Origin of the sequence: Corynebacterium sp. HMSC068H04 (genome assembly GCF_001811255.1) — a bacterium.
Lineage (GTDB): Bacteria > Actinomycetota > Actinomycetes > Mycobacteriales > Mycobacteriaceae > Corynebacterium > Corynebacterium hesseae.
Genome location: NZ_KV803978.1, coordinates 52,821 through 166,423, shown reverse-complemented (window position 1 = coordinate 166,423; position 113,603 = coordinate 52,821). Strand labels below are relative to the sequence as shown.

Below are 113,603 nucleotides of genomic sequence, written 5' to 3'. Positions count from 1 at the left end.
CCTGATGCGCCACTGTTGCATCCCCTCAGAGCGACAAGTCAGCACCCCGGTAAGTTGTACTCAGCGAGTCAGTGACCCGGAGCAGAGCTCCACCGGGGTATCACGTACAAAGAGTATGTAACGTTGCTGACTGAAGCAAGGTTATTGCAGTGCTCCCTGGCCGTAAGGAAGCATCGGCAAATTACTTGATCTCCAGAATCGGCTCGCCCTTGTTGATCTGCGTGCCGGTGGACACCTTGAGGTCGGTCACGGTGCCGGACTTGTGGGCCTTGACGGGGTTTTCCATCTTCATGGCCTCGAGGACGACGACGACCTCACCCTCTTCTACTTCCTGGCCTTCTTCGACGGCGACCTTGATGACGCTGCCCTGCATCGGTGCGGTCACGGCGTCACCGGACACGTTGGCTGCTGCGCCTTTACCACGGCGCTTCTTCGACTTCTTGCGCTTGGTGCCGCCACCCAAGAGCAAGTTGCCCGGCAGGGCCACCTCGATGCGGCGGCCGCCAACCTCGACGACGAACTTCTGGGATGCTTCCTGGTCCTCATCCTCAGGTGCTTCGGCGGTGTCGGTGTATTCGGGCAGCTCGTTGACCCACTCTTCCTCGATCCACTTGGTGTAGACCGTGAAGTTGCCGTCCTCGGCGGTGAAGGCAGGATCGGTGAGGATTGCCTGGTGGAAGGGGATAACCGTGGGCAGGCCTTCGATGCGGTACTCGGACAGCGCGCGGCGTGCGCGCGCGAGGGCGGTCTCGCGGTCCGGGCCCCAGACGATGAGCTTGGCCAGCATGGAATCGAACTGGCCGCCGATGACGGAACCTTCGCGCACGCCGGAATCCATACGCACGCCCGGGCCGGAAGGCTCGGAGTAGGAGACGATGGTTCCAGGAGCCGGCATGAAGCCCGCAGCGGCGTCCTCGCCGTTGATGCGGAACTCGAAGGCGTGGCCGTGCGGGGTCGGATCCTCGGAGATGGAAAGCTCGCGGCCCTCGGCGATGCGGAACTGCTCGCGAACGAGGTCGTAGCCGGTGGTCTCTTCGGTAACGGGGTGCTCCACCTGGAGGCGCGTGTTGACCTCGAGGAAGGAGATGAGTCCATCCGCACCCACAAGGTACTCCACCGTACCGGCGCCGTAGTATCCGGCCTCGCGGCAGATGCGCTTTGCGGATTCATGGATGGAGGCGCGCTGCTCATCGGTGAGGAAGGGGGCAGGGGCCTCTTCGACGAGCTTCTGGAAGCGGCGCTGTAGGGAGCAGTCGCGGGTGCCCATGACGACGACGTTGCCGTGCTGGTCAGCCAGGACCTGCGCCTCGACGTGGCGGGCCTTATCCAGGTAGCGCTCGACGAAGCACTCGCCGCGGCCGAAGGCTGCGGTGGCCTCGCGGGTGGCGGACTCGTAGAGGTCCTTGATCTCCTCGCGGGTGTGTGCGACCTTCATGCCGCGGCCACCGCCGCCGAAGGCAGCCTTGATGGCAACGGGCAGGCCGTGCTCGTCGGCGAAGGCCTCGACCTCTTCGGCGCTGGCGACGGGATCCTTGGTACCTGGTGCCATGGGCGCGTCGGCACGCTCGGCGATGTGGCGGGCGGTGACCTTGTCACCCAAGTCCGCAATCGACTGCGGCGAGGGGCCGATCCAGATCAGGCCGGCGTCGATGACGGCCTGGGCAAAGTCGGCGTTCTCGGAGAGGAAGCCATAGCCGGGGTGGATAGCGTCGGCGCCGGATTTGGAGGCGGCGTCGAGAATCTTGCTGATATCGAGGTAAGACTCAGCGGAGTTTTGGCCGCCGAGTGCGAAGGCTTCGTCGGCAAGCGTGACGAATGGGGCATCGGCATCGGGCTCGGCGTAGACCGCTACGGATGCAATGTTGGCGTCGCGAGCCGCACGGATGACGCGGACCGCAATCTCACCGCGGTTGGCCACGAGGACCTTGGTGATGTTCTTGGTTTCAACTGCCACGGCAGGAACCCTCCTCCAATTTTTCTGATAGGACTGCGTACTATTCTTGCACACCAAAACATGAGGATACCGTCACGTCTTGGTTTCGTGTCAAAAAATAAACCCGCACCAGCGAGGATGCGGGCTTATTTCGGCGTGTTGCTAGCGTTCAACGGGCATGCGAACCATGTTGCCCCACTCTGCCCACGAGCCATCGTAGACGCGCGGGTTGTCGAAGCCGAGCAGGTACTTCAGCACAAACCAGGTGTGTGCGGCCTGAGCGCCGACATGCGAGTAAAGGACGGTTTCCGTTGCGGGCTCTAGCTCGCCATAGTTGACCTTGAGCTCGCTGAGTGTACGGAAGCAGCCGTTGGGGTAGACCGCGCGATCCCATTCCAAGTTGATGGCCCCGGGAATATGGCCGTGCGTCAAGGTGGTGCCGTAGGCAGACTCGCCGGTTCCGTTCTTGAGGGCGGCTTCGCCGCAGAACTCGTCTGGGCTGCGGGTGTCGACAACGGTGGCGGTGGAGCCGCGCAGCTCATCGACGAAGATGCGAGAGGATTCTTCGCGGGAAACTTCCGGGTAAGAAGACGCGGATGGTTCGGGGACCATGAAAGAGGTATCGCGCTCTTCGGACATCCAGGCGTCCCGGCCACCGTCGAGAAGCCGCACGTCCTCGTGGCCGTACAGCTCAAAGATCCACAGGGCGAATGCGGCCCACCAGTTGGACTTGTCTCCGTACAGGATGACGGTGTCATCGCGCTCGATGCCCTTCGAGCGAAGGAGGGCTGTGAAGTCTTCGGCGCTGATGATGTCCCTCGTCGTGCTATCGAGCAGTTCCGTCTGGACGTTGATACGGATAGCAGTGGGGATGTGGCCGATATCGTAGAGGAGTGAATCCTCATCGACCTCGATCACGTGGAGGCCGTTAATGCCCAGTCGCGCGGATAACCACGGTGCGGACACGAGACGCTCGGGGTGCGCGTATTCCTGGAAAGGGGGATTCGGGTCGAATTCGGCCACGGTCCACCTGCCTTTCTCGTTAAGGGGGAACGTTCGCTTCAACTCTAGCGTGCTTGGCCAACTAGTGGTCACGGGGGAGAGCCTTTTGTGGTGTTGGATACATTTCTTGAGAGGGTAGTGCTGCTTCGCACTTACTGGTTATAACAAGTATGCAGGTCAGGGGCTGAAAAGTGCGCTAAGCTCGCTTTTTAACCTTTTGTTGGGCTGATTCTGTAGGGGAGCGCGCAGGCCAAACCTGGGTTATTTTAAGTAGTGACACTCATCAACCCCCTAGCGAAAGGGAATTACTGTGCACAAGGCAATCGTCGTCTTCGAGGTTGAGGGCGGATCAGACAAGCAGATCAACGGACACCGTAAGGACACCATGCCAATCGTCGACTGCATCAAGGATGCAGGCTGGCATGCAGAGGTCGTGTTCTACCGCCCTGAGTGGTCCGAGAAGCTCTTCGAGTATGTATCCGAGAATTTTGATGCTTACATCTCCCGCGTGAACCCGGGCAACATCCCGGGCGGTGAAAAGGGCTACTTTGACCTGCTCTCCAAGCTGTCCGACGCTGGCCTGGTCGGCATGTCCACCCCGTACGAGATGATGGCCTACGGCGCCAAGGATGCCCTGGTCAAGCTCAACGACACCGACCTGGTCCCGTCCGATACCGCCGCCTACTACGACGTCGAGTCTTTCCACAACACCTTCCCGACCTCCCTGTCCTACGGCGAGCGCGTGCTTAAGCAGAACCGTGGCTCCACCGGCTCCGGCATCTGGCGCGTGCGCCTTGCCGACGAGAAGCTGGCCGAGTCCGTCGAGCCGGGGACGGCCCTGCCGCTCGACACCAAGATCAAGTGCACCGAGGCTGTGGACAACCATACCGAGGAGCGCGAGCTGGGCGAGTTCATGGACTTCTGTGATCAGTACATCGTGGGTGACAACGGCATGCTCGTGGACATGCGCTTCATGCCGCGCATCGTCGAGGGCGAGATTCGTATTCTTCTCGTGGGCCCGGACCCGGTCTTCGTGGTGCACAAGAAGCCGGCCGAGGGCGGCGACGCCTTCTCTGCCACCCTGTTCTCCGGCGCCAAGTACACCTACCAAAAGCCGGAGGAGTGGCAGGAGCTCGTCGATATGTTCGCTGACGTTCGCCCGGTCATCGCAGAGAAGCTCGGCGGTGACAACATCCCGCTGATCTGGACCGCGGACTTCATGCTGGCTGACGGCGAAAACGGCGAAGATACTTACGTCCTTGGTGAGATCAACTGCTCCTGCGTGGGCTTCACCTCTGAGTTGGACATGGGCATTCAGGAGAAGGTGGCTGCTGAGGCCATCAAGCGCGTGGAGGCCAAGCACGCTTAAGCGATTTATTTCGCACTAATCCTGTCGAGTTTCCCCTGCCGTGGCGGGGGAAACTGTCGTTTTCTGGGGTGCATTTGCCTAACTCGCGCTGCCGGTGAGCAAGATCTCAGGTACGTTCGGTGGGGTAAAAAATTTATGACAGTATCGTGCTGTAGCGCACTGCGAAAATCAATGATTCTCCGAAAGGTCTAAAAACTATGACGAACCCCAACCAGTTTGGTGAGAACGGCGACAAGAACGATAACAACGCTGGCGACTACAACGCTCACGGTTCCCACAGCGACAACGCTGGGAACAACAGCTTCGGTAGCTTTGGCGGCTACGGTAGCTCTCAGTCCGGCAGCGATAATTCTGCTTCTGGGTGGAACAGCCAGGGACAGAACTCCAACTTCGGCTGGGGCGGCCAGGCCGGCTACGGCGATTACTCCGAGAGCTCCGCTGAGACCTCCTCGTTCGGAAGTGCGTCTTCCCAGAATTCGCAGCCGGAGTCTGAAGGTGAGGCCAAGGACAGCACTTTTGGCTCCAGCTTTGCTGCGTCTGAGTCCGCCTCTGGTTCTGCCAACACGGAGTCATCTGACAACAAGTCTGAAAGCCATGACACCCGCGCTAACCATGACTCTTTTGGCGCCTCCTACGCTTCCTACAACTCCGATAGCAGTGCTGGTGCCGAGCACTCCGCTGAGGCGACGAACTCGAATCAGGGCTACGGCAACCACGGTTACGGCAACAGCGGCTTTGGCAGCGAAGGCTTTGGCGGCAGTGCGCAGGCAGAATCCAACCAGAGCCAGGGTTTTGGGCAGCAGTCTGGTGATGGCTTCGGCGCCCAGGCTTCTCACTCCAACTCCACGTCCGGTTTTGGTAGCTACCAGCAGCAGAACCAGGGCTTTGGTGGACAGGAGCAGCAAGGGTTCGGCTCCCAAAGCCAGCAGGGCTTTGGTACGCAGGAACAGCAGGGCTTCGGTCAGCAGAACTCGCCCTTTGCTGCCTCTCCACAGAACAATCAGTACCCGCAGCAGGCCGCACAGAACGGTGGTTCTTCTAAGAGCACGGGCTTCTTCAAGGCGCTGTTTGACTTCTCCTTCAGCAGCTTTGTCACCCTGAAGTTCTCCTCCTTCATCTACATTCTGCTCGTCATTTTGGCAGGACTCTCCTGGGCAGGATTGATCCTCTTCTCTTTCGTGGCTTTTGCTGACAGCTTTGTCAGCGGAATCTTGGCGTTCCTGGGCGCTGTCATTTTTGGCGGAATCGCGTTCTTTTTCTATGTCATCCAGTTCCGCTTGATCTTGGAGTTCTTCGTGGCAAACATCCGCACCGCGCAGAACACCGGTGATCTTGTTGCTAAGGCAGACGGCGACAAGGCTTAATCGCATACCAATCCCTGCGCTGCTTTAGGGCAGACAGACTAATCCCGCCGGCCTCATTATTTGAGGTCCGCGGGATTTTTGTATTTAAAGCCCTATGCCCGTCGGAGAGGCCCGTTAGCCGCCACGGATGGTTCCAGTCATATGGTTCGGGTCAGAAGGTTCGTGTGCCCCTAAACAAACCTTCTTTGGGCACCTGGATGGTTCACCTGCCCCCAGCTAAACCTTTTGAGTAGAACCAGTTGACTAGAACCACGTGGCGGACCGGGGGAGGCGGGCCAGCGCGCAACGGCGCTACTGGCTGCTTAGTCCAGCAGCGTGGCGACGGACTCGGGGTCGGCGTCGGAAAGCATCTGACGGATGCGGTCATACTCCGCGTCCTCACCGATAGCCTTCGCGGCATGGCCCAGTGCGGCAATCGCGCGCAGCACGCCTTGGTTGGGTTCGTGGGAGAAGGGGACAGGGCCCCAGCCCTTCCAACCATTGCCGCGCAGGCGGTCGAGGCTGCGGTGGTAGCCGGTGCGCGCATAGGCGTAGGCGGTGATGAAAGCGGTGGGCTCAGCGCCCTTGTGCTTGTCTAGTTCTTGCTCCGCCAGCAGCGCCCACAGCAGCGCGGAATCCGGATGGGCCATGATTCCCGCGGTGAGATCGGAAGTGCTGTCAGCACCCGGATCGGCCGGCAGCTTGATGGGCGGGGGAGCGAGCATATCTTTCATTTCCATGCCGCCCCACTCTAGCCATGTGGCAGCGAGGTCACCAGAGGGGGCGAACCTGGAAAGGTTCGCCCGCAGCTGGATGGATTCACCCGCAACTAGAAAAGCTCGCCCCGAATTAGGACTGGGCCCAGAAGTCAGAAACGTTGAGCCCAAAGGAATACAGCGCGCGGCGCAGCACCGGCAGCGAAAGGCCGATGACGGAGGAAGGATCGCCCTCAATGCGGTCGATGAACCAGCCGCCGAGGGCTTCCAGGGTAAAGGCGCCGGCGCATTCCAGCGGCTCGCCGGTGCGGGCATAGGCCTCGATATCGGCGGTAGTAGCTTCCGCAAAGTGCACCGTCGTGCGCGAGGCCTCCACGAAGCGTGCGTCGCCGCGCAGCACGCAGTGGCCGGTGATGAGCTCCGCGGCGCGACCGGCCTGCGCGTGCCAGCGCTCCACGGTGGCCTCGGGGGTGTGGGGTTTGCCTTGGAGGGAACCGTCGAGAAGCAGCATGGAATCCCCGCCCACCACGACGTCCTCGGGATAGTCCGGGGCAATGGCCTCTGCCTTGGCCGTGGCGAGTGCGCAGACGATCTCGGCGGGCTCAGCACCCGCCAGGCGCTCCTCGATGGCCCGCTCATCCACGTGGGCCGGGGCAATGACGGGTTCCACGCCCGCACCCCGCAGGATGGACAGGCGGGACGGGGACTGAGAAGCCAGAACCAGGCGCATGTGCTTAGTAGTAGCGGACGTTGCGGAAGGCGGACGGGTTAAACACGTCGCCCGGCTGGCCCCACAGGTCGCGCTCGGAGCGGGTATCGGCGGCCTTGGCACGCGCCTCAGAGTCGAGCTGGCTGAGCACCGTGGTCAGAGCCGCCACCTCAGCGTCGGTGGGGTTGCCGTTGAGAACGGTAAACAGGGAAGCGGTCATAGGGAAACCTCTACAAAACGATATTGCCGTGTTTCTTCGGCAGGGTCGGAATAATCTTGCGATCCAGCAGGCGCAGTCCCTCAATGAGGGAACCGCGCGTGGCTGCCGGGGTAATAACGGAATCGACGAGACCACGCTCAGCGGCTTGGTACGGGGTGAGGTAGGCTGCGGCCTCGTCCTCACTCAGCTCCAGCTCAGCGGCCAGTTCAGGGGCATCGGCCACGGCGATCTCGGCCGTCGGCCACGCATAGGACAGGTCCGCACCGAGCTCCTTGGAGCCGAAGGCGATGTAGCCGGTGCCGTGCGCGCGGCGCACAATGACGCTGATCTTTCCCACGCTTGCCGCAGCATAAGCATGCACGAGCTTGGCCAACGCTGCCTTCTCCACATCCAAAGCCGGGGAGTCGACGAACTCGACGATGGGGGTGTTGAAGGCATCGCACAGGCGAATGAAACGGGCGGCCTTGGCGGCGGCTGCGGCATCGAGGGAGTCACGGTTGGCGATGATGCCGACCGTGCGTCCCTCCACGCGGCCGAAGCCGGTGAAGACCCCGCGCACCCGGGCGCCGAGCTCGAAGACATCCTCACAGGTGGCGGTGACTACGTCGGCGAGATCGACGGTGCCGTCATCGCCGACGAGGGTATCGAGCGCGTGGTCGGCCTCGCTGATGTTGTCTTCCACCGAACCCGCAACGATGGTGGCCTCGGTGCGGGGCGCGGCGGCACGGTTATTGGAGGGCAGATAGGAGAGCACGCGCTTGGCGACGCTCACCTCGTGCTCCCCGTCCGCCTGCACGTCGCCGTCGGGGGCGATGACGACATCGGACAGCGCGGCCACGAGCGAGGCTTCCTTGGACTCCGCGTAAACCGCCGTGATCTGCGGGATGAGGCCGGAGGCGGTGGTGGCGCGGGCGAGGATGCGGGCCTGCATGGCGGAGGAGACGATGCCCTCCTGGGCGCGGGGCTTATCGCTGGCAACGAGCGCGACGATGGGCACGCCGGTCTTAATGGCCAGGTCGTAGAGCTTGGTGACCTTTTCGCCATAGACCTCGCCCATGGTGCCGTCGAACAGCGAGGCGTCCTGCGCATAGGCGCAGACCTTGCGGCCATCGACGGTGCCGAAGCCGGTGACGACACCATCGGTGTAGGGGCGGATGTGCTCGCGGCCGAACTCGGTGGAGCGGTGGCGAGCAAGGGCGTCGGTCTCCACGAAGGAGCCGGCGTCAAAGAGCGCCTCGATGGCGCTGCGGGCTGCCGGGACTTCTCCCTGCGGCGCCCGGGACTCGGTGAGCTTGGCGCTCAGGTCCTCGATCTTGCCAGCGGTCGTCTTCAAGTCAGTCATGGAACACTAGTGTAATACAGTGCTTCTGCTGCACTGATTTGTGCTGAAACGAGCGCGGCCTAGAGCGGGATGTTTCCGTGCTTGCGCGATGGGCGCGCGACATTCTTGTCCGTGAAGAAGCGCAGGTTTTTAGCGATTGCACTGCGGGTTTCGGAGGGGAGAATGACGGCGTCGATAAGCCCGCGCTCTGCTGCCTTATACGGGTTGAGCATGTGATCTTCGTATTCGCGCTCGAAGGATTTGGTCAGCTCAGTTACGTCGAGGCCCTTCTCATGGGCGGCCTTAATCTCCTTGCGATAGATAAAACCGACGGCACCTGCTGCACCCATGACCGCGATCTGGGCGGTGGGCCATGCCAGGTTGATGTCCGCGCCCAGCCCCTTGGAGCCCATCACGCAATAGGCGCCGCCGTAAGCCTTGCGCAGGGTGACGGTGATCTTGGGAACGGTGGCTTCGGCATAGGCGTAGAGCAGCTTGGCGCCGCGGCGCAGGATGCCGTCGTGTTCTTGGTCGGCGCCGGGGAGGAAGCCGGGGACGTCGACAAGCATGATGATAGGGATGTTGAAGGCATCGCAGGTGCGCACGAAGCGGGCGGCCTTCTCGGAAGAATCGATGTCGAGGCAGCCGGCGAAGACCTGGGGCTGGTTAGCAACGAAACCAACAGTGCGGCCTTCGATGCGTCCGAAGGCGGTGACCACGTTATCGGCGCGGTCGGCCTGGATCTCCAGGAAGTCACCGTCATCGGTGAGGGCCTCGATGACCTCCTTGACGTCATAGGGCTGGTTTGGGGAATCCGGGATGATCTCATCCAGCATGAGGTCGTCGGCGGTTTCTTCGCCCAGGTCTTCGTAGGGCTCAACCGGGGTCAGCTGGCGGTTATTGGAGGGAAGGTAGGTCAGCAAGTCGTGGACCCAATCCAGGGCTTCCTCGTCGCTGGCGGCGGTGTAGTGCGAGGTTCCTGCTTTGTGCATGTGGACGCCCGCGCCGCCGAGTTCTTCTTGACTGACTTCTTCGCCGGTGACGGTCTTGATGACGTCTGGTCCGGTGACGAACATCTTGGACTTCTTGTCCACCATCACCACGAAATCAGTCAGGGCAGGGGAGTAGGCGTTGCCGCCGGCGCACGCGCCCATGATGACGGAGATCTGCGGGACGATGCCGGAGGCCTTGACGTTCTGGTAGAAGGTCTTGGCAATCCAGTCCAGGGACACGGCGCCGTCCTGGATGCGGGCGCCGGCACCCTCGTACAGGCCGATGAGCGGGCGGCCGGTGGTGATGGACAGCTCCATGATCTTGATCATCTTCTCGCCGTAGACCTCACCGAGTGCACCGCCGAAGACGGTTCCGTCCTGGGAGAAAATGCAGACCTCGCGGCCGTCGATGGTGCCCCAGCCGGTGACGATGCCATCGGTCAGCGGGCGCTTCTTGCCCATGCCGAAGTCCGTGGTGCGGTGCACGGCGAGCATATCGGTCTCGACGAAGGAGCCCTCGTCGAGGAGATAGTCCAAGCGCTCACGTGCGGTGAGGCGGCCTTGGGCGTGGACCTTTTCGTGGGCTTTCTCGCCCATGGGCTGCGCCGCTGCTTCGCGACGCCTCTTCAGTTCAGCGATCTTGCCTGCGGTGGTGTCGGCGCTCAGGGAGTCAAGCTCCGACAAATGTGAGGAAATAGTCATGTTTGGCAGTGTAGAGAAGTTTCGTATAGGAATGTATAGCGGCGCACGGGTGATTCCGCTCACAATTTACGTTCGGGCAGGTGAGGGGCGGTGAAAAAGATGAGGGAATCCTCGTAAACGGCGTGTTGGGTGCATGGCTGACAGTGTAGTGGGCGCGAAATGTACCGTTTGAAGGGTGGCCGCATGAGAAAACCCCGCCCGGTGGGGGCGGGGTTTGGTGAAGGATTTTATGCAAGCCATCCGAAGCTGTCGAGGAATAGCTCTACCTCGGCAAGGTCGCCTTCCCGGGGGAAGTCGCCCGTGAGGGCGGCGAAGCTTTCCTCGATGTCGGTATGGGTTGCCGGAATGAGATCGTGCTTGACAAGATCTTCTGCCACCTGCGCTGCGATGGGCGCAGCGGTAATGGTGTCAAGACCGGTACCGGTGGCGGTCTTGAATGTGTTAGTAATGGCGGAAATAAAGCCGGAAATGGTATTCATTCGTGCTCGCCCCTTTTTGTCTCTCGTAGTAAAGGTACGGGGTACCGTACCGTTGGTATTCACCAACTATATCGTGTAAACGTCCAAAACGCTACATAGATTTCAAGTTAAGTTAACTTTTTGTTTACCTTGGCTGATGTGTGACCAGGGGCACACATGTGCTTCCTGCGGCGGAGGAAAATGAATAAGGGCAAAAAGGACAGCCCCGCCGTGTAGGGCGACGGGGCTGTTGGTGTTGTCGGTGGGAGGGGGGAAGGCTTAGTGCCCGCTAGCGATTCCGGCAAATGGCTCCCAGCCGAAGTAATGGGCGATGGAGTCCTTTGCAATCCATGTGATAGCGACAAGGATGAGGAGGGCGAGAACGGCGTATACCGTCCAGCCAAGCATCTTCATCTGGGGTGAAGCTTCGGTGTCATCAACGACAACGCCTTCGGCGTTGCGGATGGGGTCGCCCGTCATGCAGCGCATGCCCAAAGCGAAGAGGAGTGGGATGCCGGCGCCGAAGGCGAGCGCGAGTGCGGCCACGCGAATGAGGGCGGTGACGATTTCCATTGCGGTCATGATTGGAATCCTTAGTTGTCCTTGTGAGCGGTGTGGGACTTGACCACATCATTGACGGCGTTTGCGGCGCCAGGGGCGTTGCCGGTCGAAACGCCGGCGGCGACCTTTTCGCGGTGAGACATCGAGGAGTCGACGGACTCGGAGTCCTCGTCCCAGTCGTCGTTGACGTTATTAGCGTCAACCGGGTTGCGGCGAGCGCGCAGGAGGATGAGGGCGACCATTCCCAGCAGGATGATTAGGTCAACGATGGCACCCACCATGGTGTTGGTGGCTGCGCCCACGCCGTTGGCAATCCACCACGTAACGAAGCCGACGAAGGCGGCGCACGGAAGGGTGATGAGCCACGCGGCCACCATGCGCATGGCGACGCCCCAGCGAACCTTCGCGCCCTTGCGGCCCAGGCCGGTACCCAGGATGGAACCGGTGGACACGTGGGTGGTGGACAGTGCCATACCGCCGGTGGCGGAGGTCAGGATGATGGCGGCGGAGGTGGCCTCAGCGGCCATGCCCTGCGGGGATTCAATCTCCACGAGCCCCTTGCCCAGGGTGCGGATGACGCGCCAGCCGCCCGACATGGTGCCGGCGGCAATCGCGACGGCACAGGCCACGATGACCCAGGTTGGGATGCGGGAATCGGAGTTGGCCTCGCCAGCGGCAACGAGGGCAAGGAAGATAACGCCCATCGTCTTCTGTGCGTCACCGGTGCCGTGGGCCAGGGATACGAGGCAGGCGGTTACGATCTGGCCGTGGCGGAAGTGCTCGTTTTTGACCTTGCTCGGGATGGTGTTGGTCACCCAGTACACCAGGGCGGTACCGCAGGCGGAAACCAGAGCGGCGATGAGCGGGGAGGCAATAGCCGGGATGATGATCTTGCCGGCGATGGAGGACCATGCCACGCCGCCGGTGCCCAGGGCTGCGAAGGCAGCGCCGATGAGGCCACCAAAGAGGGCGTGGGAGGATGAAGACGGCATGCCAAGGAGCCAGGTAAATAGGTTCCAGGTGATGCCGCCGATGAGGCCGGTGAAGACGACCATGAGCAAAGCGTCGCCGTCGGCGGGGACGGAGACATCGTACTGGTCAAGGTTGACGATTCCCTTGGCCACGGTGGCGGCCACGTTGACGGAGAGGAATGCGCCGATGAGGTTGAGGAGGGCGGAAATGGCGACCGCGGTGAACGGCTTCAGTGCGCCGGTAGCAATTGACGTTGCCATAGCGTTGGCTGTGTCGTGGAAACCGTTAGTGAAGTCGAAGGCCAGTGCCGTGATGACCACGATGGCCAAGATGATAAGAGTCGCTGACACGAGCGTGATCCCTTTCAGGACTAGGGCAATAATCTACAAAGAGGGGTCAGCGTGTCGGGGCCAAAGGGGTGGCGCGACGACTGCGAGCTAACCGCGGTTGACGATAGTCCCGAAAGGTAATGGTGCCAATTGTGCGCAAAAGGCCGGTGACCTCGGCAAATAGGCATTATGTAGCTTTAATTGGTCATAAAACGCTAAAAAACCTCAAAAATTACAGCACAATACATCGACTGTTCATGTTCTGTTTACCGTTTTCGCTAAAAGACCGTTAAGCCTCCACCGGAAGCCAGGCATAACCGAAGGGGCCCAGTTCGACTGGTCCTAAGTCCACGGCTTTTTCGGTGAAGTTGTGCAAGCACAATAATTCACCGCGCTGGAATCCCAGCACGCCCGCGTGGCCGGTCTCCACCGCCTCGAAAGGCGCGGTGCCGAGTTCCGGATGCGCCTTGCGTTGCTGGATGAGGCTGCGAACGCGGTGGAGGATCGAGGAGTCGTCGGCAAGCTGCTCCTCCACCGAAATACCAACCCCGCCAACGACGGGGCGGCGCGTCTGAGCGGATGTACTGAATCCTGCGCCCTCGCCCGGCTCCCACTGCATAGGAGTGCGTACAGCATCGCGGTCGGGCAGCTCGGGGGCGTCGTTCATGCCAACCTCATCGCCGTAATACAGGAAGGGCGCGCCCGGTAGCGTCATGAGGAGGGAATAGAAGAGCTCAATCTTGCGGTAGTCGTTGCCCAACAGCGGGGCGAGTCGCCGCGCGATACCCACGTGAGCGCGCATCTGATCATCCGGCAGAAAGTGCTCGTACATGATGGCGCGCTGATCCTCGCCAACCATCTCCAGCGTTAGCTCGTCGTGATTGCGCAGGAAGGTGCCCCACTGGCAGCCCTGGGGCAACTCCGGCAATTCCGCCATGATCTCGTAGACCGGTGTGGCGTCCCCCAGTGCAAGGGCCTGGTAGAGCCGCGGCATGACGGGGAAATTGAACACCATGTGGAAGCGATTGCCCGTGCCGTAGAACTCCATGGTGTCGTGCGGCGGCTGATTGGCCTCCGCGATCATGATGGCCTCGGGATAGTTCTCGTCAATGAAAGCGCGGATTCTTTCCACAAACTCGACTGTTTCCGGCAGGGACTCGCCGCCCAGCCCATCGCGCTCGTAGAGGTATGCAATGGCATCGAGGCGGAAGCCGTCCACGCCCTTGTCCAGCCAGAAGGAGAGGATCTTGAACACTTCCTCGTGGACCTTCGGGTTGTCATAGTTCAGGTCCGGCTGGTGCGAGTAAAAGCGGTGGAAGTAGTACTGCTTGCGCTCCGGATCCCACGCCCAATTCGAGGTTTCCGTATCGGTGAAAATGATGCGGATCTCTGGGTAGCGCAGGGGATCATCGCCCCACACGTAGTAATCACCGTACGGCCCTTCCGGATCGGTGCGCGAGGCCTGGAACCACGGGTGATCGGTGGAAGTGTGGTTGAACGCCAAGTCCGTCATCAGCCTCATGCCGCGCGCGTGGAGCTCGGCGACGAGCTCCTCGAAGTCCTCCATCGTGCCGTAATCCGGGTGGATGGAGTAGTAATCGGCAATGTCATAGCCATCATCGCGCAGCGGGGAGGCATAAAACGGGGAAAGCCACAGGCAGTCCACGCCGAGCCACTTGAGGTAATCCAACTTCTCAATAACGCCGCGCAGCGTGCCGACGCCTTCGCCGCGGGTGTCCTTGTACGAGCCCACGAGGGCCTGGTAGAAAATGGCGTTATCGTGCCAGGTCATCGGAGATCCTTCCGTTTAGCCCGCCACAGCAGAAACTCGGCCAGGCACAGCGTGCCTGCGAGGAGCCCCGGCCAGATTGCGGGGGAGGGGTGAAAAAGGTTGAGGACTGCCTGCACCAGCGCCAGGAACGCAAAGAAACCAACGAATCCCAGCGCGGTGTCCCACAGCAGAGCGCGGCGCATTAGGCCTTAACACCGCCGGCGGTGAGGCCGGCAACGATGCGGTGCTGGAAGATGAGCACCATGATGATCAGCGGAATCGTCACCAGCGCGCCCGCGGCCATGGTGGCGGCGTAGGGGTACTCGAAGGCCGAGGGGCCGGAGAAGCGCGCGATGGCCACGGTCACCGGCTCAGTAGCGGTGGTGGATAGCTGCTTGGCCAACATGAACTCGTTCCACGTCGTGATGAAGGCGATGATGGCGGTGGTAAACAGCGCCGGCGCGGCCAAGGGCAGGAGCACGAGGCGGAAGGCCTGGCCGCGGGAAGCACCGTCCACGCGGGCGGCCTCCTCCAACTCCCAGGGAAGCTGGCGGAAGAAGCTCAGCAGCGTATAGACCGTCAGCGGTAGCGCGAAGGAGATGTTCGGGATGATCATCGCGCGGTAGGTGCCGATCCATTCGAGGTTTCCAAAGAGCTGGAACAGCGGGGTCACCAACGCGATGGCCGGGAACATCGAGGCAGCCAGAATGATGCCGGTGACAATACCTTTGCCGGGGAAGTCGTAGCGTGCCAAGGCGTAGGCGGTAAACACACCGATAAGGACCGCCACCGCGGTCGTGACCAAGGAAATGATCAAAGAGTTCCCCAGCGCATTGAGGAAGTCATTGCCCTTGTCCGTGGCTAGGGCGTCCCGGAAGTTATCCAGGGTTACGTGCGTGGGCCACGGGGTGGTGTCGAAAGTATGGGACTTGTGCCGCAGGGCGGTGACGACCATCCAGTAGAAGGGCGCGAGCCCCCAGAACATGATGAAGAGGATGCCAAGGTAGTGTCCGATCTTTTTCATGACTTCTTCTCCTTCTTCTGGCGAGCAGTACCGGACACATCAGCGCCGAGGAAGCGAACGAGGATGAACGCGACGGTGAAGATGAGCAGGAAGATGAGGGTGGATAGCGCGGAGGCAGAGTTGAAGTGGCCCTGGCGCATGTCCTCCACCACCAACTGGGAAATGGTGGCCGTCGGGGAGTTGGAGGAGGCGGAGATCATGATGACCGGCAGGTCGTACATGCGCAGCGCGTCCAGCGTGCGGAAGAGGATGGCCACCATGAGCGCCGGGCGCACCAGCGGCAGGGTAATGGTGAAGAAGGTTTGGATGCGCGAGGCGCCGTCGACGCGGGCGGCGTCATAGACATCGCGCGGAATCATCTGCAGACCGGCCAGGATGAGCAGCGCCATGAACGGGGCGGTCTTCCACACATCGGCGATGATGACCGCGAGGCGGGCATAAAACGGGTCCGTGGTCCACGCGATGTTCGAGCCGATGAGCGCGTTGATGATGCCGTCCGGCGCGAACATGAACTGCCACAGCTTCGCCGTCACCGCGGTGGGAATGGCCCAAGGCACCAGCACGGCCGCGCGCACGAGGCCGCGCCCGCGGTACTCGCCGTTCATCACCAGCGCCATGAACATGCCCAAGATCGTCTCCAGTGCCACCGTGACCACGGTGAAGAAGAGCGTGATCTTGAGCGCCGGCCAGAAATCAGTGGCGATGACGCCGTCCGGGCATGTGGTGGCCTGGCCGGTGGCAGACATGCATTTATTGGTGAGCCAGTACAGGTAGTTCTCGAGGCCTGCGAATGAGCCTTCCTCGAATACACCCGTAGTCGGGTTAAGCCGCTTGTTGCCCTGGAAGGACAACATCACAGCGCGCACGATGGGATAGCCGATGACCACGGCCAGCGCTATCAGCGCCGGTGCGATGAGCGCAGCGACGCGCAGATACTGTCTGCGGGGCTGCGCGGTAGCCGGTGCTCCAGCCATGCGGTGCCTGCCTTTCTGATTAATAGGGGAGAGGGGTTTATCGGGGGTTGGGGAAAATCATAGCGGGTGGCTGAGACATCCTCTGTGCACGAGCACCCAGATCAAAGCCAGATCAAAGAAAGAGGCGCGGGCAAGTCTCGTGGACTTACTCGCGCCCCATTCACGCTGGGAGCATTAACCCTGCGCGGCTGCCTCGATGGCTGCCTTCATGTCCTTCGTTGCATCGTCGACGGACTTGCCCGCGGTCAATGCCGCGTAAGCGTTATCCTGCACGGCCTTGGAGATGGCGGTGTAGAACGGGGAAACCGGACGCGGTGCGGCGTTCTCCAGGGATTCCTTCAGGGCCGGAAGGTACGGGAACTCCTCGACGAGGGACTCATCGTCGTAGATGGAAGCCAGCACCGGCGGGAAGGAAGCCTCAGCGAAGGACTTCTGGTTCTCCTCGTTGATGATGAACTTCATGAAGTCCAGGGCCGTAGCCTTGTGCTCGGAATTGATGTTGATGCCGTTGTTGTAGCCGCCGAGCGTGGAGACACCGACGCCGTCCTTGCCCACCAGCGGCTGGACCTCGAACTTGACGCCAGCCTCTTCGGCATTGGTGTACATGTACGGCCAGTTGATGGCGAATGCGGTCTTGCCCTCGGTGAAGGCCAAGTTGGTCTCCTCCTCCGTCGCGGCGGTGGAGTCCTTGGAGATGGTGCCGTCTTCGTAGGCGTCGACAAGCGCCTGCAGGCCTTCCTTGGACTTGTCCGAGTCAACGGTCACGTTGCCCTCGTCATCCAAGATGGATCCGCCCCAGCCCTCGATGAAGCCGGCGGTGTTGACGGTGAGGCCCTCGTACTGCTTGAGCTGGGTGGTCAGGCAGGAGCTATCGTCCTTGATGGCCTCGCAGGCAGACGCGATGTCCTCGAACTTCTCCGGAGCCTTGTCCGCCAACTCGGTGTTGCGGAAGAGCAGCTGGCCGTTGGTGTTCTGCGGCAGTGCGTAGAGGGTGTCGTTGTAGGTCGCGGATTCCACGGTGGGCTCCAGCAGGCCAGAGGTGTCAACCTCCAGGTCACCGGTCAGCGGTGCCAGCCACTGGTTTGCAGCAAAGTCCGCGGTCCAGACCACGTCGAGCGCCATGACATCGTAGTCGGAGTTGCCCGCTTGCAGGGACTGCACGAGGGTTTCGCGCTGAGCGTCGGCCTCGCCGGCGAGCTCCTTGAGCTCGACCTTCTCGTCCGGGTGCTTGGCGTTCCATGCCTCGATGATGGGGGTGATCTTGTCGGTGTCGTTCTTGCCCATGGCAAAGGTGATGGGCCCGCGGCCGCCACCATCGGTGGAGGAGGCATCGGAGCCAGCGCTTGACGACGACCCCTCGTCGCCCGACGAGCAACCTGCCAAGGTCAACGCGAGTGCAGCGGTGGTGACGACTACGCCGCGGCGGACAGAACGCAGCGAGCTAGGGAGAAACGGCTTCTTCATGGAGTATTCACCTTTCGGAAAACTTCTGATGACTTCAAAATAGGGGATCATCCCCACAAGGCACGTGGTTTTGGCTTTTAATTCACTTCAAACGGGGGTGAAGCTACCCCTGTTAGTACTACTGCCTAAGCCTCGATACGCTGGCCGGTTTCCGGATCGAAGTGGTGGGCCTCGCGGGGGTTGAAGGTGAGGACGACGGTGTCGCCGCGCTGCGGAACGTTGTCGCTCGCGCGGGCAACGAAGCGCTGCTCGCCCACCATGGCGTAGACGAAGGATTCCGAGCCCAGCTCTTCCACGAACTCCACCGTTCCTTGGAAGCCCACCGGCCCCTTATTAATGAATAGCTTTTCGGGGCGAACGCCGATGCGGCCGCCGTTGTAGTCAAAGATATTCATCGAGGGGGAACCGATGAAGCCGGCGACGAACTCGTTAGCGGGGGCGTCGTAAAGCTCGCGCGGTGGGGCGACCTGCTGCAGTTCGCCGTCTTTGAGCACGGCGACGCGGTCTCCCATGGTCATGGCCTCGACCTGGTCGTGGGTGACGTAGACGGTGGTGGTGCCGAGGCGCTGCTGGAGGCTGGCCAGCTCCGCGCGGGTTTGTACGCGCAGCTTGGCATCGAGGTTGGACAGGGGTTCATCCATGAGGAAGGCCTTCGGCTCGCGCACGATGGCGCGGCCCATGGCCACGCGCTGGCGCTGACCACCGGACAGGTCCTTGGGCTTGCGCTGCAGGTACTCCGTGAGCCCGAGGGTCTTGGCGGCTTCCTCGACCTTGGCTTTGATGTCTGCCTTGGGCATCTTGGCCAGCTTGAGGGAAAATCCCATGTTCTGGGCCACGGTGAGGTGCGGGTACAGCGCATAATTCTGGAAGACCATTGCGATATCGCGCTCGCCGGGCTCCAGCCCTGTGACGTCTTTGCCGTCGATGAGGATGCGGCCGCTGGAGACCGGCTCGAGTCCCGCGAGGGCGCGCAGGGTGGTGGACTTACCGCAGCCGGACGGTCCGACGAGGACCAGGAATTCGCCATCCGCAATCTCGAGATTGAGGTCTTTGACCGTGGGGTTCTCGGCGCGGGGATAGGTGATGCCGACGTTCTCAAAAGTGACCTTTGCCATGGACACACACTAGCACCCAGCGGCACGTGGATTAGGCTGGAATTCGCTATGAAGAAGTTCGCCCCACTCCTCGCAGTGCTCTTGGTTGGTTGCTCTAGTACGGAATCCGCAGAGTCTTTCACACCGCTAACAACCGTTTCCACTGGGACCGCTGACGCGTCTTCGACGCAGTCCACTTCGCCTTCCGCGGCCCAGCGCGATACCGTGTTCCGCGCTATTTTCGCCGACACCGTGGACTCATCTAAGGTCCGCTCACAACTGGTGGACAACGGCAAGGTTGATCGCGCCACCATGCGCGCCAGCATGAAACGGATGGGGTTGGACCTCTCGGATTCGGAAGCGCAAGAATACGGCGAGTGGGTGTGTAAGTGGGTCGCCCCGGAGATCCGCTACGTGCTGGCGACTGAAGGTAAACCAGATAGCCTCGGCGCGAAAGAACGCGCAGACTACGACAAGCTGGTTGAGGACACTGTGTCCTTCCTAGCGGATTCTCGGCAGATCTCCGTTACGCCTGAACAGGTAACCCATGCTTTGCCGCAAGCGGTCTTGACTACCTGTCTTGACGAGGCTACCGCCCGCACAATTCTGGCCAATCCGGATTACTTTTAGTTACTTCTAGAAGGCCACTGCCCGGCGGGTAACCTGGGGTGCATGACTGCACTTGATATGGACCGCATCCGCGAGGCGTTGAGTGACGACTTCGCTGTCATCGATTTCACCGAGTCCACTGGCTCCACCAATACCGATCTCATGCAGGCGGAGAAGGTGGCTGATGGCACCGTACTGCTTGCCGACGAACAGGTGGCCGGCAAAGGCCGCTTGGGCCGCCAGTGGGTGAGCCCGGCAGGGGCGCAGCTTATCTTTTCCGCACTGATCCTCCCGGAGTCGCTAGAGCACCTTGGCACCCTGCCCCTGGCTGCCGGTTTGGCCGTGACCGACTCGGTCGAAGGTGCGGTGCTCAAGTGGCCCAATGACGTGCACATCGATGGCAAGAAGCTGTGCGGCATCCTCGCGGAAGCCGGCCCGGTGGGGGAGGCTTTCAAATCTGCCCCGAAGACTGAAGTCTCGAAGGCTGAAATCAATAAGGCCGAAATCAACAAGGCCGAGATCAACAAAGCGGAAATCAACAAGGCCGAGATCAATAAGGCTGAGGTCGCGCCCAAGACTCAAGCCGCTAACCCGCCTTCAGCACGCGTGGTCGTGGGCATGGGCATCAATGTCACCCTGACCCGCGAGGAACTGCCCATCGAGGCCGCGACTTCGCTTGCGCTCGAAGGCCTTGATACCGACCGCACTGAGCTGGCCATCACCGTTCTGAAGAACCTGCGCCGCCGCATCACCCAGTGGGAGCAGCAGGACCCACAGCTCATGGCTGATTACCGCAAGGTGTGTTCTTCCATTGGCCAAGAGGTTCGCCTCGAAGCCCCGACGGGCGATGTGATCGGCACCGTCGAGGGCGTGGCTGACGACGGCCGCATCAACGTCGGCGGCGAGTACTACTCCGCCGGTGATGTCATCCACCTGCGCCCGGCTGATAAATAATCGCCCGCGCTGGAACATCCAAGCGTCGACCGGCGAGGCCTTCATAGAAGGCGCCGTGCTCGACACATGGCGCTATTCAAAAGGCATCTGTCAGAAGGCATTAGTCAAAAGGCGTCTTTGGGGTCAAAGACACCTTTTGGACGCCTCCACATGGCGTTTTCGGGGGCAAAGACGCCTTTTGACTGACGCCTTTTAGGAAATGCCATGTGCGAAGCCTTGGCTGGGCTTGCAAGGCCTGGGACGTGACGTCTTCTCAGCTGGGCAGCGAGAGCAGGAAGGTACCATGAGCCCCATGAACCTCATGCAGATGGGCCGCGGCGAAGTTGTTCGCGCTGACATGACCGCCCCGTTTCGCACGCTGCTCTTTCCTTTTCTAGAGCTCGTCGTGATTACTGGGGTGTGCTGGATCGCCATCGGCTGGTGTGACTACAACGGCATTGACCTAGCGCTTCGCAATGGCCTGGTAGCTATATGGGCCTTGCTTGCCGTCTGGCGCTTTGTCCTGCCCCTCATCAAAGCCCGCCGCAAGCGTTTCATAGTGACCAACCTGCGCGTCATCGCCCGCGAAGGCAAGCGCGTTGATTCGATCCCGCTCACCGATATCCGCGGTGCGCGCCGTCGCCGCGGTGGGATCTCGCTGGCACTTCACGGCTATGACAAGCCGATGTATTTCCCCTCCATCCCCAAAGCAAAGCGCGTCGAAGACATCCTCAACGAGCAACCGGTCTGGGGCTAGCCCTTAATCTCCGTCGTATGCAGCTGCTGGTCCAGGTCCTCCGGCGCCAAGTTGGCGGAGCGGAACTCGTGGGTCAGCGGCAGACGCAGATCGAGGTCCGTTCCGGGGCAGAGCTCAATCATGGCCTCATCCACCGTGTAGTCCAGCACGTGCCCTCCGGAGGTACGCGCAGCGTCGATAAAGTGCACGTGGCATCCGGGAACGGAGATTCCCTTCTCAAAGACCGGCGTGCGGAAACCGCCGATGACGCCCTCGACGTCGTCAAAGCGCAGCTCCTTGTCGCCGCCCACCGCCTGCGCCATCGGCGGGTAGGGCTTGCTCTGCTTGACCACCGTGCGGGTCACCACGTTGCTGAACCGCCCAGAGATGCGCACCGCGTACATGAAGTTAGCGGAAGGCTCCACCTCATCGATGAATGCCGAAAGCTCCTCGCGCCTCAGACCTTTGGGCGCGGCCACCTTAATACGGGGGACGAAGTTCGTCGCCACCGCAAAGGGCGTGCCCTGGTCTAGGTCAGCGATCGTTGCGGTGCCATCGCCGCGCAGCTGATAGCACACACCGTCGAGGATGATCATCTCTCCGTCCAGCGCATCGAAGGTTCCAATACCGAAATTGCCCTTGCCCAAGAGCTCACCGATGGTCATTTCGCCGTCGTAAATGCCATCCAACAGGGCGGTCATGAGGGAGTTCTGAAAGATGGTATGCCGGACGATCATGGCCCCAAGGCTAGTATTGGAAGAGTGAGTGAACAACACAAACCCCTCGTTACTGTTTATGGAGACGGCCAGCTTGCACGCATGATGCAGCCGGCCGCCGCCGAGCTCGACATCCACTTGCGTGTGCTAGCCTCCGCGCCGGATAAGTCCGCCGCCCAGGTGATTCCGGACGTCGTTCTCGGTGACTATCACGATCTCGATGTGCTCACCGCCGCCGCAGACGGCGCGGATGCAATCACCTTTGAGCACGAGCACGTTCCCACCGAGCACGTGCAGGCGCTCATCGCCGACGGCCGCAACGTCCAGCCCCAGCCTTCCGCCCTCCTCTACGCGCAGGACAAGCTGCTCATGCGCCAGAAACTGGCCGAGCTGGGCGCCCCAGTGCCGCGCTTTGCCGCCATCGAATCGGTGGAGGATGCGCGGGATTTCGCCGCGCTTGTCGACGGTTCCGTGTGCCTCAAAGCCCGCCGCGGCGGCTACGACGGCCATGGTGTGTGGTTCCCGTCCGCGGAGGAGCTGGAGCCGCTCGTCGCTAAGCTGCTTGCGGCCGATACCCCGCTCATGGCCGAAGAAAAGGTCAACCTCACCCGCGAGCTGTCCGTGCTCGTCGCCCGCCGTCCCTCCGGCGAGGTGAAGGTCTGGCCGGTCACCGAGTCCGTGCAGCGGGACGGCATCTGTGCCGAGGCTTTTGCTCCCGCCCCGAACCTTTCGCCGGAGTTGACCGAGCGCGCCATGCAGGTGGGCATCAAGGCGGCCACCGAACTTGGCGTTACCGGCGTGCTGGCGGTGGAGCTCTTTGCCTTCGCCACGCAGCAAGACGCCGGCTCCATCATTGCTTCCGCCTCCGGCGCGCCGGGCGCGGTTGTTGAGGAGGATATCGCCGTCAACGAGCTGGCCATGCGCCCGCACAATACCGGCCACTGGACTCAGGATGGCTGCGTGACCTCCCAGTTTGAGCAGCACCTGCGTGCCGTGCTGGACTTGCCGCTGGGCTCTACCGCAGCCCTGGCTCCGGTCACGGTGATGGCTAATGTGCTGGGCGCCGAAGAAGATCCGCAGATGCCCATGCCGCAGCGCGTTCGCGAAGTGATGGAGCGCTACCCAGAGGCGAAGGTCCACCTCTATGGAAAGGACCACAAGCCGGGCCGCAAGATTGGCCACGTCAATGTTGTCGGTGTGGATGTGGCGGAAACCCGCCGCATCGCCCACGATGCCGCCCACTTCCTCGTCCACGCGCAGTGGGCTTAAGCCCGCAGCGAGCTTGAAACCTATTTACTAAGGAGAGTTTTATGGAACCACTCGTCGGCCTGATCATGGGCTCTGATTCCGATTGGCCCACCGTCAAGCCCGCCGCAGAGGTGCTCGCCGAGTTCGGCGTGCCCTTCGAGGTAGGCGTTGTCAGCGCGCACCGCACCCCGGAAAAGATGCTGGCTTATGCCAAGTCCGCGCACGAGCGCGGCCTCAAGGCCATCATCGCCTGCGCCGGTGGCGCAGCTCACCTGCCGGGCATGGTCGCCGCGGCCACGCCGCTTCCGGTGATCGGCATCCCGCGCGCGTTGAAGGATCTTGATGGGCTCGATTCGCTGCTCTCCATCGTGCAGATGCCGGGCGGCGTGCCGGTGGCCACCGTCTCCATCGGGGGAGCGAAGAATGCCGGCCTGCTTGCCGTGCGCATTCTCTCCGCGGGTGACCCGGCACTGGTGGACAAGATGGTGGCCTACCAAGAGAACATGGCCGCCGAGGTGGAGAAGAAGGACGAGAACCTGCGCTCCCAGCTCCTCGGGGAGTAATTAGCTGGGAAGCTTGCTCTTGAGATCGGGGTAGGAGGCCTGCGCGCCTTCTCCGGTGACGGCGTAAGCCCCAACTCGTGCGGCAAAGGTGGCGGCCTCCACGAGGTCGTCGCCGTGGAGTAGTCTCGCGCACAGCGCGCCGGCGAAGGCGTCACCCGCGCCGGTCGTATCGATGGCGGTGACCTGCGGGGAGGGGACGTTGACAAGCTCAGCGCCTTCGGCCACGAGCGCTCCCCGCGCACCCAGCGTGAGGACCACCGAGGCAAAGCCGGCCTCCGTGAGGCGCCGCGCCAGCTCCTCCGGCGCGCCCTCGCTGCTCAATCCCAACTGCTCCAGGATGAGCCCGGCCTCGTGCTCGTTGGCTAGCAGCGGATCGGCACGCAGGAGCGCTTCCTTTTCAACCTCGATGACCGGCGCGAGGTTGACCACGACCCGCCCCTTCGCCAGCTCTATGGCCTTGGCACAACCCTCCGCCGGAACCTCGCCTTGGAGCAGAATGAGTTCCGATTCGGTGATGGGGGAGGAGTGGGTGGTGACGAAGGGAGCGTCGACAAGCGCATTGGCCCCCGGCACCACGATGATGGTGTTTTCTCCCTGCTTATCCACGGTGATGACCGCCAAGCCCGTCACCTCCTCGCTGGCTTCGACGTGCGTGAGGTCCACGCCGCTGGCCTGCAAGTAGTGCATCGCGGGCGTGGCGTAGGCATCGCTGCCCACCGCGCCGACGAAGCTGACCTGAGCACCCAGACGGGCGGCAGCGACCGCCTGGTTCGCTCCCTTGCCGCCCGCGGTGATGGTGCCGCCGCTGCCCAGCAGAGTCTCGCCCGGCTGCGGGTGCCGCGCGGTGTGGACCACGAGGTCAGCGTTGATGGAACCGACTACGCACATGCTCATGCTGACTAGTATGCACGCTAAGCTAGCGGGCATGCAGTTTCCGCTTCTGGTGTTGGGCGCGCGCGTGGAGGGCGGCGAGCCCGGCTCGCTGCTGCGCAGCCGCTTGGACCGCGCGGTGGTGCTGGCGCGCGTGCTGCCGGAGGAGCCGATCATCGTGTCCGGTTACGGGGAGGCGGAGCCGATGGCGCGCTACCTCATCGAGCGGGGCGTGGACTCGGAGCGGATCCGTGTGGAGCCGCTGGCTACCAGCACTAACGAAAACCTTGAGCGCGCCCACGCGCTGTGCCCGGACTATGACTATTTCCGCGTCGTAACCAATGACTTTCACGTGCTGCGCACCCGCCTGTGGGCCTGGCACCTGGGGATTCGGGTTCGCATGCATGGTGTTGGCACCCCGCGGAAAGACCGCCCATGGAATTACCTGCGCGAGGTGGTGGCGACTCCGCATTCGCTGCTGCGCATTGTGTGGCGGCGGGTCGTCGCGCAGTGGCCTATGGACTAGGCGCCGAAGAACATGAGCACGATGGCGATGAGCCAAATGACAAACCAGTGGCGCTTTTGCGGCGTGGTTGGGTTGGCCTTCTGCTGTAGTGACTTGAGGAAGTACCAGGCCCCGGGCAAGGCGAAGCCGATGCCCATTGCCACATCGCCGTCAGTAATTCCGGTGAAGCCTACGAGGAGCGAGAACAGACTCAACAGCCCCTTGAAAAAGGAGAAGCTGTGGATCGTGCCTTCCATTGGCTGCTGGGCAGGGGCATGGTCAGGCAGCGGAGCTGGGGCGTAGGCGCGCTCCGGCTCGGCAAAGGGCTCTGCGATAGGTTCAGCAAAGGGCTCCACACTCGGATCCTCATACGAGTCAACGAAAGGGTTCGCCGAAGGCTTCGCGTCTGACTCGCGCGCGGGTTCCGCGAAAGGATTCGACCCACGGCCGGGGAGAGGCTTGTCCGGCTCCTCAAAAGGGTTGGAGTCAAAGGGATTGCTCATGTGGCTTAGCCTATGTCACCAGTGAACCAAAGCCCGAATTAGAGCTTGGCCAACGCCTTCGTGATTCCTTCCTTGAGCGTTGCCTGCGATTGCTTCATTGGATGCGCAATCGCCCGCAGGCCCATGTACGCAATCTGATCCGCAGCCCGGTTCAGCGGGTCGCCCGCATGCCCCAACACGCGGCGGATGGTCACCTCGCAGACTCCTTCCACGTCATGCCACGCCTGCTGGAAGCGCGAGCGCGAGCCCGAGGACAGCCCGCGCCACACGCCCCGCGAGCGCATCGCCTTCGAGCCCTTCTTCCGAATCTGCTCCACCGCTTCCAGAGCAGCTACTGAGTCCGACTCGATGATCGCCTTGGTTGCACCGACCTTGAGCAGGTATTTCAGTGCCAAGGTGAGGGATTCGAGCTCGAGCTCATCGGTGCTGGCCGTCGTCTCGCGCGTGCGCAACCGGTAGTCGCCGTTGCTGGCCACGAAGCACATGGAGCCCTTGAACACCGTGTCCGAGGAGGCGTCCGTGGCGATGCGCACGGTGGCCCCCTCGGGCCAGGAGGAGGCCGTCGAGAAGTTCGGCCACCAGTGCGCCTTCGGTGTGTCCACCTTTACTACTTGCTTCTTGCGCGGGGCCTCGCCTTCCTTCTTGGCGCGGCGCGCGGTGATTCCGGCCTGCTTGCGCCGCACGGAGCTGGCGCTTTTCGACGCCCTATTCTCCTCCGCAAAACTCCCCGTCACGGCATAGCCACGCTTTTCCAGCGCGGCCCGCAACCCCGCCTGCCGGCGCCCGGTGACGATCCACCTGCGTCCTCGGAGCCCCTTGGTGGCCTTTTCGAATTCGCGGACGGCCACCTCAACGATGTCGCCCTTTTTAATCTGGCCCTTGCGCACGAAGCGCGTCTTCTTGGTGTTGACGGCGATGACCCAGCCGTCGACAGTACCGTTTTCGGCGGAATCCCAGCGCTCATCCCACAGCGCAATAGCCACATGCACGGGTGCTGAGATCATGTCTTTGGTGATCTTGCGCGTGCCGTAGGTGCGCGATTGCGTGCCCGTCAGGGCGGAGAGCTCGAGTGGTTCCATCCCCTTTAGTAAACCATTTCACCGCTTCCCTGTAACGCTCGGGCGTCTAGTGCAACATACTCAGTGAGCCCATTAGCATTCTGGAGTTTTATTAGTGTCTGTCCTTACCTTGCCTGGTTCGCGTAAGCGGGAGTTTTCCCGCCTGTTTCGCGAGCATTACCCGGCGGTGCTGGCGTATCTGCGCCGCCGCGTCCCACCGAGCCACGCCGAAGAGCTGGCTGCCGACGTCTTCGAGCGGGCCTGGTCCGGCTTCGACTCCTTGCGCGGCATGCCGCTGCCGTGGCTCTATGGCATCGCCCGCAACGTGATGCGCGAGTTTTACCGCACCCGGCGGGAGACGGAGAACCTCGATGATCATGAGCTGGAATCCTATGCCGGCTATGACGCCGTCGATGCCAACCTCGACATCACTCGCGCGCTGATGCAGCTTCCGCACGCGGAGCGCGAGATTCTCACGCTCCACGCCTGGGAGGGACTCGACCACCCCGATATCGCCGAGGTCCTCGGCATTTCCCGCAATAACGTGCGCGTTCGCCTGCACCGCGCGCGTACCCACCTTTCCGAACTCACAGGAGAAACCGATGCCTAGCTCTCTCGATATGCTCCGCGCCGCCAACCCCGTTCCTGACACAGCGCTTGACGACGCCTCCCTCGCCCGCTCCGAAGAGACCCTCGCAAAGATAACGAAGGGCCGGCCCACGTGGACAATAGCGGCGGCTTCCGTCGCGGTGCTTGCGCTCATCGGTGGTGCCTTCCCGCTGCTCAATAATTCGGAACCCGTGGCCTCGGCCGCGGAGATTCTGACCCAGGCCGGCGAGGCAGCCGCAACCCAGCCCGATGCCGTGGATAAGGGCGTGACCGCGAAGGAATACATGAAGCGCGTCGATACGCTCGGCGATGCCACGGCAATCACCGAGTACGCGGTGGATGCCGGGGGAGCCGTGGAGGTCTCCTCGCAGGGCGAAGTGCCGGGTTTTGACCCGCAGCCTTCCATTAACCCGGAGGACCTCGTCATCGCGTCCGACCGCGCCGGGCTGGAGAAGCTGGCGGATTCCTTCCCGAACCGCGCGCTGGGCGCGCTGGAGCTGCTGCTCCAACCGGGCTTGAGCAGCGAGCAGCAGAAGATTGCCTACGATATGCTGGCGGAGGCAGACGGCAATGAGGTTGGCACTGTTGAAGGCGAAGGCGAGGACCAGCTGGTCACCGTGATTCGAGATTCTGACCGCGTCTCCTTCTCCGTCCTGCCCGCCACCGGCCAGCTGGTGCGCGTGGTTGGACTCGTCGGCCCAGACGTGGAAACCACCATCGATGCCACCGCCATTTTGGACTGTGTCTCCGTCACGGGCCTGGAGGGCCCGGACCGCATCTCGCTGGCCTGTGCGGATAATAACTACTTGGTCAACGAGCTGGACTGGCAGCACTGGGGCGCGGATGCCGCGGAGGCAGACGGCGTGGCCATTGAGAACGACTGCGACCCCAACTGCGCGGAGGGCAAATTCAGTGAGGATCGCGTCAAGGTGGTCGTCGACAAGCGCGTGGCCTGCGGCTACCACGCCGAGGTCTACTCCCGCGTGCGCGTGCAGTACCCGGATGGGCGTGAGGAAGAGCAGCAGATTGGCTGCGCGCCCTAGGTAAGCTGGCGCAGGGCGAACTGGCCGTACATGTCACCTAAAGCCTCGGCGGTGTAATCACCGTCGGGGCTAAACCATTGGGCCACGCCGATGCCCATATCGATGAGCGCCCAGCAGGCGATTTTGAGGTTTTCCGCGTGGAAGTCGCCCTCGTTGACCACGGCCATCCAGCGGGCGACATAATCGCGGCGCAGTTGCAGGACGACGGATTTGTGGGGCTCTTCGAGGTTGGTGAGCTCGTTGTTGACCACGCGGACGCGCCGGGCGTGGGTGGCGTGGTAAATGACGTGGGCTTTCATGGTGGCGACGAGCTTGTCGCGGGGGTCTTTCAGCCCGGCGAGGCAAGCGGCGTTGGCGCGAAGGAGGTCCTCCATGGCGGTGATGGTGACTTCGGCGAGGAGCTCCTGTTTGGAGGAGAAGTGGTTGTACAGGCTGGAGGCGCGCATGCCGACGGCTTTGGCGATGTCCTCCATGCCGGTGGCGTGGTAGCCGCGCTGGTCAAAGAGGTCGAGTGCGGCGGCGGCGATTTGGTCGCGGCGTCTCTGGTTGGCCATGGTGGGTGTCCTCCTCATTGAGCTAATGGCGGTTAGTATACCTGCGGGGGCAGGGTGAAGGTTGGCTGGGGGAGATACTGGCCCTGGAGTCTGGTTATCGTTCCGAATCCCGGCTGTGCCGCGCGTTGTGATGAGACACTTGACAGCCTGGGGAGAGTCAGGTCACAATTAACACTAATAGCCATTCGTATTGCCTGTTAGTTGGAGAATTGACCATGTCCCACAACCTCTTCGAGTCCACCACTGATTTCCTGGGTGTCTTTGACAGCCTTTCTGAGGCCGATGCTGCGGGGTGGAAGCGAGCTGCTCGTTTCCGCGAGTACTCCGCCCCGGTGATTAACCAGCATTGGCAGGCTGCGGAATACCCGCTGGACTTGGTTCAGCGGTTGGGCGACTTGGACGTGATGACGGATGGTTTGGCAGTGGAAGGCCACGAGCAGATGTCCACGCTCGGTGCCGGCTTGGCGCTCATGGAGGTCACACGTGCGGATGCCTCGATGGGTACGGTGATTGCGGTGCAGGCGGGGCTGGCTATGCGCTCTATTTCTATGTTGGGTTCTCCGGAGCAGCAGGCTTCATACTTGCCGCGGATGGCTTCGTGCTCGCTGCTCGGGGCTTTTGGGTTGACGGAGCCGGCCCACGGTTCGGATTCGATTGCCCTGGAGACCACCGCGGTGCGCGATGGCGATGAGTGGGTCCTGAACGGCGAGAAGAAGTGGATTGGTAATGGTGCTTCCGGTGGCGTCACGATCATCTATGCGCGCATGGAGGATGGCAACGTTGGCGGTTTCATCGTTCCGCAGGAGGCCCCCGGTTATTCGGCATCCGTGATTGAGGGCAAGCTCTCTCTGCGGGCCATCCACCAGGCGCACATTACGTTGACCGACTGTCGTATCCCCGCCGCCAACCAATTGCCGGGTTGTCGCAGCTTCAAGGATGTTTCCCGCGTGCTGACTGCTACACGCATTGGTGTGTCCTGGATGGCGCTGGGTTCGGCGGTGGCCTGTTATGAGATTGCCCGCTCGTATGTGCTCGAGCGCGTCCAGTTTGGCCGCGAGCTGGCGAAGGCGCAGATCATTCAGCAGCGCTTGGCCAACATGGTCCTCGATTTGAGCCAGATGATGCTGACCTGCCGTGAGGTCTCATTACGAGAAACCGCAGGTACGTTGCTGCCGGAGCAGGCCTCGGCGGCGAAGCTCCACAACACGCGTGCTGCTCGCCGTATCGCCTCCGATGCTCGTGACATGCTTGGCGGGGTTGGCATTTTGCTGGAGAACGACATCGCGCGCCACTTCGCGGACATCGAGGCCATGCACACCTACGAGGGCACGGATACAGTGCAGTCCCTCATTATGGGCAAGAAGATTACGGGCTTCTCGGCCTACAAGTAGCGATTCGAAGTGGCCCCCTATTCCACCATGCCCATCTTTTCCCCACTACCGCGGCCCCTCTAGGTTCGAGTCCTAATGGGGAGGCTACTGCTGGAACCGCCGTGAGCGGTCGCAGATGGTTCTGCTCATAAGGCATTAGCGAGAAGGTTTGTTTGGGGGCAAACGAACCTTCTTTGTGCTGTTAGAAGGTTTACTTGGGTGCAAACGAGCCTTTTGACTAGAGACTTCTGAGTGAAGCCTTGCGAGTGGAACCTTGTGGATTACTTTGTTGAAGGATCAGCCAATTCGATGGATGAGTTGAAGTTATCCACAGGCGGGGAATCGACCGTAGCTTTTGAGGGCTGGAAGCCACGATGATGGAAGCATGATTGACGATTCACACCTCATTTACCTACGACCCCTTTCGAACAACCACCCCGTGTGGAAACAGATTGCTTCAGGTGAACTTATTCGCCTCACCTCGCGTTACGCTATAAACAGCGAGTACTATTCAACTCTTCCTTACTATCAACGCCATCTCTTTGACATCGTTGCCTTCGGACGTAGCGCGCATCGGTCAGTTCTCGTGGAAAGATCTGCGGCCAAACTGTTGGGCTTGTGGACGCTGTCGTCTCGGGACGCACAGGTTGTTCTAGCACGGCAATCCAAAACAGTTCCGCCGCGACGGCAATGGGATAGTAAGGTGATGTACCGAAAAATGTGGCTGCCAACCTCAGACATTATGGAGCGCTTCGGGCTTCGGTGCACGTCGGTTGCGCGCACCTGCATCGACGTCGCACGGCTTGCGACGTTTGAGGAAGGGTTGATGGCTGTCGACTCCGCTTTGCGCAAACGACTCGTTAGCGTTGACGAATTACGGTCAATGATCACGGCAATGGGCCGTGTAAAAGGTGCAGCTCAAGCTAGGAGAGTAGTTTCGCATGCCACCACCCTCGCCGAATCTCCCTATGAGTCCTTTGCTCGCGGCATGTTGATTGTGGAAGGCCTAGGAAAGAAACTCGTGGTTCAGCCAGAGCTTCAGGGTGGGTATCGGCCGGACTTGTTTATCAACGGCAAAATCATCATGGAAATAGACGGCGCTGTGAAGTACGACGGAGCGACCTACGGAAAATCTACCGAAGCGGTGATACGGGCTGAGCGGCAAAGAGAGAAATACCTTCAGAATCTCGGATACATCGTGTTGCGTTACTCACCACGGGATCTTCTCCAGAACCGAGAACGGGTTCTTAACGAGGTGCGCGGTGCGTTAAACACCGTGCAACCTCGTTCAGCCTAGCGAGACTCCTTGCCAGCGCGAAAGCGCCGGCAGATGGTTTCATTCAGAAGGCATTAGTGAGAAGGTTTGTTTGGGGCAAACGAACCGTTTGTAAACGCCTAGATGGTTTACTTGGGTGCAAGTAAACCATGTGACTAATGCCTTTTGAGTGGAACCATGCGCAAGGCTAAAAGTTGTAAAGAGGATGCCCAGCTCAAACTTGCAAATGACCAGCATAAACCTGCCTGTCAATTGCCGGTCCAGGTCGCAAAGAACAAGGAGAAACCCCGCTCCGAAAAAGGGAGCGAGGTTGGGAAGCGGAAGCGGCCGAGGCTAGTTGTTGAGGGGCTTGCGGGTGGCTGCCATGTGCTTGGCGCGCTCCACGTTGGCCGGGAGGAGGACCAGTGGCACGTCGTACTCCACTTCGCGCTCGCAGAACTCGGTGAAGCTCAGCGAAACCGGGGTTGTATTGGAGTCGGGAGCAGCGGAGGTGGAGCTGGGAGCGGTGTACATCTCGGCGAGCTTGGCCACGATGACGTGGTCGTTCTCGGTGGTGCCGTCGATGGGCCAGTCGCGGTCCAAGGCGGGGGAGCCGGCGTACATCTCGATAGAAGCGTCCGCGGGCGGGGTGTAGGAGGCAGCCAGGTCGGCAGCTTCGCACAAAGCGCGGGCGAGGACGTGGTCGAAGGACATGAGCACGACGTCATCGGAGGAGAGGAAGCCAGCCTTTTGCGCTTCGAAAGCCGAGGAGAAGTTGCGGGCCGAGGCGATGAAGTCGAAGGCCTTCTGGTGATAGTCTTCTACACCGGCCGCCTTGAGGCGCTCCAGCGAAGAGATGGTTCCCGTCCAGCCTGGGTAGAGACCCACGGTGCGCTCCGGGAAGCCGAGGCGCGTATCGGCGTGCGCCACGATGCGGTCGCAGGCCAGCGCAGTTTCAAAGCCACCGCCCAAGGCCACGCCACGCACAGCTGCCACCACGGGGACCGGAGCGAACTTGAGTGCACGCAGGGTCTTCGAGCCATCCGCAATCAAAGATTCGACGCGCGAAGCAGAACCCGATTCGCCCGCAGCCGCAATAGAAGCCAGGTCCGCACCCGCGCAGAAGACCGGCTTGTCGTTGCTGATAACCAGCGCGACAAGGTTGGAGGAGGATACAGCGTCGAGAGCAGCGCGAATAACCTCGAGGGCTGGAGTCGGCATGGAGTTCATCGGCGTGTGCAGGTCGATGATGCCAATGCGCCCAGCAGACGTGGACACCGCGTGAACCGCGCCCGCGTCCAGTGACACGATGGTCTCCTTCTCAAGAGAAGCCAAGGTCACCACACCTTCGCGCGGCGCGAGCTCCTGGCGCGAACCGGTAGAGGAGAGCACCGAGCCCTTGCCGTAAAAACCGCCCGCCGAAGCCGCGGCGGAGACCAAGGCCGGGACGTTGGAGCCGTAGGCGGAGGCGACCCAGCCGATGCCGATGGCGTCGGCAAGCGCGAAGATGCCCTTCTTCCAGCCGAAACCAAGAGTAAGGCCCTCGTCGATGAGGCCCACGTGGTCCGCAATGTCAGGTGCGACCTCGCAGCAGTACGCCAGCGTGTCGAGGAAGACGGCGCGGGCAAAACGGCCGCCGGGGGAGTCGGTCTCCATGACCTCGCGGGGATCCTTGAGGCCCACGACAGGATCGGTGGGCTGAGTGCGGGGCACGTACTCGTAAGAGGAGTTGATGACCTCGTCACGGCCGCGATAGAAGCCACCGTCACCGGTGCGGCCGGTCAGACCGCGGGAAACGAGACCCTCGATGAAGGAATCATCGCCAAGCGGAACGTCCAGGAGCGGATCGCCCTCGGGGAGGGCCGTCTCCAGAGACGTCCAAATGGGCTTAACCAGCTGGAGGCCGATGTAATCGAGCAGCCCGAAAATACCGGTGCGCGGGATGCCGAAGGCGCGGCCGAAGGAGGCGTCGGCAAGCTCGTAGCTCACGTCGAACTCGCGGGCGCGGGCCACACCGGCGGCCATCCAGTAGCAGCCCACGCGGTTGGCAATAAAGCCCGGGGTGTCGCGGCATTCGAGCGCAATCTTGCCCAGGGTTTGCTCGATGGTTGTGCGCAGTGCCGCCTCCGTGGGGCCGGAGGCGATGAGCTCCACAAGGCGCATGATCTTCGGCGGGTTGAAGAAGTGCGTGATGGCGAACTTATCGCGGCGGGCCTCCGGAACGCCCTCAAGAAGAGAGGCTAGCGGCAGGGTTGAGGTATTCGAGCTCAACAGAGCGTCCGCGGGCAAATGAGGCTCGATGGCTTGGTAGAGAGAGTGCTTGGCGCCCAAGTCCTCGAAGATGGCCTCGATGACCCACTCGCGGTCCTCCAGCAGGGCGTAGTCATCGCTGGCGCGCACGCGCTCGGCGAACTCCGGCAGGTGGAAGCCCTTGCGCTTGAGCTGGATCTCGACGCCCTTTTGGGCGCCCTCCGCATTCTGGTCCAGCAGCACGACGTCCATGCCCGCCGACGCACACAGCGCGGCGATGCCCGAACCCATAGAACCTGCGCCGATGACGGCTACCTTGGTGATGCTCATTTACTTCGCTCCATTCTCAATAATCATGGCGATTCCCTGACCGCCGCCGATGCACATGGTGACCAGGCCATAGCGCTTGCCCTCTCGGCGTAGCGCATAAGCCAGCTTGGTGAGCAGGATGACGCCCGTGGCACCGACCGGGTGGCCGTGTGCAACGGCGCCGCCGTAGATATTCGTCTTGGCCGGGTCGAAGCCCAGCTGTTCCTGCACGGCGATGGCCTGGGCGGCGAAGGCCTCGTTGGATTCGATGAGGTCGATGTCCTCCAGTTTCAGCCCGGCCTTCTCCAGCGCCTTCGGGAAGGCAGCGATGGGGCCGATGCCCATGCGCGTCGGGTCCACGCCCGCGATGGACCAGGACACAATCTTCGCCAGCGGGTTCAGGCCACGCTTGGTCACTTCCTCCGCGGTGGCGAGCACAGCGGCCGCCGCGCCATCGTTGATGCCGGAGGCATTGCCGGCGGTGACGGTTCCGTCCTTAACAAAGACCGGCTTGAGCTTCGCCAGCTTCTCGACGTCCGTCTCCCGCACCGCTTCATCAAAGTCCAGCTCGCCGACCGGGACGATTTCCTCGGCGTGCACGCCTTCCGCGCGGGCCTTCGCGGCGCGCTCCTGGGACTCGGCGGCGAACTCGTCCTGGCGCTCGCGGGAGATGTTGTTATCGGCGGCGACGTTTTCTGCGGTCACGCCCATGTGGCCGGTGCCGAAGGGGCAGGAGAGCGCGCCAGTAAGCCAGTCATAAAGCTTGCCGTCACCCATGCGCTTGCCAAAGCGTGCGCCTTCGACGGAGTAGGGCGCGTTGCTCATGGATTCCGCGCCGACGGCCAGCGCTAGGGAGCCGTCGCCAGTCTGCAGGAGCTGGGCCGCGCTGATGACGGCCTGGACTCCGGAGCCGCAAAGGCGGTTGACGCCCATCGCAGTGGAGGAGTCTGGCATGCCGACGTTCTTGGCAATGGCGCGTGAGAGGTAGAGGTCCTTCGGCACGACGGGCATGACGTTGGAGGCCACGGCGGTATCGAGGTCTGCACCAGTAAGCCCCGAACGCTCAATAGCTGCTTCGGCGGCAAGCGAACCGAGCTCGGTAAGGGAAAGACGCGCCAGGCTACCGCCAAATTTTCCGATGGGCAGGCGTGCGGCGCCCGCGATGTAGATGTCTTGGGGCATGAGCTCCTCCGTACGTTTAACGAATCACCATTAGTTAACTCGGTATCCTAGGTCACTTTTTCGCCGCGCGCAACGGAGCTCCACTGGAAGGTGTGTGAGGGGCTGTAGTTATGGCGTGGGTGTAACGTGCGCCACCCCCGCGTTGTTTACAGATTGTTCAACAACCCTTATGCTTTCACCATCGTTAAATGCGACCTTCGTCACGAAAGGTGCCCAACAATGAGCTTGGAACCAACCAATTCCTCCGCAGCTTCCCAGGAAGCAGCCCAGGGAACTACACAGGACGCGCCGAAAGAAGCGCAAGCCCCCAAGGGCATCGGCGCCATGGCCGGCGCCATGTTCCTCATGGCCACCTCCGCTATCGGCCCGGGCTTTTTGACCCAAACCTCCGTCTTCACCGTGCAGATGGGCGCGGCCTTCGCCTTCGCTATTGCGCTGTCGATCATTGTGGACATCGCCATCCAGCTCAACGTCTGGCGCATCCTCGCTGTCTCCGGAATGCGCGCCAACGAGCTGGGTAACACTGTGCTGCCGGGCCTGGGTTGGTTCCTCGCTGTCCTAGTTTTCATCGGCGGCGTGGTCTTTAACATCGGCAACATCGCCGGCTCGGGCCTGGGCCTAAACGCCATGATCGGCATCGATGCACGCATCGGTGGCCTCATCGCTTCGGCCATCGCCATCTTTATCTTCCTGTCCAAGCGGGCGGGTGTTGCGCTTGACCGCATCGTCGCCGCGCTGGGCGCCATCATGATTCTGCTCATGCTTTACGTGGCGATTGTTTCCCAGCCGCCGGTGGGTGAGGCCCTGAAGAATACCGTCATGCCGGAAAGCATTGACTTCTTCGTCATCACCACCCTCATCGGTGGCACGGTGGGCGGCTACATTACGTTTGCCGGCGCACATCGCCTCATCGACTCGGGCCTGTCCGGCCCGGAGAACGTCGGCGCGATTACGAAGACCTCCGTGCTCGGCATCATCGTCACCGGCATCATGCGCGTGCTGCTCTTCCTCGCGGTCCTGGGTGTCGTCGCCACGGGTGTTGCGCTCTCCGAGGACAACACGGCCGCCGATGCCTTCCGCCAGGCCGCCGGCGAGTTTGGCCTTCGCGCCTTCGGTGTCGTCCTTTTCGCGGCCGGCCTGTCCTCCGTCATCGGCGCGTCCTACACCTCCATCACGTTTGTGACCACCCAGAAGGTCAGCCCGCGGACCCGTAACTTCCTCACTGTCGGCTTCATCGTTGTCTGCGCCATCCTGTTCGCTATCCTCAACTCCGCACCGCAGAAGCTGCTCATCTTCGCCGGCGCCTTCAATGGCATCATCCTGCCCATCGCCTTCGCCATGATCATGTGGGTGGCCTTCAAGCGTCATGACCTCACCCACGGTGTTAAGCAGCCGATGTGGCTGCTCATCGCCGGCGTCCTAGCGCTCGTGCTGGAAATCTTCATCGGCATCAAGTCTTTCTCCGGAATCGTTGAACTATGGGCATAATGCAGACTCCTGCAGAGGTGCGCGCCTTTGCTCGCGCGCACGACATGACCACCACCGCCGGCCACGCCAGCGGCTTCATGCAGGCTAACCTCCTTGCGCTGCCGCGCGAGTACGCCTTCGGTTTCCTCCTCTTCGCACAGCGCAATCCCAAGCCGTGCCCCATCGTCGGCGTGCTGGAGGCCGGGCAGTTCACCTCTGACCTCATCCCGGGCGGAGACATCCGCACGGACATCCCGGCCTACAACATCTATGAGGATGGCCAGCTTACGCAGACGCTTGGCGACGCTTCCGCCTTCTACTCCGACGACATCGTCTCCTTCCTCATCGGTTGTTCCTTCACCTTTGAGAATGCGCTCGTGGAGAACGGCATTTCCATCGCCCACATTGATCAGGGCCGCAACGTGCCGATGTATCGCACCTCGATTCCCTGCGCGCCGGCTGGAGTCTTCTCCGGGCCGATGGTCGTCTCCATGCGTCCCATCCCCGCAAGCCAGGTTGCCGATGCCGTCCGCATCACCTCCCGCTACCCGGGCGTCCATGGTGCCCCGGTTCACGTGGGCGACCCTGCTGCCATCGGTATCGAGGACTTGTCGCAGCCCGATTTCGGCGAAGCCGTCGACATCCCTGAGGGCACCATCCCGGTCTTCTGGGCGTGCGGCGTGACCCCGCAGGCCATCGTGATGAACTCGCGTCCCAGCCTGGCCATTACGCATGCCCCGGGCAAGATGCTGGTCACCGACATCCCGGACCGCGATTTCCTCATCCCTTAGTTACTACCGCAGCGGCTGGAGTGTTTTCGGCCTGATAATTTCGCTCCACGCCGCCACGGCCCCTTCCGTGACTAGACGCCTCACAATAGTCGCGGCGCACCGCCGATTACGGTGTTGAGCACGCTTCTGAGCACGCTGCCGCGTGGTCCGACAGCAGATGGCATCTCACAAAAGGCATCCCGCAGATGGCATCCGCCAAAAGGCGTCTTTGGGTCTAAAAACGCCATGTGTGCAACCCAAAAGGCGTTTTTAGGCGTGAAAACGCCTTTTGACTGATGCCTTTTAGAAGATGCCATCTGGGAACTGTCCGATAGTCGGTCAATAGCCGTTTGCGTGGGCGAAAACGGAACCGCAGGCGAAGCGAGCCCGTAAACACAGGGCAGGCCCGCGGACGAAAACGGAACCGCAGGCGAAGAAGTACCTGCAAACGCGGGCGGTCCTGTGCCGCGGAGACGCGGTTAGAGGACCCGGAGAATCGATTCCATCGCGCGCATCAGGTCTGCGCGGCAGGCATCGGCGGCCGCCTCGCGCTCGCCTTGTGCAATGAGGTGGGCCAAGTCGATGTTGGCTTGCACGTGGTTATCGTGAATCTGCGGGTAGCGCTCCAGCGTCAACAAGAAGGTCAAGCGCATGCGCGCCAGCAGGTGCGACATGGAGCGGTCCAGCGTCGGCGAGCCCAAACCGGCGACCAGCTGCTTGTGGAAGCGCTGGTTGATGAGGGGGCGGGGAGCGTCGTTAAGCACTGCGGATTCGGTCAGCCGCACCAGCTCGCCTGGGTCCTCGAAGGTGGCATAGCGCGCCGCGGCCGGCTCGATGGCAGCGCGCGCCAAGTAGAGATCGCGCACGAAATCGCCGTCAGGGGTGGCGATGAACACACCCCTGTGCGGGATGCGCTCCACGATGCGCTCGGAGGCGAGCATGGCGAAGGACTCCCGCAGCGTGTTGCGGGAGCATTCGAAGCGCTCGGCCGCGCGGACCTCGCTGAGCTGGTGTCCGGGCATGTACTCGCCCTCGGAGATGGCGGCGCGGAGCGCGGACGCGACGGAATCTGCAAGCATGCGACTTACAGTAGCCCGCCGCTTAGGAAATCGTGGCGATTACCGCGCCCGGTTCCAGCCTGGAACCTTCCTTTGCCACACGGCTTAGCGTGCCCACGGATGGAGCCTTGACCGCGGATTCCATCTTCATGGCCTCGATAGTGGCGATGGCCTGGCCTTCCTCGACGGCCTCGCCGTCCGCCACGTTCCACGCCACGAGGTTAGCCTCATAGGGGCAGGTCACTTCGTTGCCGCCGGCGCCGGCACCGGACGCCGCGCTTGCCGACGCCCCCTTCGCCTGCCCCTGCGACAACATATCGGTGGGGAAGCCCACGCTGACCAGCTTGCCGTCGATTTCCAGCGCCACGCGGGTGCGCTGCGCGTAGATGGCCTCGACGGGGACGGTAGCGCTCGTGGCTTCCGCGGAGGGGCGGTAGTTGTGGTCAAGCCAGTCGGTGTAGATGCCGGCTGCGGCGTCGGCGTCGCCGTGATCGACGAGGACCTGGGAGGAGACCATATCGCGGTGGAAGGGCAGCACGGTGCGCACGCCCTCGATGTCGAATTCCTGGAGGGCCTGCTGTGCACGCTTCAGGGCGATCTCGCGGGTCGGACCCCAGACCAGCAGTTTAGCCACGAGCGAGTCGTAATATGGCGGCACGATGGAGCCGGAGCGCACGCCGGAATCAACGCGGATGCCAGGGCCCGTCGGCGGCTCGAAGCGCACGATGGTTCCGGGGCAGGGCGCGAAGCCGTTGAGGATGTCCTCGGCGTTGATGCGGAACTCGAAGGCGTGGCCATCGGACACGGGGTCTGAAGCTTGCGCTTCAGACGAGGAAGAGGAATCAGACGGGGAATCGGACGCGAAGGACAGGGGTTCGCCGGAGGCGATGCGGAACTGCTCCGCAATGATGTCCACGCCCGTGACCATCTCGGTCACGGGGTGCTCCACCTGCACGCGGGTGTTGACCTCGAGGAAGGAAATCGTGCCGTCCTCGGAGACGATGTACTCCACCGTGCCGGCGCCGGTGTAGCCCACCTTCGCGCAGATGGCGCGGGCGCCTTCGTGGATGCCGGTGCGCTGTTCGTCGGCAAGCGCAGGCGCCGGGGCCTCCTCGATGAGCTTCTGGAAGCGGCGCTGCGTGGAGCAATCGCGGGTGCCCAGCACGGCGACGTTGCCGTGCGTATCGGCCAGAATCTGCGCCTCCACGTGGCGCGGGTGGGTCAGGAACTTCTCCACGTAGCACTCCGCGCGGCCGAAGGCCTCCTTGGCTTCGCGGCCGGCGGAGTTGAAGGCGGCCTCGATGTCCTCGAGGTTTTCCACCACCTTGAGGCCGCGTCCGCCGCCGCCATACGCGGCCTTGATGGCGATGGGCAGGCCGTGCTCCTCGGCGAAGGCACGAGCCTCCTGCCAGTCATCGATGGGGTCGGAGGTACCCGGTGCCAGCGGGGCGCCAACCTCCTCGGCCACGCGGCGCGCGGCAATCTTGTCACCGAGCAGCTCGATGGACTCCGGCGACGGGCCAATCCATGTCAGGCCGGCCTCGGCCACGGCGCGGGCAAAGTCGGCGTTCTCCGAGAGGAAGCCGTAGCCGGGGTGGATGGCATCCGCGCCGGCGCGCACGGCGATATCGAGGAGCGCGGGGACATTCATATAGGTATCCGCCGCGGAGTTGCCGGGTAGTGCGTAGGCTTCATCAGCCACCTGGGTGTGCAGGGCGCCGGCATCGGCCTCGGAGTAAATGGCGATGGAGCGGATGCCCATGTCGCGCGCGGTGCGGGCGATACGGACGGCGATCTCGCCGCGGTTAGCAATAAGGACTGCAGAAATCATGTGTGGTTGTTCCTTAATCAGTGTTTAAGCGAGTTCAAAGCGGACCGTCGCCCCCGGCGGGAGCTGCGCGGCAATATCAATATCTTCTTCGAGGACCGTGGCGATGACCGGGTAGCCACCGGTCACGGCGTGATCGCGGAGGAAAATCACGGGCTCGCCACTCGGCGGAACCTGGACGGAGCCGGCGACCATGCCCTCCGAGGGCAGCTCGCCCTCGCGGGCACGGCTCAGTTCCACGGAGCCCTCCGGGCCCAGCAGGCGCACACCCACGCGGTTGGATTGCGCGGTGACGGTCCACTCCGTGGCCAGGAAGGCCTCCAGGCTCTCGGGCGTGAACCAGTCATCGCGCGGGCCGAGCACGCAGCGCAGCACGCCTTCGGTCTGTCCGTGCGCGCCTTCGCGAACGCGCATCGGGTTGCTCAGCTGGGCATCGGTCATTGCGGTGGAGCGGGGGAGGACGCCGATGACGTCGCCCAGCCGCACCGGCTGCGGCCCCAACCCAGAGAGCACGTCCGTCGAGGCAGAGCCTAGCTCCGCATCCGCCACGATGCCGCCGCGGATGGCGATGTAGTTGCGCAGGCCCACCGTCGCGGGATCCACGGTCACCGTGGAACCAGCCGTAACGAGCACCGGGCGCGCGAGGTGCACCGGCATATCGTCCAGCAGGACTCGGGATTGGGCACCGGTGACGCACATGACTGCGTCGGTCAGCGCGCGCAGGCGGATGCCACCGATGTTCTCCAGCACGGTTGCCCCGCGTGGGTTGCCCACCGCGACGTTGGCCGTGGCAGCCGCCGCCAGGTCCGCCGCACCCGAGGGCGTAACACCCAAGTTGCCGCGGCCGGGGCGACCCTGATCTTGGAAGAGCGTGAGCAGCCCGGCATCGAGGACCTCCATGCGCGGCAGGCGCGCCGGGGTGCGGCGGCCGAAAGGCGTGGTCGACACAACATCCGGCAGCGAGCTCACCGCGCGATAGCGCACGCGGTCACCGGGCTGCACCAGCGCTGGCGGGTGGGCATCGGATTCCCACATCGGGGTCGAGGTGGTGCCCAGCAGCTGCCAGCCGCCCGGGGAGACGCGCGGGTAGACAGCGGAGAAACCGCCGGCGATTCCGACGGCACCCGCCGGCACTGCGGTGCGCGGGGTGGCGCGGCGCTCGATGTTGAAGTTCTGCGCCGGGTCAGCCGGGGTGCAATAGGTAAAGCCGGGCGCGAAGCCGCCAAAGGCAGCGAGCCACTCGGTGGACGTGTGCCAGTCAATGAGGCCTTCGCGCGACATACCCATCAACTCGGCGGCCTCGTCGAGGTCCTCGCCGTCATAGAGAACGTCGATCTCCACAAAGCGCGGATCCTCGCCCGCCTGCGCGGTGGGGTGGAAGTCCTGCAGCTTCTCGGCGGCTGCGGCCGCGGAGTTCGGCGTGGCAAAGGTCAACAGCAAGGTGGTGGCGGCAGCAATCGCGTCGACTTGATCTTTGAGCGGATTAGCGTCGAGGGCCGCGTGCCACGCCATGACCTGGGGCAAGTCCTCCAGCTCTATGAGCAGCGCGCGCGTTCCTACGGGGTGAATATGCATCAGATGGCGCTCCGAATCTCAATTCCGCGCGCCTGCAGTTCCTTGACCACACCGCGCAGCAGCTGGACCGCGCCGGGCGAATCACCGTGCGTGCACACCGACTGGGCATCCACGTTGAGTACGGAGCCGTCGATGGCGGTAATAGAGCCGGTTTCGGCGACCTCGAGCACGCGCTTGACGACGTCCCCCTCATCGCCCATCACCGCATTCGCCTCGCGCCGTGAGACGAGCGTGCCATCGGGGTTGTAGTTGCGGTCGGCGAAGGCCTCGCGGATGACGGTGAGGCCCTTCTTCTCCGCGATGTCGACAGCAACGCCGCCTGGCAGCAGCATGACGGGTAGATCGCCGAAGGCTTTGATGCCGTCGATGACGGCGTGGGCCTGGGCCTCGTGGTGGACGATGGTGTTGTACATCGCGCCGTGCGGCTTGACATAGGCCACGCGGGTTCCGTTGGCCTGGGCCAGGGCTTGGAGGGCACCGATTTGGTAGGTGACTTCGTCGGCAAGCTCGGCGGGAGCGTAATCGATGAAGCGACGGCCGAATGCTGCTGGGTCGTTGTAGCCCACGTGCGCGCCGACGGTGACGCCTGCTTCTGCGGCCGCCTTGAGGGTGCCCGCGATGGAGTGCGGGTCGCCGGCGTGGAAGCCGGTGGCGACGTTGGCGGAGGAGACGAGCTGGAGCATCGCGGCGTCATCGGCAACGGGGTTGCCGGCGGTGGTTTCGCCGAGGTCAGCGTTGAGGTCTATGTGCAGCGCGCTCATAACAGGAGGACACCTCTTCTGTAGTTCCCAAATTGTTGAACAATCTATGGGTGCCTAGTGTAGCCCGCATCACGTAGGTTTGTGAAGTGTGTCCCGTATCTGTGGATGAGCGGGACGTGAAAACACCCCCATCACGACGGTGATGGGGGTGCGGCTGCTTCGCGCCGGTGGGCCGGCGCTGCTAAGAGCTTCGCGTTTGAAGCTCGATGATGCAGGATTCAGATTAGAACGGGAGGTTGACTCCCAGTGCCTGTGCTGCGGCCGGTGCGGCTGCGGCCAGCGCGCCTACGACGCCGAGGACGATGACGGCGATGCCCAGCCCAGAAGGTTTGCCGTCCTCGGAGGAGAGCTTGCCCTTGATGTCGTCGGAAGAGCTCTGATCCTCGCTGCTCTGGTCGCCCTTGCCTTCGTCGCTGCTGCCGGCGTCGCCACCCTGGTTGCTGCTGCCGTTATCGCCTTCGGTGCCGGTGCTGGAGGTGGCGTTGGTGCTCTGGCCGGTGGTGTCTTCAGCGTTGGCGGCGGTGACGCCTGCGAGTGCGAGGGCGCCGGCCAGGGCTGCGGCGGTGAGGTTGCGGGAAATGCGCTTCATGTTTCTTACTCCTGGGGTTAGATCGGGAAAGTTTGGTCAACGCCGTATCAGACGATGTTGCCACCGTTAACTGATGTCGACTTCCCACATACTAACCGAAAAATAGTGAGATAGGTCAAACTATTTCCAATTTTTAAGCTACTCCACGCAAATTGTCATGGATGCGTCAGGGTGCGCTGGCTTGTCGGATGGCGCCGGGCCTTGCTGTGGTGGGATGAAACTTCCTGCGTGGTTCGGGTTTTGGCGCCTGCTTGCGTGCTAGTTCATCCATTGAATCTTTTAACTTCCTCCAAGGGGTGCGGCCAGAAAAGTGGTGGCCCAACGGGCGTATAAAACTGCAAAAGCCGCGTCTCTCCACCCCCCGGTAGGGAGGGGGAGAGACGCGGATGGGTTGCCTGTTGGCCCTAGGCCTTAAACCTCTTAGATGAAGAGCTTGCGGCGAGCAACGACAGCGCCAGCGGCGATCATCGCTGCGATTGCCAGTGCAGCGAGGCCGCGAGCAACGGTGTTGGAACCGGTCTCAGCGGAGATACCGCGGGACTGTGCCGGCGTCTGTGCGGCGGTGCCTTCAGCAACCTTGCCGCCCTGGGCGATGACCTCGTCCTTGTTCTCCTGCAGCATCTTCTCGGAAGCGGCCTTCTCCTCAGCGGAAGGAGCGTCCTTCTGAGCTGCCTCTTCGGACTTCACGTAGGTCTTGCCGTCCTTGGCCAGGTACCAGGTCACGCCGCCGATGATGAGGGCGGCCGGCAGGGCCAGCCAGGCCAGCTGCTTCTTGTCGAACTCGGTGCTGGTCGGCTCAGCCTCGGACTCGCCGTTGATCGGGTAGTCAACGGAAGACGGTGCGGTAGCCGGACCGGTGGCCGCCATGTCCACCTCTGAAGCCATCACGCTGGTGGTGGTCGGCGCGTCGGCATCCTGCTGAGCCTGCTGCTGCTCCCAAGCCCACTGTGCCTGCTCTGCGGTCAGTTTGGTGGTTCCGTCCAACTCGCCGTTCTCGTTGCGGTGCTGGTAGCTACCGTCGGCCTGCTTCTGGTAGGTGACGCCATCGACCGTGAGTTCAGCCGGAGCCGGAATCTGGGCGGAGGCAACGGCGGTGCCGCCCAGCGCGAGGGAGCCAGCCAGAACGGCTGCGGTCAGGGTGCGGTTGATGCGCTTCATAAGCTTCTCCTTGCGGGGGTTTGTGAGGTATGTGAGAGGGATTCAACCCGACGTGAACCACAATAGCCACAACTTTCACATTAATCACAAGGGTTTCGAAATTTCGCTCCGTAACATGGCGGATGCTTTTCGTGCCAAACGGGTGGCATGTTCGGTGGGTTGAGGTCCTCACGGGCGGCGCTACAAGGCGTGTTAACCTGCAAGAATAAGAACGGTCTTGTCGGTTGAGCTGCGAAAATGTTCGATAACTGCGCGTAGTGGCGGAAATCCCCCCGAACGGGGGATGCTGCACCAGGCTTAGCTCTGTTCTGCGGCAGGATCAGGAGCCTCGGTTACGCCCTCAAACTGCCATCCCACCACGGCATTGCGCACCGCAGCAGCCAAAGGGTTGGCCGGCTGGATGCAGCTGATAGTGAGAAGGCGACCGGGCTGGGCATCGGTGCCCCAGATGCTCTCATCCTGCTCAAGGCCGTCCTTCGACGGATCGTGCAGATCTGTTGCGGTGTACACCAGCCATTGCTCGCCGGAGTTCTGCGTGCGCAGGTATAACTTGTCGCCCACAGAGGCTTTGTGCTCGTCGGCGCTACCGTCATAGAGGTTATTGAACACCGCTGGTACTCCCGCACCGGTATGTCCGGCGACCACCACGACGTCCTGTGCATCTGTGCCGGGTAGCGAATAGGGCTTATCCTCCGCGGTGTAGGTACAAGCCTTATTCATCGAGTCGGGGTTGATCTTGTTGTCTTTGATCCGACAGGAGCCTTCTTCAAACTCTGCGCGCACATCAATTGTCGGGATGTACATCTCCACCGCTGGGGAGGGCTCGATGACGGCGGCGGGTTCCGCAACCACATCGGTTGGTTGTGGCGCGGGCGCGTCTGGCTCCTTATTGATCTGAAGTGCGGCGACGATGCCGACGAGAACCATCGCCAAAATAAGGAGAACTCCCAACCCGCGACGGCTGATGGGCGTGCGAGGGCGCGGTGATTTCCGCCGTGGCGCAGGGGTTGTCGTCTTCTTCGGCGTCGTTCGGGTCGGCGCTTGTTGGGTCGGCGCTTGTTGGGATGGCGTTTGTTGGGCAGGCGCCGACGTTGAAGCGGATCGACGGGAAGGGGAAGTTGTCGACGGGGACGAAGCTAGGCGTTCTTGGCTGGGGCGGCGTCGCGGGCGGTAGGAAGGGCGCTCAGGGGCAGTGCTCTCGTGGTCGTGAGTAGAGCCTCGCCGGCGAGCACGCTCGGCGCGCAGATCAATACGGATTCCTTCTTCTGGCAGGCGATAGCTATCGCGCTGTGTCGAGTAGCGAGAATCCATAGTGAGCTCCTGAAGAGAACGATAATTAGAAAGTTACAGTACTACTCGCTAAGTAACTATTCCGTATGCGCTCACTATGGCGGCAGGAGCGGGCATAAAATGCCGCCTGAACTCTCGGCCTGGATGGCTGGCGATGAGGGAAGCCGTTGGCTAATGCCTTCCGTCGGCAGCGAGCTGAAAGTGCAACGCGTAGGTGATGAGCCAGTGGGTGGACATGAAGTGGCCGTCGACAAGCTGCGTTTGCGCGCTGGCTGCTAGTGCTTGGGCGCGTGGTAGGACGGAGGCGTCGAAATGCTCGGCGAGTTCAACGAGCATCCATGCTCTGGTTAGCGCTAGGCCGTAGAGGTGGGCCAGGCGGCCATCGGTTGGGTCAAGCACCTCTGGGATTTGTGTGAGAAATTCCAGTGCTTCGGTGCGGTGGGGAAGAAAGCCGTCGAACCAGTGTGGGAAGTCCGGCAGCACGCGCGACATGAGTAGGGCCTCCGATAGCCCGTTGGACAGGAAATCGTGCCCGGACAGCTCCCATTCGAGCGGGTAGTCGCGGTCTTCGCCGAAAAGGCGGACAGCAGCCTCGCGCACCGAGCTCGCCAGTGAATCCAGCCCGAGTTTCTCCGCGGCCTCGAGGATGAGGAAAAGGTTGAAGGCTGTATTGGAATGCATGCCGTGGCGCACCGGTTGGTTGAGTGATTCAAGCCAGTCGTGGCAGTGCTGTGCGGTTAGCTCTACGAGCTTGTCCATCGCTTCGCCAGGCCGAACGGAGGCGAGCTGCAGCAGCCAGGCGCGCCCATAGGGCATTTCATATCCGGGGTGGGCGAGTAGGTAGTTGTATTCCGTGGTGAGGGCTTCTGCGCTGAGGCGATCGTCGAGAAGCTCGGCAAGTTCTTTCGGAGACTCGGGCCCGAGAATCTTGTTTAGTAGCGCACCTGAGTACTGCATGTGGACGCTGGAGTGCCAGTCGAAACAACCGTAGAAACTGGGGTGCAGTTCGCGTGGGCGCACGGTGCAGTCATCCGCATTGGTGCTCGTGCCGCGCATCGCGGCGGGAAATTCGCGCTCGAGTGCGGCCACAATTGCTTCCGCCCAGGTGCTGGCACAAGTTTCTAGCGTGGTCATGCGTCAAGTATGGCAAAGCTGAAGGTGGGTCGTGCCTTTCAACGCCTGTATAGAACGGCTGTTCGAATTTGTGGTGTTGGTGTCCGGTCACCCTCGTAGCCTTTAGGGCAGGCATCCAAGGGGTGGGGGATGTGTGGGTGTCTGAAATCGCTGGCAATGCTCTTCGTCTTTGGGGGTTGCCACTATCGAAGGAGGGGGAACTGTGAAGTTCTTGGAAAACAAGCCAACGGCGTTTAGTAAGAGGCAAGTACATCGAATAGGTAGTGCGTTGCGCAATGGGGAACCGATTGATGAGGAACAGCTTGGGCTGTTCTTGGACCAGCAATCAGCTCTGTGTGAATCGATAATTCAGGAAGCGAGCAAGACTATGGCACAGCTTGATAATCAGTTGACGATGACTGCAGACTCTATCGTGGAGCCAGATTCAGACAGGTATTTCTTGAGTTCTCGCGTAAAAACGAGAGACACGTTGAGAGAGAAATTGAGTCGAATGCCGAGCTTCCCTTTAGAGAATATTCAGGATGTATCTGGCGTACGGATGGACGTCGATGTGACTCTAAAAGAACAAACTGTACTTGCGAAGCTTCTTTCGCGAGAGCTTGTGAAGGCTGGCGCGAGGAAAGTGGTTCTTCGGGACATGCGAGAGGAACCGCACTCGGGGTATCGCGCGGTGCACTTACACGTGATGTCAGAGGCCGGACGTGCAGAATTTCAGCTACGAACCGCGCTTCAGTCGCAGTGGGCAAACCTTTATGAAATGGCAGGAGACTTGTATGGAAGGGAAATCCGATACCTCGAATTCGGAGGAAGAATTCCGGCAGAATTTGAGATTGAGATCCGTGCTTTACATGAGGTATCCGAAGTCGTAAACAGGGTGGAAAAGCTCGTAGATATTCTTACCGAGCCTTTCGAAGGAAGCCTGCCTGTTGGCGCAACCCAAAAAGAGGCGCGTCAATTGCGGCGGAACATGTATAAGATGCTAGATAAATTAATCCATGAATTCGAAGAACGTCGAGTTCAACGTGACATGGAGGGAGAATAAGCCGATGCCAGCCTATCTGATTAAATACCATCGACCGACAGGTGCACTGGAAGTGACTGAGTATGATTCCCTGATAGAGGGAACCCGCGCTCGTCATAGACTGGATCAAGTAAATAAGGATCCTGATGTCGAGATTGTGGCGATTGGTGCTAAGAACTTAGAGTCCGTTCGGCACACGCATGCGCGCTACTTCTTCCGTGAGAAGACCGCGCCGCCGTATCCCTTTGTGGCTTAAAGCTCGAAGCTTTGAAGGGCGCAGTTGATGAAAGCTAGCCGCGAAGGATTTTCTCCATGGCCTTTCCTTTGGCTAGCTCGTCAACGAGCTTGTCCATGTACCGAATATTCTGCATCAGTGGGTCATCGATGTCTTGGACACGATGCCCGCAGATGCTGCCAGTGATGAGGGAGCGGGATGGGTTCAGGTGCGGGGCCTGCTCGAAGAAATCCTCGAGGGTGACCTTTTGCTCCCGGACCCGTTCCAGCTCCTCAACCGAGTAGCCGGTAAGCCAAGTGATGACTTCGTGAAGCTCGCCGACAGTCCTGCCTTTGCGCTCTACCTTCTTAACGTAGTGCGGATAAATATCGGCGAAGGGTATGGAAAAGATGCGGTGAGACATGGATGCAGTATATCCGTGAGCCTCATGGTGCGTGGGGGCCGTTCGTTGTCGCGGACTTAGCCGTGCCAGAGCGTCGAAATTGGCATTGCCCAGAGGTTTTCACCCATTGGCAGGACGTCCTTGCCCGTGTACAAGACAATTCCTGCGCGGAAAGAATCACCAGCTACCTGCTGAAGATAGCGCAGGCCAGCAAAGTCCTTCGGCTGGATCGACATCGCGGCTTTGACTTCCACGCCAACAACGTCCCGGGATCGTGATTCCAGCACAAGGTCAACCTCTTTGCCGGTAGAGGTCCGAAAGTGGAAGAGGCGATAATCAACCGATGACCATGCCTTCTGCTTCAGAAGCTCGTTGGCAACGAAGGCTTCGCAGATCCCGCCGCTAAGCGTGCTGGAAATGTTCATCTCCAATGCCTCTGGCTCGAGGCCTGCCAGGCTTGTAGCAAGCGCGGTATCTGAAAGGAAGACCTTGGGCTTAGAGATAGCTCGCTTCTCAAGATTTGTTCCCCATGATGGTAATTGGTTAATCAAAAAGACATCACTCAGCGCAGTTACATAGGTGGGGACTGAGCGTTCGGGAATGTCGAGTGCACGCCCAATGTGCGCCGCTACAAGTTCCGCGGTGCCTTGTGCAGCAAACTTGGCGAGAAGATTGTGTAAGCGGTCAGGGAATTGAATGCCGTAGAGCTCGGCAGCGTCTTTTGACAAGACTCGCTCAATATAAGCAGCGAACCACCGGTGTTGCCGTCGCCGACCAGAATCCCTAAGTCCTGGAAAACTCGGCGTGCAGAAGAGCTGGAAGTAGTCAGCCCGGGAAAGGGTGGATGCGGGTTGTACGCCTGCATCTTTTAATGACCATATTCGGCCTGCAAAGTCTTCGTGGATACCTAAACGTTCGCCCACGCTGAGGCCGTGAAGGCGAATAGTTTCTGCGCGGCCAGCGAGAGATTCTTCGGCTCCTGTGAGGCTGAGGAGGTTGGATGATCCGGTAAGGATAAAACGCCCCGGCCGTCGATCTTTTTCGAGTGCGCCTTTAATCGCGCGAAACAGCTCTGGTGCGCGCTGAATTTCATCAATGGCTAGTGTGCCCTCGGGGAGCTGTCTGACAAAGCCGTCTGGGTCCGCTTGTGCAGAGGCCAGCGAAGCGCTCTCATCAAGGTTAAAGAACCTGTGTTCTCTACCTTCGAGTAATTGATGGACAAGGGTACTCTTTCCTACTTGGCGCGCGCCGGAAATAGTCAGCACAGGTGTATCCGACAGAACTTCTTCCGCCAGATCTTGTGCGTTTCTATGTAGAAAAGAATCAGTCATGGCAGTCAATCTACCTGCGGTGTTGCGGTTCTGCAAGGTGTTCATTGCGGTTCTGCAATGCTCTCGTTGCGGTTCTGCAAGGTTCTCATTGCTGTTCTGCAATGCTCGCGCTGCCGTTTGATCGCGCTGTGGAACGCCAAAAAGAGGGCACCCGCAGCCGTCGTGAAACGGCTTGGGGTGCCCTCTTCTGTGAGGCCTGAGGAGGAGGGCTAGTCCCAGACGGGGGCGTCGCCAAGCTGCAGCTCGGAATAGCGCGCCTCCGGAACGGTGGCGGAGTAAGGCTTGCCCACAGCCTTCCATTCCTGGTCGGTGTTGCAACGCACGTCCTGACCGTCGGTGTCGAGCATGGTAAAGCCCCACACCAGCTTGCCCTGGGAGTTTGCCGGCAGCGTGTACGGGCCAACCTCCTGGTTCAGCTTCCAGTGCTGCTCGTGCACGTAGTTGAAACCGTAGGTCTGGGTCAGAACCTTGGCTAGCTCGCCCTCGCCCTTGATGGAACCGGAGACCTCGATGGTCTGCGTGCGGGCCTGGGTCACGGTGTGGCTGACCGGCACGGGCTCATCATTGCGGTTGGCCACACTAGCGGCATCAGTCTGCTTGAACCACCGGCGGGTGGCGGTGACGTAGGTGCCGTTCTCACCGGGCGTCGAGCAGTGCGTGCCCGGCTTGAAATCATCATTCCAGCGCTGCGGCAGCTCGAAGTCCCCGCCGAAGTCAGCGGCGTGGGCCACAGGAGCGGCCGCCAATAGGCTGAGCGCGGCGAAGGCGCTCGCGATGGACTTCTTCAGCACGTCTTAGCCCCAATCGTTGTTGTCGCGGGTGGAGACCTCCACGTGGCGCTCCTTCGGCAGGGTAGCGGTGAAGGTGCCACCGTTGGCCTGCCAGGTGTTATCGGAACCGCAGATGGTCTTCTGACCCTCGAAGTCGGAGACAACCCAGCCGGCGCGCATGACGGCGGTCTTGCCCGGAGCAATGTTGTACGGGCCGACCTGCTCGCCCACCTCGTAGGACTGGGAGTCGGTGTAGCTGGAGGAGAAGGTGAAGTTGATCAGATCCAGCAGCTTGAAGTCAACGCCGGCGGAAACGTTCCAGGTCTTGGTCTTGGTTTCCTTGATGGAGCGGGTGACCGGCAGCGGCTCGTCGTTGTAGTTGGACACGGTCCAGGATCCGGCAGAGCCGTCGAAGTAGGTGCGCTTGATCTTAACGGTCTGGCCGGTGTCACCCGGGTTGGTGCAGTGCTCACCGATGGTGGTCGGGTTGGCCGGGCCCAGGTCACGTGCCGGGAGGGCGTTAGCGGCCGGGGTAGCGATCAGGCCGCAAGCGATGGCCACGGCGGCGGTGGTGGAAGCAATCTTGGTCTTGAACATGGTGATTTCTCCTTGGGAAGTAAAGGGGGATTAGTAGATGGTCTGGGTCGGGACTGGGAGTTCGCGGTACTCGTCCGGGGTGACGTCCTCGGTGCGAGTGGAGCCGTCCTTGCCCGTGATGGTGGCCTCCGCCCAGAAACCGCTGGGAGCGGTGGTCTGCTTGTAGTTGGAGGTCAGGCTGTACTTTCCGTCCTTACCGCAGTGGATTTCGCGGTAGTTGATACGGGTCATGGTGGTGCCGTACTCCACGCGGACGCGCTCACCAGGGGCCAGGTCGATGTGCTGCAGCTCGGTTCCCACCGGCATGTAGGCGCGCTTGACCGCGCCAACGGACTCCAGCCAGCCCTTCGGGATATCGCCGCGGTTGCCCTGCCAGTTGGTGTACGGTGCGTGCTCGGCGCCGACGACGAAATCGGTGACCGGCGCGTACTCATAGTCACCCTTGGACCAGTTGAGGAAGTCTGTGGAGTAGCCCGGCTTGCGGAAGGTCGGCTTCACCGCAGTGATGTCCAGCGGGTACCAGGAGCTATCGCGGCCTTCGCAGGTCTCGCCTTCCTTGGGCCAGGATGGGTCGCGCTGCAGGTCCTCGGAAGGCTGCATGATTTCATCCTTCTTCGGGTCCGCAATCTTCTCCAGGCTGGGGCCGGACACGGAGGTGTAGTTGCCCTCGATGGGCTTGGAGTTCGCGCCCGGGGAGCGGGAAGGAATCTCCATGGCGAGGTCCGAAATCGAACCATCCGCCTTGATGATGTAGGCAAAGGCATAGCGCTCAGCCGGGCCCTTGCCGCGGATGACGTTGGCGCCGGGCGTGTTCTCTAGGCGGTCATCGTTGCAGCCGACGAACATGGAGATGAAGTCCTTTTCCACCACGCCGTATTCCACGCGGAAGGATTCGCCCGGCTTCAGGGTGACGGGGCCGAAGGTTTCCTTCTCCTGCCAGCCGTTGCTCAGCTTCAGTCCGATGTCGGACTTGGCGGTGGTGTCCCAGCCGGAAGGCATAGCGGCCTTGGAGTTGGCCTCAATCTTGTGGTTGGTGCCCGTTTCCACGGAGGCGGTGTACGGCACCTCCTGGTTCGTGGTGTTCTTAAACTGCAGGGTGCCGTCGCTCAAGTAGCGGCGGCCGGTCTCTGCGAAGTGCCACTCGGGAGTGGCGTTGTCTTCACCTGCTGCGCTGCAGCTCTTGTAGAGGTTGGTGATGGGGTAGGCCTGTGGCATGGGCGGAATGTTGGCCGCCTGTGCCGAGGGGGTAACTAATGCCGCGGTTGCCACCAGTGGTGCAAGCGCGCGCAGTCCCTTAGAGAGCACCTGTGTACCGTCCTTATATTTTATTAAGCGAAAAGTGAGAGATTTGTAGAATCCGCACTTATTTTAGGAGCCAAGCAGGGGGTGGACAATGGATATAGAAAACGGCTTCCGACCCTTGAAGAAAGTTAGTGGCGTTAAGTATTTGCTGGCCAGCCCATTGATCTTTCGTACACAAACTTAGGTATGACCCCGTATGGGTGGGTCAGTGCGGCCGATGCCTCTTGGCTTTGTGGGATACGCGCACCGGTGGCCGGAAGAAGGGAAACCTTCTAATAGTCCACCGCATCACGCACAATAGGGCAGGTCATGCAGTGCCCGCCCCCGCGCCCGCGGCCCAACTCCGCCGAGCCGATCTCGACCACCTCAATGCCGGCGGCGCGCAGCTTCTTATTGGTGTGCTTGTTGCGGTCATAAGCCACCACCACGCCCGGTTCAATGGCCACGACGTTATTGGCGTCGTCCCACTGCTCGCGAGCGGCGGCATAGGTGTCCCCACCGGTTTCCACCACCTGCAGGCTCCTGACGCCAAGTGCCTTGGCGACGACCTCGAGGAAAGACTCGGTGGGCAGTTCGACGTCGAAAGGCGCCGTGCTTGTGGAGGGGTGCAACACGATGGGCCGGATAGTGTCCACGATCTTGGGGTAGGCGGTGACCTTATCGGCATCCAGGAAGGTGAGCACGGTGTCCAGGTGCATCGAGGCGCGGTCGGCGGCCATGGCGGCGATGATGATCTTCTCGGCCGCGCCTTCCTGGAACAGGCGCATGGCCAGCTGGCTTACTCCCTGCCAGGTGGTGCGCTCACCCATGCCGACGAGGACGATGCCCTTTCCGATCGGCATGATGTCCCCGCCCTCCAGGGAAGCCAGGCCCGGCTCCTCATCGGTATTTCCGTACCAAAACTGAAAATCCGCCTGCGCAAACCGCGGGTGGTAGTTATAAATCGCTCTGGTCAGCAGTGTTTCCTGGTGGCGCGCCGGCATCCGCATGGGGTTGAGTGAGACCCCGCCATAAATCCACGCCGAGTTATCCCGCGAGTACTGAGTGTTGGGCAGCGGGCGCAGCGCAAAAGCGGAAGGCCCGTAGACCTCTCGCATGGCGTCGATGGTGCCGTGGCCCAGGCCTTCCGGGATTTCGGCGAAGGGTAGCCCACCGATGAGGAGCTCCGCCAGGCGTTTGTTAGACATGTCCTCGAACCAGTGGCGCAGCTCGCCGCCGATGCCGACACCAACGTTCTTATCCAGCAGCTTGAAATCCAGGATGAAATCGCGCCCGCCCGGGGTGGCCAGGGTTTCCTCTAGGAGCGTGTGCATCTCCAGCACCTCGACGCCGTAGCTGCGCAGCTTGGCGACGAACTCCGCGTGATGCTTCTTGGCTTCGTCGACCCAGAGGACGTCGTCGAAAAGCAGCTCCCCACAGTTACTGGGGGTCAGCCGCTCGTGCGCGAGCCCCGGCGCGCACACCATGACCTGGTGGAGCTTGCCAACTTCGGACCAAACGCCCAGCGGGGGAGTTGTCATGTGCGTGAACCTTTCTCGGCGGGGTGTGCCGTGTTATTCCCTAATGTGGTGAGTAGGGACACCCGGGTGGTGGCATGTGAACTAGACGACAATTCTAAGAAAAGTTCGCACTTTTTCAAGCTCCCGCAAGCCGAAGAAAGCCCACGTAGGTGCAGGTTTTGCGGCTGCGTGCATACTATTATCCGCGTTTATTCACACGGCTCCGGCGCGTACATAGTGAGGTTCCACGCCGCGCTTGCCGACGCCCCGCCTTCCGTCACTGCGGCAACACCGACGCTGGCAGGGGCGGCATTGCCCGGCGAGCTTGATGAATAACTTCGAAAAGAGTGGAAACTCTGCGCGAATAGTAGAGATGTAAACGCGCGGGGGTAGTTGTGGCGTGCAGTCCGAGGGCGAGGGAGGCCTCGCTACTGGGCGTCGAAGTCCTCGGCTATGAGGCTTGCCGCGTGTTCGCGGAGGTAGTCGCGTAAGTACGGCAAGGCGAAATCGACTTCGCCGTGGCCCGTGGTGGTGATCATTTCGGCGTCGAGAAGCCGGCGTCGATAGTTGCCTACATAAGAATCAGTCTTATTGAAGCGTGCCTTGATATCCGCCATCTTGGAAGGGCCATCGCTTTGGGCCATGTAAACCAAAAAGCTTCGGTCGACGGGGGAGAGGTCCGAGAGTGCGGGCTCATGAACAAGCTGGCCGAGCTTGCGCTGTGCTGTTGCGACTCCGCGCCGGGCAGCGTCGATAGAAATCTCGGTACCTCCGTCAGCGGTACGTGCCTTTTCCCGAAAGGAGCACTGGCCAACGAGTTGGATCATGAATGGATATCCATGGCACGCCTCAACCGCGGTTTCCAAAGCGTCCTGTGACCATGAGGTGGCGGCGCTGTGAAGGGGTTCCTCCAGTGCTTCACGTACATCCGAATCGGAGACCCTGCCCAGTTCAATGCGGTTAGCGCGTCGAAGAAAGGTAACTGGATTGGTGTCGCCACGACTGTTCAGCTTCCCGGAAAGCAAAGGTCTAATTGAGGACGGGATGCCTGCCATGACAACGGAAATGTCCTCACCCTCGCGAACTAAATGTTGAATCGTAGCGCCGAGCTCTATGAGCTCCTGGCTGCGTTGATGGTGCATTTCATCCAGTGTTACAAGAACCCCACCGGGCTCCTGGCGGGATTTCCGGTCGAGCTCACGTTTATAGGCCAGTAAATCCTTGAGTGCATTGCGGAGCGAGTACGTGGACTCTGCGATAGCTCGGGTATCCCAATTGAGCCCGCCTCCAATGCCGAGGATAGAGACGTTGAGGCCTTTGAGCTGTTTCCTCTCCTTAGCCAGAAGCTGAATAATGCTGCTACGCAGTCGCTCAACAAAACCGGTCGTTGCAGTGTCACTGAGCGTGAGCCAGCCACGCTCGAGCGCTTCGTCTTCGAAGGCATTAAGAAGGACTGTCTTTCCGATGCCGCGTGGTCCGATGATGAGTGAGATCCTCTCATGGGCACCAGGGCCTTCATCGAGTGCAAAACCGAAATCACGAATGGCATCGCTGCGGCCAACCAACAGTGGGGGAGCGGCGCCGAAGGTAGCCCTAAAAGGATTGGTGTTCTTCGGCTTCATGGAACTCACGTTAACCCACGGCGCTTTTGAAGTCTTGTGAAGTTTATGAATTTTGTGAATTTTTTGAAGTTTATGAAGAGCTTTGAAATTTGAAAGAGGGGCCGCGCCGCTATCAATAGGAAGTGGCGGCACGGTCACGGCGTGATTGGGAAAGCTGATTTACCAGCCTTTTAAGGAGCATCTTTGGCGCAAGGGATGCGCCCGGACATCGTCGTGGATGAAGCGAGTTTGGGGGAGCGAGCATCCGGCCGGTCGGAACAGAAAGCGAGCGCGAGCTTGCTCGGCAACAATAACTGGCCACGTACTGTAAACGTATGACTCAGGACGCTTTGGAACCCCTATCGGTACTGCCTCGCGGCGAGTTCGCCTTCCCTGGCCCGCTTCGCGACGCCCTCGTCACCGCCATCCTGAACGGCACGAAAACCACGACGACTTCCTTGTTGGCCGAGTATCCGCACGGTTACAAACCACAGGAGGACGTGGGCAACCTCGAAGCAGTCCTCGACTCACACGACAACGTGGTGTGCGTCATCCGTACCACCGAGGTCCAGGTCTGCCGGCTCGCCGACGTCAACGACGAGCATGCCCTCGCTGAAGGCGAGGGCTACGCTGATGCCAGCGAATGGCGCGCCGGGCATGAGCAGTTCTGGCGCTCACCCGAGTTCGTTGAGTACATCGGAGAGATAGACATCAACGATGACACACAGGTGGTGTGCCAGCGTTTCACCGTTGACGGGCGGTACCCGGTTAAGGGGCTGGAGGCGTGGGATTCCTGAAGGGGTATGCCCGCGGGCTAGACGTATTCGTAGCTCGTGTCCAGCGGTAAGCTTCTGGACGATGAATGTTCATCTAGATTTTGCCTCGAGGTCGGGGAACCTCTAGCCGCGTTAGGAAGAATGACTCTATGCGCAATCGTCACACCATTCTTGCTTTGACTGTTCTTCTTTCTCTCAACGCATCTAACGCTATCGCTGCCGAATCGGACCCAGGTCCGGCGGCAGTAGCGACCGGAGACGTTGTCTACTTCCAGGATATGAAGGAGTTCGAGCCCCGAACTTGGGATGACGGTAGCCACCAAGGTGGCATCGCCTACTTGGCAACTGCACTCGAGAATATCCGCCAAGAAGAAGGCGACCCTATTGTCGCCTTTGGTGGAGAACTTGCTGCCGGCAGCTTATTCGGCTCAGTCTTTCGCGGTGAGCCATTTGTCGAGGCATTTAACGAACTCGGTGTGGATGTTGGCAACTTTGGCAACCACGACTTTGATTACGGCGTGGACCATACCCGTAGCCTTATCGAAAAGGCAGAGTTTCCGTGGATTTCCAGCAACCTGACTACCCAGAATGGCGAGCCGATCAGCGAGGACGGAACCACGTTCACCGCTAAGTCTGGTGACCTCACCGTCGGGTTTGTTTCTCTTACTGCCGACCTTGATCGAACGGTAGCCGCCAAGGATGTCGTAGTGGGGGACTTCAGTGCATCCGCACGCGCCGGGGTACACAAGCTCGAAGAAGAAGGCGTCGATGCAATCGTTTTGCTGAGCCAGATCTCAAAAGAAGACACCACTCTGGTGATGGAAGAGATTCCCGAGCTTGCAGCAGCGCTGCGTGAAGAAAACGAGGTGCAATCACCGGAAGAAGTGACCTACACCGCAGATGGTCGGCCGATTGTCGCACCGCGCGCCGACTATGGCACTTTGGTCCACCTCGTTTTCACTGTTGACCGTTCCACGCAGAAGAGCGCGGTGAAAGTGGTGAACCATCCGGTCAATCCATCGCTCACTGCTAACAAAGAGTGGAAGGCACGCAGCGAAAAACTCTACGGTGAATTAGATCGCCAACTGGGTGAGCAACTTGGTACTGCGACGCAGGCTTTATCAAAAGCAGAGCTAGGTCCGTTGGTGGCGGATGCATACCGCGAACATTTCGATACCCAGCTTGGATGGCAGAACGGTGGCGGTCAGCGTGCCGACATGAAAGAAGGGACTTTAACCCGTCGCGATGCACAATCGGTGCTTCCTTTTGGTAACTCACCAATCGCGATTCAAGCGACAGGCGCACAGATCAAGGATGCATTGGAAAAAGGTATTGAATCCAACCCAGACGGTGGAAACGGCTTCCCGCGGACTGCGGGCTTCACGTTTGATTTCGACGCATCTGCGCCATTTGGTGAGCGCGTTACGGCGATAAAGCTCGATGATGGCACGTCAATGGACATGAATGCCACCTACTCACTGGCGATTAGCAATTACGTGGTGAATGGCGGCGACAAGGTCGATTCATTCATTGATGCGCCGGTGACTTCTGAGGACACGTCAATCGACGTCGACGTCTTCTCCGAGTACATCAAGCGGCATCGTGAGCTCTCACCTTTGAAGGCTTCAGATAATCCAAACGGTCCAGCAAACGGTGGTAAGACAGAAGAATCATCGATTGGCTCTTCGCGTGGAGCGGCCGTTGCCATCGGGGTGATTGCTGCACTGGCGGGTGCTTTCATTGCGTTCACTCCCAAGTCTGTACTGGACGGGCTTGTTCGCTACCTGAAGACCTTCTTGCCGGACTCGTGGCAACTAAATCTTCCTTCGGATCACTTCCCCTTGCAGGGACTGCATCAATAACCAGGGTATTTCAGTTCTACGGAGTCATTCCCACGTATCAAAAAAGTGGCTGAGCTGCGAGTGTCGAGATATTTTTATCAGCCCAGTCGGTAGACCTCATAGTCATCCGGCACACCTGCGCCGGGGACGTGCTGAAGTCCGAGCTTCAAGGCTAGGGCAATCGACGCCTCGTTGGTGGGGTCGATGATGGCGACGACGGGGAGCTGCGGGAAACGCTCACGTGCGCTGGCAATTGCAGCGGCTGCGGCCTCCTTGGCATAGCCTTTGCCCTGCGATTCAGGTGCGAAGCGGTAGTAGAGGTTGAGTACTTCTTCACTGGCCTCCTCGCTATGGCGCACGCCAGTAAATCCTATGGTAGTGCCATCGAGCGTGGATACCACGTAGTATCCCAGATGATTCTCGCGCCAGTTGGCCTGCCATGCGCGTGCCAGGTCCGTGGCTTCCTCCCTGGTCTTCATGACCAGTTCAGGGCGGTGCTCGTAAGTGCGGGCGTCCGAGTGGATGGCAAAGATGGCGTCAACGTCGACATTTGTCGGTGCCGAAAGATTGAGTCGGGAAGTGCGAAGAGTATGAATATCATTCATTGTGAGTCCTGAGGTTGAGAGCGGCGTTCGGCCAGGTTGCCTAATCTGCACACACGTAGTGCCGTCACTCTTGGTCGAAAGTTGCCCGGCTGCGCCGGTCAGAGAGGAAACAACTTTGCCTTAGGCCTCCGATAGGGGGTCGACTCCCGTTTGGACAGGCTCCTCAAGCGCTTCTTCCTCGAAGAATGACGAGTCTTCCACAGCGTTTCCTTCGCTGACATCGCGCTGAACCGTCTTCTTCAGAGCGCCCTCAATGAGTGCGCAGAGTGATTCCCTTCGACGCTCGAAGAAAGCATCAAAGTTATCGCTGCGCAGTGCTTCGGGCGAAATGAGGTGTCCGCGGAGAACGTCGTCCACGCCGTCGGCATCGAAGCCAGATTCGCTTTCAACCTTGGATAGGTATTGTGACGGTGCGACGCCACCGATGACGCGGTTCGTGCGTGCGCTGAGCGTCGTCTTGTTGACGATGGATTCGCGGCGCTCGTTATCAATTCCGTTTTTCTTGCACCAGTCTTGAGGGAAAATATGGTGAATATCCACGGCCATGTCCCTGTACTGGAATGCTCCGAATTGTTTTCCCTCGACCCAGTCTGTTGAGCCCTGTGCCATGATGAGTGCTGCGATGCCCTTGTAGGCAGCGGCATTGCGGGTGCGCAAAGAATGAAGGCGGGATTCAGCGAAGGTAGCGTCCTGCACGGTTCGTGGGGCGGAAGTTTCTTCACCCATCGCCCAAGCAGGTACCCCTTCGAGGTCACGTACGAAGCGCGTCTCAATAGCAGCGCCATAGAGCTCGCCCAAGACTCCGCTCCAGAACCACTGCGTGATCTTTTCTTTCACGTGGTGTTTGTCTGCTTCCTTGCCAAGAACAACAGCAATGGCAGCAAGCGGAACCAATTGCTTCGGGTAGGGGACATCCCTGAACCGATAGATGTGCAGATCTGCGAGGAAGCCTGCCGCCCAGATGAATCCTTGACGCAGGGCGTCGCGCCAAGTGAGGTAGTCGTTCAACTCAAGCTTTAGAACGTCTTCCCTCTTGGCAGACAGGCCGACTTTGCGGCTTACCGAGGAGTGCTTGCTTCGCTCAAGAGTTGTCAGCATCGTGATTGCTTGGAGGAAGTCAGTGTTCTCCACCTTGTGGAGGACGTCATGTTCTTTCCACAGCTCCTTGGTCTCCACCCAGTCATCGTTGAGGCGGAAATCGCGCTGGTACTTGTCGTAGTACTCTGCATCGCCGGCAAACACCGCCGTGAGGAGCTCAAAAACGTTGAGTGGGAGTCCACCAACATTGACCTTTTCGAAGACAGTGGCCACCGCTGCCTTGTCCGTCTGCTTGTCCAGCTCAATTGCAGGAATCTTGTATTCGTTGACCTGACGGATGATCCCATCACTGAATGCGGTCATGAGCTCGGTGTCACCTAGCTTGCCGAACCATTCGAAAAGCCCCATCTGATCAAGCAGTAGCGAAACGGGGATATAACCCGCTTCGTGTTGCTTCTCCAGGCTGCTGAGATCGAGAACGATGTCGCGGTTAAAGTTGGTTCGAATAACTCCATCAGCCGGTACCGAGATCACTGCTTCATCCAGCTCGAAGGGATCCTCAATAGACTTCTGGATATTGATGAAGTACCTGCGGTCGAGGCGCTTGCCGCGTGAGTCTTTGGTGTGAACAACACCATCACCCTTGAGGGCTTGGGTAAGCGATGTCAGTCGTTGCTGGCCGTCGAGAAGCAAGAACTTGGGCTCGGAGGTAGCAGTCGCCTCGGTGCTTTCGATGGGCCGTGGCTTGAACCTGACAGAAGAATTGCCGGTTTCCAGCAACATGATGATGCCCAACGGATGTCCACGGAAGATGGTTATGAGGAGCTGGCGGACGCGCTCGTCCTCCCACTTGTACTTTCGCTGAAAATCGGGGAGCTGAATCTCTCCGTTCTCGGTATTGCGCATCAGCGCCGATAGTTGGTGCATGTTGGTGTTGAAACCCACCGGAGCCTCCTCTGTAGCGAATAGTCTTCTCCAGCATGCCTTAAAAGGGGCAAAGGGGAGGAGAACTCTGGAGATTTATTTCAGCAAAAGGCTGCGTTTGGTGTTGAGCTTAGCCAGGTGAAATGTTCTCGAACTCCTGAGCCGCAATCCTCCCAAAAGGTCCAGCCCCGCTGATGCCTTGGACTCCATGAGCCTTTCCGACTACTCCCAGCTCGCCCTCGATGTACCCATCTCCTGCTGTGATGAGCACTGGCTGGTCAGCAACGTCGCGCGCTCCAGCGCATCTATGGGCAGCGGTTGGTGCTGCGTGATTACGGGATTGAAACGCGAGGGCGTGCCACGACGAAGCTGCGCGTGAATTACCGCACGACCCGGCAGAACCTGGGCTATGCCACGGCGATTCTGGACGGTGCCGAGTGGGTGGATTCGGAAGAGAATATCGACGATCTGCATGGTTATCGTTCGGTGCGCCAGGGTCCTGCGCCGGTTGTCTTGAATTCTGCGAGCAAGGCGGAGGAAGCTGAGGCCTTGGCCGCGCGTATCCGGGACTGGACCTTCGGGGATGACGATGTCTCCATCGGTGTGCTGACCCGGACTAATGCGCGCAAGGATGAGATCGCCACGCAGTTGGGCGAGCTGGGCGTGGCCGTGAGCACTGGGCGGCGCACGTCCCGGGAGCGCCCGATGGCGGTGATGACGATGCACAACGCCAAGGGCTTAGAATTCACGCACGTCATCTTGCTTGATGTAAGCCGCGAGGCGCTGCCGCAGCGCTACTTGATGAAGGGGCTGGCACCGGCCGAGGCCGACGAGGCGCTGCAGCGCGAGCGGGCGTTGCTCTACGTAGCAGCCTCGCGCGCCCGCGATGTGCTCGTAGTGAGCGTGGTGGGGGAGGCCTCCGAGCTGTTGCCAGGTTAGGTTAGTCAGTTCTCTTCCTTTGCTTCCTTTCGCTGGAAGGAGCTGCATCACAATCGCAGGAGACGTATGATGTCTTATGACTCAAGTGAAAAGGTGAATAGGAAGGGTTCAAGACATGACTGCAAGCACACAGCTCCTGCACGGCGTTGTACCGCCGCTTCTGACTCCGTTTAACGAGGACTACTCCGTCGACATCGATACCCTCAAGCGTCAGGCCGAACGGCTGATTAAGGCTGGTGTTCATGGTCTGTTCGTTCTCGGTTCTTCAGGTGAGGTGGCTTTCCTTACACGAGAGCAGCGTAAGGAAGTCATTGCAACGGTGGCGGAACAGGCTCGCGGGCGAGTTCCGGTAGTTGCAGGCGTGATTGACATGACGACTCCGCGAGTCATTGAGCATATTGAAGATGCCGTCGCGCTCGGGGTCCAGGGTCTAGTTGCCACTGCCCCTTTTTATGTTCGTACTCACGATGTAGAAATTGCTGAGCACTTCCGACTTCTTCACGAAGCCGCGCCAGAGACTCCCATCTACGCGTACAACATTCCGGTCAGTGTTCACTCGGTACTGGATATTTCTACCCTTATTTCTCTCGCCAAGGAAGGTGTGCTCGCTGGCGTTAAAGATTCTGGCGGCAATGATGGATACACGCGTGCTCTGATTAGTGCCCGCGACAAGGCTGGGGTGAAAAACTTTGTGGTTTTAACTGGCTCGGAAACTACGGTCGACTTTGCTTACCTGGCAGGTGCCGATGGCGTGGTACCTGGTCTGGGCAACGTGGACCCGGTTTCCTACGTGAAGTTGCATGAGCTACTGGTGGACGGGGCGTATGCCGAGGCCGCGGAATTGCAGTCTAAGATTTGTGACCTTTTCACCATCGTTGGTGTGGGCGATGGGACCCGCATGGGCGGAAGCTCGCAAGGTCTCGGCAGCTTCAAGGCAGCGCTTCACCACCTGGGCGTCTTTCCGTCGGGGCTGATGTCCCGTCCGCACGTCGCTCTGAATGATGAGGAGCTGGCTAAGATTCATGAGATCGTCGATGCCGCTCAGGTGATCGAGCCCTAATTTCGCTGAACTACGACGAAACGAGTGAAGAGTGACTAGTACCCTTGCGCTTGATGTCGGTGCAACAAAGATTGGTTGGGGCTTCGTGTCTGATGAAGACCCAACGCAGGCAGTTGCGTTGGGAAAGATTCCTACCCAGCCGGCCGGGGCTTCGCCACAGGAGCAGATTAAGAAAGCCGTTCAGCTGGCGTTGGAAGAATCGGGCATTGCCCCGGCGCGAATCGGCATTGGTTCGCCAGGAGTGATTCAGGCACCTGAGGGACTCGTCACCTACAACGGGGACACCATTAAGAACTGGTCTGGTACCAATCTTCGTGAGGTCGCGAAAGAGGTTGTTGACCTTCCGTGTGCTGTTCACAATGATGTGAGAGTCTGGGCGTACGGAGAGCTGATGCTCGGAGCCGCGAGGGAGTTCCAGTCCGGCAGAGTCCTGTACCTTTCGTTGGGAACTGGTGTCGGTGGTGCGGTAAGCGATAACGGGAGTCTGCTCAGCGGACCTACCGGATCGGCCGGAGAGTTTTCGGAGCTCTTGTGCGCTGATTTCCGGGGCTTTGCGGACCGCGCCGAAAACATTATGAGCGGCAATAGCTTGGCTGCGTATTATGAAGAATTTTCTACGAACCCGGCGAGCGAGCGGGTGCAGTGGAAGGAACGGGCCCAGTTAGTGCTTCCCCTCGAAAAGGTCGTGGAAAGAATGAACCAGGGAGATGAACTCGCTTCCCGGATTATTCGAGGGAATTCTTATGGCCTTGGCCGTGCGGTGGCTGGTCTTGTTTCGGCTCTTGATCTTGATGCCGTTGTCTTGGGCGGCGGTGTGTGTCAGATTGGTGCCGCTGTGGAAGAACCATTCCGTCAGGCCATAGAGGATTTCGCATTGAAGCCGAATCGCTCCGTTGCAATTCGGGTTACTGAATCTCCGGCGACAGCACCGTTAGTGGGTGCAGCGGCTTTTGCTCGAGATAACGCTTTTTAGCACTGTTTATCTGCGATATATCCAGAAGAAGGCTCAGGTATATGTTTAGGTTTAAGAGTAGTGAACTGGCGGAACGCCGAGAAGAAGTCCAAGGGTTAATTCGAAACTCGGTGATTGTCTCGGTGCAAGCGCCAGATGGTCACCCAATGCGCGATACCCATACCTTGACGCATGTCGCTCGTGCGTGCGTTGAGGGAGGAAGCCGTGCAATCCGGTGTGGCGGGTATGGCGGCATCGAGGATGTCGAGGCAATCGCAGCTGCAGTAGATGTACCAGTTTTCGGCCTTACAAAGGAGGGGAGTGAGGGGGTTTATATCACGCCAACTGTAGAGTCCGTCCGTCGATTGGCTGAGGCAGGGGCAGCTGTTATCTGTGCAGATGCCACGGATCGCCCTAGGCCTGATGGCTCAAGCTTTTCTGATCTTGTCGCAGAGTGTCACCGGCTTAATGTCTTGTCAATGGCCGATTGTTCAACCCCGGAAGAAATGCAGCAGGCGCACCACACGGGGGCGGATATCATTTCAACGACGCTGGCCGGCTATACAGAATTCCGGAGCAAGACTGAAGGTCCGGATCTTGAATGCTTGGCAGAGGGGCGACGGCTCTGTGGTGAAGATGCTTTTTTGATAGGCGAAGGCAGGTTTGCCTCGCGCGATGATGTGGCTGCAGGAAAGCGCGCTGGCGCCGATGCAATCATCATTGGCACTGCCATCACAGATCCTGCCTGGATTACGCGGAGCTTCAATAGCTGACGCGGATTGTCACAGCGAAGTCAGCAGAGGCTCGTAATGCCTGAGTACAGACTCTTGATACTTCTTCAGGTCATTGTTCTGTAGAGCATCGACGATGTCTTGGTGCGCGCGAACCGTCCTGCTGAAGTCCTGTGGTTCTTCCAACTTGCGAAGTGGAATGACGTTCATGTGCACTTGCCAAAAGGCATCATTGAGCTCACGGATGATCGGGTTATCAATTTCGGAAAGCAGCACCTGATGGAACTCCCGATCCTCTTCGGCAAAGTTTAGGCCCTGCTTCCGCTTGGCTGACATCTTTTCCACGATGATGCTCAACTGCTCTAGCTTCGAGGGGTCGAGTTTGGCTGTGATTTCTTGCCCGATAGCAAGATCAATCGCCTGCCGGATTTCCACTACATCACGAAGTGTTTCAAGGTTGTCATCAGCGTCGAGAGTCGCTCGAAAAATGAGTCCTTGAACTAGAGCTTTGAGGGACGTGCTGGAGACAAACGTTCCTGTTCCGTGCCTGACGTCGACGATATCTAGCGTCGTTAGGATTCTGATGGCCTCTCGGACAGAGGAGCGAGAGAAGCCAAGCTCTTCGCAGAGCTCTGATTCGGTTGGCAAAGTGTCCCCGGGCTTGAGGGCGTTGTCCCGAATGTATTGTTTGATGCCTTCTACAGCCTGCTGGGTGGTTGAGGCAGGGCGATGTGTGGCTTCACTGAATCCCCACGTTCCGGTGTGCACTGGTTAATCCCTCTTTTCTTTTCGATATATCTTAAGCCTTCCACGTTGGCGGGGTACTTAAAGGATGAGCGCTGCGGGGGAGTAGCACTCCGCTCTGACGATCAGGGGTAGACGGCTATATCTTAAATCCCTTCAAACATCAGACGTCTGATGTATTGTATCTTCTAACATGCTTTGTTGCACAGACAAATTAGAGAGTGATTTAGCTCTCTATATCGAAAGCCCTGAAGGGAAGGCCAAATGCAATCATTCGGAACACTCAACTGGATAGTTCTGATCCTCTATCTCCTGGGAATGCTTCTTGTCGGCGCTTATTTTGCGCGTAGGGCCGGCAGTGATCAGGACGAATTCTTCAAAGCGGGTGGCAGGATTCCTGGCTGGGCGGCAGGATTCTCAATCTATGCCACGACGCTGTCTGCCATCACGTTTATGTCCACTCCGGAAAAGGCGTATCTGACTGACTGGGCTTACTCGGCTGGTAACCTCGCTATTTTTGCCATTGTTCCAATTTTGAGCGGTTACTATGTTCCGTTCTTCAGGAAGCTGGATGTCACTACGGCCTACGAATACCTCGAGGAGAGATTCTCCGTAGCCCTCCGAGTCCTCGGCTCGCTCCTCTTCGTTCTTTATCACGTCGGGCGCATCGCCATCGTTATCTATTTGCCAACATTGGCGATCACGTCGGTGGCAGATATCAACCCGCTGGTCGTCGCCGCGTTTGTAGGCGCTCTTTGTATTGTGTACACCTTCCTGGGAGGCATGGAAGGCGTGATTTGGTCTGATGTGATTCAGGGTGTCCTGCTGCTGGCTGGCGCTGCAGCGGTAGTGCTGACGGCCATGGCTATGACTCCCGACGGATTTAGCGGTGCGGTGGTTAACGCCGCTGAAGAAGGAAAGTTCTACTCAGCGGACAACTTCACCACGAATGCAGTCTTCTCCTCGATACCATTCATCTTTATCGGAAATGTACTGAACAGCTTGCACCAGTACACCTCTTCTCAGGACGTCGTTCAGCGCTACCAAACGACTCCTACGATTCAAGCGACGAAGAAGTCTCTCATCGTCAACGGAATTCTGGCGCTGATAACTATTCCGCTGTTCTACGGGATGGGAACGGCTTTGTATAACTTCTACGAAGCGAAGGGTGGTCTGCCTGAGGGAGTCAACACTTCTGCTGTAGTGCCGTATTTCATTCTTTCGGAGCTGCCTGCAGGCATTGCCGGACTCTTGATTGCTGCCATCTTGGCGGCTGCGCAATCGACAATTTCTTCTTCGCTCAACTCGATTTCCGCGTGCGTTGTCGTGGATATCTATAACCGCTTCTCCCCGAAGGAAGCGTCGGTTACTTTCTCTCGCCTGGTCATCATCGTTGCCGGAACCTTCGGATTGGCCGTTGCGCTGTATCTCATCATTACCAACCAGTCGGACCTGTGGGACCTGTTCCTCGCGATCACCGGTCTTTTTGGAGTTCCGCTCACTGCGGTATTTGTCTTGGGTATCTTTACGAAGTCCGCAAATTCCAATGGCGTTCTCATCGGGCTCCTTTGCGGAGCGATTGCTGCGTACTTCGCTGGAAAGCTGGACCAAGGCCCATTCTTGGTCTCGATTGTCGCGTTCGTAGGAACTCTCGTTATCGGCTATCTGGCATCCTTCATCTTCCGGAAATCGGACCAGCACGACATCACGGGCTTGACTATTTACGGAAAGGACCTTGAGTACACGCGGCGTAGCGCCATGCAAACGCCTGTTGCTTAAATCAAGTAAGTTAAGCCCACGCAGCGTGAGTTGTTGCTCTCCGTGGGGTACATCTCGCATGGCCGCGGCGTGCTCGTAACGAGTGTGGAGGGGCTTCGACGCTGTTGCTGTGGTCGGTGGGGTTGCCGCCTCTGGACCGGTGTCCCAGTAGTTGTGCTTCAAGCAGCTTCATCCTGATGCTTCAAGGAAACGTGGAGGATTTCTTCGATGACCGTTGCAATAACGCCCGGTGTTCCTGGATTTATGGTCCGCCAATTCTCGCTGCCAAGGACTGGAAGGAGCCTTAAGGAGTTGTCAATGGGGTGGCTATCGGCGACAAGTAGTTCGCCCCAATCCTCTTGGTGTAGGGATAAATAGGCAGGGGAGTGGGAGTTCACAATCATTTGCTGCAGGGGATTGTCCGGGCCCACTTGGTGGCGTGAATCGACAGCCAGCTCATGCAGGAGCGTATACATAGCGCGAAGCTTGTCGGGATAAATGCCGTTTTCTGGTTCTTCGAAGCATAAAACGTCGTTCGTGCTGGGGTCGATGGCGAGGAGACCCAGGACGATAAAACGCAGTGTTCCATCCGAGAGCGCACGCGCGGGAAGCAGCGGTGCATTGCCAATTTCTGCTTGAAGCGTGATCAACTGACGCGAGCTGTCGATGTCGAGGTCAATCGAGCGAACATCAACGAGATCGAGGAGCGTGTCTTCTAATTGAACAGTTGCTTGATCGCCGATTTCCTGCGTGAGGCGGGCGAGGGTCGCCGGGAGGTTGGCGCCGCGGGCATCGACGCTTGACGGATCACTCATCGCGCTCGGAGCACGCATCGCACTCGGCTCAAGGCCCAGTAGCTTCCACGTGGAAAGCTCTCTACGTACTGCAGCAATTGCTGAGTAATCCGCGCTGCGCCCGTAGACGGATAGAACCGTGGAGCGAACTTCCTTCAGGGGAAGGTGCGGATTGCGCCCCCTTCTACCCGACTTAACCTCGATGGAGTCTTCGGCCGTTGTCTTAATGAACGCGGGGCGGCCACCTGTGCTTTTAATAGCAGTCTTGCGAAATGCTTCTGCAGCCCAGGGGTGCCTTTCACGGGCGTCCTTTTGGGTGAGTGCCGTGAGATCCTCACGGACAAGTTCGATGGTTCGCACGACTTGATCCGCAGTGAATTCCTGCTCCACGAGTTGGAACTCAAGCTCGTACCGCAGGAAAGTCGTGGCGATTTCTACTTCTTGTCCGAAGTCATCTCGAAAAGTTGCGGGGACGATCATCTCGGCGGCAAACGTGATCGAGTTCGTGTCGTTGCCAAAGATTTCGCTGATATCGCCACGCAGACCGCGGAGATTGGCGGCGGCATCGTTAAGAGAGGCATTGGCTGTTGAGCCGAAGAAAGAAATTGCGTCGAAGATATTTGACTTGCCGACAGCATTGCGGCCCACGATGCAGGTGTAAGGGCCGAGATCGACACTGAAATTCTTGAGGTTCTTGAAACCATCAACTTCGAGTCGCGTGAGCATGGAGTCCACTATAGCGTGCAGCGAGTGGACACCCAGGGGCGCAGGATGAGCCGCCTAACTGCGCCCCTTTCGGGTTTTAGATCTACCGCCCAAAGTTCTGCACGGCGTACAACCGGCCGTCGGGAGCGACAGTCAGGCCGATTCCCACGGACTTAGCGCGGGGGTCGAGCAGGTTCTTGCGGTGGCCGGGGGAATCCATCCACAGCTGTACCAGGCGGGCATCGGAGTAGTCGCTCCATGCCTGGAGGACGTTCTCACCACCAGCGGGCAGGCCGGCGGGGTAGAAGGTCCAGTAGTTCGGACGGTGGCGAGTTCTGCCATCGCGGCTCAAGGTATTGGCCCAATCCTGTGCCAGGTTGGTCAGGTTCGGATCAACGCGCAGCGGCGCGAGGCCATTGGCCACACGTTGCGCATTGGTTTGATTAATAAGGCCTTGAACGCTGGCTGCAGCGTGCGGAGCCGGGGCTGCCGGGCCGGCAACGGACGGCATGGTGAAGCCAAAGTCAGCCGGGTTGAATGCACCGAAGGAACTACCAGCCTGAGCAGGGGCGTTGATGGAACCGGCGAAGAGTGCTGCAACGGCAGCAACCGGGGCGACGATCTTTGTGGCTTTATGTCCGAATGGGAGGCGGAACATGACGGGCACCTCTTTCTGCTTCAGGTGTTAAGTGGAGGCTTTTTCGACCTCGTACCGAGCGGTACTTTCACTTAAAATTAAAGCTCTTTGGGATGCTCAAAAGCCACTTGACCAGCAGTTTTAAGGTTTGTCTGTGAGTTTATGTGCCTTCGCGCGGCGGGCTTAAGTTTCTTTTGGGTTTGCCGCCCTGAAGGCTTGAAATTGCATAGTTTTCTTTAGAAATGACGGGCGGCGGGGGTGGCACTTGGGGGTGGCTTCTTAGGTTGATGGAAAGCTTTGCCAAGAAAATGCTGGTGATGTGTCAACCATTCTCAAAAACTCAGGAATTTCTTCAAAAATCCCTGGGTTAAGGCTGGGAAAGTATAGTTTGCGCTTATTGGCCCGTGAGAAATCCGGGTAAGAGCGGGATGTCGAAAAGCATGACAATGAGCAGGAGGAAGGGCTGTTGAGGCTCAGTGTCAGAAGGTAAAAGATTAAGAAAAGTAATGCAACTATTAATGAAACCTATTGGCATGGTGGGGGTCGGCTGCCCACGCATTGCTAGGCTCGTGCGCCATGGCCCTCTTTGACGCGCCGCTGCTTTTCGACGGCGGCCTTGGAACCCACCTCGAGGCCCTGGGGTACGACATCTCGGGTCCGCTGTGGTCGGCGCGTGTGCTGCGTGAGAACCCCGCCCTCATCGAATCTGCCCATGCGGATTTCTTTGCCGCCGGCGCCCAGATTGCCACCACGGCCTCCTATCAAATCACCTTCGATGTGCTGGGCGGGGAGGCGGAGTCTCTTTTGCGCCGCAGCGTCACGGTAGCGCGTGACGCCGCCCGCAAGGCCGGCGACAGACATGCTGCCCACGGTGATCTAATGGTTGCCGCATCCATTGGCCCCTATGGAGCAGGCCCGGGCCGGGGCAACGAGTACGACGGTGCCTATGGTCTTTCGGCACACGAATTGCGCCGCTGGCATGCCCGCAGGGTAGAGGTGCTCGCGGACACGGAGGCCGACTTCCTTCTTGCTGAAACCATCCCGAATGTCGATGAGGCCGCGGTGCTTCTGGAGCTGCTCTCGGCCCAGCCCAAGCCCTTTGCGTTGAGCATCACCGGCGCCATCGCGGCCGACCCGACGAAGCTCTCACAGGTGATCGCGCTGGCCAACCAGATACCGTTGCTGGGTGCGGTGGGTGTGAATTGTGTGCGCCCACCGCAGGCATGGGCGGCGGTGAAGGCATTGCGCGCTGGAACCGATAAGCCGCTTTTAGCCTGTCCCAACAGTGGGGAGATCTGGGACCGCGGCGCCCGCGACTGGCGTCCTGCTCCGGCCGGTGCGATGGGCTTGACTGAGGCGGCAGCCGAGATGCGCGTGGCTGGGGTCGGTCTTCTGGGCGGCTGTTGCCGCGTGGGGCCCGCTGAGATTCGGCAGCTGCGTCGATCGATCCGCTTCGAAGACAAATAGAAAACGCCGCGACAATCTTCCTGCTGGAGGATACAGTGTTCCTATGAAAAAGTTTTCTCTACTTGCCGCATCCGCTGCACTTCTCATCACAACGCTGTCCGTGCCCGCCGCCAATGCCGAGCTGACCCAGACTGAGCGGGATCAGTTCCGCACCGATCCCGTCGGGGCAGTTGCCTGGCAGGCCATCAAGGGCTCCTCGGAGTACGTGCGCGCCGATGGCAACACCATGATGGCCGCGTCCTTCTTTTCCATGACTATGCCGGGGCAGAGCATCGGCATGCCTGCTCTTGAGAATTGCGCAGAGCGCGTCGGCTCCTCCGCGCCGGAGGGCGGCGTGCGCTACGTGGCGGCGGCCCTGTGCGCCACCTTTGATCCGAATGCCCGCGGCGAGGTGCAGCGCGGCGACTTCGGCTACGGTCCACTGGGCTAAGCCGCGCTGTGGTCAGCCGCGCTACGCCACGTAGTGCGTAGCGCGTAGGATCGGGTGCTGTCTTAAGGAGGATTGATGCGCAAGCACGTGGTGATCATGGGAGTCTCGAGCTGCGGCAAATCGACGGTCGGGGAGTTGCTGGCGCAGCGCACCGGCCTGCCCTTCCGGGATGGGGACGATATGCACCCCGCGGCGAACATCGAGAAGATGGCCTCGGGGCAGGCGCTTGACGACGATGACCGGAAACCCTGGCTCGAATCCATCGGGCGCTTTCTAGCCGAGCAAGAGTCCGGGGCCATCGTGGGCTGTTCCGCGCTCAAGCATTCCTACCGTGACATCATCCGCGCCGCAGCGCCCGATACGGTCTTCATCCACCTGCATGGCTCCTATGAGTTGCTCAAGGAACGCATGAGCCGGCGGACCGGACACTTCATGCCGGTATCTCTGCTGGATTCGCAGTTCGAGACTCTGGAGGAACTGCGGCCGGAGGAGGCAGGCATCGTGCTGGATGTCAGCGCCACCCCGGAGGAGCTGGCCGCCGCGGCGGCCGAGTACCTGCAGGCCTAGAACAGCGCGGCGGCGCCGTAGAAGATAAGGACGATGCCGAAGCCAATCGAGGAAATCAGCGCCTGATTGACGGTCCACGTCCTCAGGGTGGTGGACACGTCCATGCCCATGAGACGGCCAACGAGCCAGAAGCCCGAGTCATTGACATGGCTGCCAAAGACGGAGCCGGCTGCGGTGGCGAGCGTGATGAGGACCAACTGGATTTCGCTGAAGCCGCCAGCCTCCACGGCAGGCACCATGAGCGCGGCGGCCGTCGTCAGCGCAACGGTGGCCGAGCCTTGCGCCAGACGCAGGGCTACCGCGATGAGGTAGCAGGCCAGGATGACAGGGACGCCGAGGTTAGACATGGAGTCCGCCAGCGCATCACCGATACCGCTGGTGCGCAGCACCCCGCCGAACATGCCGCCCGCACCGGTGATGAGGACGACGGAACAGATCGGTCCGAGCGAAGACTCCACGGTCTTCTCAATTGCGCTCTTGCCCTCCCCGCGGCGCAGGCCTAGCACGGCCATCGCTGCAAGAGTGGTAATCAACAGCGCGATGGGTGTTTGGCCCAGGAAGACGAAGAAGCGAACCCACGTGGCGGAAGGATCAACAACACCAGCGGTGCCCAGCGTGGTCAACCCGGTATTGCCGAAGATGAGGATCATGGGGATGAGCAGGATGCCAATTACTGAGGCCGGGGAGGCCGGGCGATCCGGGAGTTCGGCATCGCTGACCAAGGCGCCGGTGATGGCTTCCTCGAGGCGGTAGGGATACTTCTTTCCTAGGTGGAGACCGAAGCGGTAGCTGGAGAGATACCACGTGGGCAGCGCAACGAGGAGGCCAAAAATGAGGATCAGACCGATGTCCGCGCTGAAGAACTCACCGGCGGCCACAGGGCCCGGGTGCGGCGGCACGAAGACGTGCATGACGGAGAAGGCGCCGGCGGCGGGGATGCCGTAGGCCAGAACTGGGCCGTCCAGGCGCCTGGCGACGGCAAAGATGACCGGCAGCATCACCATGAGCCCCGCGTCGAAGAAGATGGGGAAGCCCATGATGAGGGAGGCCACGCCGAGTGCTAGGGGCGCTTTGTCTTCGCCGAAGAGTTTCACGAGGGCGTCGGCAAGCGTTTTAGCACCGCCGGAAGTTTCCACCAGACGCCCGATCATGGCGCCCAACCCCACCAGCAAAGCCACGGACCCCAAGGTTGAGCCGAAGCCGCTCGTCATGGTGGGAACCACACCATCCAGCGGGATGCCAGCGGCCAGGGCGGTTAGCGCGGAGACCGTGACGAGTGTGACGAAAGCGTGCACCTTGAAGTAGATGACGAGGACGAGGATGACGGCGATGGCCGCAACCGCAATCCCTAACAGTGGTCCGGTGCCCAGCGTGGGCTCCCAAGTATCCATGGCATTCATGAATGTTGATTTTACTTCTGCAGCCTGCGGTGATCTAGGGCTTTACCCCTAGTGCCGGGCCCACCGTGGCCCAACTGATGGCCAGCTCGCGCCGGAACAGCCCCCATGTGTGGCGCCCCGCGGGAAGTTCGTAATAGTCAAGGTCTACGCCAGCTGTGGTGGCCTGCTTGGCGTAATAAGAGCTGCACCAATAATCCAAACGCTCGTTGAGGCCCAGCGCGGGAAGTGGTGAGTCCTCGATGTCGACGTCAAAGTCTGCCGGGCCGCCGCGGGAGACGATGACGAAAGTCTTGCGGCCGCGTTGCTGATCGAGGTTGAGAACCGGCGAATGTTGCGCCCACGCCGGATCCCACGGCGCGCCGAAGGAGCGAGCCGGGTCAGTGCCGTAGAACGCAGCACTTGCCCACGCAAAGGTCTGCGCGAGAACACCTGTGGTCGAGGGACAACCGGAGAAGGAACCAGCCACTGTAAAGCGCGGATCGAACGTGGCTAGCTCCAATGCGGGGCCACCGGAGTTGCTTAGACCCGCGATTCCGTCGCGGCCGTTGCCGTGGAACTCGGCGTCGATAAGCTGCGGGAGTTCCTTGGTCAGATAGGTGGCCCACTTGTATTTTCCGTGGGTGTCATGAGGCTGCGCCCAGTCGGACATCATTGAGCCATATGCGCCGCGCGGGGAAATGACATTGACCTGCTTGTCACGGAAGAACTCGGAGGCCCCGCCGCCGTCCCACCACAGTGCGTCCTCGCCACCGCCGGCACCACCCAGTAGGTAATAGCTCGGGCGGGGCTGCGTGTTCTCCAATCCTCCTGGAGGAAGAATGATGTCGTTGGTGATGACACGGTCCATGGCCGGTGAATAGGCCTTGAGCTCCCACACGTTGTCCTGGACGTGACGCAGTCCGCGCAGTTGTGCCGGGGCTGCCGTCGCCGGTGGGCGCGTAGCGTCCGGTGCCAACACCGGGATTTTCAATAGCTGAAGCACCTGCGCCCAGGCGGCGAAAATGTTGTCGGCGAAGAGTAGAGGTGCCAATGGTCCCAGAGCGATGGGATCGAGGGCGCTAGAGTGCTGATCGATGTTGGCGGCATCGCTGCTCTTCGTATCCAGTGCTTGTGCGTGTGCCGGCTGCGCGAGGTCGGGGGAGATGATCAACCCCGCCGAGAGAATGCCCGCTAGTGCGGAGCGAAAGAATTTCATTAGTTCACAATAGCCAACTAACCCTGCAGCGCAGAACTTCCCCGGCGTTAACGAAGGCGGGGCAGCGGGAGAGCTGCGGGACAGTTGGTGGAAGCGGATTAAGGGCATAAAGAAACCCCGACCGCTTTCATCAAGCGGTCGGGGTCCTCTCACTCTCTCACTGCCGGACTAAGCGCCGGCGGGCTGTGCACACTCTCTGCAGTGGGCGAGGGGTGTTCCTTAGAACAGGCCCTCAGCCTTCTTGCCGGTGTCCTTCACGGTGATCTCGCGGGAGTCAACGTTCTGGTCGTTGTCGGTGGAGTTGTCGCCCTTCAGGCGGGAAATCTGGGTGACCTCGATGTAGTTCTTCAGGCGGCCTTCCTTGGTGTTGCCGTCGCCGAAGTCCAGGTTGGCAACGCGAGCGGTCTCGCCAGCGTTAATCGGGTTGGCCAGGGTGACCTCGAAGGAGCGGGTCGAGGACTTCTCGTCGAAGCCCAGGTCACGGATGTGAGCGCCGTTGGAGGAACGCGGGGTGATGAGGCGGTCAACGCCCTTCGGGCCCTCAGCGGTCTTCACATCAACGCGGTACTGGACAGCCGGGAAGTCGCCGTAGTAGCGCTCGGAACCGACGTTCTCCAGGCGGAGAGCAACGGTGCCAGCGTAACCAGCGTGCTTAGCGCCGGAGGTGGTCAGAACCGGCTTCAGGTCCAGCTTCTGCTTAGCCTCGTCGGTCTTGCCGTTCTCGACGTCCTCCTGGACCTTCTTGTCGGCTTCCTCTTCCTTCTTGCCCTCGGACTCGGACACGGCCTTCTCCTCCGGAGCGACCTCGTTGTCCTTGATGACCTCAGCGTCAGCCTCCGGGGACTTCTCCTCCTCAACAACCTTCGGGTCGTTGACGTCGGTGGTGTTCTGCGCGTCCTTGTTCGGAGCGTAGGAATCAGCGATGTCGTCGTACAGCTTGACGCGAACCTCGTTCTTCATCGGCTGCATTGCAGACCAGAAGGTCGGGGTGGACCAGGTGCCGTTCGGCTTGCAGTACTGCTGGGTACCGGTCATGTTCAGGACGCGGAAGCCGTAGGTGGCCTCACCGGTGTGGTTCGGCGGAACATCGTACGGTCCGATGGACTGGCCAGCCTCCCAGGACAGGGAGTAGGAAGCGGAAGCGCCGAGCTTGGTGGCGATCTCGTGGGAGATGCCGAAGGAACCCTCGGAGTTCTTGCCGGAGCCCTTGCCGCCAGCGTTCATGGAGGTGGTCTCAGTGCGGTCACCGTTGACGGACAGGGTGATGGACTGGGACTTGGACAGGTCCTGCTGCAGCGGGATGTCCTTCTTGGTCTGGTTGGTGGTGGAGATGGTGCCTGCCGGCATGAAGTTATCGGTCACCTTGTAGACCACGGTGCGGTGATCCTCCCACGGGTTGCACACCGGGCGCGGGTTGAGCACGTTGGCCTTCATGTGGTCGGAGCCGTGGGTGGTGTGAACGATAGGCAGCTTTGCGTTCACAGCCGGGGTCTCCGGGTAGGACTCGGTCTGGGTGGCTGCGGAGGCAGCCGGTGCGATGAGGGCGGTGCCTGCGATCGCAAGGCCGGCGATGAGGCCGGCGGTACGACGACGCTGGGTCATTGTTGTTCTCCTGGATGAAAGTTTGGGGCAATGCGGTGACGCACTGTGGTGACACTGTGTTTGCGCTGTAGTGCCCAGTGCGTGACGTGTTGCAACAATAAGGCCCTTTTCAGGATCGCGCACCCCTTGAATTGTTTATATTTTCGAATGCAGAAATACATTTCGATCGGGTGGCCCCCGGGTGAACAATTGACTAAGAAATTTGCGCCGACCTTGGTTTTGTCTAACTAGACCGTATTCTGGGAAAACGTCTCTTTGACCGTTCGTTCACAAACTAAAGAATGACCCCATTAGGGGGAGTGAAAGGGTGTTTGTGGGGTCGTGTCACGCTCAATTTCAGCCTCTGTGGTCTAAGGGGTAGAACCCAGCCGACCGCCGTTTGCTTAAGTAATTCTTAAAAACGGCGCGTTAGTCTTCTTCGATCTCTGGGTCTTCCGCGCGTGCCTGTTCGAAGACCTCAGCCGCCGCGCGCAGGTTAATGGTGCCGATGATGAGGCCGACCACGATGTCTGGCCAGGGGCTCGCCCACGCCAGCATCACAAGACCAGCGCCGAGGATAAGAATGTTGGCGGCGACGTCATTGCGTGCGGCCAACCACGCCCCGCGCGTTAGCGCACCTCCGTGTCGCAATTGCACCAGCAGCACCGCGCAGAGCAGGTTGATGAACATGGCGAAAATGGCTGTGCCGGAAAGCGTGAGTGGCTCGGGAACGGCGCCGTTGATGATCTTCCATATCGCCATGCCATAGGACGCCACCGCGGGGATCAGGATGAGCCCGGCTAGGCCATAGCTTGCTTTGCGACGCCCCTCCACCGACCAGCGCAGCGCTAAGAGCACGAGCGCGTTGATGAGAAAGTCCTCGAGGAAATCGGCGGCGTCAGCGAAGAGTGAGGCCGAGCCGATGATGCAGGCGACGACGAATTCGACGAAGAAGCCAAAGAGATTCAAGGCAGCGACCCAGGCGACAACCCGCCGGGCGCGTGCGTTCAGGGTGGAGGAGGAGAGATCGTGAGACACGGTACCTGAGCTTAATGGGCTTGAGCGCCGTGTCCCAACTTGTTTTCCTTTGTATTTATCGCTTTGTCCGGTGCAACGCCAGCAATGCTCGCGCGGCGTCTTTCGGTCGCGTGATGTCGAGTCCCGTGAGTTCCGTGACCTGCCGCAGGCGGTTGAGCACCGTGTTGCGGTGGCAGTGCAGCGCCTCGGCAGAGTCTTTGATGGAGCCGCAATCCAAGTAGGTGGCGATGGTCCGGTACAGCGGCGCGTTGCTTAGGCGCAGCTCGGTGATTTCCTGCGTGAGCTCCGTGATGCCGCTGGCCGGGAAGTCCGCGATGGCATCGCCGGCGACGGCCCAGAGGGCGTCGGGCGCTTCGGCTAAGTGGTCCAGCGGGCCGGTGGCGTCAAAGATGCGCGGCGCTTGCTGCGCTGCGGCGCGGACACCGGCTAAGCCGATGACGTCGCGGAAAAGTATGCCCGAGATCTCCGTGAGCTCTGCGCCGCTGTCCTTTGTGGACTGCCCGCTGTTCCTTTGGTCTCTAGGCCAGAAGGCAACGAACATCCCGCGCACGCCATGGCCGAAGGCTTCGCCGGAGGAGATGGGCTCGTCGAGAAGCGCGCGCATCTCCACCGCAGCGGTGGGGTGGGCCACCGCGACGTCGAAGTGGCAGTCATCATCCAGGTTGAGCGCGCGGGTGATTTCCGCGATGCCGAGCGCGCCCAGGGATTCGGCGGCGAAGAGCCTCTCCAAGTGCCGGGCGTGGGCGCGGTGCACGTCGTGCTGACCGCGAGCCTCCTCCAAGCGGTAGGCATCGCGCACAACTAGGTTGTACATCGTCACAACGGAGTGCACCTGCGCCACGTGGTCGATGAGTGCCTCTTGATCCGCGCCGGCGGCCCGGCGCAGGTGCTCCCAGAGGACGGTGAAGTCGAGCTGGATGGCGTCGATCAGTGTGGCTAGCTCCACGCCCTGGTGCGCGCGCCGCCGGCCCAAACTCTGGGCGTGGGTGCGCAGTTCCTCCTCATCCATCGCCCCAACCAGCACGTCAGTGATGCGCGCGAAAACCTCGAAGGCGGTCAGGCGCAGCTCGTCCTCGCTCACCAAGGAATCGCCGTAGCGCCCCGAGCGGGAAAAGGCGGCGAGGAAATCCTCAACTAAGTGGGGGATGGTGCCATGGACCTTCGTGACGATATCGTGCCAGCGCTTCTCGTGCATGTGCACAACGCTACACGTTGAGTGCTGGTGAATTGCCCTCTATGTGGAGAGGTGTGTCACTGCTGCGTTTAGCATGTGGGGACTAGCACAGCACGCGCCGCGTGCAGTGTGCCGGAGAAACAGGAGAACTCAGGAGGACGCATGATCACGCGCATCGACAACGCCCACATCCTGACCCAGGATCCCGCGCGGCCGGTTGCGGATTCGGTGGCTTTTGCCAACGGGCGCATCCTCGCGGTGGGGGAGGCCGCCCACGCCCTGCCCGCCGACGAGACGTGGGATGCCGGCGGGCGCACGCTCACCCCTGGCTTTAACGATGTGCATTCCCACACCGTGTGGTTCGGCCAGACGCTGCTCGAGGTGGATCTTTCCCAGGTCACAACTCCTGAGGAGGTCTACACCGCCGTGCGCGACGCCGAGCCGAACCCCGACGGCTGGGTGGTGGCCGCAGGGTTTCGCCCCTCCGGGCTGGATGCGCCGGTGGAGATCGCAGAGCTTGACCACGCGACCGGCGGTGCTCCGCTGCTGATCAAGCACAACTCGGGCCACGCCTACACGGTCAACACCGCGGCCCTTCGCGCGGCGAGCGTCGATCCCACCAACCCGCCCGAGGTGGACGGCGGCGAGTTCGTCCGCGATGCCGATGGGCACTGCACGGGGCTGCTCGACGAAAACGCCATGCGCGCCATCCAGAACGTGACCCTGCCGGAATCCGGGGAAGAAATCGGCCGTGCCTTGGAGCTGGCCACGCGCCGCTACCTCGAGCGCGGTCTAACCTCCGTCACGGATGCCGGGGTCGCCGGCGGCTGGATCGGGCACAGCCCGCGCGAGATTGCCGCCTACCAGAACGCCACCCTGCATACCCGCATGCAGGTGATGGTGACCATGGACGTGCTCCACGAGATTCCCGGTCACGCCTCCGACGGCCCTGGCTGGGGCCTCGACGGTGGCCTGCGCACCGGCTTCGGTGACGAGTGGCTGCAGGTCGGCCCCGTCAAGATCTTCAGCGATGGCTCCCTGCTGGGAACCACCGCCGCGCTGACGGAGAACTACGCCTGCTGCTCCCATCACGGCTACTTCCAGGGCGACCCAGAACAGATGCGTACCCGCGCGCTGCAGGCAGCGAATTCTGGCTGGTCACTGGCCATCCATGCCATTGGTGATGCGGCGGTGGATTTTGCGATAGAGACGCTGGAGGAGGCCGTCGACAAGCATGGCGTGCCCGCGATGCCGCACCGCATCGAGCACGGCGGTGTGGTGCGCCCCGATCAGATCGAGCGTCTGCGTGGCAAGCCCATCGTGGTGGTGCCGCAGCCGCTGTTCATCAAGGCCTTTGGCGATGCGATGGCGGAGTCCCTCGGTCCGGAGCGCACCGCGTGGAGCTACCCGGGCAAGCGGCTTCTCGAGGCCTCCCTCATCCTCCCCGGCAGTTCCGATCAACCCGTGGCGCCCGGGGTGCCCCTGGAGGTCATGCAGGCCTTCGTGGAGCGTCGCACCGCCTCGGGTCGGGACTATGGGCCTAAGGATCGTCTGACCCCTGCCGAGGCTCTCTACGCCTACACCGCAGGTTCGGCCGCGGCGACGGGCTGGGCTGGGCGCAAGGGGCAGGTGATGCCGGGGCAGCTGGCGGATTTCGTGCTGCTTTCCCAGGACCCGCTGCAGACTGATGACCTTTCCACCATCGACGTGGCCGCCACCATCGTGGGCGGCGAGCTGCGCTACGGAAGCTTTTAAGGAGTAGTAATGCGAGCAACCACTAACGAACAGTTCCTGTCTGATTTCCAGGCTATGTCCGCCAACGGCGCCACGCCGGGCGGCGGCGTGGAACGCCAGGCGGCAAGTGCCGGCGATAACCTCAACCGCGCTTGGTTCCACGAGGTCCTAGAGTCCCTCGGGGCGCGCGTTATCTACGACGAGATTGGCAACCAGTACGGGCTCTTCGAGCTCGCCCCCGGCGCCGAGTACGTGGGCCTGGGCTCGCACCTGGATTCGCAGCCATTGGCCGGCCGCTTCGACGGCGCCTATGGCGTGCTGGCCGCAGCCCACGCGGCTGGGCGCGTGGCGCAGGCCGGGGTCAAGGCGCGCTATAACCTGGCGGTCATCAATTGGTTCAATGAGGAGGGCTCGCGTTTTGCGCCGTCTATGATGGGCAGCTCCGTGTTTGTGGGGACGCTGGCGCTTGACCGCGCCCTCTCCGCCACCGACCTTGCCGGCGTCACCGTCGCGCAGGCCCAGGAGGAAGCTGGCTGGGCCCCGCGTGGCGAGGCTCCGAAGCTCGCGGCCTATGCGGAGATTCACGTCGAGCAAGGTAAGGAACTTGAAGCTGCCGGCAACACGATTGGTCTGGTCACCGCCACGTGGGGCGCGAAGAAATTCCAGGCGGTGGTCTCCGGTGAACAGGGCCATACCGGTTCCACTCTCATGGCCGATAGGAAGGACGCGCTCTTCGGTGCCTCCCTCATCATTGCGTCAGTGGAGCGCTTGACCCATGAATTCGATGAAGGCCAGCTGCAAGCCTCGGTTTCGCAGTTAACGCTGGAGCCGAATTCGCCGGTAACCATCGCCCGTGAGGTGCGCTTCAATGTCGATGTGCGCTCGCCGTCCACGGAGGTGCTGGACAAGGCGCAGGCGCGCCTGCAGGAGATTATCGCCGACGCAGAAGAAGAATCCCGCACCTCGGTTGAGCTCACCCCGACGCACGAGTGGGCGCTCAACCCTTACCCGGCCGCCGGCGTGGAATTAGCCCGTGAGGTCGTGCAGGAGCTCGGGTATCCGCACCAAGAGATTTACACGGTGGCCGGGCATGACTCGACCAACCTGAAAGAGGTGGTGCCGACGGTCATGCTCTTCATCCCATCCGTCGACGGCATCTCTCACAACGAAAAGGAGTTCACCACGGAGGAAGACTGCGTGGCCGGCGTGGACGTGTTGACGCACGTGGCGCAGCGCATCGTGGAATCCGGGTGCGGCGAGCGCTAGTCGTTATCGCTCCACGGTTCATACCCGAAGGCCTTCATCGCGATTTCGAATCCGCGCTTCATTGCTTTCAGCTCTTCCTCGCTGTGCTCGTAGGTGCGCAGGCGCACCGGGCCGGTGAGGGGGACGTGGAGCAAGAAGTGCTGGCCTTCCTCGGTGATGCTGCACAGGCGGCGGCGAAGATCTTCCGGATCATCATCGATGGAGATAAGCTCATCGCGCACCAAGCGCTTGACCGCCTGCCCGATGGTGGCGGGCTGCCATCCCAACTCCTTGCGCAGCTGCAGGATGGGGATGGGGCTCTTCTTATCGATGAGCCGGAGAAGCGAAAGATGGGAGCCGGTGATCCCGTATTCGCGGCGCGCTTCCGTATCGAACCGCGCGCGGGCGCGCTCGAAGCGGCGATATTCCGCAATGGTCTCATCGATTAGCTCATTTTTGCTCACGCGATCCAGCGTAAGAGTTGAGGACTCGCGTCCGCAAATGTTTACGTTGACAACCCTAACCAAAGGTGGAGGGATCGATGGGCCGTTGCGAGCGAGGGAGTTTCTCCACCACGAGGCGGTACGAGTCCGTCACGAGTTCGGCCAGCAGCTGCGGGGTGAGCTTGGCGTCGGGATACACGGAAACCCAATGGCGCTTATTCATGTGGTAGCCAGGTGCGATGAAGGAATACTCTCTGCGCAGCGCTTCGCCATCGAGGGGCTCGACCTTGAGGATGGCTTGCTGGGAACCAGTCACGGCGGTGAGAAGTAGGAAGACCTTGCCGCGTACCTTAAAGACGTCCCAGTCCGGCCCGAAGGGGTGTGTCAGCGTGGCGCCGGGAAGCTCCGCAGCGCGTGCGGTGGCGCAGGCATGGAGGTCTAGGGCAGCGGTGCTCATGAGGTCCACACTAGGTGAAAACACCGTTGGGCCCCTTTTTCGATTTCTCGAAGAAAGGGGCCCAACGGCGTCTCTATCAAGTCCCTCCGTGTATCGGCCACTGGCCGCCCTCTGGAGGGTGAGGGGTTCTCTCTCTCGCATGCGCTCTCTCAAACGCACAAGAATGAGTATGGCGGGCGACGCTGGATTCACCATGTGGTCTCCCTGGCAGTTTTCTACTAGTCAAAACCGCCGCTAATCAAAGCGCGCGGGCCGCTTCTCCAGGAAAGCCATGACGCCTTCCTTGTGGCCTGCCGAATCCATCTGTGCGTACTGCGTGGGCTCCTCCCAGGCGAGCTGCTCATCGAGCTGTCCAAGCGCAGTGCGGTTGATGGCTTCCTTGGCCTTGGCCAGGGCGTCACGTGGCGCGATATGCAGGCGTTGGACTAGCTGCAGCGCGGCCTCGAGGGCTTGGCCCTGGGGCGCGCGCTTGGCGACGATCCCAGCCGCCTCCGCTTCGGCGACGCCGAGCTTGTCCTGCAGCAGTGCCAAGGCAAGAGCGCGGTGGCGCCCCACGGAGGCGAGCGCGGTGAGGCTGACACCGCCGTCGGGGATGAGACCAATTTTGCCGAAGGGCAGCGTGAAGTAAGATTGCTCGCCGGCCACGATGAGATCGCAGGCGAAGGCCAGCGATGCCCCAGCGCCGGCGGCTGCGCCTTCGACCGCAGCGATGACGGGAATCTCGGCGGCCTGGATTTCGGTGACGAGCGCGTTGAGCTGAGGCAGCATCGTCGACTCAGCCGGGTTGGGGGTCTCGCCCGACTGCTGCGCTGCAGCCGCAGCCTGTGCTGCCGCCACGATGTCCGCGCCCGCGCAGAAGGCGGTGTCATCACCGGTGATGATGAGGGCGCGGATGGAGGGGTCTTGGGAGGCGTCGCCAAGCGCGGCCGAAAGTGCTTCGCAGTGTTCCTTGGCAATGGCGTTGCGCCGCGCGGAGTTGTTGATCTGGGCGATAAGGGCGGAGCCTTCGCGGCGGGTGAGGATGGCTTCGGTCATGGTTAGTCCTTAACGAGTTCGGTGAGGGAGGAGATGATGCGCTGGGCATCGGCGGAAATGCGGGAGACGATCTCGGAGCACGGGGCGACGTCGTGGATAAGCCCCTGCGAGGTTCCGCAGGTCCACACGCCCGCATCCAAGTCACCGGTCTCGTAGACCGCGCGGCCGCGCTTGCCGGCAACGAGGTGGCGGATATCACCGAACTCCGCACCTTGGGCGAGGCGCTCGGCCACCTCATCGCTCACGGCATTCTTGGCCACGCGGGTGGAATTGCGCAGCTCGCGGAGGATGAGCTGGGTATCCAGCTCGGAGCGCTCCACGATGGCCTGCTTAACGTTCTCGTGCACCGGCGCCTCCGTAGAGGCCACGAAGCGGGTGCCCATGTTGATGCCCTCGGCGCCCAAAGCGAGCGCGGCGGCCAGGCCGCGGCCATCCGCGAAACCGCCCGAGGCGATGATGGGGATATCGAGTTGATCCGCGGCGGCGGGAATGAGGACCAAGCCCGGGATGTCATCCTCGCCAGGGTGGCCAGCGCATTCGAAGCCATCGATGCTGACGATGTCCACGCCCACCTTTTGCGCGCTGAGCGCGTGGCGCACGGAGGTGCACTTGTGGATGACGGTGATACCCGCGTCCTTGAAGGCCGGCATGTGCTCCTTGGGATTGTTGCCGGCGGTTTCGGCGATCTTTACGCCTTCCTCAATGATGACGTCGCGGTACTCCGCATAGGGCGGCGGGGTAATCGCCGGCAGCATGGTGAGGTTGACGCCGAAGGGCTTGTCTGTGAGCTCGCGGGTGCGGCGGATCTCGTGGCGGAGATCCTCCGGGGTGGGCTGGGTGAGCGCGGTGACGACGCCGAGGCCGCCGGCGTTGGATACAGCGGCGGCGAGCTCGGCGCGGCCGACCCACTGCATGCCGCCTTGGATGATGGGGTGAGTGATGCCGAGCATCTCGGTGACGCGGGTGGAAATCATGAGGGTGGTGCTCCTTTGTGAGTGACTAGCAATTGGAGAGAAGCGGATGGAAGTTTTGGGCGATAGGCAGTGAATGGCTATTCGGAGAAATGAGCGCGCAGGCGCTCGGTGAGGTCCTCGGGGAGGGGGATGGGGCGGCGCGCGGAGACGTCGATAAGCACCAGCGTCGCCGTGGCGAACACGCACGAGGTGCCGTCCTGGATGAGTTCGTGGGCGACCTGGTAGGAGGTGTTGCCGATGCGGGAAATCCACACCCGCGCCTCGATGGAATCGGTGTAGGTGAGCTCGGCCTCGTACTGCACTTCGAGGGATCGCACCACGTGAGCGTAGGTATCGGTGGCGACGGGTCCGGTCAGTGCGGCGGCTGCGCGGACGCGGGCCTCCTCGAGGAGGGTGACTATCGTGGCGTTGTTGACGTGGGCGTTCGCGTCCTGGTCGGACCACCGCAAAGCGAGGGGCACCGGGATGGCGTTGGCGGGCGCGCGCATTGTTCCTCCTTGGGGGAGCGGGTAGAGTGATGCGTATTACTATACATACGAATTGTGGTTCGTAAATCGAACCGTGAGGAGAATGCCATGACGGATCTGCTGGGAATCGATGCTCTCCTGAGCGAAGAAGAAAAAGCCACGCGTGACCGCGTGGCCGCACTGGTGGATGAGCACATCCGCCCGCACGTGGCGCAGTGGTACGAGGACGCGGTGCTGCCGGAATCGATCTTTCCGGTGCTGGCGGAGGCTGGTCTGTTCGGGATGCACCTGGAAGGCTACGGCTGTGCCGGGCGCACTGCCGTGGAATACGGGCTGGCCATGCAGGAGTTAGAGGCCGGCGATTCGGGAATTCGCACGGTGGTCTCGGTGCAGGGATCGCTGGCGATGTCGGCGATTTATAAACACGGCTCGGAGGAACAGAAGCAGCAGTGGTTGCCTAAGATGGCCGCGGGTGACGTCATCGGCTGCTTCGGGCTAACGGAGCCGACCGCCGGCTCCGACCCGGCGGGCATGGCGACGGTGGCGTGCTACCGCTCAGGCGAGTGGGTTCTGGATGGCGCGAAGCGCTGGATTGGCCTGGCAAGCGTGGCCGGGGTGGCCATCATCTGGGCCAAGGTGGACGAGGAGGATGCCTCCGCCGCCGGGGTGGAGGCGGGCGTGCGCGGGTTTATTGTGCCGACGTCTACGCCGGGTTTTAGAGCTACCCCAATCACTCGCAAGCTGTCGATGCGCGCTTCCATCCAGTGCGATATTGCGTTGGATAGTGTGACCGTGCCTGGCGACGCCCTGCTGCCCAAGCACCCTGGCCTCAAGGGGCCGTTCATGTGCCTTAATGAGGCGCGCTTCGGTATCAGCTTTGGCGCTTTGGGCGCTGCGCGCGATTCCTTGGAGGTGGCGCTGAAGTATGCCAAGGAGCGCAAGCAATTCGACCGCTCGCTGGCATCCTTCCAGCTCACGCAGCAAAAGCTGGTCGATATGGCGGTGGAGCTGAACAAGGGACAGCTGTTGGCGCTCAACTTGGGCCGTGCCAAGGACGCGGGAACGTTGGAGCCTTATCAAATCTCGGTGGGCAAGCTGGCCAACTGCCGCACCGCCATTGAGATTTGCCGCCAAGCTCGCACCATCCTGGGCGGCAACGGCGTCACGGCGGACTATTCGCCGCTGCGGCACGCCGCCAACCTGGAATCAGTGCGCACCTACGAGGGCACCGATGAGATCCACACGCTGATTCTGGGGCGCGTGCTGACGGGGGAGCAGGCGTTTAGCTAAAAGTGGCCCGAAGTCCCTTGATGAAGAGGCTTCGGGCCTAGCTGTGTTTAGTTGGCGATGAAGTACATCTGTTTATTGATGAACTCCTCGATACCAAGTGAACCAAGCTCGCGACCGAAACCTGAACGCTTGACACCACCAAAGGGGAGTTCAGGACCTTCACCAGTTGGTGTATTGACGTTGCTCATGCCAGATTCGATGCGCTCAGCAATTGCTTGGGCTCGCTTGGAGTCTTGAGAGAACACTGCTGCGCCAAGGCCGAAGACATTGTCGTTAGCTATCTCGAGCGCTTCCTCATCAGTCTTAAACTTGTAGACCGTGGCGACCGGTCCAAAGAATTCCTCATAATAGGAATCGCTACCTCGAGGGATATCTGTGATTACTGCAGGGGAGATGTAGGCGCCCTCCTCTGAGAGTTCACCACCCGCCAGTAGCTGGCCTCCAGCAGAAACAGCGCGCTCGAGCTGTTCTTTGAGGTTCTCTGCAGCGCTACGGGAAGATAGCGGGGCATACACAGTTTCCCCGGCAGTATCCGGTAGTCCTGGCTCCATTTGTTGTGCAAGATTAACTAGTTCTTGAACAAACTCGTCATAAATGTCTTCTGCGACAATAAGCCGCTTGTTTGAATTGCAGGCTTGGCCGGTGTTGTACATACGCGTACCCCAAGCGAGTTCGGCTGAAGCCTTAACATCATCCGTGTCGAGGACGACATATGGATCTGAACCTCCAAGCTCGAGTACGGCTTTCTTGAGGTGCTGGCCAGCCTGTGCACCAACGATAGCTCCGGCCCGCTCGGATCCGGTAAGAGAAACTCCTTGAACGCGGGGATCTGCGATCAAGGTAGAGATTTGCTCATGGGTAGCAAAAACATTGGTGTACACCCCTGCCGGAAGGCCGGCATCGAGAAAGATCTTTTCGATCGCCAGAGCAGAACGCGGGCAAATCTCCGCGTGTTTAAGGATGATGGTGTTTCCTGCGACAAGGTTGGGTCCTGCAAATCGCGCTACCTGGTAGTACGGGAAGTTCCACGGCATGATGCCGAGCAGAGGCCCGAATGGGCGGCGGCGAATGAATGCCTTACCGTCCGCCTCCGTAGGGATCTCTTGATCCGCGAGAAACTTCTCCGCGTTGTCCGCATAGTACTGGATGATGGCAGATGAGAACTCGGCTTCTTCAACGCCTTCCGGAAGTGGCTTCCCCATCTCTTCAGCAATGATGGCAGCGAGTTCTTCTTTGCGTTCTTCAAAGAGTGAAGCTGCCTTGGCCACAATTTCTGCTCGTTGTGAGACTGGAGTTCCAGACCATTCGGTGAAAGCTACGGAAGAAGCTTCGAGGATTGGCTCAATAGCAGCATCATCGAGAGCATCGAAAGTTTCAATGATCTTGTTGTTGACTGGATTCTGTACACGGTACTGAGACATTTTTCCTCCTAGGAAAAGTTTGGGGTTGTTGTATCTGAACTGGATTCACTACGGCTGATTACTGAGCCCGTGAAGAAATCTGGGTTGCGGAGTCGGGTAATGAACATGAGGATTAAACCGAGCACGAGGATGCTGGCGCCCAGGATGAAGACGATTCCGACCCCTCCAAGAGAAGAACCGGAACCAAAGCTCGGGTCCATGGAGTCATAAGCGGTGATGAAAAACATTAATAGAAGGAAGCCACCGCCCAGCAACGGGCATAGAAACTTAAACAGGAAGTTCCTTACTGAAGTAAAGAGTTCTTTTCGGAAATACCACAGACAGGCAACTGCTGTGATGCCGTAATAGAAACAAATCATGAGACCAAGAGCAGCAATTGTGTCCCAAAGTGCATTCTCTGAGAGCACTCTTGTTATGGCGTAAAAGGCTCCAGAAACGACGGTTGCGACAATCGTTGCGACGGTTGGAGTTTGGAATCGTGGGCTGATTCGAGCCAATTGTGGGGGAAGAGCTTTGTAATAGCTCATCGCCAGAATCGTGCGGGCGGGGCTAACCAGCGTGGATTGCAAGGATGCAAAAGAGCTAGCTAGAACCGAGATATAAATAAGGATGGCAAATGGGCCCATAACCGGGTAAGAAAGCACTGCAAAAATTGATTCCTGATTGTCTGGGTTACCGGCGCCTAGTCCGCTTTCGCCGATGCCCGCCCATGCCATAACGGCTACCGCTGTAAGTACATACAAAATGATCGTGATGACGATGACGACGGTAGCCGCCCGGCCAGGAGTTTTTTCTGGGTTTTTCGTTTCTTCATTCATAGTTAGGGTGACATCCCAGCCCCAGAACATGAAGATGGATAGTGAGATTCCGGCAGCAACCACCGAGAAGTCCTTGATTTCAAATGGGTTGAACCAGCTGAATTGGATGGAGGTGAAATCGAATCCATCTCCGTTGTAAGCCCTCCATAATGCTGCGACATCGAAGGAGACAATTGCGATGATTTGAATTGCAACGAGGATGTATTGCATCTTCTGCGTTGTGTCCATACCTCGATACGCGACCCAAGCTGCAGCAACTAAGAACACAAGTGTGGTTGGAATATTTACCCAGAGGTTGCGTGTGAGTTCAGCGAGCTCTGGTCTACCGGCAAGCTGTGCGATGAGCAGATAGAAGAAGTCAACGGCCACTGCGGCAAGGTTCGATAGGACCAAAATCGTGGCGGCGATCAGACCCCAGCCACCCATCCAACCGACCCACGGGCCGAAGGCTTTGGTCGCCCATGTAAAAGTGGTTCCTGAATCAGGAGCACGGTTGTTGAGCTCGCGGTAAGCAAAGGCCACAAGCAGCATGGGGATAAACCCCAGGATGAGAACGGCTGGAACGAAGACGCCCACGGCCGAGATGGCAGGACCGATTCCCGAAGTGAGTGTGTAAGTTGGCGCCAAACAACTAATGCCAATGACGACAGCTCCGAGCAAACCGACTTTGCCGACTGCCAATCCTTTCTCTGAAACTGCTGGTTGTTCACTCATGAGGGAGCACCTCCTTTCAGCGACATGTAGCCCGAAGGGACAACAATGGTTGGAACTGGTAAGTGCTTGAGGATTCGATGAGCAGTTGTACCAAGGAAGAGCCGACCATCGCCGGCAATACGCGCAGAACCAAGAACTGCCACTTCGCCCTCTTCCCAGCTAAGGTTTCGCAGCGCTGACTGGACACTTGATCCCGAAGTAGTGATGCGTGACGCTTGTCCCTTGGAAACCGCTTCTTCGATTGCCTCCGAGAGTGGGAGCTCAAATCCGTGCCCGGCATCTTCTCCGGAGATCTTCAAGGTAATGATGCGTAATGGAATCTCTCGGCGGTTTGCGCGGTCCAGTCCGATTGCCGCGACATCTGATCGTCCTCGGCGCGGGCCAACAAGGGCAGAAATACTCGTTATCGGTCCTGGATATGAATAGTCTTGAGGAGCTAGCGCTACTGGTGTTTGTGCTGTGTATAGCAATGAACTGGGTACTGTACCGATGCGGAATCGGTTCAAAAGTCCGCCTGAGCGTGCTCCGACGACGATTAAATCGCACTCAAGTTTTTGCGCGGCATCATTCAAGGCAAGTGCGGGTTCTGTCCCCTCGACGACGTGCCATGTCGCAGAAATGTCAGCGGGAAGACTATTTAACGCACTGGCGAGACGCTGTTCGGTTTGTTCTCGCACAATCGCGTTGTAACCAGGATCTTGAGTCTGAACACCAAAACCTTGAGGACTAACAGGAGGAATAACCGAGACTATCTTCAGGTTGACCTGGCGCTCACGCGCGAGAGCAATTCCTAAATGGAGAGCATCATGACCGTCAGAGGTGTCGATGTATGCGACTAGCAGAGAGCCGTTAGCCCTGCGGCGCGGAAAATCTGTGGGTGGATTCATGAACAGTCACCGCTTATCCCTGCCCAAGAATCTGTTTCGCAACGGCTTCACCGATACGCACCGCGCCGTCGACGTGCTGGTAACCTGCACCAGCGATGTCAGAGGAGGAGTAATAGATCGGGCCGGTTGGTTTGTTCTGAAGATGGCCCCAACGCGATAGTCCACCTAAATCGTATGACGTTGCGTAGGCTCCGCGAGTCCATTCTTCGGCCGCCATATCGGAGAGGAAGAATGCGATGGGATTCTTTACCTTGTCACCAAGGTAAATGGACATTGCATCGAGGATGCGCTCTTTGCGTTCTTCAGCGGGGAGAGCCCACATCTCTTCGGCGTAAACGTCGGAAACAAAGCCAACCAATGTGCCGAATGCGTCTTCTTTTCCTTCCTCACCGCCTGCGAAGTTTTTGCCGTAATTGGTGTTGTCATAGATTTCGGCAACGAGTCGATCGCCACCGAATGCAGTACCGGACAGTCCCTCTTCACGCCAGAAGGGAGTTTCATAGACTGCATGAACTTTGATGACGAGACCCATGGAAATGTGCTGATGGGCAACATGCTGTTCTCGCGGTAGGGGAGGCACGTAGGAAATGCGATTATAGAGGTTTGGCGGAACCGCAAGGATAGCGTTTTTAGCATGGACAACAGCGCGATCAGAATAGGCAGTTACGGTTCCCGGTCCACCATTGTTGTCCACACCATTGCGGACGTCCGCTTCAACATTGTTGGGGGCGTCTGCCGTAGAAGGATCTGGCGTAGCCCATTCGAGAGTGCGAACAGGTGAACTGAGAATGACGTCATCGCCGAGTTCCTCTGCCATCGTTATGGAAACTGACTGCATGCCGCCGGCAACTCGCTTATCAAGCAAGAAGTTTTCATCAACAAGGTTGTCGAAAGAACCAGCAGATGAAGCCATCAGAGCTGCTTGAAGTACGGAAAAGGTGCGGGAAGGCTTAGTAAGCATTCCAGAGGAAATGTAAAGCGAGATGTTGTCAATTGCCTCAGAATCGTCAGATAGGCTTTCTAACCAGTCACGGAAGGATTGGCTATCGAGTTCTTTGGCTCGTGGGTGCTCCCAAGGGGCGTTAGCGTCGACTTCCTCGGCCAGCTGATTGAGCTCAGCGATCAATCGATTCATCTCGGAGGCGGTTTCCTCTGACGTTGGGAAGGTATCTCCCTCAAATTCGTGGCGCGTGCCGTCTGGGGACACGTAGACTGATTTTCCTTCGCGGTACCGATCAAAAGTCTCGAGTCCGAGCTCTTGGACGAGTTCGGTGAGGCGCGTTTGATCGGGGGAAATCCACTGGCCGCCGATCTCAATGAAGTGTTCAGTACCTTGGTCGTCGAGTACCTTTCCGTTCCAGGTACGGCCGCCCACGCGATTGCGGGCTTCGAGAACACAGACTGATTTTCCTGCTTTCTTGAGAGTGCGGGCAGCCATTAGCCCTGAAGCACCGGCGCCGATGATTACAACATCGACTGTGCGCTCTTCGGCGTTGGGATTACCATTACGTTGCGTGACCATTGGAGCGTTTCTCCTTCGCGTGCAGTAGGTATGCGGTGAGTGAGACCTTCGTATGGACGATGGTGTTTCAACGTTAAATTAAAGGGTTTAATTTAACGTTGTGACTACAGTAACAAACGCGCGGCAAGAATTGTAGGGATCACAGTGGTAAATGTTTCGCGCCCCAAAGGGCGGCCAGTGAAAGCGCTGGTGAACCGGCAAAAAATAGCATCAGCCGCACTGCAAATTGTTGAGCGCAAGGGGCTTGAAGCCCTATCGATGTCAGCGGTAGCTCGGTCAATGAAGGTCAGTACCGCAGCGCTCTATAATCACATTTCGAATAAAGAAGAACTGCTGGCTCTGGTACAAGATGACATCATTGCAAAGGTCGATACTTCGTCGCTGAAGCACGCCCTTGCAGGGGAACTACCAGCAGCTGATGCGCTTCGGCAATGGGCATGGTCGTATCGGGATATTCTGGCTGATAATATTCCGCTGATTCGCGTAATTACTGAGCTTCCACTTTATGGTTCGCCCCAAACGATTTCGATGTACGAATTGCTCGTCCAAGTAATTGCACTCGCTGGAGTTCCCGAAGCGGAAGTTATTACGAGGCTTGTCGCAGTAGAGTCTTTTGTTTTTGGTTCTGCTTACGACGTTCATGCGCCTTTGAATATTTTTGAATCGCCTGGGCCTGGAGATAGTCCATTGAACAAGATGAATGACATCTACTTGGCGCAATTCCGAGAGCAGTCTTCGGAGGAGAGCGAACAATCTAAACTTCGTGCGGACAAGTCGTTTGAAACTGGTTTGGAAGCCCTGTTGGAACAGTTCCTATCATCAAATGAGGCTTAAATTTGTGACGTCTATTTAGAGAATACAGCCCCACGGATAAAACGGATTCCATCCAGCAGCCTCTCGAATAGCTGACATAGAAGGATGAAATGCGAAACCCTCCCCTGCAGCTAGGGGTGAACTGCTATTGGGGAGGGAAGCACCTTGGGGAATAAGCTGGTTGAGCTTAGGTCTCGCTAGATTTTGGAGATTCTTTGGATCCTGTGCGGTGGGCGTTCGGATCGATCGGGTGCCCGTCAGCGTCTAGATCATTGAGTTCTGCCAGCTCCGTGAAATCCGCCTGCGCGTCGGCGAAGCCTTCCTCCGGATCGATCTCATCGAAGTTGCGGATGGTGCCGTCGCGCTCGTCCTTGAACATGTCCTTGCCGTAGATGACCAGCACCATAATGATGCCGGCGGCGAATCCCCACGCGGCGCCCTGGGTGGCCAGCACGCCAGCGGTTATGCCTGCGATGCCGAGGTCTTTCTGGTTCTTGGCCTCCATGATGCCCACACGCACGGATACGAAGCCCTGGATGATGAGCGTCAGTGCCAAGCCCACCGGCAGGATAGGCTCAACGAAAGAGGTAATCGGTAGCAGGAGGAGGCCCGTGTTGGTGCCCCAGCGGAAGGAGCCCGCGCCACCGAAGATGGTGCGCATGGCGCGCTTGCCCTGCTTGTAGCGCTCAACGATGACTACGTGCATCGCCGCCCACAGTGGACCACACATGGCGATGTCTGGGCCGATGATGGACATCAGCATGTTGCGGCCGCCGAAGAGGAGGTGTGCGCGCGACGGGCTGTAGACCACGGCCTCATCCGTACGGACATGGTCGGCTTCCTTGAGAACGGCGTTGGCTTGCAGGACGTCACCGAAGACGACGATGTAGGCAGCCAACACTGTGGGGATGGCGGTAAGGAACATGTGCGCCGGCGGCAAGCCAACGCCGAAGACCGTGTACTCAGACCACAGCGTGATGAAGTCAGGCTTGGAGAAGCCCCATTCCACGTCCGGCCACGGTGCCTCGCCGGCCAGCGGTGCGACGAAAACCGCGACGAAGATTGCAGGCAGGATGCCTAGCGAAGCCAGGAAGCGCCAGCCGGCGGCCTTCTGCCGCAGTGCCTGGAAGCCGCGCGAATACATGAGGAAGAAGGCCACGGCCACCGCGATGGTGATGGTGATAGGGAAGGAGTGGAAACGTCCGTCTTCTTGAAATACCGAGATAATCGCTGCAATACCGGCACCAAGCACGATACCGGCGCGCAGACCTGAAGGAATGAGGCGAACGACCTTTGACGCCCACCCAGTTATACCCAGTGTTAAGGAGAATATGCCCAGCAAGAGCTGGAAACTGATCAGCGCCCAGATTCGCTGCTCTCCTTCCGGGAAGGTCTGGATGTAGACCGTCAGCAGCGGAATAGCTGGGGTAATCCAGCCCGGGACAACCGGGTCACCCAAGAGGTGGTGAGTCAGGTAGAGAAGGCCGTTGAGCATGACGACGGCCAGTGCCGCCTCATAGGGCATGCCGAGGGCCTCAGTCATCAGGGGGATAGCGCCCAGATCGACCACGCACATGAACAGGCCTTGGGCAAAGTCCGGCCACTCAATGCGGTAGTGCACGAACGGCAAGCGGACATCAAATGGCCCCATCTTCCAGTGGGGCGAAGCTTGACCGATTCCCTGTTCTTCGGGTTCGGCGGCTTCGGTGGTTGCGGCCATGACGGCCTCCTTTCAAAGAAAAAGGGACCAAGCCCTACGGGCGCGAACCGCGCAGGGCTTGGTGAGGAAAGGTGAAGTGGTTGAGGTTTAGACGAGTCTTGATTAGTCGAACTCGATGATCTGGCGCAGCGCCACACCGTCGGACAGGCGGTCCATGGCGGTGTTGATGTCCTCGAGCTTGATGTGGTCGGAGATCAGGGCCTCGGCGTTGAGCTTGCCCTCGCGCCACAGCTGCTCGTACTTCGGGATGTCCTTCGACGGAACGGAGGAACCCAGGTAGCAGCCGTGCAGGCGGCGTGCCTCACCGGTCATCACGAGCGGGTCGATGGTGATGGTGGAGCCCGGTGCCGGCAGGCCAACGGTGACGGTCAGGCCACCCGGTGCAGTGACCTTGTAGGCGGTCTCCAATGCCTTCGGGTGGCCGGCGGCCTCCACGACGGCGGTGAACTTCTTGCCGGACTCTTCAGCTTCCTGCGGGGTCATGGCGGAAGTGGCGCCGATTTCGAGGGCCTTTTCGCACTTGTCCTTTTGCATGTCGATGCCCACGATCTCCTTTACGCCGAGCGCAGCGGCGGTGATGATGGCGGCCATGCCCACACCACCGAGGCCGACGACGGCGATGCTGTCCTCCGGCTTCGGATCAATTTCGTTAAGGATGGCGCCGCCGCCAGTAAGGATGGCGCAGCCGAGGATGGCGGCGATATCCGCCGGGACATCGGAGCCCACCGGCACGACGGAGAGCTCGGAAACCACTGCGCGGGTTGCGAAGCCGGAAACGCCGAGGTGGTGCTGGACCATCTCACCATTGCGGGTGAGGTGGCGGGTGCCGCGGATGAGGGTGCCCTCGTTGTTGGTCTTGGAGCCGACCTCACAGGGCATCTTGCCGTCGGTCTTGCAGCCGGCGCACTCGCCGCAGCGCGGCAGGAAGGTCATGACCACGTGGTCGCCAACCTTGACGTTGGTAACGCCCGGGCCAATCTCCTCGACGATGCCTGCGGACTCGTGACCCAGCAGCATTGGCAGCGGGCGGGGGCGGTTGTTGTTGACCACGGAGAGGTCGGAGTGGCAAAGGCCAGCGGCGGTGATCTTGACCAAGATCTCGCCTTCGCCGGGGGCGGTGAGCTCGAGCTCGCTCACGGTAATGGGCTTGGAGTCGGCGTAGGGACGCTCATCGCCGGAGCGTTCCAGGACGGCGCCGCGAATGGTAATCGTGTCAGACATATCTACCTCCAGACATCGGGTGGGTTAATGCCACGTAATGTACGCCACAGGATGTCGATGAGGACAGGAACGGTATGGGGGAAACTACATCAGATGGGGGTATAGATAGGAAATTGTCTACTTGGCGAGCGCGTGGGCGCGCAGCGCCACGAAGACATCGAGCCCGCGCTGGCCGACGGCCCACTCATCACCCATCAGCTCAGCGATGCGGTCGAGGCGCTGGCGCACCGTGTTGGGGTGGATGAACATGGCGCGGGCCGTCTGCGGGATGCTGTGGCCAGAGAGCAGGTAGTGGTGGGCGGTATCGGTTAGCTCCGTGGAATGCTCCTTGTCATAACGCAACAGCGGGCCGATGGTGCGTGTGGAAAGAGCGTTCAATGCGTGTGGGTCCGCGCCTAAAATGAGGCCCACCGTGCCCAGGGAATCCTCGGTGATCAGACGACCGCGCACTCCCAGGGCGAGCGCTGATTCCAGGTAAGACATGGCGGAATCATGTGCGCTGCGCGCTTCACTCAGGCCATCAAAGCCGATGGCGGAGACCGTTAAATCGGGGAACTCAGACAGCAGCGGGGCCAGTGCCGTATCGATGCCCCGATCCGGCTGGTACAGAACGCACACGTGCTGATCGTGGTGCGTAATAGCGGCATTGCCCGGCAAGAGGTGCTCTAGCTGCGGACGAGTGGGCAAGCTCTTTGCTGAGTGAAGGCCTACGAAATACAGCTGTGCTGAGGAGTTCAGGCTGATACCCGTCAGATGTCGCAGGCGGGCAATCTCCTCGCGCCCGGCATTGCCGAGAGCCACGGCATAGACCAGGTCATCGACTTTGCGCGCGGTGGCGTCGACAAGCGCCTCAGCAAAAAGGGCGATCGACGTAAAGGCCGCGGAAGCATGGCTGATGACGCGCAGTTCGGCGTCGCTGAGCTGCTTGTCCACACCAATCGTGCCCAGTGCGCGGCCATTAAACTCCACGGGGAACGTGCTTGCTGGGGGAGCGTCCGGGGGATCCTCCGTGGTCCACAGCATCACCGGAGCGTCGAGACTTTCAGTCAGCACGCGTTCGAGTTCTTCGAAGCTGGCATTGTTCATGAGCACGTGGAGCAGTTTCGCGTTGACCTCATTGAGCCACTGCAGCTCTTCCACATGGCGGCTCAGAGCTATCTGCGATCGGGTTAGCTCGGCAACGGATTCGCCCTGGCTCTCAATGACTTGCGCATTCTCCAAGGCAACAGAGGTAATAGAGCCAAGCACCTCGAGCGCGGCAATCTCCTCGTGAGTGTAGTGGCGGGGGTGGCGGTCGCCCACGAGCAGCGCACCGATGGTGCGCCCAGCAATGCGAATCGGGGCGCCAAGGATCCCGCGGATTCCCTCGGCCTCCACCGCTCGGTCCACGTAATCCACGTGCGTGACGTTGGGGTCGGCGGAATGGTCATAGGTCCACGCCGGGCGGTTGGTGGCGGCCACAATGCCGAGGATTCCAGATCCCATCGGCATGTTGATGGTGCGGAATTCTTCGGTGACGACACCGCTGGTGGCCAGCACTTTGGTAAAGCCGGTGTCCTCATCGTTGAGGCTGAGGTAGCCCACGTCCGTGCCAATAGTGGTGCGCGCGTGGCGCACGATGGCGTGGAAGATATCAGAGGATTCGCGGCCCGAGTTGAGCATCTGGGAAACATCGAGCAGCTTGGTCGACATCACGCGCCACGTGTGGTTGGCACGCATGGTCTCCTCAACGGCCCGAAGCGAACTGAGCTCCTCGGCATCCAGTTGCTCTCGCAGCTCGTCGGGGACACGGGTGCCGCTGGCGAGGTGGGAGAATACGGTGCCGAGGAGAGACATGCCCCTAGTTTAGGGGCCAGTCAGGGCGCTTACTACTTCCAGTGGGACGAGGAACGCTTGGTCATCTGCTCGCGGTACTGCTGGGTGGTGGTGGGCAGGAGCTCACCGGTGGCCCAGTCCAGGATGACGCCGTAGTGGCGGACCAGGTCGAGCTGGTCTAGCTCGCCCGCGTTGTAGCGCTCCGCTACGGACTCCGGGGACTCCGCCAGCTTGTCCAGGCGGGTGGAGCGCAGCTCCTCACGCAGCGTCTTCGTTGCATCCTCATCGAGCTCGTACTCGGCGATTTCCGGATCGATGGCGTGTATGACAACGCCGTAGTCCTTGGCGGCACGGCCCACGGAGACGTAGCCATCGATGACGTCCTCCAGCACAGCCTTCGGGTCACGCTCCAGGGAATCGCCGAATCCACCGCCACCGGCAGAGGGGCGCTCGAAGGTATCGCCCGGACCCACCGGAACATTGGAGAAGAGTGCACCGAGAAATTTCTCATCCGGGGTTCCACGGTTGAGCCACACGCCCTGCGGGATGGACGGCAGGCCACCGTCGATGCCCCAGGTAACGGAGCGGGCGCGGTCACAGCAGTAGCTCATCACGGTCTGATTCGCGTCCGTGAGCACGCCGCCCTTGGATACGCCGACGCCGCCGCGGTACTTGCCGGGGCCGGCCGAGTCGGTGACCAGAGCATGGTGGCTGGTGAGGACCGGAGAGAGACGCTCCTGGCCTTCCACCGGCTGGACCGCCAGGCCTGGGCCAAAGACCGGTGCGGTGGCAGAGGAACCATCGCGGTCGACGCGGCCGCCCCAGCCGCCGGCCATCCAGTCGTACCACATGAAGAATTCGCCCTTGTCCTGAGGTTTCTTCGCATCACGTGTATCCCAACCACCGATGAGGAGGTATTCCAGGTTGAAAGCACAAGCCATGGCGCGCTCCTGCATGAGCTGGGACCACAGCTCGAAGACGGCGTTCATGATCTTCTCGAAGGGGCCGGAACAGAAGCCGGTCACCGCGTGCGGCATGCCGGCATTGACCACGGTGCCTTCCGGACCGAGGTCAATGTCCATGGCGCGGTAGAGGCCGGAGTTCAGCGGCACGTCGGGGAAGAAGGTTTTGGTACCGGCGACGATTCCGGAGAACGCGGAGCCATAGCCCGCGTTGAGGAAGCTGGCGACTGCCGGTGCGGATCCATCCAGCGAGTAGGACAGGCGCCCGCCCTTGATGCGCATCGTGACCTTGATGGGAACCAAGCCCTCTTCTTTTGCCGGGTCGAGGTCGAGGTAGTCGGTGGTGGACCACTCGCCGTCGTCAAGCTCGGCGACGCGGGCGGTGACGATGTCCTCCACGTAGTCCTGGACCTCCCGCAGTGCGGTGCGCACGATGTCGACCGAGTACTTGTCCACCAGGCGGTGGATTTCGCGCTCACAGACCGCGGTGGCTTCGGCCTGGGCCTTGAGGTCACCCATGACGATCTCGGGACTACGGGTGTTGCCGGCCAGGAGCTTGGCGACGTCCCTGAGGAACACGCCCTTGGACCACACGCGCACCGGAGTAATGCGCAGGCCCTCGGTGTAGTAGTTGGTGGCGGAAACATCGAAGGAGCCCGGGACGGAGCCACCGGCATCCGCCCAGTGGCCCTTGTTTTGCGCGAAGGCTAGCAGGGTGCCCTCGTAGAAAATGGGGCGCAGGAAGGAGACGTCATTCATGTGAGTGCCGCCCTGATAGGGGTCATTGATGGCGAACACGTCGCCTTCGTGGATGTCATCCCCGAATTCCTTAAGCACGGCCTGGCACTGGAAGTGCAGCGTACCGACGTGCACGGCGATGTCCTGGTCACCCTGCATGACGGTGTTGCCCTCGGCATCGCACAGCGCGGAGGAGAAGTCGCGTGAATAGATAACGAAGGAGTAGCACGTACGCAGAATCTGCTCGGACATGAGGTTGACCGAGGTGGCGAAGGCGTTCTTGAGCACCTCGAAGGTCACCGGATCGAGTGAACGGCGGTTGGACGAGGACTTATTCTGCGTCTGCGACTGTGTTTGGGTTGTAGTCATGTCGATTCCTTTCAAAGGAGAGTCTTAAGGCGAGAGTCTTAGGCGTTGGTGGCCTTGCCGATGTGGATGCGGATGTTGGACCACTCATCAATTTCTGCGCGGTCTCCTGGCGGAATGACGGTGGTGGCGTCGAACTGGTCGATGATGGCGGGGCCGTTGAGCTTCGCACCGGCCTTCAGATCCGGGCGGTGGTAAATCGGGACATCGGCCCAGCCGCCGTGGGCGGAGAAGTACACCGGGCGGGTCGTCTCCGGGAGCTCTGCTTCGTGCTCTTCAACCTCGTAATGCTTGAAGGGCGGGTTCTCCAGCTCACCGATGGCGATGAGGCCGATCTGGTAGAACTCCACGGCGCCCTCGCGGTCGGCGAAGGAGTACTCGCGCTCGTGCTCGTCATGGAACATGGCCACGGCATCATCCAGCGGGTTATCGGATTCCGGAATCTCTACAGTCAGGGAGCGCCACTGGCCGCGGTAGCGCATGGAGGCGGTCAGCTTGAACTTCATGCGCTCCTCGGGGACATGCTCCTTGTGGAGGCGCTCGCGGGCCTCGGAGATAAGCGCCTGGAATTCCTTGCGCAGGTCCGCAGTGTCCACTTCGTCCACGGGGGCTTGGTACATCTTGGTGATGTCGTGGCGGATGTCCACGAGCAGGCAGCCCTGAGCGGAAGTCACGCCTGGGTGCGGTGGGACGACGACGGTGGGGATGGAGAGGTCACGGGCCACCTCAGCACCGTGCAGTGCGCCGGCGCCGCCGCCGACGACGAGAACGAAATCGCGCGGGTCATAGCCGCGGCGGATGGACAGCAGGCGAACGGCGTCGGCCATGTTGGCGTTGGCCACCTGCACGATGTTCTCCGCGGCGGTTTCGGTATCGAGACCGAGGGGTTCCGCGACCGTCTTGTTGACGGCTTCGCGCGCGGCATCCGGGTTCAGCTTCAGCGCGCCACCGATGAGCTCTGTGCCGAGGCGGCCGAGGGTGACGTTGGCATCGGTATTCGTGGCCTCGGTGCCGCCGCGCTCGTAGCAGACCGGTCCCGGATCAGCACCGGCCGACTGTGGGCCATTGCGCAGGGAACCTGCCTCATCGATCCAAGCTTCCGAACCGCCACCCGCGCCGATGGTGCCCACCTCGATGGACGGGAAGCAGATGGGGAAGCCGTACTCGACCTGCCACTGCTTGGTAATGCGAATATCACCTTCGTAGACCAAGGCGATATCGGTGGAGGTACCACCCATCTCCAGGCCGATCGCGTTGGAGTAGCCGCAGCGCGTGGCGATGTCCTGCACCGCAATGGCGCCTGCAGCAATACCCGAGGCGGCCAAGCGGACCGGGTAGCGGGAAACCATCTCCGGGGTCATGGAACCGCCGCCTGAGTGGAGGAGCAGCAGGTCGCCGTCGTAGCCGCCTTCCTCCAGCTGGCGGGACAGGCGGTTGACGTAGCCGGAGACCAACGGCGCCAGGACCGCATTGGCGACGGTCGTGGAGAAGCGGTCGTGCTCGAAGATCTCCGGGAGGATTTCGGAGGAGGTGGAGATGGCGGCGTCGGGAAGCTCCTCGCGCAGGATCTCCGCCATGCGCTCCTCGTGGGAGGCGTTGGCATGGGAGTTGATGAAGCAGATCGCCACGGTCTCAATCTTCTTGCGGCGCAGGATGCCGGCGATGCGGCGGGCTTCCTGCTCATCGAGCGGGGTGACCTCTGCGCCGTCGAAGTCGATGCGCTCCTCGACCTCGTAGCGGTCGCGGCGGCGGATATAGGGCTCCGGCACATCCTTGTAGGCATCCCACAGCTCGTCCTTCGTACCGTCACGAATCTCCAGGACATCGCGGAAGCCTGTCGTGGTGATGAGCGCTGCCGGCGGGAAGCGGCGCTGGATCAGCGCGTTGGTGGCCACCGTGGTGCCGTGGGAGAAAACATCGACCTGGTTGAGCTGGACGTCTGCCTGCTTGAGGCCGTTCATCACCGCCTTCATCGGGTCATCAGGGGTGGAGGGGACCTTTGCTACCGACAGCTCGTGGGTGTCGGTGTTAACAATCGCGACGTCGGTGAACGTTCCGCCGACGTCAACGGATACGCGAAATGGCTTGGTCTCCGTCATGGTGTGGACCTCTCTTTCAAAGGCTCGTGAATTCGGTTGGAAGGAATCTTCATATGCTCCGGAGAGGCAGGCAATGGAGGAAAAGTGAATTGAGGGGAAAACGAATGGAGGAAACTCCAAAAAGCCAGGCTGTCGGCCACTAGAATTACCTGATTAAAAGTAAGATAGGACACTATTTTTCGGAGGATTAAGTGGCGTCACAAGAAAACCCGGAGTTGCACATCGCGGATCTCGTCGTGATGGAACCGCGGTTGCGCCGCATCAACAAGGCCCTCGAAAGTGAAAGCTTTGTGGGGCTGTGCGCTGAGGGCGACGGCGATGTGACAGGCTGGTTGGTTCTGCCCCAGGCAGAGGGAACACCCCGAGCCATTCAGCGCCGCTTAGCCGATGCCGCCGGCGTGGTATTCCTCGAATCTGAATTCACTGAGCAGGAAATCCTGGACTCCGTGGACGGCACCGTGTCCCTCCTATACGGAACTGAAGGGCTCACACGTCAAGACATTCGGCGCGCGGTGGATGAGCTGCTGCGCCGCCAGCCCAACCTCACCTCATGGCGCAAGCTCAGCACCATTGGTCAATTAAGTCCCGGGCTGGTCAACCCTGCCCCCGAATCCGAAATCCTCTCCCGCTTCGCCAGGTTTAGCGGGGATTCCTTACTTCTCTTGGCCGTCGATGGCCGGGTCATCGCCGCGGCCGGCGAGCTGCCTGCGCGAAGCATTGCGCGCTCCCTGTCGGTTGTTAGCAACCACAGCACGACTACTTTGCACGTGGGGCGGTGGAAGGTCTTTGCCCGGTGGCTCGACATTGCCGGCGAAAGCCCGTCCTTTGATCACGGCTATTGGTTGATTCGCGGGCGGCAGACCAGCCGGGATGCGGACTTCGATGACCCCGCCTTTGCAGCATTGGAGGAGCTGCTCACCGCTTCTTTGCTGGCGCAGCGAAACATCCAACGCAACCACGTCGCGGAATCAAGCGCCTTGTTGATGGCGTTGTGTGACGACAGCTCGAACAGGGAGGAGGTGGCCACCACCTTGCGTAGGAGAGGGTTTTCGGAACACGCGACAATGCGGCTCATAGTCTCGGACTCCGTCAAGGATTCCTACCGCAGCGATGTGCGGGATAAGGCTTTTGCGGTGGCGCAGGACGCGGGCGTGCCACTGGTGCTGGGCTATGTGGCTGGCCGCACCTGCGTGCTGACGACCCAGTCGGGAGCCGAGGCAAAAATTGCGGATGTGCTCTTCGGCTCGGTTGGGCTTTCCGATGCCTTCGATACAGTCGAGGAGGGCCCGCAGGCGTGGCTGCAGGCCCTGGTCGCTGTCGTCGTGGTGGACCGGCAACACTCCCTGCACGTGCAGAGCATGGAGTTTTCTCAGTGCAGCGCCATCGAGAAGGCGGCGGCGTACCTGGGTCAGCGCGGTTTAGAAGATGCCGTGGGGGAGCTCGACCGAGCGATCGGCTCGATCAAGGATGGGGAAGAGATCTTTCAGGCCTATGAGGCTGAAGGACTTTCAGTTGCCCGCGCGGCAAAGGTCGTGGGCGTACATGCCAATACGGTGCGGCACCGGCTGGAGGCACTGGAGGAGCGCATTCGTTTCTCGGATGCCGACTTAGTTTTGTGGGTGCTGTGGAAAGCACTTCGCCCCCGCATGCAGCGCTAGGCGCTTGAGACGCGGGGGCGGAGAGAATGAGGGTAGGTGGTGATGGGGGAATAGTGAGAACTACACCTTCTTCTTAGTGCGCGGAATGGGCTTGCCAGTGATGAGCGCGTGGAGCTTGCCATCACCAATCTGCAGCTCTTCGGGCACGTCCTCGGAATCGACCTCAGTCATGATTTCTCTGATGAAGTCAGATTCGGGAATGGAGGAATTGCGGGCGATAGCGGAAAGCTCGCGCATTTCCTCCTCAGAGAGGTGGTTGTCATTCTCAAAACGCTTCTTGAGTAGTTCGCGCGCACGGCGGCGCAGATCGGCCTCAGACTGCAGGTCCTTGCGGTTCTTCATCCAAGCAAAGCCGATGATGAACATGATGGCGATACCCATGTAGCCCAGAATCGGATATACCCAGCCGATGAGGTTAGAGAAGCCGACGAAGGAGAGCACGAATCCGATGAGCACCGAGATGACATAAACCTTGTAGAAGTGTTGTGGCTTGCCACGGGTCAGGCGCTTGGCAAAGGCATAGAACATGCCGATGGCGGTGTTATAAATCATCCCGTAGATAGCAATGGACATGGCGACTCCGAGCGCTGGATGAATCTGCTCAATCATGGCCAAGGTTGGCATTTCGGCGTCGGTAATCGGGCCCACCGAAACGTAAAGGCCGCCCACCAGGACCGCAAGCAGGAACAGGAAGCACAGGCCGCCGAGGATGCCGCCATAGCCCACTTCCTTGGCATCGAGGAAGTTGCCGCCGATGACGATCATCATTGAGACCACCACGATGACGTTGAGGCCCAAGTTATTGATGGCGGAGACCCACCAGTTGGGCAGCGTGGTGGGAATGGTCTGCGCCTGCTCGTTGAGGTGTGACCAATCGGGGCTGGACGTCAACACGGTATACACGGTGCCGATGGTCAACAGGATGATGATGAACGGGGTGATGGCGCCAATGGCGATGGTCACCTTGTCCACATCGAGCAACCCAGTCAGCAGCGTGAGAATGAGCATGAGGATCGCACCGATCCACACCGGCCAGCCCCACTGCTGGTTGAGGTTGGTGCCGGCGCCGGCGAACATGGCGAAGCCGATGCAGAAAAGACAGGTCAGCGTGGCGAAGTCAAGGATCTTCGACACAATTGGCGTGGACACCGCGTTGAACACAGAAGTGTGTTCTTTTGCGCGGTGATAAGAACCCAATTGGAGAATGGTGATTCCGGAAATGGTCATGGCCAGTGCGGTGACGATGGCACCGACGATGCCCATGTTGCCGAAGGCAACGAAGTATTGGAGGGCCTCACGGCCGGACGCGAAGGAGGCTCCCGCGAGCACGCCGATGAAGGCCATCGCGATGCCGAATGAGCGTTTAAGCATGGTGAACCTAACTGTGGATGGATAAATGCTTCTACTTATGCAGACGGGGCAGGCCGCCTAGGAAAGGTGCCTGCCCCGTGTGTGATGGAGCGAAAGCTGTTAGCTCGTCACCGCCTTGATGAACTCGGCGATTCCAGCAAGCTCCTCCTCGCCGCGGTCAATGATCGCGGCGGAGGTAAAGAGCCCGTGGTGGTAGCCCAGGAGGTGCTTGTGCGTGACGTCGACGCCCGCTTTTGCTAGCTTCCCGGCATACTCGATGCCCTCATCCGCCAGCGGATCGTTATCCACCGTGATGACGAGCGACGGGGGCAGGCCTTCCGGCAGCTCTTCCAGCAACAGTGGGGAGAGATCCGTGGCGGTGCGCTGGGATTCCTCCGTGACGAAGGTATCGATGAACCACCGCATGGTGTCGGAGGCGAGAGGGAAGCCTTCCTCCAGGCGTTTGTAGGAGGCACCGTTCTCGGTGCGCTCGCGGGAGCAATCCGTGATCGGGTAGAGCAGGATCTGGGCGCTGAGCTTGGCGACGTCATCTTCACCCACAAACTCATTCGCCAACGTGGCAGCCAGCTGGCCGCCGGCTGAATCACCGGCGACCGCGATGGAGGTCACGGTCAGTCCGTGTTCTGCCTCGGGGTTGGACAGCCAGCGGTAGGCGGCGCGGCAATCGTCGATTGCCGCCGGGTAGGTGTGCTCCGGGGCGAGGCGATAATCCACCGCGACGACCGGGAGGCCGGTCAGCACCGCGATACGGCGTACCGAGGAGTGGTGGGTCTCCAGGTTGCCCATGAGCCAGCCGCCGCCGTGCATGTAGAGCACCGCGGGGGTCTCCTGGCCGCGTTCTGCCTCCGGGCGGGGGTCATAAAGGCGAACCTGGAACTGGTCGACCTGGAAATCTGTGGTCGCAGGTTCCTTCTCCTCGTGGAGCGGGTTGGCGTGGGCCGAGGCTACGTAGTTCTCACGCACCTGCGGGATGGGGAAGTTGTGGAAGGACTTCGCTCCACCATCGCGGAAAGGCTTCAGCGCCTTCCACGCATCCTCAGCGACGGGGCGCCCGGAGTATTCGTCGTGCAGAGTGTGCATCGTGATCACTACCTTCTAGACCAGCTCGTAGTCGTTGATCTCCAGCTTGTCGGTGAGCTCGTAGTACTCAGCAACGTTGCCGGACCAGTTGTTGATGACGCGGCCTTCCTCGTTCTTGTACCAAGAGGAGCAATCGGCGGAGAACGCAGATGCCTCGAGTTCCTTCTGGATGCGGGTGTTGAACTCGTCGATGACGTTCTTCTTCACGTCGAGGGCTGCCTCCGGGTTCTCGCGCAGGTAAGCAACAGCCTGGGAGATGTAGCGGTCCTGCGCCTCGAGCATGGCCACCACGGAGTGGTGGTTGAGGTTGGTGTTCGGGCCGTAGAGCATGAAGAAGTTCGGGAAGCCATCCACGGTCATGCCCAGGTAAGCCTCCGGGGAGTTGCCCCAGCGCTCGCGCAGGTCGATGCCGTCGCGGCCGGCAATCGGCAGGTCGCCCTGGAACTCCTGGGAGTGGAAGCCGGTGGCGTAGATGACAACGTCGAAGTCGTGCTCGACGCCGTCCTCGGTGCGGATGCCGGTTTCGGTGAACTTCTCGATGCCAGCGGTGACAAGCTCCACGTTGTCACGGTTGAAGGTGGGGTAGAAGTCATCGGAGCGCAGGATGCGCTTGCAGCCGAAAGCGAAGGTCGGGGTGAGCTTTTCCACCAGCTCCGGGTCGTTGACCTGGGAGCGCAGGTGCTCCATGGCCTGCTCGACACCCTCGGCGGCGGAGTCGGTGCCCTTGCGGGTGCGGTCGAAGCCCTCCTCGCGGACCTCGTGGATTTCCTGGCGGATGGCGCGGTAGGAATCCGGGTTCTCCTGGAATTCCTTGGTCTCCTCCTCGGTGAAGATGACCTGGTTGCGCGGCAGGATGTAGTTTGCGGAGCGCTGGAACACGGAGAGCTTCTCCGCTTCCTTGGCAACCTCCGGAACCAGCTGGACAGCGGAGGCCGCGTTACCGATGACGGCAACCTTCTTGCCGTTCAGGTCGACGTCGTGGTTCCACTCGGCGGAGTGGAACTGCACGCCCTGGAATGCCTCGCGGTTCGGGAAGTTCGGGATCTTCGGCTTGGAGAGCTGGCCCCAGGCGCCGACGAAGACGCGGCCGTAGTAGGTCTCACCGTTGGCCTCGATCTCCCACGCCTTGAGGTCTTCCTTCCACTCGGCGCGGGTGATGCGGTGGTTGAACTTGATGTGATCGTAGAGCTTGAACTCTTCTGCGAGGGCCTTGAGGTAGCCCTGCATCTCGTCCTGACCGGCGAACATGCGGGAGACGCCGAGGTTGAGGAAGTAGGAGTAGCAGTAGATCAGAGCCTGGGTATCGCAGGCAGCACCCGGGTAGGTGTTGTCGCGCCAGACGCCGCCGACCTCGTCGGCTGCTTCGAGAATGAGGAAGTCCTGCTGCTCGTCGCGAACAAGCTGGGCGCCCATGCCCAGTCCGCCGTAGCCGGTGCCGAGGATGATGCAGTCGTAGATCTTCATGGTGGTGTGTCTCCTTGAGGTGTTGGTGTTTCGGATTAGTTCGCGCGAATGGCTTCAGCCAGAACCTGGAGGCCGTCACGCAGGGTGGACTCGTTGATGACCAGGGGCGGAAGGAGGCGGATGACGTTGCCGTCGAGGCCACAGGTGAGGATGAGCACGCCCTGCTCGCGGCAGGTCTTGGCTACCTTGGCGGTGAGGTCGGCGTTTGGCTGGTTGTTGTCATCGACCAGCTCGATGGCGATCATGGCGCCGCGGCCGCGGACCTCAGCAACGGTGGTGAGCTCAAGTAGCGGCTCCAGCTCTTCGCGGATGATGGCCTCGATTTCGCGAGCGCGGGAGTTGAGGTCCAGCTCCTCCATTTCCTCGAAGGCTGCCAGGGAAGCAGCGCAGGCCACCGGGTTACCGGCATAGGTGCCACCCAGGGAGCCCGGGTCCGGTGCATCCATGATTTCGGCGCGGCCGGTCACAGCGGACAGTGGCATGCCGCCGCCCACTCCCTTGGCGGTGGTGATGAGGTCCGGGATGATGCCCTCGTCTTCACAGGCGAACCAGGAGCCGGTGCGGCAGATGCCGGCCTGGATCTCATCGGCGATGAAGACAACGCCGTTGTCGGTGCACCATTCCTGCAGTGCCGGGAGGAAGCCCTTGGCCGGCTCGACGAAGCCGCCCTCGCCCTGAACCGGCTCGATGATGACGGCGGCCAGTTCTTCGGTGCCGACGTACTGCTCGATGTAGCGCAGGGTGCGCGCTGCTGCTTGCTTGCCGTCGAGGCCGTCGCGCAGCGGGTAGGACATCGGCGCGCGGTAGATGTCAGCGGCCAGGGTGCCAAAGCCGGACTTGTACGGCTTGTTCTTGGCGGTCATGGTCATGGTCAGGTTGGTGCGGCCGTGGAAGGCACCGTCGAAAACCACGACGCGGTTCTTGCCTGTGTAGCGGCGAGCGATCTTGATGGCGTTCTCCACTGCCTCAGCACCGGTGGAGAAGAGGCAGGACTTCTTTTCGTGGGTGCCCGGGGTCAGCTCGTTGAGTTTCTTGGCTACCTGGACAAAGCCCTCGTAAGGAGCGTTGAGGAAGCAGGTGTGGGTGAGGTGGCTAGCAGCCTCGGCGACGGCTTTGGCAACGCGCTGGTTGGAGGCGCCGACGGAAGTCACGGCGATGCCGGATGCGAAGTCGACGATGGTGTTGCCGTCGACGTCGACAAGCACGCCACCGTCGCCGTCAGTGATGTAGGAGGGGTAGCCCGGGATGACGCCAGCGGCGACGTCTGCTTCACGGGCGGCATTCAGCTCCTGGCTGCGGGGGCCAGGGATTGCGGTGGAAACATTCCGCTCCTGGGGGAGGCGGTGCTTGAGATCCTGCATGCTGTCTGCTCCTTAATGCTCGGGATTTTTTATGACGTAGGTCATTCTGGCGGCTAAACTTCAGGAGGGCCACAGACGATCTGGTGAAAGAATGGTGAGAAATTGTCCACAGTGGATAAGGGGGTAGCAGCCGGGCTGGAAGAGGGAAGCGTGTCCCTCACCTGGTTGGCCAATCAACCCGATCTGGGGATAAAGATTCTGCACGATTGCAAGCGGTCCTTTTCCGTGATGCACCCGTGTGAACTGCGCGATCCGCGCGAATTTGTGGGATCCGGGGCCGTCATTTTGCTCACCGGCATGGCATTTGAAGGACGGCCTGAGGAACTGGAAGAGTACATCCGCAAGGTGGCCGAGGGTGGGGTGACGGGGGTGGGTTTCGGCGTTGGACTGGCCTTTGCCGAGGTTCCGCCCGGCATGCTGGAGGCCGCTCAGGAATGCAATATTTCGCTCTTCACGGTGGCGCGGCGCGTACCTTTCGTCTCGGTGCTCGCGCGTTTGCACGACGAGCTGCAGCGCCAGCGCGAGGAAGGGTTGGAGCGTTTCATCGCCCAGCAGGGTGCGCTCAACGACGCCGCCGTGGCCGGCCTCGATGCCCTCGTGGACAAGACCAGTCGCCTCCTAGGCGCGCATTCCTGTCTCGTCGATAAAGACGGGCGCGTCTTTGCGCAGTCGAGCTACCCGGGACTGCCCCCGGTGGATTGGGCGCCGGTGATCGCCGATACGCGCGCCCAGAACTTCTACGCCGCGCGCCGCGTGGGCGGGTGGAATGTCTTGGCCCAGCGCTTGGCCGACCACGGTGCGCGCTCCTTCGGGCTCTTGGCAGTGGCGCGTGATGGTTTCGGCGTGAACGAGCGCGCGCTACTCAAGCAGGCCGCGGGCCTAGCGGAGCTTAGCGTGAAGCGCCCACAAGAGCTGCGGCGCACACAGAATGAGCTCAACTCCATGGCTTTGGCCATTCAGCTGGGGTTGGACGAACCCGAAGATCCCATGCGGCGCATCTTCCACCTCGTGGGCGATGCGCAGGGGAGGGTACGGCCAGTCCTAGTGAAATCTGAAGGCGAGCGCGCCCATCAGCGCTTCATCCAGGCCCTGGATGCCCGCCTCCAAGACCACGGGCGTTTGCTCTTCGAGTACGCGCTGGATAAGTCCTCCAGCCTCCTGCTCTTTAGGGGAAGCCGAACGATGAAAAACCTGCAGGATTTGCTGCGCGATATTCGCGGGAGCAAGCGCATCGTCGTGGGCCAACCCATGCCGTGGGCCGAGCTGGGGGTGGGGATTGTCCACGAGCTGGAGTCTTTCGCTTTCGGGCTGCAGCCGGGGATGCTCGCGGGGCCGGAATCGCGCACCTTGAGCTGGACTAGGGATCCCCGGGTTAAAGGAGCGGTGCACAACCGCGCGAAGGAGACCTGGGGCAAGGTGCGTTCCTTTGACGCCGAGCACGGCACCGACTTGGCGGAAACACTGGAGGTTTACTTGCGCGCCGGCGGGCATGTAAGCCGCACCGCTGAGGAGCTGCATTCGCACCGCCACACCGTGCGCAAGCGCATCGCGGACTTGGAGGAATTATTGGAGGTTGATCTTAAGGATCCTCTCGTGGCAGCCGAGCTTCTCATCCTGGGCGTGAGCGTTCCGGACTGAATTCTTAAGAATCAAGGCTGAGCAAGAGCAGTTCCGCGCGGGTGACGGGATTGCTCAGGTCCACGCCGCAGAGTTGCTCGATCTTGTCCAAGCGGGCGCGCACCGTGTGGCGGTGAACGCCGAGCTCCGCGGCGGCGGTGGCCAAGTTGGCGTTGCCCACGAGGAAGGAACGCAGCGTGGCGCACAGCTCTGTGTTGTGCTGCGCATCGTGCTCGGCAAGAAGGCTGACCGTAGCCGCGCGCCGGGCAGCGAGGGCCTCGGGTACGCCGGGTTCTGCCAGCCAGGTAGGGGCAGCCGAATCGAAGGTCGCCACAGTACCGAGGGGCAGGCTGCGCGCGTGGCTCTGGAGAGAGGACAAGAGCGCCGGGGTCAACGCTTGCCATTGGATGCGCTGCAGGATGGACGTTCGGAGGTAGCGGGTGTGTTTACCGCTCAAGTTCGGGTGCGTGGTGCCCGGGGGAAGCGCGATAAGCGCCGAATCGTGCTCCGGGCGGATGAGGCTGAGGGGCTCGGCTTTTCCAATCTCGCTTAATGCCCGCGCGAGGCGGGAGGGTGATGGTGCCGTGAGAAACAGAACATCCACGAGGTCGTGGCTATCGACCGTATGGAAGGCCGCCTGTAAGGCAGGGGAGTCAACCCCGGCCAGTTGGGCGTCAAGCGCCAACGCCCCGAGGATCGTGTGCGCAGTGGTGTCGGGATGATCTAAGAGCAGGCTGGCCAGGCCCGCGAGGTGCCGGATGAGCGCGCGGGAGTAGGAATCGAACTTCTCTGCACGCGTTACCGCGATGGCCCAGCGCCGTCCCGCCGAGCCGAAGATGCTGGTGATGGTTGCGCCTGTGCTTGTCGACGTCCCCGTTCCGCGCCCCGTCTGCTCCGCGGCCTCCACCGCGGCGTCGGCCGCACTGAGCTGACCGCGATCGCTGCGGCTGACCACCGCTCCGGAGGAACTGGCCACCGCTACCGCGGCACCGAGTTCTTTGCTGGCTTGCATGACGAGCGCCCCGATGCTCGTGGCCGCGGCCTGGTTGAGGCGCTCCTGCTGGCGGTGGAGTGAAAAGTGCGCGTTGTTGTCCAAGCGGGCCTGTTCTTTAGCCACGGCCGTGGTGATGGATACAAAACGCGTGGCGCGCGGGACCTCAAAGAGGGTGAGATTGTGCTGGGAGCAGGCGCGGATAAGTTCTGTAGGAACCTCGCCGAAGGCCAGCCCAGTGCCGAAGCCGATGCCCTGCACGCCGGCCGCGGCGAGGGCCGCACCATAGCGTTCGAAGCCCTCCGGTTCCTCCTGGAAGGCAAGCCCCAACGTGAGCATGAGCGCGCCGGGGGAGGTGAACTCGCTGGGGTCCGCGAGCTCGGAAGCGTGGATGGTGTTGAATGTGGCGCTACCGGTGACGATGCTTCGCAGGTTCAATGAGCGCTGGTTGAGCAGCCAGCGGAAGGAAATCTCACGCATGGTGGACAGAGTACACAGTTAAGCGGAGAAAATTTATACACTGCGTCCATAGTGTGCAGTGGGTGGTGGAGACCACACTAAGGGGCACACTATTCATCCGAGCACAAAAGGAAGACCATGCAGGAACTTCAGTACCACATTGAGCAGTCCCGCCACCTGGGCCAGCAGGTCCCGGGCCCGAAGAGCGCCGCCCTGGATGAGCGTCGCAAGAACGCCCTCCCCGCGGGCATGGCGCCCTCGCTTCCGGGCTACGTAGTGGATGCGGATGGCGGCATTCTTGCCGACGCCGACGGCAACCGCTTCATCGACCTTGCCTCCGGCATCGCCGTGACCTCCGCTGGCGCTTCTAACCCGGCCGTCGTGGCCGCGGTCCAGGAGGCCGTCGCGCACTTCACCCACACCTCCTTCACCGTTTCTCCTTACGAGTCCTACGTGGCCGTGGCCGAAAAGCTCAACGAGGTCACCCCGGGTGACCATCCGAAGAAGACCGCGCTGTTCAACTCCGGCGCTGAGGCTGTCGAGAACGCAGTAAAGATTGCCCGCAACTACACCGGCAAGCGTGGTGTGGTGGTCATGGACCGCGCCTTCCACGGCCGCACCAACCTGACCATGGCGATGACCGCCAAGCAATCGCCCTACAAGAACGGCTTCGGTCCCTTCGCCCCGGAGATCTACCGCGCACCGATGTCCTACCCGCTGCGCGATGGTCTGAGTGGTGCCGAGGCAGCCAAGAAGACCATCACCATGATCGAGCAGGAAGTCGGCGCGACCAACCTGGCCTGCGTCGTTGCCGAGCCGATTCAGGGTGAGGGCGGATTCGTCGTTCCGGCCGAGGGCTACCTCGCAGCAATCCAGAAGTGGTGCAACGACAATGACGTCGTCTTCATCATCGACGAGATCCAGGCGGGCATGATGCGCACCGGTACCTGGTTCGCTTCCGACCACGAGGGCATCGTGCCGGACATGGTGACCATTGCGAAGGGCATTGCCTCCGGCATGCCGCTATCCGCAGTGACCGGCCGCGCGGAAATCATGGATACCCCGCAGCCTGGTGGCCTGGGCGGTACCTACACCGGTAACCCGGTGGCGTGCGCCGCTGCGCTGGCAACCTTTAAGGAGTTTGAGGAGAAGGACTTCGGTGCGCGCGCCCAGAACCTGGAGAAGGTCGCCCGCGAGGAGCTGGAGCCCATCCTGGGTGATGAGCGCGTCGCAGAGTTCCGCGGCCGCGGCGCCATGCTCGCACTCGAGTTCGTGACCGCTGAGGGCGAGCCGGACTCCGAGCTCGTGCACAAGATTGCTGACGGTGCCAAGGCCGAGGGCATCCTCCTGCTGACCTGCGGCCTGGACCACAATGTCATCCGCTTCCTGCCTTCCCTGGCTATCCCGGAGGACCTGTGGCGTGAGGCGCTGCAGGTCGTCGTCAAGCAGTTCAACGAATTCAAGTAAGGCGAATGCAGTTCTCACCCGGCGATGGCCGGGTGAGTTCACGTTTTAATAGCCATTTAGTAGTCATCGGAGAAGTCTTTGTCCAACAACATTTCTGTGCCGCAGAAGGATGAATCCACGAAGGAATTCAAGCCCGCGCTGTCCTTCGTGCAGGGCATCGCCCTCATCTTCGGCACCAACATCGGCGCTGGAGTTCTCTCCATTCCTTATGCCGCTCGCAACGGTGGATTCCTCGCGCTCGTCATCGCCCTGCTCGTGGCTGGCACGCTCACGACCATTTCCATGTTGTACGTGGCGGAGTCCGCCATGCGCACCAAGGCCACACTGCAAGTCTCGGGACTGGCCGAACACTACCTGGGGCAGTGGGGGCGGTGGCTGGTCTTCGTCGCCATCATCGTCAACGGTATCGGTGCGCTCATTGCCTATGCTGCCGGCTCCGGTGACTTGATCAACAACATTTTCGGCCTGCCGCCGCTTCTGGGCACGTTAATCTTCTTTGGGTTTGGCTCATGGGTGATGTACCGCGGTCTGCACACCACGGGTGCCACTGAGGGCGCCGTTACCGCCGGTATGGCCATCATCATCGCTGTCCTCTGTGGATGGACCATCCTGGGTCCAGGTATCAAGGTGGAAAACCTATTGGTTCTTCACCCCTTCTTCATCGTCCCGATTCTGAACCTGGCGGTGTTCTCCTTCCTGGCGCAGTATGTGGTTCCGGAGCTGGTCCAGGGCATGGACCCGGCCAAGCCGCAGGAGACCGCGCGTGCGATCGTCGTTGGCATGGTCATCACGGGCTTTACCCTGGCGCTGGTGCCTTTTGCAGCCCTCGGCCTTCTCGGCATGGAGGTCACCGAAGTGGTGACCATCGCCTGGGGTGAGGCACTTGGCCCGGTTGCCTACTATCTGGCCAACATCTTTGCCTTGGCGGCCATGCTGACGTCATTCTTGGCGATTGGTTTTACCACCATGCGCAACGTCCTCGACATCTTCCACTGGGAAGGCGTGAAGGGGCAGCGCATCATCGCGGTGGCGCTGACGGTGGTACCGCCACTGGTGATCTCGATTGCAGGCCTCGGTGGCTTCGTTGCGGCGCTGTCCTATGCGGGCGGCTTTGCGGGTGCCATCATGTCCGTCATCCCGGTGATGCTGCTGCACGCCTCCCGCAAGAAGGGCGACCGCGATCCCGGCTGGACCGTGGGCGGTCTTGCGCACCCGGCTATTCAGGCAACCATCATCGTGGTGTATTTCTTGGCTTTCATCTATTCGATCATTTCGATCGTCGGGCTGGTGCCGGCGGGTTGGGCTTAGTACAAGCGATTAGCCCTGAGAAAGGTACGAGATCGTAGACTCAGGCGAGCGATGTTCTTGAGCGGCGGTGGGCTACTGCGAAGTAGCCCACCGCC

At 60.7% G+C, this 113,603-nt stretch carries 103 protein-coding genes; 36 read left to right on the top strand and 67 right to left on the bottom strand.

The annotated features are described in order from the left end of the window. Positions 1–181 precede the first annotated feature (181 nt). Positions 182–1,954: an ATP-binding protein gene (locus tag HMPREF2792_RS04115; protein ID WP_070531083.1), complete on the bottom strand. Its 1,773-nt coding sequence runs from the start codon at positions 1,952–1,954 to the stop codon at positions 182–184. 141 nt (positions 1,955–2,095) lie between these two features. Further along, the gene (locus HMPREF2792_RS04110; protein WP_070531080.1) at positions 2,096–2,956 is read right to left on the bottom strand and encodes a sulfurtransferase; all 861 of its coding nucleotides are present in this window, start codon (positions 2,954–2,956) and stop codon (positions 2,096–2,098) included. A 289-nt stretch (positions 2,957–3,245) separates the two neighbouring features. On the opposite strand from HMPREF2792_RS04110, the gene HMPREF2792_RS04105 reads away from it, so the two are divergent. Together HMPREF2792_RS04105 and HMPREF2792_RS04100 are read left to right on the top strand one after the other, a co-directional pair. Continuing rightward, complete coding sequence (locus HMPREF2792_RS04105) at positions 3,246–4,304, top strand: Cj0069 family protein (protein WP_070531077.1); 1,059 nt, start codon at positions 3,246–3,248, stop codon at positions 4,302–4,304. A 197-nt stretch (positions 4,305–4,501) separates the two neighbouring features. Beyond that, positions 4,502–5,668, top strand: a complete 1,167-nt coding sequence (locus HMPREF2792_RS04100) for a DUF4282 domain-containing protein (protein WP_070531075.1) — start codon at positions 4,502–4,504, stop codon at positions 5,666–5,668. A 302-nt stretch (positions 5,669–5,970) separates the two neighbouring features. Here the strand turns inward: HMPREF2792_RS04100 and HMPREF2792_RS04095 are convergent, their stop codons facing one another. The 14 genes from HMPREF2792_RS04095 to HMPREF2792_RS04030 all read right to left on the bottom strand — a co-directional run bounded on the left by HMPREF2792_RS04095 (position 5,971) and on the right by HMPREF2792_RS04030 (position 18,975). Continuing rightward, complete coding sequence (locus HMPREF2792_RS04095; RefSeq protein WP_070531073.1) at positions 5,971–6,387, bottom strand: DUF3151 domain-containing protein; 417 nt, start codon at positions 6,385–6,387, stop codon at positions 5,971–5,973. A gap of 109 nt (positions 6,388–6,496) precedes the next feature. Continuing rightward, a complete protein-coding gene (locus HMPREF2792_RS04090; protein ID WP_070531071.1) occupies positions 6,497–7,093 on the bottom strand; it encodes a Maf family protein in 597 nt (198 codons plus the stop codon). 4 nt (positions 7,094–7,097) lie between these two features. Further along, on the bottom strand, positions 7,098–7,292 hold the full coding sequence (locus HMPREF2792_RS04085) for an acyl-CoA carboxylase subunit epsilon (RefSeq protein WP_070528100.1): 195 nt from the start codon (positions 7,290–7,292) through the stop codon (positions 7,098–7,100). A gap of 10 nt (positions 7,293–7,302) precedes the next feature. Next, positions 7,303–8,634, bottom strand: a complete 1,332-nt coding sequence (locus HMPREF2792_RS04080; protein ID WP_070531068.1) for a carboxyl transferase domain-containing protein — start codon at positions 8,632–8,634, stop codon at positions 7,303–7,305. 59 nt (positions 8,635–8,693) lie between these two features. After that, positions 8,694–10,307 carry an acyl-CoA carboxylase subunit beta gene (locus HMPREF2792_RS04075; RefSeq protein ID WP_070531065.1) on the bottom strand — a complete coding sequence of 538 codons (1,614 nt, stop codon included), beginning with the start codon at positions 10,305–10,307 and terminating at the stop codon, positions 8,694–8,696. A gap of 227 nt (positions 10,308–10,534) precedes the next feature. After that, positions 10,535–10,786, bottom strand: coding sequence for a hypothetical protein (locus HMPREF2792_RS04070; protein WP_070531063.1), 252 nt, complete (start codon positions 10,784–10,786; stop codon positions 10,535–10,537). A 258-nt stretch (positions 10,787–11,044) separates the two neighbouring features. Further along, complete coding sequence (locus tag HMPREF2792_RS04065) at positions 11,045–11,347, bottom strand: hypothetical protein (RefSeq protein ID WP_070531060.1); 303 nt, start codon at positions 11,345–11,347, stop codon at positions 11,045–11,047. Between the two features lie 11 nt (positions 11,348–11,358). Continuing rightward, on the bottom strand, positions 11,359–12,648 hold the full coding sequence (locus tag HMPREF2792_RS04060; RefSeq protein WP_083303822.1) for an inorganic phosphate transporter: 1,290 nt from the start codon (positions 12,646–12,648) through the stop codon (positions 11,359–11,361). 268 nt (positions 12,649–12,916) lie between these two features. Then, on the bottom strand, positions 12,917–14,419 hold the full coding sequence (gene treS, locus HMPREF2792_RS04055; RefSeq protein ID WP_070531058.1) for a maltose alpha-D-glucosyltransferase: 1,503 nt from the start codon (positions 14,417–14,419) through the stop codon (positions 12,917–12,919). After that, the gene (locus HMPREF2792_RS04050) at positions 14,416–14,601 is read right to left on the bottom strand and encodes a hypothetical protein (protein ID WP_070531056.1); all 186 of its coding nucleotides are present in this window, start codon (positions 14,599–14,601) and stop codon (positions 14,416–14,418) included. Before HMPREF2792_RS04050 ends, treS begins: the two co-directional genes overlap by 4 nt. After that, the gene (locus tag HMPREF2792_RS04045; RefSeq protein ID WP_070531054.1) at positions 14,601–15,422 is read right to left on the bottom strand and encodes a carbohydrate ABC transporter permease; all 822 of its coding nucleotides are present in this window, start codon (positions 15,420–15,422) and stop codon (positions 14,601–14,603) included. The genes HMPREF2792_RS04050 and HMPREF2792_RS04045 overlap by 1 nt, the downstream gene beginning before the upstream one ends. Next, positions 15,419–16,396 carry a carbohydrate ABC transporter permease gene (locus HMPREF2792_RS04040; RefSeq protein WP_070531051.1) on the bottom strand — a complete coding sequence of 326 codons (978 nt, stop codon included), beginning with the start codon at positions 16,394–16,396 and terminating at the stop codon, positions 15,419–15,421. Before HMPREF2792_RS04040 ends, HMPREF2792_RS04045 begins: the two co-directional genes overlap by 4 nt. A gap of 174 nt (positions 16,397–16,570) precedes the next feature. Then, positions 16,571–17,860, bottom strand: coding sequence for an ABC transporter substrate-binding protein (locus HMPREF2792_RS04035; protein WP_070531049.1), 1,290 nt, complete (start codon positions 17,858–17,860; stop codon positions 16,571–16,573). A 125-nt stretch (positions 17,861–17,985) separates the two neighbouring features. Continuing rightward, positions 17,986–18,975, bottom strand: coding sequence for an ABC transporter ATP-binding protein (locus HMPREF2792_RS04030; RefSeq protein ID WP_070521338.1), 990 nt, complete (start codon positions 18,973–18,975; stop codon positions 17,986–17,988). 48 nt (positions 18,976–19,023) lie between these two features. On the opposite strand from HMPREF2792_RS04030, the gene HMPREF2792_RS04025 reads away from it, so the two are divergent. The 3 genes from HMPREF2792_RS04025 to HMPREF2792_RS04015 all read left to right on the top strand — a co-directional run bounded on the left by HMPREF2792_RS04025 (position 19,024) and on the right by HMPREF2792_RS04015 (position 21,253). After that, positions 19,024–19,584, top strand: coding sequence for a hypothetical protein (locus tag HMPREF2792_RS04025; protein ID WP_070531047.1), 561 nt, complete (start codon positions 19,024–19,026; stop codon positions 19,582–19,584). A 42-nt stretch (positions 19,585–19,626) separates the two neighbouring features. After that, on the top strand, positions 19,627–20,517 hold the full coding sequence (locus HMPREF2792_RS04020) for a biotin--[acetyl-CoA-carboxylase] ligase (RefSeq protein ID WP_070531044.1): 891 nt from the start codon (positions 19,627–19,629) through the stop codon (positions 20,515–20,517). Between the two features lie 292 nt (positions 20,518–20,809). Then, positions 20,810–21,253 carry a hypothetical protein gene (locus HMPREF2792_RS04015; protein WP_070521601.1) on the top strand — a complete coding sequence of 148 codons (444 nt, stop codon included), beginning with the start codon at positions 20,810–20,812 and terminating at the stop codon, positions 21,251–21,253. Here the strand turns inward: HMPREF2792_RS04015 and budA are convergent. After that, positions 21,250–21,969 (bottom strand): acetolactate decarboxylase, encoded by a 720-nt coding sequence (gene budA, locus HMPREF2792_RS04010; RefSeq protein ID WP_070531042.1) that lies wholly within the window; start codon positions 21,967–21,969, stop codon positions 21,250–21,252. The genes HMPREF2792_RS04015 and budA overlap by 4 nt on opposite strands. On the opposite strand from budA, the gene HMPREF2792_RS04005 reads away from it, so the two are divergent. Then, positions 21,955–23,217: a 5-(carboxyamino)imidazole ribonucleotide synthase gene (locus tag HMPREF2792_RS04005; RefSeq protein WP_070531040.1), complete on the top strand. Its 1,263-nt coding sequence runs from the start codon at positions 21,955–21,957 to the stop codon at positions 23,215–23,217. The two genes, budA and HMPREF2792_RS04005, sit on opposite strands and share 15 nt — an antisense overlap. Before the next feature lie 41 nt (positions 23,218–23,258). Continuing rightward, a complete protein-coding gene (gene purE / locus HMPREF2792_RS04000; protein ID WP_070531038.1) occupies positions 23,259–23,759 on the top strand; it encodes a 5-(carboxyamino)imidazole ribonucleotide mutase in 501 nt (166 codons plus the stop codon). Here the strand turns inward: purE and HMPREF2792_RS03995 are convergent, their stop codons facing one another. Then, the gene (locus HMPREF2792_RS03995) at positions 23,760–24,653 is read right to left on the bottom strand and encodes a ribokinase (protein ID WP_070531036.1); all 894 of its coding nucleotides are present in this window, start codon (positions 24,651–24,653) and stop codon (positions 23,760–23,762) included. It lies immediately after the preceding gene. Positions 24,654–24,684: 31 nt separating this feature from the next. Here HMPREF2792_RS03995 and HMPREF2792_RS03990 point away from each other — a divergent pair, with 31 nt between their 5' ends. Continuing rightward, positions 24,685–25,155: a YdcF family protein gene (locus tag HMPREF2792_RS03990; protein WP_070531112.1), complete on the top strand. Its 471-nt coding sequence runs from the start codon at positions 24,685–24,687 to the stop codon at positions 25,153–25,155. Here the strand turns inward: HMPREF2792_RS03990 and HMPREF2792_RS03985 are convergent. Together HMPREF2792_RS03985 and HMPREF2792_RS03980 are read right to left on the bottom strand one after the other, a co-directional pair. After that, positions 25,152–25,637: a hypothetical protein gene (locus HMPREF2792_RS03985; protein ID WP_070531034.1), complete on the bottom strand. Its 486-nt coding sequence runs from the start codon at positions 25,635–25,637 to the stop codon at positions 25,152–25,154. The genes HMPREF2792_RS03990 and HMPREF2792_RS03985 overlap by 4 nt on opposite strands. 38 nt (positions 25,638–25,675) lie before the next feature. Next, complete coding sequence (locus HMPREF2792_RS03980) at positions 25,676–26,716, bottom strand: ribonuclease HI (protein WP_070531032.1); 1,041 nt, start codon at positions 26,714–26,716, stop codon at positions 25,676–25,678. 94 nt (positions 26,717–26,810) lie between these two features. On the opposite strand from HMPREF2792_RS03980, the gene HMPREF2792_RS03975 reads away from it, so the two are divergent. Beyond that, entirely contained in the window at positions 26,811–27,305 is a 495-nt protein-coding gene (locus HMPREF2792_RS03975) for an RNA polymerase sigma factor (protein WP_070531030.1), read from the top strand. Next, positions 27,298–28,347: a hypothetical protein gene (locus HMPREF2792_RS03970; protein ID WP_070531027.1), complete on the top strand. Its 1,050-nt coding sequence runs from the start codon at positions 27,298–27,300 to the stop codon at positions 28,345–28,347. The genes HMPREF2792_RS03975 and HMPREF2792_RS03970 overlap by 8 nt, the downstream gene beginning before the upstream one ends. On the opposite strand, the gene HMPREF2792_RS03965 is transcribed toward HMPREF2792_RS03970, so the two are convergent. Then, positions 28,344–28,901, bottom strand: coding sequence for a TetR/AcrR family transcriptional regulator (locus tag HMPREF2792_RS03965; protein WP_070521308.1), 558 nt, complete (start codon positions 28,899–28,901; stop codon positions 28,344–28,346). The two genes, HMPREF2792_RS03970 and HMPREF2792_RS03965, sit on opposite strands and share 4 nt — an antisense overlap. Positions 28,902–29,116: 215 nt before the next feature. Between HMPREF2792_RS03965 and HMPREF2792_RS03960 the strand changes: the two genes are divergently transcribed. Then, positions 29,117–30,292, top strand: coding sequence for an acyl-CoA dehydrogenase family protein (locus HMPREF2792_RS03960; RefSeq protein ID WP_070531025.1), 1,176 nt, complete (start codon positions 29,117–29,119; stop codon positions 30,290–30,292). 364 nt (positions 30,293–30,656) lie between these two features. Beyond that, a complete protein-coding gene (locus HMPREF2792_RS12575) occupies positions 30,657–31,568 on the top strand; it encodes a DUF559 domain-containing protein (protein ID WP_083306381.1) in 912 nt (303 codons plus the stop codon). Between the two features lie 312 nt (positions 31,569–31,880). On the opposite strand, the gene HMPREF2792_RS13390 is transcribed toward HMPREF2792_RS12575, so the two are convergent. Then, positions 31,881–34,106 (bottom strand): 3-hydroxyacyl-CoA dehydrogenase/enoyl-CoA hydratase family protein, encoded by a 2,226-nt coding sequence (locus tag HMPREF2792_RS13390; RefSeq protein WP_070531020.1) that lies wholly within the window; start codon positions 34,104–34,106, stop codon positions 31,881–31,883. Then, complete coding sequence (locus HMPREF2792_RS03945) at positions 34,107–35,267, bottom strand: acetyl-CoA C-acyltransferase (RefSeq protein ID WP_070531017.1); 1,161 nt, start codon at positions 35,265–35,267, stop codon at positions 34,107–34,109. Positions 35,268–35,591: 324 nt separating this feature from the next. On the opposite strand from HMPREF2792_RS03945, the gene HMPREF2792_RS03940 reads away from it, so the two are divergent. Both HMPREF2792_RS03940 and HMPREF2792_RS03935 read left to right on the top strand, forming a co-directional pair. Next, positions 35,592–36,755, top strand: coding sequence for an NRAMP family divalent metal transporter (locus tag HMPREF2792_RS03940; protein ID WP_198530293.1), 1,164 nt, complete (start codon positions 35,592–35,594; stop codon positions 36,753–36,755). Next, a complete protein-coding gene (locus tag HMPREF2792_RS03935) occupies positions 36,746–37,525 on the top strand; it encodes a putative hydro-lyase (protein ID WP_198530291.1) in 780 nt (259 codons plus the stop codon). The genes HMPREF2792_RS03940 and HMPREF2792_RS03935 overlap by 10 nt, the downstream gene beginning before the upstream one ends. Before the next feature lie 458 nt (positions 37,526–37,983). Here the strand turns inward: HMPREF2792_RS03935 and HMPREF2792_RS03930 are convergent, their stop codons facing one another. The 8 genes from HMPREF2792_RS03930 to HMPREF2792_RS03890 form a co-directional block, all read right to left on the bottom strand. Beyond that, positions 37,984–38,583 (bottom strand): GntR family transcriptional regulator, encoded by a 600-nt coding sequence (locus HMPREF2792_RS03930; RefSeq protein ID WP_070523521.1) that lies wholly within the window; start codon positions 38,581–38,583, stop codon positions 37,984–37,986. Positions 38,584–38,605: 22 nt separating this feature from the next. After that, positions 38,606–40,393 (bottom strand): acetyl/propionyl/methylcrotonyl-CoA carboxylase subunit alpha, encoded by a 1,788-nt coding sequence (locus HMPREF2792_RS03925; RefSeq protein WP_070531009.1) that lies wholly within the window; start codon positions 40,391–40,393, stop codon positions 38,606–38,608. 24 nt (positions 40,394–40,417) lie between these two features. Then, positions 40,418–41,965 (bottom strand): 5-oxoprolinase subunit B/C family protein, encoded by a 1,548-nt coding sequence (locus HMPREF2792_RS03920; protein ID WP_070531008.1) that lies wholly within the window; start codon positions 41,963–41,965, stop codon positions 40,418–40,420. Next, positions 41,965–42,726: a 5-oxoprolinase subunit PxpA gene (locus tag HMPREF2792_RS03915; protein WP_070531007.1), complete on the bottom strand. Its 762-nt coding sequence runs from the start codon at positions 42,724–42,726 to the stop codon at positions 41,965–41,967. Before HMPREF2792_RS03915 ends, HMPREF2792_RS03920 begins: the two co-directional genes overlap by 1 nt. Before the next feature lie 223 nt (positions 42,727–42,949). Then, positions 42,950–43,315, bottom strand: coding sequence for a hypothetical protein (locus HMPREF2792_RS03910; protein ID WP_070531005.1), 366 nt, complete (start codon positions 43,313–43,315; stop codon positions 42,950–42,952). Between the two features lie 420 nt (positions 43,316–43,735). Further along, positions 43,736–44,473 (bottom strand): hypothetical protein, encoded by a 738-nt coding sequence (locus HMPREF2792_RS03905; RefSeq protein ID WP_070531003.1) that lies wholly within the window; start codon positions 44,471–44,473, stop codon positions 43,736–43,738. A gap of 297 nt (positions 44,474–44,770) precedes the next feature. Continuing rightward, positions 44,771–45,784: a sortase family protein gene (locus HMPREF2792_RS13245; protein WP_232748455.1), complete on the bottom strand. Its 1,014-nt coding sequence runs from the start codon at positions 45,782–45,784 to the stop codon at positions 44,771–44,773. A 150-nt stretch (positions 45,785–45,934) separates the two neighbouring features. Then, a complete protein-coding gene (locus tag HMPREF2792_RS03890; protein ID WP_070530997.1) occupies positions 45,935–46,897 on the bottom strand; it encodes a DUF2891 family protein in 963 nt (320 codons plus the stop codon). Between the two features lie 202 nt (positions 46,898–47,099). Here HMPREF2792_RS03890 and HMPREF2792_RS03885 point away from each other — a divergent pair, with 202 nt between their 5' ends. Beyond that, complete coding sequence (locus HMPREF2792_RS03885; RefSeq protein WP_070530995.1) at positions 47,100–47,939, top strand: nucleotidyltransferase family protein; 840 nt, start codon at positions 47,100–47,102, stop codon at positions 47,937–47,939. Next, complete coding sequence (locus HMPREF2792_RS12570; RefSeq protein WP_232748454.1) at positions 47,893–48,174, top strand: hypothetical protein; 282 nt, start codon at positions 47,893–47,895, stop codon at positions 48,172–48,174. The genes HMPREF2792_RS03885 and HMPREF2792_RS12570 overlap by 47 nt, the downstream gene beginning before the upstream one ends. Positions 48,175–48,208: 34 nt before the next feature. Here HMPREF2792_RS12570 and HMPREF2792_RS03880 read toward each other — a convergent pair whose 3' ends face one another. From HMPREF2792_RS03880 to HMPREF2792_RS03855, 6 genes are all read right to left on the bottom strand, one after another. Then, a complete protein-coding gene (locus HMPREF2792_RS03880) occupies positions 48,209–48,556 on the bottom strand; it encodes a DUF2200 domain-containing protein (RefSeq protein ID WP_070530993.1) in 348 nt (115 codons plus the stop codon). A 56-nt stretch (positions 48,557–48,612) separates the two neighbouring features. Continuing rightward, positions 48,613–49,866, bottom strand: a complete 1,254-nt coding sequence (locus tag HMPREF2792_RS03875; protein WP_070531110.1) for an ATP-binding protein — start codon at positions 49,864–49,866, stop codon at positions 48,613–48,615. Between the two features lie 209 nt (positions 49,867–50,075). Then, complete coding sequence (locus HMPREF2792_RS03870) at positions 50,076–50,657, bottom strand: hypothetical protein (protein ID WP_070530990.1); 582 nt, start codon at positions 50,655–50,657, stop codon at positions 50,076–50,078. Between the two features lie 3 nt (positions 50,658–50,660). Beyond that, positions 50,661–51,233, bottom strand: a complete 573-nt coding sequence (locus HMPREF2792_RS03865) for a hypothetical protein (protein WP_070523482.1) — start codon at positions 51,231–51,233, stop codon at positions 50,661–50,663. 30 nt (positions 51,234–51,263) lie between these two features. Continuing rightward, positions 51,264–52,538, bottom strand: a complete 1,275-nt coding sequence (locus tag HMPREF2792_RS03860) for a hypothetical protein (protein WP_070530988.1) — start codon at positions 52,536–52,538, stop codon at positions 51,264–51,266. A 269-nt stretch (positions 52,539–52,807) separates the two neighbouring features. Next, a complete protein-coding gene (locus tag HMPREF2792_RS03855; protein WP_070530985.1) occupies positions 52,808–54,055 on the bottom strand; it encodes an arginine deiminase in 1,248 nt (415 codons plus the stop codon). Between the two features lie 168 nt (positions 54,056–54,223). Here HMPREF2792_RS03855 and HMPREF2792_RS12970 point away from each other — a divergent pair, with 168 nt between their 5' ends. Continuing rightward, positions 54,224–54,370 (top strand): hypothetical protein, encoded by a 147-nt coding sequence (locus tag HMPREF2792_RS12970; RefSeq protein ID WP_158011579.1) that lies wholly within the window; start codon positions 54,224–54,226, stop codon positions 54,368–54,370. Positions 54,371–54,462: 92 nt separating this feature from the next. Here HMPREF2792_RS12970 and HMPREF2792_RS03850 read toward each other — a convergent pair whose 3' ends face one another. After that, on the bottom strand, positions 54,463–55,656 hold the full coding sequence (locus HMPREF2792_RS03850) for an ATP-binding protein (RefSeq protein WP_083306380.1): 1,194 nt from the start codon (positions 55,654–55,656) through the stop codon (positions 54,463–54,465). Positions 55,657–55,970: 314 nt separating this feature from the next. Between HMPREF2792_RS03850 and HMPREF2792_RS03845 the strand changes: the two genes are divergently transcribed. Beyond that, positions 55,971–56,432 (top strand): ASCH domain-containing protein, encoded by a 462-nt coding sequence (locus HMPREF2792_RS03845; protein ID WP_070530983.1) that lies wholly within the window; start codon positions 55,971–55,973, stop codon positions 56,430–56,432. Between the two features lie 128 nt (positions 56,433–56,560). Further along, entirely contained in the window at positions 56,561–58,273 is a 1,713-nt protein-coding gene (locus HMPREF2792_RS03840; protein ID WP_070530981.1) for a bifunctional metallophosphatase/5'-nucleotidase, read from the top strand. A 77-nt stretch (positions 58,274–58,350) separates the two neighbouring features. On the opposite strand, the gene HMPREF2792_RS03835 is transcribed toward HMPREF2792_RS03840, so the two are convergent. Next, positions 58,351–58,857 carry a GNAT family N-acetyltransferase gene (locus tag HMPREF2792_RS03835; RefSeq protein ID WP_070530979.1) on the bottom strand — a complete coding sequence of 169 codons (507 nt, stop codon included), beginning with the start codon at positions 58,855–58,857 and terminating at the stop codon, positions 58,351–58,353. A 120-nt stretch (positions 58,858–58,977) separates the two neighbouring features. Further along, positions 58,978–60,840, bottom strand: a complete 1,863-nt coding sequence (locus HMPREF2792_RS03830) for a GmrSD restriction endonuclease domain-containing protein (protein ID WP_070530977.1) — start codon at positions 60,838–60,840, stop codon at positions 58,978–58,980. Between the two features lie 187 nt (positions 60,841–61,027). Here HMPREF2792_RS03830 and HMPREF2792_RS12965 point away from each other — a divergent pair, with 187 nt between their 5' ends. The 5 genes from HMPREF2792_RS12965 (at position 61,028) to HMPREF2792_RS03810 (ending at position 64,543) form a co-directional block, all read left to right on the top strand. Beyond that, positions 61,028–61,198 (top strand): hypothetical protein, encoded by a 171-nt coding sequence (locus HMPREF2792_RS12965; protein WP_154762536.1) that lies wholly within the window; start codon positions 61,028–61,030, stop codon positions 61,196–61,198. Further along, positions 61,195–61,758: a 3'-5' exonuclease gene (locus tag HMPREF2792_RS03825; RefSeq protein ID WP_154762537.1), complete on the top strand. Its 564-nt coding sequence runs from the start codon at positions 61,195–61,197 to the stop codon at positions 61,756–61,758. The genes HMPREF2792_RS12965 and HMPREF2792_RS03825 overlap by 4 nt, the downstream gene beginning before the upstream one ends. 115 nt (positions 61,759–61,873) lie before the next feature. Next, on the top strand, positions 61,874–62,818 hold the full coding sequence (locus HMPREF2792_RS03820; RefSeq protein WP_070523457.1) for a dihydrodipicolinate synthase family protein: 945 nt from the start codon (positions 61,874–61,876) through the stop codon (positions 62,816–62,818). A gap of 31 nt (positions 62,819–62,849) precedes the next feature. After that, on the top strand, positions 62,850–63,791 hold the full coding sequence (locus HMPREF2792_RS03815; protein ID WP_070523454.1) for an ROK family protein: 942 nt from the start codon (positions 62,850–62,852) through the stop codon (positions 63,789–63,791). Between the two features lie 41 nt (positions 63,792–63,832). Further along, entirely contained in the window at positions 63,833–64,543 is a 711-nt protein-coding gene (locus HMPREF2792_RS03810) for an N-acetylmannosamine-6-phosphate 2-epimerase (protein WP_070523451.1), read from the top strand. A 9-nt stretch (positions 64,544–64,552) separates the two neighbouring features. Here the strand turns inward: HMPREF2792_RS03810 and HMPREF2792_RS03805 are convergent, their stop codons facing one another. Continuing rightward, positions 64,553–65,269: a FadR/GntR family transcriptional regulator gene (locus HMPREF2792_RS03805; protein WP_070523448.1), complete on the bottom strand. Its 717-nt coding sequence runs from the start codon at positions 65,267–65,269 to the stop codon at positions 64,553–64,555. A 240-nt stretch (positions 65,270–65,509) separates the two neighbouring features. On the opposite strand from HMPREF2792_RS03805, the gene HMPREF2792_RS03800 reads away from it, so the two are divergent. Beyond that, positions 65,510–67,024, top strand: a complete 1,515-nt coding sequence (locus tag HMPREF2792_RS03800) for a sodium:solute symporter family protein (protein WP_070530973.1) — start codon at positions 65,510–65,512, stop codon at positions 67,022–67,024. Positions 67,025–67,182: 158 nt separating this feature from the next. Here the strand turns inward: HMPREF2792_RS03800 and HMPREF2792_RS03795 are convergent, their stop codons facing one another. Together HMPREF2792_RS03795 and HMPREF2792_RS03790 are read right to left on the bottom strand one after the other, a co-directional pair. After that, positions 67,183–68,523 (bottom strand): AAA family ATPase, encoded by a 1,341-nt coding sequence (locus tag HMPREF2792_RS03795; RefSeq protein ID WP_070530971.1) that lies wholly within the window; start codon positions 68,521–68,523, stop codon positions 67,183–67,185. Between the two features lie 82 nt (positions 68,524–68,605). Next, the gene (locus HMPREF2792_RS03790; RefSeq protein WP_070530969.1) at positions 68,606–69,160 is read right to left on the bottom strand and encodes a CAP domain-containing protein; all 555 of its coding nucleotides are present in this window, start codon (positions 69,158–69,160) and stop codon (positions 68,606–68,608) included. Positions 69,161–69,715: 555 nt separating this feature from the next. Here HMPREF2792_RS03790 and mmuM point away from each other — a divergent pair. The 3 genes from mmuM (at position 69,716) to HMPREF2792_RS03775 (ending at position 71,603) form a co-directional block, all read left to right on the top strand. Further along, positions 69,716–70,606: a homocysteine S-methyltransferase gene (mmuM, locus tag HMPREF2792_RS03785; RefSeq protein ID WP_070530967.1), complete on the top strand. Its 891-nt coding sequence runs from the start codon at positions 69,716–69,718 to the stop codon at positions 70,604–70,606. Positions 70,607–70,649: 43 nt separating this feature from the next. After that, entirely contained in the window at positions 70,650–71,036 is a 387-nt protein-coding gene (locus HMPREF2792_RS03780; RefSeq protein ID WP_070523427.1) for a hypothetical protein, read from the top strand. Between the two features lie 75 nt (positions 71,037–71,111). Further along, entirely contained in the window at positions 71,112–71,603 is a 492-nt protein-coding gene (locus HMPREF2792_RS03775) for a gluconokinase (protein ID WP_070523424.1), read from the top strand. Here HMPREF2792_RS03775 and HMPREF2792_RS03770 read toward each other — a convergent pair. From HMPREF2792_RS03770 to HMPREF2792_RS03750, 5 genes are all read right to left on the bottom strand, one after another. Then, positions 71,600–72,994: a GntP family permease gene (locus HMPREF2792_RS03770; protein ID WP_070531104.1), complete on the bottom strand. Its 1,395-nt coding sequence runs from the start codon at positions 72,992–72,994 to the stop codon at positions 71,600–71,602. The genes HMPREF2792_RS03775 and HMPREF2792_RS03770 overlap by 4 nt on opposite strands. 43 nt (positions 72,995–73,037) lie before the next feature. After that, complete coding sequence (locus HMPREF2792_RS03765; protein WP_232748452.1) at positions 73,038–74,198, bottom strand: alpha/beta hydrolase; 1,161 nt, start codon at positions 74,196–74,198, stop codon at positions 73,038–73,040. A gap of 219 nt (positions 74,199–74,417) precedes the next feature. Beyond that, positions 74,418–75,800 (bottom strand): hypothetical protein, encoded by a 1,383-nt coding sequence (locus tag HMPREF2792_RS03760; RefSeq protein ID WP_070530965.1) that lies wholly within the window; start codon positions 75,798–75,800, stop codon positions 74,418–74,420. A gap of 408 nt (positions 75,801–76,208) precedes the next feature. Beyond that, a complete protein-coding gene (locus tag HMPREF2792_RS03755; RefSeq protein WP_070530963.1) occupies positions 76,209–76,817 on the bottom strand; it encodes a cation efflux transmembrane domain-containing protein in 609 nt (202 codons plus the stop codon). Positions 76,818–76,872: 55 nt separating this feature from the next. Continuing rightward, on the bottom strand, positions 76,873–78,012 hold the full coding sequence (locus HMPREF2792_RS03750; RefSeq protein WP_070531099.1) for a helix-turn-helix domain-containing protein: 1,140 nt from the start codon (positions 78,010–78,012) through the stop codon (positions 76,873–76,875). A 141-nt stretch (positions 78,013–78,153) separates the two neighbouring features. Here HMPREF2792_RS03750 and HMPREF2792_RS03745 point away from each other — a divergent pair, with 141 nt between their 5' ends. Further along, a complete protein-coding gene (locus tag HMPREF2792_RS03745; RefSeq protein ID WP_070530960.1) occupies positions 78,154–79,746 on the top strand; it encodes an amidohydrolase in 1,593 nt (530 codons plus the stop codon). 9 nt (positions 79,747–79,755) lie between these two features. Beyond that, positions 79,756–80,991, top strand: coding sequence for a M20 family metallo-hydrolase (locus tag HMPREF2792_RS03740; protein ID WP_070530957.1), 1,236 nt, complete (start codon positions 79,756–79,758; stop codon positions 80,989–80,991). Here the strand turns inward: HMPREF2792_RS03740 and HMPREF2792_RS03735 are convergent. From HMPREF2792_RS03735 to HMPREF2792_RS03715, 5 genes are all read right to left on the bottom strand, one after another. Next, positions 80,988–81,434, bottom strand: coding sequence for a MarR family winged helix-turn-helix transcriptional regulator (locus HMPREF2792_RS03735; protein WP_070530955.1), 447 nt, complete (start codon positions 81,432–81,434; stop codon positions 80,988–80,990). The two genes, HMPREF2792_RS03740 and HMPREF2792_RS03735, sit on opposite strands and share 4 nt — an antisense overlap. A gap of 55 nt (positions 81,435–81,489) precedes the next feature. Beyond that, complete coding sequence (locus HMPREF2792_RS03730) at positions 81,490–81,870, bottom strand: MmcQ/YjbR family DNA-binding protein (protein ID WP_209167619.1); 381 nt, start codon at positions 81,868–81,870, stop codon at positions 81,490–81,492. 234 nt (positions 81,871–82,104) lie between these two features. Beyond that, a complete protein-coding gene (locus HMPREF2792_RS03725; protein WP_070530953.1) occupies positions 82,105–82,905 on the bottom strand; it encodes an enoyl-CoA hydratase-related protein in 801 nt (266 codons plus the stop codon). A 2-nt stretch (positions 82,906–82,907) separates the two neighbouring features. Then, positions 82,908–83,879 (bottom strand): NAD(P)H-dependent flavin oxidoreductase, encoded by a 972-nt coding sequence (locus HMPREF2792_RS03720; RefSeq protein WP_070530951.1) that lies wholly within the window; start codon positions 83,877–83,879, stop codon positions 82,908–82,910. A 77-nt stretch (positions 83,880–83,956) separates the two neighbouring features. After that, entirely contained in the window at positions 83,957–84,367 is a 411-nt protein-coding gene (locus HMPREF2792_RS03715; protein ID WP_070523388.1) for an acyl-CoA thioesterase, read from the bottom strand. 87 nt (positions 84,368–84,454) lie between these two features. On the opposite strand from HMPREF2792_RS03715, the gene HMPREF2792_RS03710 reads away from it, so the two are divergent. Beyond that, a complete protein-coding gene (locus HMPREF2792_RS03710) occupies positions 84,455–85,636 on the top strand; it encodes an acyl-CoA dehydrogenase family protein (RefSeq protein ID WP_070530949.1) in 1,182 nt (393 codons plus the stop codon). A 47-nt stretch (positions 85,637–85,683) separates the two neighbouring features. Here the strand turns inward: HMPREF2792_RS03710 and HMPREF2792_RS03705 are convergent, their stop codons facing one another. From HMPREF2792_RS03705 to HMPREF2792_RS03695, 4 genes are read right to left on the bottom strand one after another with little or no spacing between them, the layout of a single operon-like run. Then, positions 85,684–87,057, bottom strand: a complete 1,374-nt coding sequence (locus HMPREF2792_RS03705) for an NAD-dependent succinate-semialdehyde dehydrogenase (protein ID WP_070530947.1) — start codon at positions 87,055–87,057, stop codon at positions 85,684–85,686. Between the two features lie 8 nt (positions 87,058–87,065). Then, a complete protein-coding gene (locus HMPREF2792_RS03700; protein ID WP_070530945.1) occupies positions 87,066–88,589 on the bottom strand; it encodes an APC family permease in 1,524 nt (507 codons plus the stop codon). After that, positions 88,586–89,476, bottom strand: a complete 891-nt coding sequence (locus HMPREF2792_RS12565; RefSeq protein WP_083303840.1) for a universal stress protein — start codon at positions 89,474–89,476, stop codon at positions 88,586–88,588. The genes HMPREF2792_RS03700 and HMPREF2792_RS12565 overlap by 4 nt, the downstream gene beginning before the upstream one ends. Before the next feature lie 13 nt (positions 89,477–89,489). Beyond that, entirely contained in the window at positions 89,490–90,998 is a 1,509-nt protein-coding gene (locus tag HMPREF2792_RS03695; RefSeq protein ID WP_070530942.1) for a flavin monoamine oxidase family protein, read from the bottom strand. 177 nt (positions 90,999–91,175) lie between these two features. Here HMPREF2792_RS03695 and HMPREF2792_RS03690 point away from each other — a divergent pair, with 177 nt between their 5' ends. Continuing rightward, positions 91,176–91,832: a TetR/AcrR family transcriptional regulator gene (locus HMPREF2792_RS03690; RefSeq protein ID WP_158011578.1), complete on the top strand. Its 657-nt coding sequence runs from the start codon at positions 91,176–91,178 to the stop codon at positions 91,830–91,832. A gap of 166 nt (positions 91,833–91,998) precedes the next feature. Here HMPREF2792_RS03690 and HMPREF2792_RS03685 read toward each other — a convergent pair whose 3' ends face one another. From HMPREF2792_RS03685 to HMPREF2792_RS03665, 5 genes are all read right to left on the bottom strand, one after another. After that, positions 91,999–93,531 (bottom strand): permease family protein, encoded by a 1,533-nt coding sequence (locus HMPREF2792_RS03685; protein WP_070530937.1) that lies wholly within the window; start codon positions 93,529–93,531, stop codon positions 91,999–92,001. A gap of 102 nt (positions 93,532–93,633) precedes the next feature. After that, on the bottom strand, positions 93,634–94,752 hold the full coding sequence (locus HMPREF2792_RS03680) for an alcohol dehydrogenase catalytic domain-containing protein (RefSeq protein WP_070530935.1): 1,119 nt from the start codon (positions 94,750–94,752) through the stop codon (positions 93,634–93,636). Between the two features lie 117 nt (positions 94,753–94,869). Next, complete coding sequence (locus tag HMPREF2792_RS03675; RefSeq protein WP_070530932.1) at positions 94,870–96,588, bottom strand: helix-turn-helix domain-containing protein; 1,719 nt, start codon at positions 96,586–96,588, stop codon at positions 94,870–94,872. Between the two features lie 32 nt (positions 96,589–96,620). Then, the gene (locus HMPREF2792_RS03670; protein WP_070530929.1) at positions 96,621–98,636 is read right to left on the bottom strand and encodes a hydantoinase B/oxoprolinase family protein; all 2,016 of its coding nucleotides are present in this window, start codon (positions 98,634–98,636) and stop codon (positions 96,621–96,623) included. A 38-nt stretch (positions 98,637–98,674) separates the two neighbouring features. Further along, positions 98,675–100,732, bottom strand: coding sequence for a hydantoinase/oxoprolinase family protein (locus tag HMPREF2792_RS03665; RefSeq protein ID WP_070530927.1), 2,058 nt, complete (start codon positions 100,730–100,732; stop codon positions 98,675–98,677). Positions 100,733–100,923: 191 nt separating this feature from the next. Between HMPREF2792_RS03665 and HMPREF2792_RS03660 the strand changes: the two genes are divergently transcribed. Beyond that, on the top strand, positions 100,924–102,390 hold the full coding sequence (locus HMPREF2792_RS03660; protein ID WP_070530925.1) for a helix-turn-helix domain-containing protein: 1,467 nt from the start codon (positions 100,924–100,926) through the stop codon (positions 102,388–102,390). A gap of 60 nt (positions 102,391–102,450) precedes the next feature. On the opposite strand, the gene HMPREF2792_RS03655 is transcribed toward HMPREF2792_RS03660, so the two are convergent. The 4 genes from HMPREF2792_RS03655 to gabT (HMPREF2792_RS03640) form a co-directional block, all read right to left on the bottom strand. Then, complete coding sequence (locus HMPREF2792_RS03655; RefSeq protein ID WP_070530923.1) at positions 102,451–103,761, bottom strand: YkvI family membrane protein; 1,311 nt, start codon at positions 103,759–103,761, stop codon at positions 102,451–102,453. A 99-nt stretch (positions 103,762–103,860) separates the two neighbouring features. Further along, complete coding sequence (locus tag HMPREF2792_RS03650) at positions 103,861–104,841, bottom strand: alpha/beta hydrolase (RefSeq protein ID WP_070530920.1); 981 nt, start codon at positions 104,839–104,841, stop codon at positions 103,861–103,863. A gap of 15 nt (positions 104,842–104,856) precedes the next feature. Then, a complete protein-coding gene (locus tag HMPREF2792_RS03645) occupies positions 104,857–106,305 on the bottom strand; it encodes a flavin-containing monooxygenase (RefSeq protein ID WP_070530918.1) in 1,449 nt (482 codons plus the stop codon). Between the two features lie 35 nt (positions 106,306–106,340). Beyond that, a complete protein-coding gene (gene gabT / locus HMPREF2792_RS03640) occupies positions 106,341–107,666 on the bottom strand; it encodes a 4-aminobutyrate--2-oxoglutarate transaminase (protein WP_070530915.1) in 1,326 nt (441 codons plus the stop codon). A gap of 111 nt (positions 107,667–107,777) precedes the next feature. Here gabT (HMPREF2792_RS03640) and HMPREF2792_RS03635 point away from each other — a divergent pair, with 111 nt between their 5' ends. Then, entirely contained in the window at positions 107,778–109,304 is a 1,527-nt protein-coding gene (locus tag HMPREF2792_RS03635; protein WP_232748451.1) for a helix-turn-helix domain-containing protein, read from the top strand. A gap of 4 nt (positions 109,305–109,308) precedes the next feature. Here the strand turns inward: HMPREF2792_RS03635 and HMPREF2792_RS03630 are convergent, their stop codons facing one another. Further along, on the bottom strand, positions 109,309–110,754 hold the full coding sequence (locus tag HMPREF2792_RS03630) for a PucR family transcriptional regulator (protein WP_070530913.1): 1,446 nt from the start codon (positions 110,752–110,754) through the stop codon (positions 109,309–109,311). Between the two features lie 117 nt (positions 110,755–110,871). Between HMPREF2792_RS03630 and gabT (HMPREF2792_RS03625) the strand changes: the two genes are divergently transcribed. Together gabT (HMPREF2792_RS03625) and HMPREF2792_RS03620 are read left to right on the top strand one after the other, a co-directional pair. Then, positions 110,872–112,200, top strand: a complete 1,329-nt coding sequence (gene gabT / locus HMPREF2792_RS03625; RefSeq protein ID WP_070530911.1) for a 4-aminobutyrate--2-oxoglutarate transaminase — start codon at positions 110,872–110,874, stop codon at positions 112,198–112,200. A 78-nt stretch (positions 112,201–112,278) separates the two neighbouring features. Next, the gene (locus HMPREF2792_RS03620; RefSeq protein ID WP_070530909.1) at positions 112,279–113,508 is read left to right on the top strand and encodes an aromatic amino acid transport family protein; all 1,230 of its coding nucleotides are present in this window, start codon (positions 112,279–112,281) and stop codon (positions 113,506–113,508) included. The last annotated feature ends 95 nt before the right edge of the window (positions 113,509–113,603 follow it).

Coding starts and splice junctions, on each gene's coding strand:
- purE (WP_070531038.1), top strand. CDS start 23,259: ATGGAACCACTCGTCGGCCTGATCATGGGCTCTGATTCCGATTGGCCC.
- HMPREF2792_RS04100 (WP_070531075.1), top strand. CDS start 4,502: ATGACGAACCCCAACCAGTTTGGTGAGAACGGCGACAAGAACGATAAC.
- HMPREF2792_RS03725 (WP_070530953.1), bottom strand. CDS start 82,905: ATGACCGAAGCCATCCTCACCCGCCGCGAAGGCTCCGCCCTTATCGCC.
- HMPREF2792_RS03685 (WP_070530937.1), bottom strand. CDS start 93,531: ATGGCCGCAACCACCGAAGCCGCCGAACCCGAAGAACAGGGAATCGGT.
- HMPREF2792_RS03880 (WP_070530993.1), bottom strand. CDS start 48,556: ATGTCTCACCGCATCTTTTCCATACCCTTCGCCGATATTTATCCGCAC.
- HMPREF2792_RS03770 (WP_070531104.1), bottom strand. CDS start 72,994: ATGGATACTTGGGAGCCCACGCTGGGCACCGGACCACTGTTAGGGATT.
- HMPREF2792_RS03760 (WP_070530965.1), bottom strand. CDS start 75,800: ATGACCCAGCGTCGTCGTACCGCCGGCCTCATCGCCGGCCTTGCGATC.
- mmuM (WP_070530967.1), top strand. CDS start 69,716: ATGGCCCTCTTTGACGCGCCGCTGCTTTTCGACGGCGGCCTTGGAACC.
- HMPREF2792_RS04070 (WP_070531063.1), bottom strand. CDS start 10,786: ATGAATACCATTTCCGGCTTTATTTCCGCCATTACTAACACATTCAAG.
- HMPREF2792_RS04005 (WP_070531040.1), top strand. CDS start 21,955: ATGCCGGACGATCATGGCCCCAAGGCTAGTATTGGAAGAGTGAGTGAA.
- HMPREF2792_RS04025 (WP_070531047.1), top strand. CDS start 19,024: ATGAAGAAGTTCGCCCCACTCCTCGCAGTGCTCTTGGTTGGTTGCTCT.
- HMPREF2792_RS03945 (WP_070531017.1), bottom strand. CDS start 35,267: ATGCCCCAAGACATCTACATCGCGGGCGCCGCACGCCTGCCCATCGGA.
- HMPREF2792_RS03790 (WP_070530969.1), bottom strand. CDS start 69,160: ATGTTCCGCCTCCCATTCGGACATAAAGCCACAAAGATCGTCGCCCCG.
- HMPREF2792_RS03985 (WP_070531034.1), bottom strand. CDS start 25,637: ATGAGCAATCCCTTTGACTCCAACCCTTTTGAGGAGCCGGACAAGCCT.
- HMPREF2792_RS03655 (WP_070530923.1), bottom strand. CDS start 103,761: ATGCTTAAACGCTCATTCGGCATCGCGATGGCCTTCATCGGCGTGCTC.
- gabT (WP_070530911.1), top strand. CDS start 110,872: ATGCAGGAACTTCAGTACCACATTGAGCAGTCCCGCCACCTGGGCCAG.
- HMPREF2792_RS04065 (WP_070531060.1), bottom strand. CDS start 11,347: ATGACCGCAATGGAAATCGTCACCGCCCTCATTCGCGTGGCCGCACTC.
- HMPREF2792_RS03695 (WP_070530942.1), bottom strand. CDS start 90,998: ATGGTCACGCAACGTAATGGTAATCCCAACGCCGAAGAGCGCACAGTC.
- HMPREF2792_RS04045 (WP_070531054.1), bottom strand. CDS start 15,422: ATGAAAAAGATCGGACACTACCTTGGCATCCTCTTCATCATGTTCTGG.
- HMPREF2792_RS04050 (WP_070531056.1), bottom strand. CDS start 14,601: ATGCGCCGCGCTCTGCTGTGGGACACCGCGCTGGGATTCGTTGGTTTC.
- HMPREF2792_RS04030 (WP_070521338.1), bottom strand. CDS start 18,975: ATGGCAAAGGTCACTTTTGAGAACGTCGGCATCACCTATCCCCGCGCC.
- HMPREF2792_RS03910 (WP_070531005.1), bottom strand. CDS start 43,315: ATGAAGCGCATTTCCCGCAACCTCACCGCCGCAGCCCTGGCCGGCGCC.
- HMPREF2792_RS03915 (WP_070531007.1), bottom strand. CDS start 42,726: ATGAGCGCGCTGCACATAGACCTCAACGCTGACCTCGGCGAAACCACC.
- HMPREF2792_RS12570 (WP_232748454.1), top strand. CDS start 47,893: ATGAATTCGAAGAACGTCGAGTTCAACGTGACATGGAGGGAGAATAAG.
- HMPREF2792_RS03930 (WP_070523521.1), bottom strand. CDS start 38,583: ATGCTTGCAGATTCCGTCGCGTCCGCGCTCCGCGCCGCCATCTCCGAG.
- HMPREF2792_RS03835 (WP_070530979.1), bottom strand. CDS start 58,857: ATGAATGATATTCATACTCTTCGCACTTCCCGACTCAATCTTTCGGCA.
- HMPREF2792_RS03925 (WP_070531009.1), bottom strand. CDS start 40,393: ATGATTTCTGCAGTCCTTATTGCTAACCGCGGCGAGATCGCCGTCCGT.
- HMPREF2792_RS03855 (WP_070530985.1), bottom strand. CDS start 54,055: ATGACAACTCCCCCGCTGGGCGTTTGGTCCGAAGTTGGCAAGCTCCAC.
- HMPREF2792_RS03680 (WP_070530935.1), bottom strand. CDS start 94,752: ATGTCTGACACGATTACCATTCGCGGCGCCGTCCTGGAACGCTCCGGC.
- HMPREF2792_RS03715 (WP_070523388.1), bottom strand. CDS start 84,367: ATGCGCGCGCCCGCCAACGCCATCCCGGTGCCCCTCGCTTTGCGGTGG.
- HMPREF2792_RS03775 (WP_070523424.1), top strand. CDS start 71,112: ATGCGCAAGCACGTGGTGATCATGGGAGTCTCGAGCTGCGGCAAATCG.
- HMPREF2792_RS03905 (WP_070531003.1), bottom strand. CDS start 44,473: ATGAAGCGCATCAACCGCACCCTGACCGCAGCCGTTCTGGCTGGCTCC.
- HMPREF2792_RS03710 (WP_070530949.1), top strand. CDS start 84,455: ATGACGGATCTGCTGGGAATCGATGCTCTCCTGAGCGAAGAAGAAAAA.
- HMPREF2792_RS03850 (WP_083306380.1), bottom strand. CDS start 55,656: ATGAAGCCGAAGAACACCAATCCTTTTAGGGCTACCTTCGGCGCCGCT.
- HMPREF2792_RS03665 (WP_070530927.1), bottom strand. CDS start 100,732: ATGACGGAGACCAAGCCATTTCGCGTATCCGTTGACGTCGGCGGAACG.
- HMPREF2792_RS03920 (WP_070531008.1), bottom strand. CDS start 41,965: ATGCATATTCACCCCGTAGGAACGCGCGCGCTGCTCATAGAGCTGGAG.
- HMPREF2792_RS03810 (WP_070523451.1), top strand. CDS start 63,833: ATGTTTAGGTTTAAGAGTAGTGAACTGGCGGAACGCCGAGAAGAAGTC.
- HMPREF2792_RS12575 (WP_083306381.1), top strand. CDS start 30,657: ATGATTGACGATTCACACCTCATTTACCTACGACCCCTTTCGAACAAC.
- HMPREF2792_RS03890 (WP_070530997.1), bottom strand. CDS start 46,897: ATGACCACGCTAGAAACTTGTGCCAGCACCTGGGCGGAAGCAATTGTG.
- HMPREF2792_RS12965 (WP_154762536.1), top strand. CDS start 61,028: ATGAGCCTTTCCGACTACTCCCAGCTCGCCCTCGATGTACCCATCTCC.
- HMPREF2792_RS03995 (WP_070531036.1), bottom strand. CDS start 24,653: ATGAGCATGTGCGTAGTCGGTTCCATCAACGCTGACCTCGTGGTCCAC.
- HMPREF2792_RS03875 (WP_070531110.1), bottom strand. CDS start 49,866: ATGACTGATTCTTTTCTACATAGAAACGCACAAGATCTGGCGGAAGAA.
- HMPREF2792_RS03745 (WP_070530960.1), top strand. CDS start 78,154: ATGATCACGCGCATCGACAACGCCCACATCCTGACCCAGGATCCCGCG.
- HMPREF2792_RS03990 (WP_070531112.1), top strand. CDS start 24,685: ATGCAGTTTCCGCTTCTGGTGTTGGGCGCGCGCGTGGAGGGCGGCGAG.
- HMPREF2792_RS13245 (WP_232748455.1), bottom strand. CDS start 45,784: ATGGATTCTCGCTACTCGACACAGCGCGATAGCTATCGCCTGCCAGAA.
- HMPREF2792_RS03935 (WP_198530291.1), top strand. CDS start 36,746: ATGGGCATAATGCAGACTCCTGCAGAGGTGCGCGCCTTTGCTCGCGCG.
- HMPREF2792_RS04015 (WP_070521601.1), top strand. CDS start 20,810: ATGAACCTCATGCAGATGGGCCGCGGCGAAGTTGTTCGCGCTGACATG.
- budA (WP_070531042.1), bottom strand. CDS start 21,969: ATGATCGTCCGGCATACCATCTTTCAGAACTCCCTCATGACCGCCCTG.
- HMPREF2792_RS04035 (WP_070531049.1), bottom strand. CDS start 17,860: ATGAAGAAGCCGTTTCTCCCTAGCTCGCTGCGTTCTGTCCGCCGCGGC.
- HMPREF2792_RS03865 (WP_070523482.1), bottom strand. CDS start 51,233: ATGTTCAAGACCAAGATTGCTTCCACCACCGCCGCCGTGGCCATCGCT.
- HMPREF2792_RS03965 (WP_070521308.1), bottom strand. CDS start 28,901: ATGGCCAACCAGAGACGCCGCGACCAAATCGCCGCCGCCGCACTCGAC.
- HMPREF2792_RS04095 (WP_070531073.1), bottom strand. CDS start 6,387: ATGGAAATGAAAGATATGCTCGCTCCCCCGCCCATCAAGCTGCCGGCC.
- HMPREF2792_RS03800 (WP_070530973.1), top strand. CDS start 65,510: ATGCAATCATTCGGAACACTCAACTGGATAGTTCTGATCCTCTATCTC.
- HMPREF2792_RS03980 (WP_070531032.1), bottom strand. CDS start 26,716: ATGGAACCACTCGAGCTCTCCGCCCTGACGGGCACGCAATCGCGCACC.
- HMPREF2792_RS03670 (WP_070530929.1), bottom strand. CDS start 98,636: ATGACTACAACCCAAACACAGTCGCAGACGCAGAATAAGTCCTCGTCC.
- gabT (WP_070530915.1), bottom strand. CDS start 107,666: ATGCAGGATCTCAAGCACCGCCTCCCCCAGGAGCGGAATGTTTCCACC.
- treS (WP_070531058.1), bottom strand. CDS start 14,419: ATGACCTGGCACGATAACGCCATTTTCTACCAGGCCCTCGTGGGCTCG.
- HMPREF2792_RS04085 (WP_070528100.1), bottom strand. CDS start 7,292: ATGACCGCTTCCCTGTTTACCGTTCTCAACGGCAACCCCACCGACGCT.
- HMPREF2792_RS03820 (WP_070523457.1), top strand. CDS start 61,874: ATGACTGCAAGCACACAGCTCCTGCACGGCGTTGTACCGCCGCTTCTG.
- HMPREF2792_RS04020 (WP_070531044.1), top strand. CDS start 19,627: ATGACTGCACTTGATATGGACCGCATCCGCGAGGCGTTGAGTGACGAC.
- HMPREF2792_RS04090 (WP_070531071.1), bottom strand. CDS start 7,093: ATGCGCCTGGTTCTGGCTTCTCAGTCCCCGTCCCGCCTGTCCATCCTG.
- HMPREF2792_RS03720 (WP_070530951.1), bottom strand. CDS start 83,879: ATGATTTCCACCCGCGTCACCGAGATGCTCGGCATCACTCACCCCATC.
- HMPREF2792_RS03700 (WP_070530945.1), bottom strand. CDS start 88,589: ATGAGTGAACAACCAGCAGTTTCAGAGAAAGGATTGGCAGTCGGCAAA.
- HMPREF2792_RS03940 (WP_198530293.1), top strand. CDS start 35,592: ATGGCCGGCGCCATGTTCCTCATGGCCACCTCCGCTATCGGCCCGGGC.
- HMPREF2792_RS04080 (WP_070531068.1), bottom strand. CDS start 8,634: ATGACTGACTTGAAGACGACCGCTGGCAAGATCGAGGACCTGAGCGCC.
- HMPREF2792_RS03730 (WP_209167619.1), bottom strand. CDS start 81,870: ATGAGCACCGCTGCCCTAGACCTCCATGCCTGCGCCACCGCACGCGCT.
- HMPREF2792_RS03840 (WP_070530981.1), top strand. CDS start 56,561: ATGCGCAATCGTCACACCATTCTTGCTTTGACTGTTCTTCTTTCTCTC.
- HMPREF2792_RS03630 (WP_070530913.1), bottom strand. CDS start 110,754: ATGCGTGAGATTTCCTTCCGCTGGCTGCTCAACCAGCGCTCATTGAAC.
- HMPREF2792_RS03650 (WP_070530920.1), bottom strand. CDS start 104,841: ATGCACACTCTGCACGACGAATACTCCGGGCGCCCCGTCGCTGAGGAT.
- HMPREF2792_RS03960 (WP_070531025.1), top strand. CDS start 29,117: ATGTCCCACAACCTCTTCGAGTCCACCACTGATTTCCTGGGTGTCTTT.
- HMPREF2792_RS03780 (WP_070523427.1), top strand. CDS start 70,650: ATGAAAAAGTTTTCTCTACTTGCCGCATCCGCTGCACTTCTCATCACA.
- HMPREF2792_RS03705 (WP_070530947.1), bottom strand. CDS start 87,057: ATGTCTCAGTACCGTGTACAGAATCCAGTCAACAACAAGATCATTGAA.
- HMPREF2792_RS03740 (WP_070530957.1), top strand. CDS start 79,756: ATGCGAGCAACCACTAACGAACAGTTCCTGTCTGATTTCCAGGCTATG.
- HMPREF2792_RS04075 (WP_070531065.1), bottom strand. CDS start 10,307: ATGACTATTTCCTCACATTTGTCGGAGCTTGACTCCCTGAGCGCCGAC.
- HMPREF2792_RS03845 (WP_070530983.1), top strand. CDS start 55,971: ATGACTCAGGACGCTTTGGAACCCCTATCGGTACTGCCTCGCGGCGAG.
- HMPREF2792_RS12565 (WP_083303840.1), bottom strand. CDS start 89,476: ATGAATCCACCCACAGATTTTCCGCGCCGCAGGGCTAACGGCTCTCTG.
- HMPREF2792_RS04040 (WP_070531051.1), bottom strand. CDS start 16,396: ATGGCTGGAGCACCGGCTACCGCGCAGCCCCGCAGACAGTATCTGCGC.
- HMPREF2792_RS03750 (WP_070531099.1), bottom strand. CDS start 78,012: ATGCACGAGAAGCGCTGGCACGATATCGTCACGAAGGTCCATGGCACC.
- HMPREF2792_RS03645 (WP_070530918.1), bottom strand. CDS start 106,305: ATGAAGATCTACGACTGCATCATCCTCGGCACCGGCTACGGCGGACTG.
- HMPREF2792_RS03675 (WP_070530932.1), bottom strand. CDS start 96,588: ATGTCTCTCCTCGGCACCGTATTCTCCCACCTCGCCAGCGGCACCCGT.
- HMPREF2792_RS03765 (WP_232748452.1), bottom strand. CDS start 74,198: ATGAAATTCTTTCGCTCCGCACTAGCGGGCATTCTCTCGGCGGGGTTG.
- HMPREF2792_RS03795 (WP_070530971.1), bottom strand. CDS start 68,523: ATGCTCACGCGACTCGAAGTTGATGGTTTCAAGAACCTCAAGAATTTC.
- HMPREF2792_RS13390 (WP_070531020.1), bottom strand. CDS start 34,106: ATGAGCATCACCAAGGTAGCCGTCATCGGCGCAGGTTCTATGGGTTCG.
- HMPREF2792_RS03970 (WP_070531027.1), top strand. CDS start 27,298: ATGCCTAGCTCTCTCGATATGCTCCGCGCCGCCAACCCCGTTCCTGAC.